Here is a 108676-nt window from a genome sequence, read left to right on the forward strand (position 1 = left end):
TCTCACCGGGCCTTTGTATGGGCATTCGTGTTCCGTAATCGGGGAGTCGTCTTGGCTCTCAGATAGGGAATGATGGCCTGAATTGAAGCGGCGTCCAGTCACGGCTTTCGTGAAGGGCGTCTGACAAAGATTTCACGTGATCACAGAAGTTCAACGGCTCAGGTTGAGCGCCTCAGTTGAACAGCTCCCGATCGCCATGCCCGCCGCCCTCGTCGCCGCCCTTTCGCTCGCCGCCTTCGCCCAGCCCACGCCGCTGGAAACCGCCGTCATGGCGGCCGACGCCACACTTTTCGCTGTCTTCTTCGAAGGCTGCGATCCCGCCGGACTTCGGGCCATGCTGACCGATGACTTCGAGTTTTTCGACGATCGCGGCGGACGCGTGGCCACCGACGCCGACAGCTTTGTCGCACAATACGCCGCCCGCTGCCAGGACCGCAGCGCGCCGGACGCTTGGCGAACCCGGCGCGAGGCTCTGCGGGACGGTCTGGCCGTCTATCCCATCAACAACTACGGCGCCGTCGAAACGGGCGAACACGTCTTCTACGAGCGACAGGGCGATGGCCCCGAACGGCGCGTCGGTCGCGCCCGCTTCACGCAGATGTGGAAACAGGAGGGGACCGAGTGGAAGCTGGCGCGTGTCTTCAGCTACGACCATTCCGCCCTGCCCTGACAGCAAAAAGGCCCCGGAGCGAACCCCGGGGCCTTCTCGATTCTTCGGGTGGTTCGCGGGATTAGCGCGCGGCCTGGAAGGTTTCGACCGAGGCGGTGACGCGCTCGTTGATCGGCTTGATGCTGTCCTTGACCGTGGCGGTGACGATCTCGTTCGTCTTGGTCAGCTCGGCGACATAGCGCTCCATCGACTTCTTGGCCCAGGCGGTCTGGAGCTCGAAGAACTCCTGCACCGAACGGGCGGTCGACAGTTCCTTGGACGCGGCGACGCCGTCTTCCCACGAGGACTTGGCGAAGCCCAGCGCCTGTTGCGACAGGGCCTCGGCGCCCTTCTGGGCGACGGTGACCGACTCGACCATGGCTTCCAGCGTCTTCTTGCTGTGCGCGTTCAGCTCGGCCATCGAGGCCGTCGACTTGTCGATGCCTTCACGGAAGGCCTGCGTGCCGGCGGCCTGCATGGTTTCGGCTTGCGCCTTGACCTTGGCGGCGGCCGAAGTCGCAGCGGCGGTGGCTTGGTCGGCGGTTTTCTTCACGGTTTCAGCGGCGTCGGCCATGATCGTCTCTCCGGTAGAAGGCCCTTGGGGACGGACCTGAGGGCGGAAATAATGACGCGAGAGGATCTCGCAGACCCACAATATGCTGCAAGTGCGAAGGTTTTTCAAGCGTTTTGTGCAATGCACAATATGATCGACGATAACCTTGATCGGCCGGTCAAATTTGCGTTGACGAGCGGTTAACCACCACGAAACCCGTGCTTCCTATGCTAGCTGTTTGTTCGTGACGGCCGGGGGGCCTGTCGCACCCTGCTCACAGAGGGGTTGTCCCGCCCATGATCGCTTTTCTCCGCCGTGGCCTGTTCGCCGTCCTCGCGCTTTCGCTGGTTCTGGGCGCGAACGTCAGGCCGATCGAGGCCCAGACCGCCTACTCGGCCCAGGAGAACAGCCGCTACGCCGCCATCGTGATCGACGCCGCCACGGGCGAGGTTCTGTTCGCGCGGAACGCCGACAGCCGCCGCTATCCAGCGTCCCTGACCAAGATGATGACGCTGTATCTGACGTTCGAGGCGCTGTCTCAGGGCAAGGCCAATGTGAACGACGTGCTGACGATCTCGCCGCGCGCCGCGTCCCAGCCGCCCTCGAAGTTGGGCCTGGCCGCCGGTCAGACCATCACCTTGGACAACGCCATGCGCGCCACCGCCGTGCGGTCGGCCAACGACATGGCTCTGGCCATCGGCGAGCACATCGGCGGATCGGAAGCCCGCTTCACCAATATGATGACGCAGAAGGCCGCGCAGCTGGGCATGACCCAGACGCGCTACTACACCGCAAACGGCCTGCCGGACGCACGTCAGGTGACCTCCGCGCGCGACCAGGCCATTCTGGCGCGCGCGATCATGCGTGATTTCCCCCAGTATTACAGCTACTTCGGCCTTCACGATTGGGCCTACAACGGCCGCAACTATCGCAACACCAATGGCCTGCTGCCGACCGGGCGCGGCTATGACGGGATGAAGACCGGCTACACCAACGCCTCTGGCTACAACCTCGCCGCCTCGGCCGTGCGTGACGGACGACGCCTGATCACCGTGGTCCTGGGCGGCCGTTCGACAGCCAGCCGCAACGCCCACGTCGCCGAGCTGATGGACACCGGGTTCGAGGTCGAGCGCCGCCGCGCCCAGGGCGAGAGGATCCAGGTGGCGCAGACCTTCTTCGAGCAGCGCGGGTTCGGCGTCGGATCGGCGATCGCCGACGCCCCGATCGCCTATGCTTCGGTCAATGACGACGAGGACGGCGTCGGCGCGGAATCCACCGCTGTCGCCTATACGGCCGCACGGGCACCCGCCGCCCTGCCGACGCGTGTCGCGCCTGCCCCGTCGGAGCGCGCAGCCAGCCAGCGGGCCGCCGCGACGCTGCCGCCCATTGGTTCGGCGCCGGCCGCCTCCGCCGCTCCGCGTGCGCCCCGCAATGTCACCGCTTCGCTGAACGGCGCGCCGGCCAATGCTGCTGTCGCGCCGTCCACCACGCCCCGTCGCTCGGCGTCGTCCGTAACGCGGGAACCCGCCCGCGCCGCGCCCAGAACGCCAGCCGGTCGCTGGGCGGTGCAGGTCGGCGCCTTCCGCGAAGAGAAGGTGGCGACGGATTGGCTGACCGAGGTCAACCGCCGCTTCCGCGATCAATTCGCCACCGCCGAGCGCAATGTCCAGACCGCCGGCGACTGGTATCGCTCGCGCTTCGTCGGCCTGACCGAAACCGGCGCAAAGTCCGCCTGTGAGGCGCTGGCCGCGCGTCGCGTGACCTGCATGGTCATCGGCCCCGACTGAGCCCGAAGCCGCGAGAACAAATGTTCTTGCTTTGTTCCTATTGATGTCGCATCGTCCTTCCCATGGAAACCGCCAAGGGAAGAGGCGCGCGTTCGAATGCCAGCGGCCGCTACGAGCCTGAGCAGCACCAGTCGTTCGATGACGGCTGGACGCACGACGACGCCGAGGCTGCGCCGCTTCGCACCACCCTCACCCCTGAACACGCCCGCACCATCATCGCCCGGAACGACAGTCCGGACATCGGCTTCGACCGCTCCATCAACCCGTACAAAGGTTGCGAACATGGCTGCATCTACTGTTACGCCCGTCCGTCCCATGCCTGGATGGGCCTATCCCCGGGCCTGGATTTCGAGAGCCGGATCTTCTTCAAGCCCCAGGCCGCAAGTCTGCTGGAACAGGCGTTCCTCGCACCCCGATACCGATGCAAGCGCATCCACATAGGCGGCAACACCGACCCCTATCAGCCGGTCGAACGTGATCTGAAGTCGACGCGCTCCATTCTGGAGGTCATGCAGCGGTTCAATCACCCATTCAGCATCATCACCAAGTCGGTGTTGATCGCGCGCGACGCCGACATTTTGGGCCCAATGGGCAAGGCGGGGCTGGCTTCGGCCTTCGTCTCCATCACCACACTGGATCGTGGGCTGGCGCGGGCGATGGAGCCGCGCGCCTCTACCCCCGCCAAACGGCTGGAGGCGATCAGCCGCCTGGCGGACGCCGGTTGTCCGGTCGGGGTCGGTTTCGCCCCCGTCATTCCCGGTCTGAACGATCACGAACTGGAAGCCATACTGGAAGCCGCCGCCAAGGCCGGGGCCACGCGGGCCATGTATGTCACCCTCCGTCTGCCGCTTGAGATCAAGGATCTGTTTCGGGAATGGCTGGCCGACGCCCGCCCGGATCGCGCCGCGCGCGTCATGTCGCTGATCCGCCAGACGCGCGGCGGCAAGGATTATGACGCCGACTGGTCTCAGCGGATGAAGGGAACCGGCCCCGTCGCCGAACTGATCGGAACGCGTTTCAAGGCCGCCGTCAAACGCTACGGCCTCGACACGCCGCACCGCCTGCTGGACGAATCGCAGTTCCGCGTGCCCGCCGACGCCCGGCCTCAGATGGACCTGTTCGATCCGCCACTCGACAAGATTGCCTGATCAACCGCCTTCGGTTTAGCGTCCCAAATCCTTGGGGGATGTCATGATCAAACGTCTGTCGGCGACCGCTGCCGCCATTGGCCTGTCCACCAGCCTGGCCGGCTGCCTAACCGTCAGTGTGCCTGAAGGGCAGTTCTTCTATCCCGACAGGCGAGTTCAGGCGGAGAAGCTGATTTTGGCTCCCGGCCCTGCCATTCCTGGGGCTGAAACCCTATCGCTGCCTTTTGCGGGAGGCGCTGTCGCTGCAACCCGCGTGCGGGCGGGACGCGCCGACGCGCCGCTGATCCTGTATTGCGGCGGCAATCTATTCCGCCGTGGTGTTTCGGGCGCACAGGTTGCGGCCGAACTCGCCCGGTTCGGCGATGTGCTGATGTTCGACTATCCCGGCTCCGGCGATACGCCCGGGCAGGCCAGCTTCGCGACCTACAGGGATGCAGGCGAAGTCATCGCGGCGACCGCCCGCGCCCAGGCCGACGCCGAAGGCCGCAGGCTGATCGCCTGGGGGCATTCCCTGGGTGGCCCGATCTGCGCCGAGGCCGCGCACATCACCCGCGCCGACGCCCTGGTGCTGGAGGCGACCACGCCCACCGCCCGCGCCGCCGTTAATTCCATGGTGGGTTTGTGGCGGCCGATCGTCCGCGTTCAGCTGGCCGAGCCCCTGACCGCAGTGGATGTGCCCGCGACGCTGGACGGCTATTCAGGCAAGGTCGTCGTGCTGGAAGCCTCTCGCGACACGACCCTGCCGCCCGTACTCAGCCGCAAACTTGCTCATGATCTTCGAGCGAGAGGCGTGAACGTCGAGCGTCTTGTGTTCGCGAGAGCAGACCACGGCGACATCCCCTCGCAGCCGGATTTCGTTATTCGCGTCGGCGCAGCTCTGAATTAGTCGTTTGCCGCCGAAGGATCGATGGCGCGCGTGACCAGATCGCGCCAGGTGGGGTCTGTGTCATCGACCAGATCGACATCCTCCATCAGGGCCACCGCGCCCTCCCCGTCCGGCAAGATCAGACCCAGGATTTCCATCTCCTCGCCATCGGCGCCGAGATGGCTTTCGGCCTGAACGGCCACCGCCGCCTGTTCGCCGTCCTCTTCCCACCAGATGACCGGCTGGGGCAGGTCCATGGCGATGGGACGCGGATCGTCGGTATCGCCCAAGGCGAAGACGGCGCGTCGGGCCTGAACGTCGTCCAGCGTCGCCACGGCGCCCGTGAACGGCTTCAACCGCGTCCAGTCGTCGGCGTCGAAACCGCCGCCGTCTTCTTCGCTCGTGTCGTCAAAGGTCATCGTGTGAAAACCCCCACCAGTTCGACGTGCGAGGACCACAGGAACTGATCCACCGGCGTCACCGTCTCCAGGCGGAAACCGGCATCGATCAACACCCGCGCATCACGCGCAAAGGTCTGAGGATTGCACGACACGCCCACGACGACGCCGGCCTTGGTGTCCGCGATCTGAGCCGTCTGGTCGATCGCGCCGGCCCGCGGCGGGTCGAACACGATGGCGTCGCATCCCTTCAGGTCATAGGGATTCATAGGCCGACGAAATAGATCGCGCGCCTCGGCCGTGATGGCCTTCATCCCTCTGGCCGAACCGACGGCGGCCTTCAGCGCATCAATCCCTGGCTTGGATGCGTCCGCTGCGATCACCGGCGCGACCGTGGCCAAGGGGAAGGTGAAGGTCCCCGCGCCGCAGAACAGATCGGCGATCTTCCTTGCGCCCTTCACCGCCGCCAGCGCGCGCGCAACCATCGCCGCCTCGGCCTGGGGCACAGCTTGCAGGAATCCGCCTGCCGGCAGGGCCACGGTGGCTGGGCCAAACGCCACCTTGGGCTGGCGCGCCATCACCAAGGCGTCGCCCGCCAGGCTGAGGCGCGCCAGATCGGCCCGGTGCGCGGCCTGAATGGCCTGCATCTGGGCGTCAGCCGACAGGCCGCCGCCCGAGCGCCTTTCGACCCCGGTCACATCGACGTCCAGCCCCGACAGAGTCCAGGTGACGTGCAGGGTCGGCGCGGACTTCGGATGTTCGAAAAAGGCGGCCGCGACCTGCGTCAGCGCCGGAATAGCCGCCACGATCCGGGGATCGGCGACCGGACAAGCCGTCACCTCGACCAACCGCCAGGAGCGGCGCGCCTTGAAGCCCAGCACCACGCGTCCATCCTGGGCGCGACGGGCATGAAGAGCCAGGCGGCGACGGCTGGCCGGCGGGGTCGCCACCGTCGCCTCGATCTCGGTCTCGATCCGCTCGCGCGCCAGGGCCAGGCGCACCTGTTCTCGCTTCCAATCCAGATACGGCTTTTCCGACCAATGCTGAAGCGAGCAGCCGCCACAGTCGCCATACTGGGGCGAGACCGGTGTGATCCGGTCGGGGCTGGGCGTGACGATCTCGACCTCTTCCAGCCGCCCGTCCACGACGACGCCGCGCACCGTTTCCCCAGGCAAAGTCAGGCCGGCGAACACCGGACCGGACCGCGTCTGGGCGACGCCGTCGCCTTGGCCGCCGACGCGGTCGATGGTGAGGATATCCATCGGCGGGCTTCTAGCCGCAGGTCCTCCTTCGCTCAAGCCACAGGGCCATCGCGGCAGGTTCGCTGAACATGAACGAAGATGAACGAACCGATCAATTGCCGTTCAGCTTCGCCGTCGTAAATCCTAGTGCAACGAGACACGAGGCTTTGCCGTTAACGTTTGACGGAAAACCGTTCGGTCCTCAGAGGGTTGGAAAATGCGTCTCACGAAAACATCGATCGCCGCCGTCGCCGCCCTGGCGTTCGGCGTCACGGCCGCCCCGCTTACAGCGTCGGCCCAAAACTATTATGGCAGCGGCTACAGCCAGAACTACGGCACGGGCGCCTATAGCCGCTCGTATGATTATAACAGCGGCCGCTATTACGATCCCTGCGCGCGTGAACGCCAAGGCCGCACCGGCGCCGGCGCGGTGATCGGCGGCGGCGCGGGCGCCGTCATCGGCTCGCAACTGGCCGCACGCGGTCGACGCACGGAAGGCAGCATCCTGGGCGGCGTGCTCGGCGCTGTCGTCGGGTCGCAGGTCGGTCGATCCAGCTCGGACGCCTGCCGCACCTATCAGAGCAGCTATGGCTCGAATGGCTACTACGCCCAAGGCTACAGCCAACCGAGCTACGGCTATTACGATGATCGCTACACCGGCGACCAAGGCTATCGCTACGACGACTACGATCGTCGCAACGACTACGCCTACAGCCGTGGCGGCTCCTACGACGACCGCTCGCGTCCGGTCGATTCCTATCAGAATTCAGACGGATGCCGTCTGGCTGAAAGCCAGATCCGTCTGCCCGATGGTCGCACGGACACCCGCTACGTCCGCACCTGCCCCGACCAGTACGGCCGCTATCGCGTTGTCGATTAATTTTCAGCCCCCCTGTCGATCGACGACGTGACGGAGCCGCCGGAGGAGAAATCCTCCGGCGGTTTCTCTTTGTTTGTGGGGGCTATCGGCCGTTGGCCTATTTGAGCCCGTTTGGGGGCTATCGGCCGTTGAGCTGTTTGAGCCCGTTTTGGGGGTACGGCCCTAGCTCGGCTTCTTCGCCCAAAGCAGGAACTCGACATTGCCGTCGCCGCCGGTGATCGGGCTTTCGGTTGTCGCCTGAACCGCCCAACCCAGCGCTTCCAGCCAGTCGCGCACGCGCTCCACGGCGGCCGCATGCGCCGTCGCATCCTTGATCACGCCCTTCTTGCCGCCGCCCGGACCATCGGCCTCGAACTGTGGCTTGACCAAGGTGACCAGATCCGCGCCCGGCGTCGCCAGGTCGAGCGCGACCGGGAGAACCTTGATCAGGCTGATGAAACTGGCGTCGCAGACGACCAGCGACGGCGGCTGCGGGATCAGATCAGGCGTCAGGTCGCGCGCATCGGTGCGCTCCAGATTGACCACGCGGGGATCGGACGACACCCGTGTGTGCATCTGGCCGAAGCCGACGTCGACGGCGAACACCTTGGCCGCGCCGCGGTTCAGCAAAACCTCGGTAAAGCCGCCGGTCGATGCTCCGACATCCAGCGCCACCCTGCCCTCGACGAGGACGGGCCACAGGGTCAGGGCGTGGTCCAGCTTCAGCGCGCCGCGCCCGACCCAAGGGTGGGCGGGTTGGGCGTCGATCTCTGCATCCTCGGCGATCTGTTCGGACGGTTTGACGATCAGACGACCGCCCGCCTTGACGCGCCCCGCCTCGATGGCGGCGCGTGCGCGGGCGCGGGTGTCGAACAGACCTCTGGCGACGAGCATCTGGTCGGCTCGCCCCCTCATTTCGGCTCATCCCCGCGAAAGCGGGGACCCAGTTTTTTCGCAAAGCACGCGCCTTGAATTATGCACGTCGAGACCGATCCTACGCTGGATCGCCCAAAGCGCTGGGTCCCCGCTTTCGCGGGGATGAGCGGAGGGAGGGTCATCCGATCTCACTGAGACGCGCCAGCGCCGCCTGTAGCTTGACCTTGCCTGCCTCGGCCTCGGCCAGCTTGGCGCGCTGTTCGTCGACGACTTCCGGCGCGGCGCGGGACACGAAGTTGGGGTTGCCCAGCTTCTTGTTCACATGGCCGATGTCGCTGTCGAAAGCGGCGATTTCCTTCTCCAGACGGGCCCGTTCGGCGGTCAGATCGATGATGCCCGCCAAGGACAAGGCGATGGTCGAGCCACCAGACACGAAGGTCACGGCCCCCGTCGGCGCCGCGTCAGCCGAACCGACCTCGGACACCCGGCCCAGGGTCAGAATCAGATCGCGATGGCGGGCGATCCGCTCGGCCGTCACGGCGTCGGGTGCGACAAAGGCCAGGGGCGGCTTGGCCGATGGCGGCACGTTCATCTCGGCGCGCAGACCGCGAATCTCGCCGACCAGATCGACCAGCCAGCCGATCTCGGCTTCGGCCGAGGCGTCGATGAAGGCGTCCGGCAGAACCGGCCACTCGGCCCCAATCAGCAAGCCGTCGCGAGCCGGGCCCTCCTTGCCCAGTTCGGCCCACAGTTCCTCGGTGATGAAGGGCATGACCGGATGCAGAAGCTTCAGCGTCTGGTCCAGCGTCCAGGCGGTCATCGCCCGCGTCTCGGCTTTTGCGGCTTCATCGGCGCCTTGGAACACCGGTTTGGCCAGTTCCAAATACCAGTCGCAGAAGACGTTCCAGACGAAGCGATAGAGCGCACCCGCCGCATCGTCGAAACGGCCGCCTTCGATGGCTTGCGACACCGCGCGTTCGGCCTTGGTCAGCTCGCCTCGGATCCAGCGGTTGATCGTTTGATCGACGCTCGCGGGATCGAAGCCGTCGACCCGGCGCGCCTCGTTCATCTGGCTGAAGCGCGCGGCGTTCCACAGCTTGGTGCCGAAGTTGCGGTATCCCTCGATCCGCTGTTTCGACAGTTTAATGTCCCGCGTGCCGGACAGGATGGCCATGGTGAAGCGCAGCGGATCGGCGCCCAGCTCGTCGATGATGCCCAGAGGGTCGATGACGTTCCCCTTGGACTTGCTCATCTTCTGACCCTTCTCGTCGCGGACGAGGCCATTGATGATGACGCGCTTGAACGGCGCCTCGCCCATGAAGTGCTGGCCCATCATCATCATCCGGGCGACCCAGAAGAAGATGATGTCCGCCGCGGTGACCAGGTCGCTGGTTGGATAGAACCGCTCCAGATCCTCGGTCTTCTCGGGCCAGCCCATGGTCGAGAAGGGCCACAGGGCCGAGGAGAACCAGGTGTCGAGAACGTCCTCGTCCTGGGTCAGGGCCACCTCGGAATCATAGTCCGCCATCGCCTGTTCGCGGGCGTCCTCTTCCGTTTCAGCGACATAGATTTCGCCGTTCGGGCCATACCAGGCCGGGATACGGTGCCCCCACCAGAGCTGGCGCGAAATGCACCACGGCTCGATATTGCGCAGCCATTCGAAATAGATCTTCTCGTACGACTTGGGCTCGAAAACCGTATCGCCCTGCTCCACCGCCTGCAGCGCGGGTTGGGCCAGGACCTTGGCGTCGACGTACCACTGGTCCGTCAGCCACGGCTCGATGACCACGCCGGAGCGGTCGCCGTGCGGCACGACGTGTTTGGTCTTTTCGATCTCGCGCAGCCAGCCCTCTTCCTCGGCGCGGGCGACGATGGCCTTGCGCGCGGCGAAGCGGTCTTGCCCGAGGTAGTCCGCGGGCACGTCGGGCGTATCGACGTCGGTGATGCGTCCGAAAGCGTCGAGGATATTCAGCGACGGCAGGCCCGCCCGCTTGCCCACGCCGAAGTCGTTGAAATCATGCGCCGGCGTGATCTTCACCGCGCCCGAACCCTTCGTCGGATCGGCATAGTCGTCGGCGACGATGGGGATGCGACGGCCGGTGATCGGCAGGGTCACGAACTTGCCGACCAGGCCGGCATACCGCCCGTCATCCGGATGCACCGCCACGCCGGTGTCGCCCAGCATGGTCTCGGGCCGGGTCGTGGCGACGACGATGAAGTCGCGCATCTCGAACTCGGTCGCCTTGCCCTCCTCGTCGAAGGCGATCGGATGCTCATAGGTGACGCCGTCGGCCAGCGGATAGGCGAAGTGCCAGTAGGCGCCGTCGACTTCGCGCTGCTCGACCTCCAGGTCCGAGATGGCGGTCTGGAAATGCGGGTCCCAGTTCACCAGCCGCTTGTCGCGGTAGATCAGGCCTTCCGTATGCAGTTGCACGAAGACCTTACGAACGGCGGCGTTGAGCCCCTCGTCCAGGGTGAACCGCTCGCGTGACCAGTCGCACGAGGCGCCGAGACGGCGCAGCTGACGCACGATGGTTCCGCCGCTTTCGGCCTTCCATTCCCAGATTTTCTCGATGAAGGCGTCGCGGCCCATGTCGCGACGGCCAATATTGCCGGCGGCGGCCAGCTGGCGCTCGACCACCATCTGGGTGGCGATGCCGGCGTGATCCGTGCCGGGCAGCCACAACACAGCCTTCCCCTTCATCCGGTGATAGCGGGCCAGGATGTCCTGCAGCGTATTGTTCAGCGCATGGCCGATGTGCAGGCTGCCGGTCACGTTGGGCGGCGGAATGACGATCGAATAGGCCTCAGCGGCGCCGTCGGTGCGGGGCGCGAACAGGCCGCTCTCTTCCCACTGGGCGTAAAGGCGGGGCTCGGCGGCCTGGGGTTCGAAAGTCTTCTCAAGCATCGTCATTCTTCTTGCTAACGCTCCGCGCGCGGCGCGTCGCTACATGAGCATATCAAAATGCGAAAGGGCGGCCCCTTCAGGAGCCGCCCCTCGGATTAGTCTGGGCTGAAGCGAAGGGCTAGGCGCTGCGCGCGATGCGTTCGACTTCCTTTTGTACCGCCGCCTGGACAATACCGGGCAGGTTGGCGTCCAGCCAGTCCTTCAACAGCGGGCGCAGCATCTCGGCGACCATCGCCTCGACGGTGTTGCCGCTGACGAAGGGTAGGTCGCCCGAGGCCGACGGAGCCGGCTCAGGCTTCTTGAAGCTGGCGGCCAGGCCCGCAAAGGCCGAGGCCGCGCTGGCGGCGGCGCTGTCGCCGACCAGGGTGTCATAGGCCGGAGCCGGCTCGGGAGCCGATTCGTAAGCCGTCGCGGGTTCCGGTTCGGGCTGATAGGGCGCGGGCGAATGCTCGACCACGTCCAGATCGCCGATGGTCTCGGCCGGCGCCTCATAGCGGTCGGTCAGTTCCAGCACGTCGTCTTCGACGGCGGCGGGTTCCGGCGTCGGCTCGACCGGGGCGGCGAAGATGGTTTCGGCCGCGATCGGCTCGGGAACCGGCTCAGGCGTGGCTTCCGGCATCGCGGCGGCCGGCGTTTCGGCCGGGGCCTCGTCTTCGGAGATGATCCGGCGAATCGACGCCAGAATCTCTTCCATGGTCGGTTCCTGGGCGGACTGATCGGTCATGGCGCAACCTTGGGCGAGGCCTGGGTAGAAGGGGTGGGCGCCGAACGATGGATCGCTCGAAACCTGTGCCTTGTCGTCGCATCTTCGCCCGTCGGAATCAACGGGCGGTTTCCGTCCGTATTCGACGCGGTCAGTTCTGCGGCGCCGTGCGCACGACCTCGCCCTTGAGCTGAGCGTCGATCGGCGCGTCGGCGGTGTCCGGCGTGATCACGATCGGCGGCGAGGCCACGCGGTCCAGCGTCTCGATCACGCCGTCCCACGGCAGGCCGCCGCGTCCCTTGACCTGGTCGTAGTTCGCAGCCGGATCATAGGCCTCGATCGTCGGGTTCAGCGCCGGGCCTTCCAGCTGGCCCATGGCGGCCAGCAGCGAGGCGCGGGCGACATATTCCGCGGCGCGGGCGCTGGCGACCGAAGTTTGGGCGTTCCGCAGCGCCAACTCCTGGTTCAGCACGTCCAGCGTGGTGCGCAGGCCGACCTGGGCTTCCTGGCGCACGCCTTCGGCCGCGACCGATGCAGCGCGAACCGCTTCGGTGCCGGCCGCGACCGTAGCGCGGGTCGACAGCACTTGGGCGTAGGCCGAGCTGACGTTCTGAAGCACCGTGCGGCGCTCGCCCTCGATGCCGATCTGGGCCGCGTTGGCGCGCTCCAAAGCCTGGGCGACGCGCGAGCGGTTCAGACCGCCGGTGAAGAGCGGCACGGACAGGGTGGCGCCGGCCGTGAAGCTGCGGCGATCAGCCAGTTCACCGAGGTCGCCCAGATCGTTGGTCGATCCGCCATAGGAGGCGGTGGCGCGCACCGACGGCAGATATTCCGAACGGGCGGCCGCAACGGCGGCCTCGGCGCTTTGCAGTTGATAGGTTGCGGCGAGCACAGCGGGATTGCGCCGCAACGCGGTCTCGATGGCGACGTCGAAGTCGCTGGGCACTTCCGGCAGGACCGGCGCGGCTTCCAGGTCGGCCGGCGATTGGCCGACGACGGCGGCATAGGCAGCGCGCGACGTGGACAACTGGGCTTGGGCATTCGCCAGATCGGCTTCGGACTGCGCCTGCGAAGCTTCGGCCTGAGCCACGTCGGTGCGTGTGATCTCACCGACCTCGAAACGGGCGCTGGTTTCTTCCAGCTGGCGTTGCAGCACCGTCAGGTTCTCCTGACGGATACGCAGAATTTCCATGTCGCGGGTGACGTTCACATAGGCCTGGATCACCGACAGCATGACCGACTGCTCGATCTCACGCAGGTTCTCACGGCCGGCCAGGACGCTGGCGCGGGCCTGGTCGATGGCGCGCGAAGTGCGACCGGCGGTCCAGACATTCTGGCTGACGCTCACGCCGACATTGGCGCCTTCGGTTTCGGACGATGAGGTCGTGACCTGGGTATCAGGTATGCCGTCGCCGTTCGTATCGACGAACTGGGTCACGGCGGGGAAGTCGCTGCGGGTATAGTCGACGCCGGCCGAGGCGCCGATGGTCGGGCGCAGGCCCGACCGCGCCTGGACCACCGTCTCGTCCAGCGCACGCTGGTTGGCGCGCTGGGCCAGCAGGTTGGGATTGGTCCGATAGGCCAGGGCGATGGCGTCCTGCAGCGTCTCGGCCCAGGCCGGCGCGCCCAGACCGGTCATCACAGCGACCACAGCGGCCGAAGCCAGCACACGCGAGCGTTTCAACATTGTCCGTCCTTGCGTGACGCTCCGAAGAACGCCCGAATGTTTTCTCAAGCGTAACTGCGGCCTGACCGAACCACACGCCAGTTAAGTTTTCTTCACGGTTGCGAGCGGGATTTCCGTCGCAACCGCGCGTCTCTTTGGTCTTACAGCGCGAAAGTGGGGGCCGGCGTCAGCTCGGCAAGGACCGCAGGCGACGAATCAAACAGTTCGCGGCGCGACAGGCCTTCGCGAGTCTGAACATACAGGGCCGCCTTGCCGATGGCGCCGCGGCGTTCGACCACGACGATCCGGCCGCCGGGACGCAGGGCCGCGCCCCACGATTCGGGCAGGCTCTCGACGCCGCCTTCGGAAATGATCAGGTCCCATCCTTCGCCGGTCGGCTGAGCCAGCGGCGCGACGACGGTCGCCACGCCCGCGTCCGATAAGGCCTCGCCGACCACGGCGAACACGGCGTCGTCCGATTCCTGAGCCGTGACGGTGACGCCCATACGGGCCAGTAGCGCGGCGGCGTAGGGCGCGGCGATGGCCAAGGCCTTCTCGCCCTCGCGTGCATCGCCCGCTTGCAACAGCTTGGCGACGTCGCGCGCCGGCATCAGGCGGCGTTCGCCCGCGATCACCACTGGTTCTTCGGAATAGGCGGCGAATGCGCGGTCGGGCGCGCAGAACTTTTCACGCGGCACGGCCATCATGGCCAGGTGAATCGCGCGATCCGTCACGTCGTTCACCCGCACCTGCGAGTCGACCATGGCCTTGCGCTCTGCGGTGAAATCCATCTGTAGGCAGCCTTCAACGATAATCCGGGAGGAAATCTCGCGCGCTTATAGGTCCGTGCGTTGCAGCGGACAATCCGATCTGATAGCGAACGCCCCTCGCGATGACCGCCCCCGAGAAATCGGGGACAAAAAGCGGCCTGATGGCGGAGTGGTGACGCAGAGGACTGCAAATCCTTGCACCCGGGTTCGATTCCCGGTCAGGCCTCCATCGCGACGATACGGACGAAGGCCGCCCCTTGGGGCGGCCTTCGCGTTTTCAGCTTCTATCAAGCGCCGTCGTCGTCAGATGATGTAGCGCGACCGCACTGGTCGCCGCGACATTCAGCGAATCGAACCCGCCCGCCATAGCGATACCGATCGGTCGGCAACGGTCGATCAAATCCTTGGGCAGCCCCGGCCCTTCCGATCCCAGCATCAGAGCGACCGGTCCGGCGCGCCTGTAGTCCGAAAGCCGCTCGGTCGCCGAAGGCGTCAGCGCCAAGACCTCGACGCCGGTCCGCTGCAGAGCGTCGATAATGTCTGTCGCGCCGGCGACGACGAACGGCGTGCGCAGCACCGCGCCGACCGAAACGCGAATCGCCTTGCGGTAAAAGGGATCGCAGCAGGTCGGATCAAGCAGCACCGCCTTGGCGCCGAACGCGGCGGCGTTCCTGAACAGGCCGCCGACATTGTCATGGTTGCCGATGCCGCTGGCCACGACGAACACGTCCTGCCGAGCGGTATCCGCCAGCACATCGTCCATCGACAGCGGCTCGGGCTTTTTGCCCAAGGCCAGAATGCCCCGGTGCAGTTCAAAACCCGCGATCCGGTCCAGCACGGCCTGGCCTGCGACATAGACGGGCGTCGCGGGCGGCAGAGACGTAATGACATCGCCCAAGGCCGTAACACGTTTTTCCGCCAGCAGCAGCGACAGGGGCCGACAGCGCGAAGCCGTCGACGCCAGTCCACGCATCACCACCTCCCCTTCCGCGACGAACAGTCCTTGACGACCCGTCAGATCGCGCTCTCGGATATCGCGATAGGCCGCAACACGCGGGTCTGCGGGATCGTCGATAAATATCGTTTCGATTGGCTCGTTTTCCCATTGCAAGATCGGAACAGCCGCTGCTATACGCCCGCCTCCCGAGCAGATGTTCCGCAGTAGCTCAGTGGTAGAGCAGCCGACTGTTAATCGGCTGGTCGTAGGTTCGAATCCTACCTGCGGAGCCACTCGGGGTAAAGACTGAGGCCAGACAAGGCGTTAGGTCAAAAACTTTCCATAATACCTGATCTTTCTCGCACGACGACCGAGCTGCTGGGCGCGGACGTGCCGCGATCTGGTGTCGCTTTGACGCACACCGCCCCTGTCCGTAGATCAAAGCGAACCTTGGCCAACCTTGAGCGTTGGCAAAGCTATCCCTCACGATCCAGGAGAGACGCCCCGCCTCGATGTCCATCAGCTTCCTTCTCGTCGTCATCCTGGTCCTGCCGTTCCTTGGCGCCATCGTCGCGTCCGGCTTGCCGCGTCACGCACGCACCTCCGCCGCCATCCTGTCTTGGGTCGTGGCCTTGGTCAGCCTGGGGTGTCTGGCCGCGCTATGGCCAATGTTCCAGGACGGGGAGACGCTGCGCTACGAGATCCCGTGGCTGCCGTCGTTGGGCGTCAATCTGGTGCTGCGACTGGACGGACTGTCGTGGCTGTTCAGCGCCTTGATCCTGGGGATCGGCGCCTTGGTGGTGCTGTATGCCCGCTACTACATGTCGCCGAAGGATCCGGTCCCGCGGTTCTTCTCCTTCCTGCTGGCCTTCATGGGCGCGATGCAGGGCGTGGTGCTGTCGGGCAATCTGATCCAGCTGGTCGTATTCTGGGAGCTTACCAGCCTCTTTTCCTTCCTGTTGATCGGCTATTGGCACCAGAACCCCGCCGCGCGCGAGGGGTCGCGCATGGCGCTGACGGTGACGGCCGCGGGCGGCATCGCCCTGCTGGTCGGGATGATCCTGATCGGGCGGATCGTCGGCAGCTACGACCTCGATGTCGTCTTGGCGTCGCGCGAGGCGATCCAGACCAGCCCGCTGTATCTGCCCGCGCTGATTCTGCTGCTGCTCGGCGCGATGACCAAGAGCGCGCAGTTTCCGTTCCACTTCTGGCTGCCCCGCGCCATGGCCGCGCCGACGCCGGTCAGCGCCTATCTGCACTCCGCGACCATGGTGAAGGCGGGAATCTTCCTGCTGATCCGCTTCTGGCCCGTCCTGGCGGGGTCTGAGAGCTGGTATCTGATCGTCGGCGGCATGGGTCTGGCGACGCTGCTGCTCGGCGCCTGGTGCGCCATCTTCCAGCATGATCTCAAAGGCCTGCTGGCCTATTCGACGATCAGCCATCTGGGCCTGATCGTGCTGCTGCTGGGATTAGGCAGTCCGTTGGCCTGTATCGCGGCCATCTTCCACACGGTGAACCACGCCACCTTCAAGGCGTCGCTCTTCATGGCCGCCGGCATCATCGACCACGAGGCCGGCACGCGGGATATGCGCAAGCTCAGCGGTCTTTTCCGCTTCATGCCCTTCACGGCGACCCTGGCTATGGTGGCCGCAGCCGCGATGGCGGGCGTGCCCCTGTTGAACGGCTTCCTGTCCAAGGAAATGTTCCTGGCCGAGGCGGTGGCCAGCGCCCATACGCACGGCCTGAACATGCTGCTGCCCGCCATGGCCACCTTGGCCAGCGCCTTCAGTGTTCTGTATTCACTCCGGTTTATCCACGCGACCTTCTTCGGCCCGCCTCCGACCGAGCTGGATCGCATCCCGCACGAGCCGCCCGCCTGGATGCGTCGCCCCGTCGAGGTGCTGGTCGCCCTGTGTCTGGTCGTCGGCATCTTCCCGGCTGTGACAGTGGGACCGTTCCTGAAGAGCGCCGCCGTTTCGGTGCTGGGCTTTGACCTGCCCTATTACAGCCTGGCCCTGTGGCACGGATTCAACCTGCCGCTGGTGCTGAGCCTTATCGCGCTCGCGGGCGGCGTGGGGCTGTATGTCGTCTTCGGCAAACGCATCAACGCCAATCCGCGCGGCGGACCGTGGGGCTGGAAGCGTCTGAACGGCGGCTGGTTGTTCGAGCAAACCATGACCGGCCTGTTCAAGGGGTCGGAGGCGATGGTTCGCCTGTTGGGGGCGACACGACAACAGGCACAACTGAGGGCCATCGTCTTGGTCGCCCTGCTGGCGGGCGGGCTGGCGGCGATCGGCGCCGGATTGGTGATCCGCCCGATCATGCCGACATTGACCCTGTCAAACTGGGCCTTCGCCGGTCTGTGGCTGGTCGGCGCCAGCTGTGCAGTCGCGACTGCATGGCAGGCCAAATACCACCGGCTGGCCGCCGTGGTTCTGATGGGCGGCGCAGGTCTGGCCAGCTGCCTGTCCTTCGTCTGGCTGTCGGCGCCGGATCTGGCAGTAACCCAACTGCTGGTCGAGGTCGTGACCACCGTCCTGCTGCTGCTGGGCCTACGTTGGCTGCCGAAACGGCTGGAGACCATTCGCCTGCCACAGGCCATGGAAAAGCGATCTCGCCGCCGGCGCCGTATCGATCTAATCATCGCCGCCGCCGTCGGCGCGTCCTTGGCGGCCATTTCCTACGCCGTCATGACGCGACCATCGATCGAGGGGATTTCGCGCTTCTTTGTCGAATACGCTTACAAGGACGCGGGCGGTCGCAACATCGTCAACGTCATCCTGGTCGACTTCCGCGCCTTCGACACCTTTGGAGAGATCACGGTTTTGGGCATTGTCGGTCTGACGATCTTCGCCCTGCTGCGCCGCTTCCGTCCCGCCGACGACACCCTGTCCAATCCCAGCCAGCAGAGCGTGCAGGATGCCTCAGACCGCGATCACGAGACGCGATCGGAGGGCGACACGCTGAAGGAGACCATGCTGATCCCCCGCGTGGTGATGCGCTGGATCTTCCCCTTCATCATCCTGCTCGCCGTTCACCTGTTCCTGCGCGGGCATGACCTGCCGGGCGGGGGATTCGCGGCGGGCGTCGGCCTGTCGATCGCCTTCATCCTGCAGTATATGGCCTCGGGCGCCCGCTGGGTCGAAGAGCGGCTGGCGATCCGGCCCATCTTCTGGATCGGCGCCGGCCTGGTGATCGCCGCCCTCAGCGGGATTGGATCGTGGCTGTTCGGCTATCCCTTCCTGACCTCTTGGTTCCAGTATGCCGACCTGCCGATCCTGGGCCGCGTGCCCTTGGCCAGCGCCGTGCTGTTCGACTTGGGCGTGGTCGTTCTGGTCGTGGGCGCCACGGTCCTGACCCTCGTCGCCCTGGCGCACCAGTCGCTGCGCAAGCCCAAGCAAAGAGACGCCGAAGAAGGAGAGCCGTCATGATGGAGCTGGTTCTCGCCCTCGCCATCGGCGTGCTGTCGGCCTCGGGTGTCTGGCTGCTGCTGCGCCCGCGCACCTTTCAGGTGATCATGGGGCTGTCGCTGCTGTCCTATGCGGTCAATATCTTCATCTTCGCCATGGGACGGCTGAGGTCGGGCGCGCCGCCGGTGCTGGCGGGCGAGGTCTCCGACCCCGCGCGCTACACCGACCCGACGCCGCAGGCGCTGGTCCTGACCGCGATCGTCATCAGCTTCGCCCTGACGGCGCTGTTCCTGGTCGTCATTCTGGCCGCGCGCGGCATCACCGGCAGCGATCATGTCGATGGCAAGGAGCCGGACGCATGATCGACTGGGACGCCCATCTGATCATCGGCCCCATCGTCCTGCCGATGATCATCGCCGCCGCCATGCTGCTGCTGGACGAGCGTCGCCGAACGCTGAAGGCGGTGCTCAGCTTGAGCGCTATGGCCGCCATTCTGGTCACGGCTCTGGTTCTGCTGCACGAGAGCGCAAACGGCGCCGTGGGCGGCGGCGATACTGCGCGTGTTTACCGCCTGGGATCCTGGGCGGCGCCTTATGGCATCGTCCTGGTGGCCGACCGGCTGTCGACGATGATGGTCGCACTGACCAGCGTTCTTGGCGGATGCGCGCTGATCTTCGCCCTGGCGCGATGGGACCGAGCGGGACCGCGCTTCCACGCCCTGTTCCTGCTTATGATTATGGGGGTGAACGGTGCCCTGCTGACCGGCGACCTGTTCAACCTGTTCGTCTTTTTCGAAATCATGCTGGCCGCGTCATACGGACTGGCCCTGCATGGGTCGGGCGAGGCGCGGGTGCGGGCGGGCGTGATCTATATCGCCGTCAATCTGACCGCATCCCTGCTGTTTCTGATCGGCGTCAGCCTGATCTACGGCGTGACCGGCACGCTGAACATGGCTGATGTTGCAACGCGGGTCGCGACCGTCGCAACGGATGACCTGGGGCTATTCCATATCGGAGCGGCGATGCTAGGCACGGCCTTCCTGATCAAATGCGCCATGTGGCCCTTGGGCTTCTGGCTGACCCCGACCTATTCGGCAGCCAGCGCGCCGGCGGCGGCAGTCTTTGCCATCCTCTCCAAGGCCGGGGTCTATGTGGTCATCCGCCTCAGTCTGCTGCTGTTCGGCGCCGACGCGGGCGCCTCCGCCGGATTTGGCCTGACCTGGCTGTTCGTCGGCGGACTGGCGACCATAGGGTTCGGCACGTTCGGCCTGATCGCCTCTCGCGATCTGTCGCGCGCCGCCGGGTTCGGTGTGATGATCTCGTCTGGCACTGTCTTGGCGATCCTGGGCGTCGGCGACGCGGCGGCGCTCAGCGGCGCACTCTTCTACCTGATTGGCTCCACCTTGGCCTGCGCAGCCCTGTTTCTGCTGGCCGAAATCCTTCAGCGCGGGCGTGAGCCTGACGTCGGCGAGGCGCGCGCTGTTTTCGATGACGAATATCGTGATCCGTTCGACGACGAAGAGCGCAACGAGCCGGGCCTGGTCATTCCGGCGGCCGTCGCGGCCCTGGGCGGGGCCTTTCTGATCTGCACCCTGATGGTCGCCGGCCTGCCGCCCTTGGCCGGCTTCGTCGGAAAACTGTCGATGATCAGCGCCCTCGTCGGCGTTGGCGATGCGGCGGCTTGGACGCTGGTCACTGTGCTTTCCGTGTCCAGCCTCGGTGCTTTGATCGGCCTGACCCGCCTTGGCGTCGGCGCGATTTGGACGCGCGACGAAGATGCGCCGGCTTTCGTGGTGGGGGCGGCTGAGTTGACGGCGGTCGCAGCCCTGCTCGGCGCCTGCGTGTTTCTGGCCATCTTCGCTGGATCCGCGTTGATCTACACCGACCACACGGCGGCCTGGCTGGCTGACCCGCAAGGCTATATCCACGCGGTGCTGGGCGGGAGCGGGCGATGAGACGCATCCTCCCCTACCCCGTCCTATCTCTAGGCCTGTTCGTCGCCTCGATCCTGCTCAGCGCCTCGGTCGCGCCGCCGTCCCTGGCGCTCGCGGTGCTGCTGGCCCTGCTGGCGCCGATCATCATGCTGGCGCTGGGCGTTGATCGCGTGCGGGTGAAGTCGCCGATGGCCATAGTGCGCCTCGCCATCGACGTCGTCGGCGACATCGTGCGCTCCAACTGGGCGGTGTCGCACATCATTCTGGGCCGGCGACGGCATGAGCGCACATCCGGCTTCATCCACATCCCGTTGGACCTGCGCGACCGATATGGCCTGGCGGTCCTGGCCATCATCATCACCTCGACGCCTGGCACTTTGTGGGTCGAGTATGAGTCCGCCACCGGCCGTCTGCTGCTGCACGTGCTGGATCTCGTGGATGAAGAGACCTGGGTGCGGCTGATCAAGGATCGCTACGAGCGCCGGCTGATGGAGATTTTCGAATGACGGCAGCGGTGCTGACCTGGGGTCTGGGTCTGGCCCAACTGATGCTGATCTGCGCCATGGGCCTAACGGCATGGCGGATCATTCACGGTCCGCGCGCCCAGGATCGCGTCTTGGGCATGGACACGCTTTATCTAAACGGCATGCTGCTGGTGGTGGTGTTCGGCATCCGCACCAACAGCCAGCTTTATTTCGAGGCCGCGCTGGTGATCGGCATGTTGGGCTTCGCCGCCACCGTGGCCCTGGCCAAGTTCCTGATGCGCGGCGAGGTGATTGAATGACCCAAGCTGACGTTCCCGCATGGGCCGCCATCATCGTCGTCGCCCTGGCCGTCATCGGCTCGGGCCTTTCGTTACTGGGCGCGGTTGGGCTGGTTCGGCTGAAGACCTTCTATGAGCGCGTCCACGCTCCGACGCTCGGGGCCACGCTAGGCATGGCGCTGATCCTGCTGGCGTCGACCGTCTGGTTCACGACCGTCGAGCGGCGTTTCATGCCCCGCGAAATCCTGATCGGCCTTTTCCTGACGGTCACGACGCCGGTCACCCTGATCCTGCTCGCCCGCGCCGCCCTGTTCCGCGATCGCACCGAGGGCGCCGAAGACACGCCGAGAAAGGGCTGATCGGCCGGCAAAAAAGAAGCCCGGCGGGGGCGCCGGGCTGCAAGCAGGTTCGGTGATGGTGTCCCTGAGGACGGCCCCATTCCTTAACCGAAATGGTTTCCAGATCGTTAAGCGCCCTCAGTCCGGCAGCCACGTCGTCTGACGCCCGGCTGGCTCTACAGGCCAAGTGATCCGCCAGCCTGCCCCCGCCCGCTCGACGACGAAGCTCCCAGCCGCGCCCGGGCCCGGATAGTCAAAGCGCCTTCCATTCACCGTGATCGTCGCCGCACCCGACTGTCCGATGACCGCCCGCCAACGGCCGCGCCCGATCGCCGCCGGCGACATATCTGCGCCGTTGATGTTGATCGACGGCGCCGCCCCATTTGTTCGGCCGGAAGCCATCAGGGTCGCACCGTCCGAATCCACCGCATCCAGCCCTTCGCCGCCACCGAGGCGAACAGTCGGCTGGCCAGCGGCAATCAGGGCGACGGGACCGGCCCCACCCTGGATCACCACCAGGGTCTCGGGCGAGACGGCGGCGTCCTCGCCCACCTGCACCTCGGGCGTGAAGCGCACATCGCCGCTTAGCGGCGGCAGCCGCAGTTCGAACCGCCCCGCGCCGTCCGCCGTCGTCGCCACGGCCGCAGTATCCGGCGCACGCAGCACGACGCGCGCATTGGGCCCCGCCCCGCCGCGCAGCACCAGAACGCCGCCGTCGCGCATCACGCCATCAATCTGGGGCGGGCGAACCCAGGGCGAGGCCTCGTCGGCCCCCGTCGGCCCCGCCACGCCGCCCTGCCGATCGGAACAGGCTGCGGCAGCCAGGACCGCGACACACGCGACCATCATCCGACGTTTCATCCTGCGCCTCTACGATATAGGACTGGCGACCCAGCGGCTCGAGCCTGTGTTAGCTTGAGCGCCGTCGGTTTGGCCATGGCCAGGCCGCCTATTCGTTTTCTTCGAGGCTCCATGTCCCTGCCCCCCGTTTCGTTCCTGCCGTTCGACGGCTCTTCCGTCTGCCTGTTCTGCGGCGCCTCCGAGACCGCCGATCCCACCTATACCGAGGCGGCCTACGCCTTCGGCAAGGTCGCGGCCAAGGCCGGCTGGCGGCTGGTCTATGGCGGCGGCGGCGTGGGCCTGATGGGGGCCTCGGCGCGCGGCGCGCATGAGGCGGGCGGCCGGGTCGTCGGCATCATGCCGGCCTTCCTGCGCAGCCGCGAACGCCTGTTCGACGAGGTCGAGACCGTCGTCGTCACTTCGATGCACGAACGCAAACAACTGATGTACGACCAATCCGACGCCTTCGTGGTCGCGCCCGGCGGCATCGGCACCCTGGAAGAGGTCGTGGAGTTGCTGTCCTGGAAGCGGCTGGACCTGCACCACAAGCCGGTCGTCTTCCTGAACCTGAACGGCTTCTGGAACGGCTTCTTCGACTTGATGAAGCACAGCGTCGCAGAAGGAATGACGCCGCCGTCGTTCTTGGACGCCTGGACCGTCGCCGAAACCGTCGAAGAGGCGATGGCGCAGGTTCAGGCCGGCGGCGATGCGCCGCAATTGAAACATGATCATCGATAAGTGATCATTGCTCATAATCCGCTGCGCGCGTCTTGACAGTTTTTATGGAAAACTGACATGGGAGCGGAGCGGCACGACGCCGTTCTTCATTTCGGAGAGTTTTCGATGCGCGCTTTGCTGATCGCCGCCGCCCTTTTCGCCGCCGCCCCTGCGGTCGCCCAAGCCCCCGCCGCCACCAGCCTGACGCTGGCCGACGCCGCCAAGGCGCCCGCACGCGCCACCATCATCGACGGCGCTCGTTGGTCCTGCGAAGGCGCGACCTGCACCGCGGCAGGCGGCACGGAACAGCCCGCGACGCGCGCCTGCCGTCGCGTGGTTCAGAAGTTCGGTCCCGTGACCGCCTTCTCGTACAAGGGCGTCGCCCTGAGCGCCGACGAACTGGCTGTCTGCAACGCCTAAAATGCGTGAGGCGGTTTAGGCCGCCTCACCTCTCAGACGCCGCTGGATGGTTTCGCGACCGATCAGCGGCGCCATGGCCGCCATGTCCGGCCCGTGCTGCTGCCCCGTCAGCGCCAGACGCAGCGGCATGAACAGCGCCTTGCCCTTGGCGCCCGTCTCGGCCTTGACGGCCGAGGTCCACGCCGACCAGGCGTTCTCGTCGATCACTTCCGGCAGCAGACGCAGCGCTGTTTCAATGAAGGTCGCATCTTCGATCACCGGTTGGATCGGACCACGGACGATCTGCGCCATGTCCGCGACGTCGGCGAACTTCGTCAGATTGCCCCGCACCGTATTCCAGAAGGCTTCGCCCAGATCGGCGCCGAGAGCCTGAAGACGCGGCTGCGCCGTCGCATAATCCATGACGTGCAGCGCCTGGGCGTTCAGCCGGTCCAGATCCGCCGTATCGTAACGCGCCGGCGAACGGCCCATCTTGGAGAAGGCGAAGCTCTGACCCAGAGCCTCGACCGAGGCGCCGACTTCCAGCGGATCAGACGTCCCGATCCGGCCGAGGTGGCTGGTGATTGCGATCGGCTCATAGCCTTGGTCGCGCATGTCGCTGATCGACAGCGATCCCAGACGCTTGGACAGGGCCGCGCCGTCGGCGCCGACCAGCAACGGCATGTGGGCGAACCCCGGAACCGTCGCGCCCAGAGCTTCGAAGATTTCGATCTGCGCGCCAGTGTTGGTGACGTGATCCTCGCCCCGGATGATGTGGGTGATGCCCATGTCGATGTCGTCGATCACCGACGGCAGGGTGTAGAGGAACAGGCCGTCCTCGCGGATCAGCACCGGGTCCGACATCGAGGCGGTGTCCACCTCCGCATGACCGCGCGCCAGGTCTTCCCAGGCGACGCGCTTGCCGTCTAGCTTGAAGCGCCAATGGGGGCGGCGCCCTTCGGCTTCGTAAGCGGCCTTCTGCTCTTCGGTCAGTTCCAGCGCCGCGCGGTCATAGATCGGCGGCAGGCCGCGCGACAGTTGCACCTTGCGCCGACGGTCGAGCTCGTCGGCGGTTTCATAGGCGGGATAAAGCCGCCCCGACGCCTTCAAACTGGCGGCCGCTTCTTCGTAGCGATCGAACCGCTTGGACTGATTGTAGCGCTCGTCCCACGGCATCCCCAGCCAGGTCAGGTCGTCTTCGATCCCCTGTTCGAACTCGGGCGTGGAGCGCGCCAGGTCGGTGTCGTCGATGCGCAGAACGAACGATCCGCCCTGCCCCTTGGCGAACATCCAATTCACCAAAGCGGTACGGACATTGCCGACGTGCAGCTTACCCGTGGGCGACGGGGCGAAACGAACCTTGACGGACATGGGTAGACGACCTCGAAAGCGAGGCGGCTAGGTCGCCCCGCAACCCGGCGAAGTCAAGGCGCGGAAGGCTTAAACCTCAGTCGTCGCGGTGAACGCGTTCGCGGCGTTCGTGGCGTTCCTGGGCTTCGACCGACAGGGTCGCCGTCGGACGGGCTTCCAGACGACCCAGGCTGATGGGTTCGCCCGTGTCCTCGCAGTAGCCGTAGGAGCCGTCCTCGATCCGGCGCAGCGCGTCGTCGATCTTGGAGATCAACTTGCGTTGGCGGTCGCGGGTGCGCAACTCCAGCGCGCGATCGGATTCCGAAGACGCCCGGTCCACCAGATCGGGGTGGTTTTCGGTCTCGGCCTTCAGATTGACGACCGTGCCCTTGGACTCGCGAAGGATCTCATCCTTCCAGGCCAGCAGCTTCTTCTTGAAATAGGCTTGCTGCCGTTCGTTCATGAACGGCTCGCTGTCAGACGGCCGATACGGGCCGGTTTCGTCGGACACAACGGACGCCAAGGCGCTCATCGATCTCACGCTCTCTAACACGCCCCCCTGTGGCGTAGATGGCCGTATAATCAGCCCGTCGAGTCGCGGCAACGCGGTTCTCGATTCCGTGATGAAAATAGGGCGACTAACCGCCTGACAGTGGCAAAAGTCACTCACTGCCAAAGCTTAGCCGCCTGATGTCAGACGATTATTTCGTATCAGGGGCGGTTGCGGCGCATTTCCGCCTTCGCCAGTTCGACTGAGGCGCGCAGGTCGATCTGATCCAGCAAGGCGCCCAGGTCCTTGTCGTCGTCGGCGGCGCGCTCCTCGCGCAGGCTCCGCGCCAGACGATCCAGAGCCCCCTCGTCGGCGTCGCCGTTCAGCAGGGCCAGCTTGATTTCATCAAGGCGATCCAGAAGACCGCTGCCGCGCCGGATCGCGCGACGGCGCTTTTCCAGCGGCCCCTCGACCCCTTGAAGAGCCATCAGGGCCGAGACGTCAGAGACCCCGCCTGTCGCCGCGCTGGCAGTCGTTGCAGCGGGCGCGGACGAAACCGCAGTCTGCTCTAGCGAGAAGCCGCTGGCGGATCGCGTCGGACGTGTGCTGGCAGGCGTGCTGACGCCGTTGGGGCCGACAACCTTCATGTGCAGGTGCTCCGCGTCATGAAACCATGGATGACGGCCGGCGATGACTGTTTGGTTAACGCCCCGGCAAATCCTGCCGCTTCTCTGTCCGTCAGAAGCCGACCGACATTGAATTCACGTCGTTAATTCTTCGGCACGATCCTCGCTCGGATGACGGCGTAACGTTGCGTGGACGCCTGACCGATGCAAAATCTGCTTGCCCGCCTGATCGCCTCCGTCGCCGCGACGCTCGTCGTCGCCGGCGGCGCGACCTCGGCGTTGGCCCAGTCGCAGTCGCGCATCAAGGACATCGCCGCCGTCGAGGGCGTGCGCGGCAACCAGTTGGTCGGCTACGGCATGGTCATGGGGCTGAACGGCACGGGCGATTCCTTACGAAATTGCCCCTTCACCCGCCAATCGCTGGAAGGCATGACCGAGCGGCTGGGCGTCAACATTCGCGGGGCCAACGCCAACACCAAGAATATGGCCGCCGTCATGGTCACGGCCGACCTGCCCGCCTTCGCCACGCCAGGCTCGCGCATCGACGTATCGGTCGCCTCCATGTGCGACGCCAAAAGCTTGCTGGGCGGTTCGCTGGTCGTCACCAGCCTGCAAGGCGCGGACGGTCAGGTCTATGCGGTGGCGCAAGGCTCGGTCCAGACCGGGGCCGTCTCGGCGTCGGGCGGGTCGGGGTCGTCGGTGACGCGCGGCGTGCCGACCGCCGGCCGCATCGCCTCGGGCGCCCTGGTCGAGCGCGAGACCGGCTTCCAGATGGCCAATATGAACGAGGTGCGCCTGAACCTGCGCAACCCCGACTTCACCACCGCCCAGCGCGTCGCCGCCGTCGTCAACGCCGCCTATCCGGGGTCGGCTTTGGCCGAGAACGGCACGGTCGTCGCCCTGCGCGCGCCTGGTGAACTGGGCATGGCGGGCTTCATCAGCCGGATCGAAAACCTGGCCGTCAGCGTCGACACCCCCGCCAAGGTCATCATCGACGAGGTAAACGGCGTCATCGTCATGGGCGACGCCGTGCGCATCTCTCGCGTCGCCATCGCCCAGGGCAACCTGACCATATCGGTGGACGAACAGCCGCAGGTCAGTCAGCCGGCGCCCTTCAGCCGGGGCCAGACCGCCGTCGTGCCGTCGACCCAGGTGAACGTCGAGGAAGATCTGGGCACCCAGATGCGGCTGATCGGCGGCGGGGCCAACCTGTCCACCCTGGTCAACGGCCTGAACGCCTTGGGCGTCAGCCCGCGTGACATGATCAGCATCCTGCAGGCCATCAAGGCCGCCGGCGCCCTGCAGGCCGACATCGAGGTGATGTGAGCATGACCGACCTGACCGTCTCCGCCGATCTGCTGCGCCCCGCCGCGGCCGCACCCACCGCCGTGAACCGTGACAAGATCGCGGAAACCGCCAAGGCCTTCGAGGCCACCTTCATTTCCCAGATGCTGAAGCCGATGTTCGAAGGCCTGTCGACCGACGGCCTGTTCGGCGGCGGTCAGGGCGAGGCGACATGGCGCAGCTTCATGCTGGACGAAATGGCCAAGAGCACGGTCAAGGCCGGCGGCATCGGCCTGAGCAACACCGTCATGGCCGAAATGCTGAAGATGCAGGAGGGCCGGCAATGAGCGACACCGAACTGGCCCAGGCGCGGGTTCGTCAGTTGACGACCTTGACCTTGCGTCTCACCGAGCGACTGAAGGCCGAAACAGCCGCTTTCACCGATGGCCGTCCTCAGGATGTGGCGGCCGGTCTGTCGGAAACCCAGGAGATGGCCAATCTCTACCGTCGCGATTCCGCCCATGTGAAGGCCAATCCGACGCTGCTGAGCGGCGCTCCACTCGAAGACCGCAGGACACTGGTCGACGCCACGCGTGAGTTCGACGCCGTCCTGACTCGTCACAGCCGCGCCGTCGACGCCGCGCGTCAAATTTCCGAGGGCCTGGTCCGCGCCATCGCGGCGGAGGTCACCGCTGCTCGCACACCCGCCTCCGCCTATGCCGCCGACGGCCGCGCCTCGCTAGGCGACGGACGCGCTGTCGCCCTTAACCGAATGGCCTGAACGGGACGCCCCTTCGCCGTTCGCCGATCACGGTTCGCGTCCTAAGGGTCATTGCCTATTTTTTAAGCGACTGTGTGCCAGCATGGCCTCATGACGCTGACCACTCGCCTCCTAGGCCTGGCCTTCGCTTCCGCCGACACCCTGGTGGAGGTGGATCCGAAAGGCGTCGTCGCCTTTGCGATCGGCGCGGGCGCCGTGGCCGGCGAAGACGCAGGCGCGACCTGGACGGGCCGTCCCCTGCTCGAGCTGCTGCACGACGGCGCATCCACCCTGACCGCCCTGCAAGGCATGAAGGCTGGCGTGCGTATTCCCGCGACATCGATCCTGGTGGCGGCCGGGCCTGACCGTGTGCGTCGTGCATCGTTCCGCGCCTTCGTCCTGCCGCAGATGGCGCCCGCCGTCTCCTGCGCCATATCCTACGAAGGCCCGGCCTTTGCGCTGGAGGATCTGGAAACCCGCCCGCTTCTTGAGCCGGAAGATTTCCTGGCCGACGCAGGGCGCGTGTTGGAGTCTAATCCCGACCTGGCCCTGGCCTTCCTCGACATTACCGGGTTGGAGAATGTCACCGGCGAAGCCGCCGACCGTCTGAACCGTCGCATAGAGGCTACGCTTCAGTCCGCCGCCGTCGAGGGATCGAGTGCGTCGCAGGTCACCGGCGTCCGCTATGCGCTTCTCCGCCCCGCCAACGACCGTCGTGACATCGCCGCCGAAATCGTGGAGGCCGGTCGGGCCGAAGGCCTGTCGCTGGGTGCCGAGGCGTTCAGCTCGCCCGTCCCGCCCGGATCGGATTCCCTGTGCGTGCTGCGCGCCATGCGGTTCGCCATCGAAGGCTGCCTGAAGGGCGACGGCCTCGCCAATCCGCAGATCGCCTTCGCGGACTCGCTAAAGCGCACCTTCCGCGACGCTGAAACGTTCCGCAGCCTGGTCAAGTCGCGCGAGTTCCAGGTCCATTATCAGCCCATCGTCCATCTGGACTCCCGCGCGGTCCACCACTTCGAGGCCCTGACCCGCTTCAACGGCAACAATGGACCCGCCGAGGCCATTCGCATGGCCGAGGAGTTGGACATGATCGAGTCGTTCGACCTCGCCGTGGCGGAGAAGGTGCTGAAGCGGATGCGCCAGCCCGGCGCTGGCCTTCTGAAGATGGCGATCAATGTTTCGGGCGCCTCGCTGGGCGACGACACCTATGTCGAGCAGTTGCTGCGCATGACCGCCGGCGCGCCCGAGGAACGCCGCCGCCTGATGGTCGAGGTGACGGAAACTTCCGCCGTCGCGGACATTGAGGCCGCCGACCGTCGCCTGGCCGCACTGCGCGAGGCCGGCATAAAGGTCTGCATCGACGATTTCGGCGCAGGGGCCGCCGCTTTCGACTATCTGCGCAAACTGTCTGTGGACTCGGTCAAGATCGACGGGGCCATCGTTCGCGATATCCAGACCGACCAACGCTCCAAGGCCATGCTGCACAGCATCGTCGAAATGTGCCGCTCGATGAGGCTGGAAACCATCGCCGAGATGATCGAGACCGACGGCGTCGCCGCCGAGCTCAAGGCGGCGGGTGTTGAATACGGCCAAGGCTGGCTGTTCGGTCGCGCCGAAGCCGAGCCGCGAACCCAACTGTCCAGCCCGTCGATGGTCCGTCGCAAGGGCGCCGTCGAGGCCTGGGGCTGACCGACTTCAGAGTTTGATCGTGCGCGTGATCTTCAGCGCCTCAAGGAAATCCACGTCGTGGCTCACCACGATCAACGCGCCGTCATAGGCGTTCAGCGCCTCTTCGACCGCCGCGATGGCGTCCAGGTCGAGATGGTTGGTCGGCTCGTCCAACACCAGCAACTGCGGCGGCGTCGCGCCTGTCATGACGCAGGCCAGACCCGCCCTCAGCCGCTCCCCGCCAGACAGCTCGCCGACCCGGCGCTGCGCCGCCGTATTGCGAAACAGGAACCGCGCCAGCGCCGCCTGGGCGTCATTGACCGACCCTTGCGGGTTCAATCGCCGCCACGCTTCCACCAAGGTTTCGGCCGGATGCAGGATCTTGACCTCCTGGTCCAGCAACACCGCACGCACAGGCCGATCGACGGCGCCCGTCGTCGGTGAAAGATCGCCGGTGATCAGCCGCAGCAGGGTCGTCTTGCCCGCGCCGTTCGGTCCCCCGATCGCGACCCGTTCCGGCCCGATCAGCTTCAGGTCGATCGGCCAGACGATCGTCCGCCCCTCGGGTGTCGCCCAGCCGGCCTGGTCCATCGTCAGCACCGTCCGTCCCGTCGGCAGGCCGGTCGTCGGCATCGGGATCGCCAGCGTCCGCGTTCGCTCTACGCGCGCCTGGGCTGAGGCCAAGGCGTCCTGCGCGGCCTCGGCCTGTCGTTCGGCCAGCAACCGGCTGCGTCCGCCCGTATTTTCGGCGCGCTCGGCCCGGGCGCCCAGCAGGATTTTCGGCATATCGCCCTTGGCGGCCTTGCGACGGCCGGCGGCGTCGCGGCGCGACTGAGCCTCCGCGCGTTGTTGAGCCTCCGCGCCGACACGCGTGAGTTCGCGTTGGGCTTCGGCCAGATCCCGCGTCGCCGCCTCGCGTTCCAGCGCTTTTCGCTCGACATAGGCGTCATAGCCGCCGCCATAGCTGGCGACGCCCAAGCTCGACACCTCAAGGATTCGGTCCATGCGGCGCAACAGGTTGCGATCATGGCTGACCACCACGACCCCGCCGTCCCAACGCGCGATGACATCGGCGACCAGCGCCCGCGCCTGTGCATCCAGATGATTGGTCGGCTCGTCCAGCAGGATCAGATCGGGCTGGGCCAGCCTCAAACCCGCCAGCCGCAACCGCGTCTGCTCGCCCCCGCTGAGACTGCACGTCAGGCGTTCGAGGTCCAGGTCTGGCAGCCCGATCTCTCGCAAGGCCTCGTCAAGACGCGTCTCCAGCGTCCAGTCCGCCTCGGCCAAATCCTCGGCCGTTCCCTGCCCCGCCAAAACCCGCGCCACAACAGCCAGCGCAGATTCTACACCGAGGGTTCGCGCGACGGTTTCGTCTGGCGCCGGCTCATAACGCTGATCCAGCACGCCGATCGTTCCAGCTCGCGCGACAGCCCCCTCAGCCGGCGCGGCTTCGCCCGAAATCAGACGCAACAGCGTGCTCTTGCCCGCGCCATTGCGACCGACGACGCCGGTGCGCTCAGGCCCGAACGTCAGGCTCAGATTGTCGAAAAGGGTGGTGCCGTCCGGCGTCCTAGCGGCGACCTTGTCGAGTGTCGCGAGTGCGGACGGGGACGCGTTTCGGCTTGGGCTGATTGGCATTGAGGATCACGAGCAGCATGGCGGACAGGGCGGAACCGGTGGCCAATGCGATGATCATGATCGTCAAACCTTCTGCAAAACGCGTCAGAACAGGGAGGATGGGTCGTAATCCCGCAATGCGCAAGTCTGGCGTCGAACACGGCCGCGTGAGAAGCTTGGCCTTGAGGAGACCCCCATGAAGCCAGTCATCACGCTCGTCCTCGTCTCCGCCCTCGCTTGCGCCGCCTGCGCCACCGCGCCGAATGCGCCGCCATCACCCCCAAACTACAGCGCCGTGCCGACCCAGGCGCCGACGCCCAACGCGCGGCTCTATGCCGCCTGCCTGGAGCAGGCCGCCGCAGCCGACGCCTATCGCCGCGCGGACAACGGGGACGGCGCAGAATATATCCTGTTTACTTGCACGGGTGCGCCGGCCGCCGCCTTCGCCACAGCCTTGATTCCCTGGAGCGAGAAGATCGGATCGACATTCCAGCGTGACGGCCGCACCTTCCGCTCGACCGCAAAGGTCGAGGCCGACCTGTTCGGCGTCGATTCCTGCTCGACCGATGCGACGGGCGGAGACGCTATCTGCATCCTGTCGTTCAACGCCGGCGACTTTCTCGACCAATAGGACGGCGGCCGCTAGACCAGCCGTCATGCAAACCCGTTTTCGCATCGACGACCCCGCCGGCGCCGCCGCGCGGCGCGAAGCCGCCGTCCAGCGCCTGCGTGACGAGACAGGTATCGACGAGGCCATGATCGACGCCCTGGTCGAAGGCTTCTACGCCCGCGTCCGCGACGACGCCCTGATCGGCCCGATCTTCGCGGACCGTATCACCGACTGGGCGCCACACCTGGCGCAGATGAAGCTTTTCTAGTCGTCGGTCGCCCTGTCGACCGGTGTCTATCAAGGCAGGCCGATGCCGAAACATCTGCCTCTTCCCATCGATGCGCGGCATTTCGATCGCTGGCTGGAGCTGTTCGTCGAAACCGCGCGCACCCTGTGTCCGCCCATCGCCGCCTACCACTTCATTGAACGCGCCCGCCGCATCGCCGAAAGCCTGGAACTGGGCGTCGCCAACGCCAGCGGCGTGCTTCTGGCCAAGGGCGAGCGTTTCGTGCGGCACACGCAGGCGTGGATGCCGGAATAAAATTTAGGCGGCAGGCGCTTTAGCTGGGGCTCCAGTCATCGTCACGTTCACATTGAATCCCGCAACTTTCCATGCGTCACCCTCTTTGACGAAGTTTGTCTGAACGTGAGCCACTCGGTCGGGATAGGTATAATCTTGACCCACGACATAGAAGCGGCCGCTCGTACTTGTCATGCTTTGGTAGCCGGTCACCGTCGGTTCGGGAGCCGTGTCGTGACCGATCATGTTGCGGAGCATGGGGATTTGCGCCTTCACGTCTGCAGGCTTATTTGCGGACGACAAGCGCGCCAAAATGGCGGATTCTCGGCCCGCTACGAGGTCTGCAAAGGTCGCCTTGGCTTCAGCATTCAAAGCAGGATCGGATTTAGGAAGCGTCGCATTGAAGTTGCAACTGGCTAAGGCTGCTGCCGCCAAAAGGCCCGCAAACTGTTTCAAATCCAACCCCCACTTCGGAGACGCCAGTCTAGCTTCGATCAGCGGGCGCACAACCCAAAGACACAGACAAAAATGTTCCCATAACGTTCTTGCTGATCGCCTATTTTCGTCCCCATATAGCGATGACGCGCCGGACCCGCCGGCCCTCCTCCGCGTTCTCCGGACAGCATGACCGAAAAGCACAACTTCATCCGCGTTCGCGGCGCCCGCGAGCATAACCTCAAGGGCGTGGATCTCGATATTCCGCGTGAACAGCTGGTGGTGATGACCGGCCTGTCGGGGTCGGGCAAATCCTCGCTGGCGTTCGACACCATCTACGCCGAGGGCCAGCGCCGCTATGTCGAGAGCCTGTCGGCCTACGCCCGCCAGTTTCTGGAGCTGATGGGCAAGCCGGACGTGGACCTGATCGAGGGCCTGTCGCCGGCTATCTCCATCGAACAGAAGACAACCTCCAAGAACCCGCGCTCGACCGTCGGCACGGTGACGGAAATCCACGACTATATGCGTCTGTTGTGGGCGCGGGTCGGGGTGCCCTATTCGCCGGCGACCGGCCTGCCCATCGAAAGCCAGACCGTTAGCCAGATGGTCGACAAGCTGGTCGCCCTGCCCGATGGCGAGCGTATCCTGCTGCTCGCCCCCGTCGTTCGCGGCCGCAAGGGCGAGTACAAGAAGGAAATCGCCGAGTGGCAGCGGCAGGGCTTCCAGCGGCTGAAGATCGACGGCCAGTTCTATCCGATCGACGAAGCGCCCACCCTGGACAAGAAGTTCAAGCACGACATCGACATTGTCGTGGACCGGATCGTCACCAAACCGGATCAGGAAGCGCGCTACGCCGACAGCTTGCAGACGGCGCTAAGTCTGGCCGATGGCATCGCCAACGCCGAATGGGCCTTGACCGCGGAAGGTGAGACGGCGCCGCGCTCCATCCTATTTTCCGAACGCTTCGCCTGCCCGGTGTCGGGGTTCACGATCAGCGAGATCGAACCGCGCCTGTTCTCGTTCAACAATCCCTTTGGCGCCTGCCCGGTCTGCGACGGTCTGGGGGTCAAGCTGGCGTTCGACGCCGATCTGGTGATCCCGGACCGCGACAAGACCCTTCACAAGGGCGCCGTGGCGCCATGGGCGCGTGGGCCGTCGCCGCTCTACACCCAGACCCTGCAGTCTCTGAGCCTCCACTACGGCTTCTCGATGGACAAGCCGTGGCGCGACCTGCCCGCCCAGGCGCACAAGGCCATCCTGCACGGCACGGGGTCCGAGAAGATCCAGTTCGTCTATGACGATAACGCCCGCAAATACGAGGTCTTCAAGCCGTTCGAGGGCGTGCTGCCGAACCTGGAGCGCCGCTGGCGCGAGACCGACAGCGCCTGGGTGCGCGAGGAACTGGCTCGCTATCAGTCCGAGACGCCCTGCGACGCGTGTCACGGCAAGCGGCTGAAGCCCGAGGCCCTGGCGGTCAAGGTCGGCGGCGAGGACATCGCCGACATCTCGACCTTGTCGATCTCCAAGGCCTATCTGTGGTTCTCGACGCTGGAAGAGAACCTGACCGAAAAGCAGATGGAGATCGCCCGGCGCATCTTGAAGGAAATCTGCGACCGTCTGCGGTTCCTTAACAACGTCGGCCTGGACTATCTGAACCTGTCGCGATCCTCAGGCACCCTGTCGGGCGGCGAGAGCCAGCGCATTCGCCTGGCGTCGCAGATCGGCTCGGGCCTGACCGGCGTCCTCTATGTGCTGGACGAGCCGTCCATCGGCCTGCACCAGCGCGACAACACGCGCCTGCTGGAAAGCCTGAAGGGCCTGCGCGATCTCGGCAACTCGGTCATCGTGGTCGAGCATGACGAAGAGGCCATCCTGACCGCGGACTACGTCATAGACATGGGCCCGGCCGCCGGGGTTCATGGGGGACAGGTGTGCGCCGAGGGCACGCCGGCCCAGGTCATGGCCAATCCCAAGTCCCTGACCGGCAAATACCTGACTGGCGAGCGCGAGATCGAAATCCCCGCCGAGGGTCGCCGCCCCATCAACCGCAAACGAATGTTGAAGATCAGCGGCGCCAGCGGCAACAATCTGAAGAGCGTCACCGGCGAAATCCCGGTCGGCGTCTTTACCTGCATCACCGGCGTCTCCGGCGGCGGCAAGTCCACCTTCACCATCGAGACCCTGTACAAGGCCGCCGCGCGTCGTCTGAACAATGCATCGGAGGCCCCTGCCCCGTTCGACCGGATCGAAGGCCTGGAGCATTTCGACAAGGTCATCGACATCGACCAGTCGCCCATCGGCCGCACCCCGCGCTCGAACCCCGCGACCTACACCGGCGCCTTCGGGCCTATCCGCGACTGGTACGCCGGCCTGCCGGAATCCAAGGCGCGCGGCTACGGCCCCGGCCGGTTCAGCTTCAACGTCAAGGGCGGGCGCTGCGAGGCCTGCCAGGGCGACGGCGTCATCAAGATCGAGATGCACTTCCTGCCGGACGTCTATGTCACCTGCGACGTCTGCAAGGGCAAACGCTACAACCGCGAGACGCTGGAAATCGTGTTCAAGGGCAAGTCCATTTCGGACGTGCTGGACATGACGGTCGAGGAGGCCGCCAGCTTCTTCAAGGCCGTGCCGCCCATCCGCGACAAGATGCTGACGCTGGAACGGGTAGGCCTGGGCTATGTCAAGGTCGGCCAGCCGGCGACCACCCTGTCGGGCGGCGAGGCCCAGCGGGTCAAGCTGTCCAAGGAGCTGTCCAAGCGCGCCACCGGCCGCACCCTCTACATTCTCGACGAGCCGACCACGGGCCTGCACTTCGAGGATACGCGCAAGCTGCTGGAAGTGCTGCAGGAACTGGTCGAGGCCGGAAACACCATTGTGGTGATCGAACACAACCTCGATGTCATCAAGGTCGCCGACTATCTGCTCGACTTCGGTCCCGAGGGCGGCGACGGCGGCGGCGAGATCGTCGCGGTCGGCACGCCCGAACAGGTCGCGGACAACAAGGCCAGCTGGACCGGTAAATACCTCAAGGAAGTGCTGGATCGGCACGAGGACCGCCGCAAAGCGCGCGTGGCTGCTCTGGGCGGGTCCGTTGATGCTCCGGCCAAGAAGAAAAGGGTGAAGGCGTCGGCCTGATTGTCAGGAAAAGACGTCCGTCGGCTGACCGCCTCGCAGCCCATTCCAGGCCGCTGCAAACGGGGCATACAGGACCGCGAGTTGCAGCGCGGCCAGGAAGGCGTTGACGATCGACGACACCAGGATCGCAGGCCAGGCCTGCATCAGGATCTGACCCAGTCCCTCGCCGTCGAAGCGCGCCAGCGTCTGGATGCCGCCGGTGGCGAGGTCTGCGGCTGCGCCGATGATCATGCCCAGGATGCTGACGATCAGGGACATGATGATGGCGATCACGGCCATGCCCAGCAGCGACCAGAAATGCCCCTTGGTGGCGGCGAACGATTCCACGATGGTGATCTTGCGGCGATCGATCGTCATCGGCACCGCGAGACTCAACTTGATCGCCAGCCAGACGATCAGCGCAAAGACGGCGAAGATCAGCAGCACGCCGGCCAAAATCAGCAGCGCCTGACCCGACGCCGCGCCGAAACCGATGGCCGCGCCGACCACCATCATGCCGACGCCCGACGCCAAGCCGACAGCCAAGCTGACGATCAGACTGACCGCCAGAACACGGACCTCATCCATACCGAGGCGCAGATAGCCCCACGACGACTCGTCCGGCCGCAAGACGGAGCGCGCCACCGCCGCGCTCAGCACCGCGCCGACCAACAGGCCGATGGGCGCGGCCCAGATCAGGGCTCCGGCATAGGTCTGGCCTAGGGCCTGAAACTCCGCCATCGACGGGTTGGCTGACTGTTCCAGCGCTTCGCCGGCCGCCATCAGACTGGCCCACTTGTCTGCGCCCAGGCCGAACATGGCGACATAGACGGCCAGATAGACCAGGCCCCAGGCGACCGCGACGATCGGATGCCGGCGAACGACCCGGAAGCCTTCGAAGGCCGCGTCGGTGGCGGAAAAACTCATGACAACTCCGGGAGCAGATTCGCAGCGCACCCTAGCGCATACGCAAGCCTACGTCCCGCACCGCCGCCGTCGCGGCATCATGCGTTCGATCGCGTCAGTTCGCGGAGGCGATCGTCCAGTCCGCGATCTGGGTATTGATGTCGCGCGTCGCCGTGTCGAAGGCTGCAACGATGGCGGACACGCGGTTGTCGCCGGCAGGCTGGGTCACGGTGAACACCCGCTCGACCGAGCGGCCTTCCTCGGGACGAATGGTCCCGCCGCCAGCGCGCCGTTCCGGGGTGGAGCGCAGCTGCGCCCGTGCGGTCACGACGACATCCGGCACAGCGCCCGGCGCGGCGTATCGCGCCTCGAACGTCGTGACCGTTACCTGCAGGATCAGCGGCGGCGTCCCCGGCTCGCGGCGACCCAGCACGCGAATGCGGTCGCCGCGGTTGGCGAAGGCCGCCTTCAGGCTGTCGTCGAACAGGGTCGAGGCCGGCGACACCCAGCGTGCGCCGCCGATATAGGCCGTCTCTAGACCCGTGACGCCGAGGATCTTGTCGTCGCCGGTCGCCTGCGGAAACTCGATGCGGCGGATCGAGACCGTTAGAGGCGCAGGCGTGTCGCCCACCGCCGACGGCGCGGCCATCGGCAGGCCGAACCGATAGTTCTGCACCGGGTCCGGCGAGGACAGCAGGGCGCATCCGCTCAGTGCGGTCAGCACAGCGGCGGACGCCGCCAGTCGAAGGACAGGACGAAGGATCACGGCTGCACCTCCAGCTCTTTGGATTTGGGACGACCGATGAAGTCGCGCGGGCTGGCGCGGACATCGTCGATCAGGGATTGCAGTGACCGGGTGGCGTCCTGCAGTTCTTCGATCGTGCCGGTCAGTTGCGGCAGGCTGGTCGTCGCAAAGTCACCCAGCGGACGTTCCAGACCCGTGATCGAACGGTTGGCCGAGGCGATCGCCGTGCGCGCCTCCGCCGTCGCCGAGTTGATATTGGCGATGGCTTGGCGACCGTCCGTATTGATGATCTGACGCGTGTCGACGGCCAGGGCCTGATATTCCTTCACCGCGGCGTTGGCGTTGGTCACGGCCTCTTCCAGTTGCTGGAAGATGGCCTTGCGGGCTTCCAGTTCCGTCGTCAGCGCCTCGACGTTCTTCACGCTGGTGGAGAAGCTGCGGATATTGTCGTCGGACATGACGCGGTTGATCCGGTTCAGCGCATCCACGGTCTGGGCCAGCACCGTGCCCGAACCGCTCAAGAGCTCGGCGATCGGCGACGGCTGGCTTTGCAGCACGGGCACGACATTGTCAGGATACTGCTCTTTCAGCAGGGCGCTGTTGGGCGAACCGGCAGTGATCTGGATGTAGTTCAAGCCGGTGATGCCTTGCGGCTCCAGCTGCGCGCGCGAGGTGACGCGCACCGGCGTCGTGCCGTCAACGCGGACACGGGCGATGACTTGGTCGCCGCGCTTGGTGTCGATGTTCAGGTCAGTGACCTCGCCGACGCGGATGCCGTTGAAATGCACCTCGCCACCTTCCGACAGGCCGTTCACCGGCCCATAGAAGACGATGTCGTACATGTCATAGTCGCTGTTGAACTGCAGCCGGGCCAGCCAGATGGTGAACACCGCCAGGGCCGCCAGAAGGGCGACGGTGGCGATGCCGACGGCGGCGTAATGTGCGTCTCTTTCCATGATCCGCTCTCCTCAGGCGGCAGACTTGGTGGCTGCGCGTCCGCGCGGCCCCAGGAAATATTCTTTGATCCACGGATGGTCGGAGCCTTCCAGCTCCTGCACCGTGGCCTTTTCCACGACCCGCTTGTCCGCCAGCACCGCCACCTTGTCACAGATGGCATAGAGCGTATCGAGGTCGTGGGTGATCATGAAGACGGACAGACCGAGGTCGTCCGCCAGTTGCCGGATCAGATCGTCGAACGCGGCCGCGCCGATGGGGTCCAGACCCGCCGTCGGCTCATCAAGGAACACCAGCTCGGGGTCCAGCGCCAGCGCACGCGCAAGGCCGGCCCGTTTCTTCATTCCGCCCGACAGTTCCGCCGGCTTGAGATGGTGGTGCTCGGGCTTCAGACCAACCATGGCGATCTTCAGCTCGGCCAGTTCATAGATGACCGATTTCGGCAGTTTGGTGTGTTCGACCAGAGGCGAAGCCACGTTCTCAAGGACGCTCAGCGACGAGAACAGCGCGCCCTGCTGAAACAGAATACCGGTGCGCTTCTCGATGTCGGCCGCCTCGGCCTTGGTCAGGTTCGCCCGGTCGTAGCCCAGCACCTTCACCGACCCACCTTCCGGCTCCTTCAAGCCGATGATGGTGTTCAGCAGCACGGTCTTGCCCGCGCCTGATCCGCCGACGACGCCCAGGACTTCGCCGCGCACCAAGTCGAGGTCGAGGTTCTCGTGGATGGTGCGCTCGCCGAACTGGCTCAACAGGCCGCGCACCTCGATCAGGTTTTCTGGTGCTTCGGTCATATGTTCAGCTCCAGGAACACCAGGGCGAACACGGCGTCCAGGAAGATGATGGCGAAGATGGCCTGAACCACGGCGGCCGTCACGCGCCGGCCCAGGCTTTCGACGTCGCCGGCGACCGACATGCCCTGACGGCAACCGATGGCGGCGATCACCAGGGCGAAGACCGGCGCCTTCACCAGACCGACCATCAGATGCTGGGCCATGGTGCCGTCCTCGACGAGCCGCTGGAAGAAGAAGGACGGACCGAGATTCAGCGAGCTCCAGCACACGACCAGACCGCCGACTAGGCCGCCGATCATGCCCATGAAGGTCAGCAGCGGCAGCATCAGCACCAGCGACGCGACGCGCGGGATCACCAGGGCCTGGAACGGATTGACGCCCATGACCTGCATGGCGTCGACCTCTTGGTTCATCCGCATCGACCCGATCTCGGCCGCGAAGGCCGAGGCCGAACGTCCCGCCAGAAGGACCGAGGCGATCACCACAGCGAACTCGCGGAACATGGCGACGCCGATCAGTTGAACGGCGAACACCTGAGCGCCGAAGTCGGTCAGCAAATCCACGCCGATGAAAGCGATGACGGCGCCGATGAAGAAGTTGGTGATCATGACGATCGGAATGGCGTCCAGCCCGGCGCGCTCGGCCTGACTGACCCAGGCCGGCCAACGGATGCCGCCGGGATGTTTGGCGGCTTCCACCACGGCGGCCATCAGCCGACCCAGAAAGGCCAGCGACAACATGGCCTCGCCGCCGAAATCGTAAACGCCACGGCCGATCTTGGCGAAGGTGCGCACGAAGGCGCTGGGGCGTTTCGGCGCAGGGGCGCTCTGGCGCTCCAGCAGTTCGATCATGTGATAGATACGGCCGGCCTCGGGCCGTTCCTTCCACTGGCTCTTGGCCAGGCGGCCGCTTGAAGCCTGCACCAGAGCCAGCGCGCCGGCGGTATCGAAGCGACCGAGATCGGAGGTGTCGATGCTGGCGATATCGCGGCCTTCCAGATCGCGGCTCAGCTCCGTCGGCAGACGACCCAGCGCCGTGGTCGTCCAGTCGCCGGTCAGGCGCAGACGGGCCTCGCCATCACTATCGACGATTTCATATGCAGCCGTGTTCATCGCGCCCCTGAAGACCGGTCTGACATCGCGATTTTCCCCTGACCCTCTGAACAGACAGCCGAAATCCCTGCCGCGCTAATGGTCAAGCCGGCATTCGATGTCAACGCGCGATGACATTCGCGCGGATGTTTGTCGATCGACCGTGTCGAGATCGCCTCCCCCGATGAAACGTCCAACGGTCACGCTGGCGCTGATGCCAAACGCGGCCGAACGGGATTCGTTCTCGCGTCACCTCATACGACGTTGCACCGCCGCCAGATCCTCAATGAACAATCGTCTCGCCTCGGACTTGGCCGCCTCGTCCGGAAGCCGCAACAAATAGGAGGGGTGGACTGTCAGTACGGCGGTCGATCCATCGCTCAGGTCGATCGGCGCGCCGCGTTCCTGCATCACGGCCGGCTTTCGACCCAGCAACGCCAGACCTGCCGTCGCCCCAAGGGCCAGCACGACTTGCGGCTTGATCAGCCTTCGTTCCGAGTCCAGCCACCAGCGACAAGCCTGGACCTCGCCCGCGTTCGGCGTCTTGTGCAGGCGACGCTTGCCGCGCGGCTCGTGTTTGAAGTGTTTGACAGCATTGGTGACATAGACGTCGGATCGATCAATGCCGGCCTCGGCCAGGGCTGCGTTCAGCACCTGTCCCGCCGGCCCGATAAAGGCGCGGCCCGCCAGATCCTCCTGATCGCCCGGCTGTTCGCCGACGATCATCAGACGCGCCGACTTCGGCCCCTCCCCGCACACGCCCTGCGTCGCGTCGCGGTAAAGCGGGCAACGGCGACACGCCTGAACGCCGACCGCGACATCGTCGAGGTTTTCGGGCACGGCCTCGGCGTCGGGGCGCGCCAGATGCAGATCTGGCGCGACGGCGCGCGCGAAACGCGGATTAGGCTGAGGCGACGGCGTTGCGACCATGGTCTCGGTTCGAACCGACGAAGCCGCGACCAGTTCCGGGATCAAGGCGGCTTCCGGCAGGTTCTTCCAATAGGACTTGGCCATCTCGCCCTGCATCGTTTTCACCTTCAACCGCGCAGGATTGAAGGTCGAGGCGTAGTAGGTCTTCCAGAAATCCTCGATCTCGTCTTCGGCCGGCGCCATGTCGCGGGTCGCCGGCGGCCCGAACCGCAGGATTTCGCCATCCCAGAAGGCCGAACCATCCGGCGTCAGGATCGACCAGCGCATGGTCGTGAACCGCCGTTGAAAGAAGGGCGCAGTCTTTTCCAGTACCCGATGCGGCGGCTCGAACCACGCCACCCAGGCTTCGCCCAGATCGTCATGCACCTTGCGAAAGCGAACGAAGGCCTTCATCTTGTGCGAGGCGCGGCTGACGTTCTTGACCCGCTCCAGCGCGTCGGCGACGTCCTGGTCCGAAATTACCTTGATCAGGTCCGGCTCATCCTTCAGTCGCCACAGAAGCCGATACATCAGATCGAAACGGTCGGCGGATCGATGCAGGATCAGGTTCTGGGCCAGGTCCACGAACTCTTTCGGCACGTTGAAAGCTCTGCCCTCATCCGGCGTCGGCGACGCCGCTTCGGCAATCGGCTGATCGAACAGCCCGCCCTGTTCCACCGCCCCCGCCACGACGAACCGCGCCGCCGCGGGCTCCACACCCGCCAATCGAAACGCGCGCGCCGCTTTCCGCCAGCCGTCGAAGTCGGTCTCACCGTCCAGCGTCGCCACCGCCATCAGAACAGGCTCAATTGCTCGGGCGTGCGGCTGGTCACGCGCGCCTTCAGGTCCGCCGCATCCGTCAGTCCGCCTGGCGTCCAGTCCAGCGTCGTAATGAAGGGGCGGATCTTAGCCACCGATCGCGTCAGCCGTCCGACATCCTCCAACCGCAGGGTCCGATACCGGCGCACCGCGATGATCCGGTCCACCGCCTTCACGCCCAACCCGGGCACCCGAAGCAGCATCTCGCGCGGCGCACGGTTCACATCGACGGGAAACTGCTCGCGCTTGTTCAGCGCCCAGGCCAGTTTGGGATCAACCGCCAGATCAAGCATGCCGTTCGATGCCCCCTCGCCGATCTCCGGCGTGGAGAAGCCGTAGAACCGCATCAGCCAATCGGCCTGATACAGCCGGTGCTCGCGCATCAGCGGCGGCTTGGACAGCGGCAAGATCGAACTGGAATCCGGGATCGGGCTGAACGCCGAATAGTAGACGCGGCGCAGACCGTAACCGCCGTAGAGCGAGGCGCTGCGATCCAGGATTTCCGTATCCGGCGCGCCGTCGGCGCCGATGATCAGCTGCGTGCTCTGGCCGCCCGGCGCGAACTTCGGCGGTTTGATCTTTTCACGTTTGGTCGGCCTGGCCGCCTCGACGCCAAGACGCACCTGGCTCATCGCCTTCTTGATGACCCCAACATCCTTTTGCGGCGCCAGTCGCGCCAGCGCCTCGTCGCGCGGAAGTTCGATATTCGCTGACAGGCGGTCGGCGTACAGCCCCGCCATCTCCACCAGCTTCGGATCCGCCTCCGGGATCAGTTTCAGATGAATATAGCCACGGAAATCGTGGACTTCCCGCAGCGTCTTGGCCACCAGGACCAGTTGCTCCATCGTATAATCGCCGGATCGAATGATGCCCGACGACAGAAACAGGCCCTCGATATAGTTGCGCTTGTAGAAGTTGAGCGTCAGGTCGACCACCTCGTCGACATCGAACCGCGCGCGCTCCACATTCGACGAGACGCGATTGATGCAATAGGCGCAATCGTAGATGCAGAAGTTGGTCAGCAGGATCTTGAGCAGACTGATGCATCGACCGTCCGGGGTATAGGCGTGGCAGATACCCATGCCCTCGGTCGAGCCAATCCCCTTGCCGCCGACAGAGTTTCGTTTCGACGTTCCGGACGACGAACACGAGGCGTCATATTTGGCGGCGTCAGCCAGAACGGAAAGTTTTCGACACAGATCAAGACGGGCCATTGTTCATGATACGTTCCAGAACGATGTTTGGTCCAGCGTTGCCGTTTTCTTTTTTGAAACGACGACTTAACGCAGCAGATTAAGCAGCGACGTGCTTTTCAGCGAGTTGATGATCTGGGCCGAAGCCTCGATCGCCACCTGCGCCATCTGCAGATCGGTGATCGCCCGTGCCGGATCATAGCCGGACTTATCCTGCATCATCTTCTGCAGGGCGGTCTTCTGGTTTTCCTGGGCGTCCAGCGCCGTCTCGACGTGGTTCTGGATCAGACCGTTCTTGGCCGTCTGGTTCGTCAGGCCCGCATTCGCCTTGTCCAGTTCGCCCATCTGCGCCTTCAAAAACGCGGTGACGTTGGCGTCGGGCTGTCCCGTCAGCGTGCCCGCGCCGGCTGGCGTATAGGTCACGCCGCCAACGGTGACCGCCGTGCCGTTCTGGAAGGCCTGAATATTGCGGAACACCTCGGTCAGCGGCCCGCCGATCTCGCTGGCCAGAAACCCGGTCTCGACCGTGGTCTTCTCGTCGATGCGCGACTTCTGCTTCAAGGTGTCGTTGGCGAAGGTCGCAGCGGTGGACGGCGCCGCGGTCAAATCGGCCATGGTCGCGGCTGTGGCGGGCGCGATGTCGCTTTGCCCCCCCGCAAACAGGTACGAGCCCTGGTGTTCCGCATTCAGTCCACCCTGCACCGTCTGATAGTTCAGACCGAGCTCGACCATCAGATTGTCGATCCGCCCGGCCGCCAGGCTGTTTGCAATGGCCTCGCGCGCCGCATTACCGCCTTCGTAGATGCGGCTCATGGCCAGATCCTGGGCGCTCAGCCGCGCCTTCACGGCCTCGCCAGTGGAGATGAAGCCCTCCAGCCGCGCCTGTGTCGATGTCAGGCTGGTCAGCTGTTCGGCCCCTCGACCATAGCCAGACATATCGGTGGCGATCTTCTCGCTGTCGATCCGCTCCTGCGCCTGCTGCGCGCGGCCCTGCGCGTTCATCAGGCTGAGCAAGGCCGACTGGTAGTTCCCGTGGGTCGCGACGCGCGTCATTGCAGGATTCCGATCAGTACGTCGTACATGTCCTTGCTCGCCTGGATCAGGCGCGCAGAGGCGTTATAGGCTTGCTGGAACGTGGTCATATTGACCAGTTCTCCGTCCATGTTCACGCCTTCGGCCGAGGTGCGGCGACTGTCCGCCTCCTTGGCCAGGGCGCTTGCCGTTTCGCTGCGGGTCTTGGCGGCCGAGGCCTTGCCGCCGATCTCGCCGGCGAAGTCCGCCGCATAGGACGACAGGGTCTTGGTCCCGCCGGCATTGCCGCCGGCTGCGGCGAAGGCGACGTTCTTCTTGCCCACATCCCCCAGCGCCAGGCCGCCGCGCCCATCGTTCTTGCTCAGCGCCGGCGTCCCCGCCGCGGCCGACAGGTTTAGTTGCGCCAGGGCCAGCTTGCCGGGGTCCTGCTGAATATCGCTGCGCACCGTATAGGCGCCCGCCCGCGTCGATCCGGTCGCGCCCAGGCCGAACAGTTGCGACATTGAAACGCCGGACGGATCCTGGGTCGTATTGTCCTTCACGACGTTCATCGACGTCGCCGACGGGTCGTAGGCCTTGAAGGACAGCTTGCCCACCGCATCCAGGCTGAAGGCGCCATAGCGACCGACGCCGGTGATGGGATCGTTCAGCGCGCCCAGCATCTCGCCCATCGTTCCGGTCCCGGCGGGCACGGACACGGTGATGTCGCGAAGGCGCGCGCCCGATGGGACGGCGAAGCGCAAGGTCAGGCTCTCGCCCGGATCGAACCCATGCTGAGACGTCAGGGTCAGGCCCGTCTCGTAGAAGGTCGGCGTGGTCGTAGTGACCAGGTCGTTCAGGCCGAACCAGTGCGAAAATCCGCGCCCGCCCTTCGTGCTGAGCGATGTCGCATCGTCGGCGATGGCCACGCCGTTTCCGGCCGCCCCGTCCAGGCGCAGTTGGCCATCCGAGAAGCTCGCCGTCGCCGTGCCGCCCAGTTGGGCGTTCAGCACGCTGAGGAAGGTGGTCGGATCGGCGGCGGCCCCGTTGATCGTCATCGTCCCGCCGGAAAAGACGATCTGCGCCGAGGCCTGGACCACGCCCGACGCATTGACCGCCGAGATGGTGGTCGTGCCGGTGAAGCCGGTCAGGGCGTTCTCGAGCGACTGTCCAACGTTGCGCCCCGTCAGGGTGGTCGGCGCAGGAACGCTGCTATTGGCGTTATGGGCGCGGTTCAGTTCGTCCGCAAGTTTGGCCGTCAACTCACCCAGGCGCGCGGCGGCGGCAGGCGCATCGACATCGCGCATCTCGACCAGACCCCGGATCTGACCGGACGACACGCCGTCCAGCAGCGGCCAGCGCGTGCCGCTGGGTTCGGTGATCATGATGTCGGAGAAGGCCGTCATGGCGTCCACGGTGCCGGCCGCCTGGTACGACAGCGTCGCCGCCCCCTCGCCCACCAGGGTCGTGCCTGTGTTGGTGCGCAGCGTCACGCCGCCGTTGGAGCGGGCCTCCACCTTCACATCCATATATTTGGACAGTTCGTTGATCAGGCCGAGTTGCGCGTTCTGGGCGCCCGTCACGTCCTCGTTCGTCACCGTTCCGGCGGCGATGGTCTTGTTCAGCTTGGCGATCTGTTCCAGCAGCGGATTGACCGTCTCGACCGCGCTCAGCAGCCGGCCGTCCGCCTCCTGACGCGCCGATTGGATTTGGGACGCGATGCCGGCGGCCTGATTGAAGATCGCCTGGGTCTTGTAGATCGTGTCCTGACGCCCGGCCGAGGACGTCGGGCTTTCGGCCAGTGTCGCATAGGTGGCGAACAGCTTGTCGACCTGGGCGAAGAAGTTGCTGTCGCTGCTGGGATCGCCGAACTGGTTCTGGATCTGGTCGTACAGTTCATAGCGCACGGTCTGGCGCGCGGCGTCCGCCCCGGCGCTAAGGCTGGCGGCCTGCAGGAAACGGTCTGTCGCCAGACGCACCCGCGTGACGTCGACACCCGAACCATAGCCATTGGTGACGGCGGCCGACTGATCGGCGACTTTGCGGATGTATCCGGGCGTATCGACGTTGGCGATATTGTCGGCGGTGACACGCAACTGCGACTGGGCGGTCTTCAGCCCCGACGTCGCAATGTTCATGATCGAGTTCAGCGACATTGACGCGTCTCCCCCGCCCTACCCGGCAACCGCTGCATCGCGACGCGCAGTTCTTGCCCAGCCACGCGCCAGGCCCACTCGCACAAAGCGTTGTTTTTCCACAGGATCGTTGATCGGGCGGCCGTCATGATGGGAAGGACGCGCAAAGGTCGGGCCAATCGGATGCAGGCATCCCGCGTGTCACGGATCAGCGCTGCCGCGAAGCCGGGCAAAAAGTGGCGAGAGCGCGGCAATAACGACCGCCGCCCGTCAGACCCGCAGCCCCCGAGGCTACACTTTTCCTTGTTTTTGCTGGCCTATTTTCTTGGCCCGACCCTTGCGTCGAGGGCGGCGAACTCTTGGGCGCAGCAGGCGCCGTCGTCGCTCCTCAAGAAAGCCGCCGCGCTTCCATGTCCACCGCTTCCGCTCTGCTCGCGCCTGCCGCTCCGGTTTCGACCGGACCGTCGGCTGCCGCCTCGGGCGCAGAGGCCGTCGATGCGGGTCTTTTCTTCAGCAAGATCGCCGACGCGCTGAACGCGGGCGTTCACGGCGCGCCGGTCGAACGGATGACGCCTGGCCGTCTGACGGGCGCTCGGTCGCTGGGCGTCATCATGGCCCAGCCGATGACGGCCGAGTTGGACGCCGACACGCCGACCGCGACGACCGACACCATCCCTACGATCTCGGGGGAGAGCGCAGACTCCAAAACGCAGCTCGTCTTGTCTGACGAACAGCAGATCGGCACGGACACGGCCGCGAATGACGACGATACCCCTGGCCTCGTCGCCGCAACGCCGTTTACACCCGCGCAAGCGACGCCGGCCGTTCCGGTCGCCCAATCGCTCGACGTCGCAAGCTCGCCCGCCGCTTACGAGGACGCGGCGGAAATCCCTGTCGATCCGCAAGCTCCCAAGAGTGTTGTGTCAGTCGCTTTCGCTGCGCCCGAGGCGTTGACGACGACGGTCTCCACGGCTCCCCGCTCTGCAACTGATGCGGCGACCAAGACAGCGTCGGCGCCTGCCGACCAGGACCTTGAAGCGAAAACCGCCCTGACGGCCGCGACCGCACAAGCAGTCTTTTCGGAACTCTCCGAAATCCTGACGACCGAAGCGTCGACCTCTTCTCCCGTCGTGATGAAGCCGGCTGAAGTCGAGGCCGCCGAGGCCCCGGTCACAGCGGCGCAGCAGACGACGGCCGACGGTCCGAAGCCGACAGTCGCGCCCAAGCCGGCCTTTACGGTCAAGGGCGACGCAGCGCCTCGTCCGACCGACGCAGCGACGCCGGCGCCTGCCACGTCCGACGCTGCGGCCAGCACGATCCAGACCGCTGTCGCCAATACCGACGAGCCGGCCGCTCCCCCGCCTATCATTCAATCCCTTGCAGCCGCTCAGATCCCGACCGCCCAAGTCCAGATCGCCGTCACATCGACGATGCCCAAGCCGTCGATCATTGTCCCCGCCGACGTCGTCGCTGCGAGAACCGAAGCGGCGTCGTCTGTGACAGCCGAAACGGCCGACACGCCCGATAAGCTGGCAGAGGCAGCGGCTCCGTCCGATACGCCGAAGTCGTCGCCGACCGCGATTCAACCCGCCACGCCCTTGCGCGGTAACCTCCATGCGGTGACGGACCGAACGGGCGACACCGCCGTTCCTGCGGTTCGAGCCGCGACGACCGAAGACGCCACCCCTTCCGGCACCGCAATCGAAGTCGCCGCCAAGCCGACGCTCTCTTCCGCCAAGGCAGCCGAGTCCGCCATTGCCGGCGTCGCCACGTCGGATTCAGCGTCGCCCGAAGCCACGACCGCAAGCCCCGCGCCGCTCGATGCGCAGCCTGCGCAACAGGCCGCCGTGTCCAGCCATGCTCAGGGCCTGTCCACTCTGTCACGCGCCACCGTCGAGACCACCGCCCAACTCGCTGCGCAGATGGCCCGCAAGCTCGAAGGCCGTTCGACCCGGTTCGATATGGTGCTGACGCCCGAAGATCTGGGCCGCGTCGATGTCAGCCTTGAGATCGGCAAGGACGGCCAGCTGTCCGCTCGCCTGGCCTTCGACAATCCCGCCGCCGCCGCCGATCTGAAGGGTCGCGCCGACGAACTGCGTCGCCAGCTTCAGGAGGCCGGCTTCCAGGTCGCAGGCGATGCGCTCGACTTCTCGCAACGTGATCCGTCCGCGGGCGGCGGCGCCTTCGAGCGCCAGCAGCAGCGCAACGCCCTGTTCGCCGGCGGCTCTCGCCTTGCGGCCCAGGCCGACATGCCCATCGTCCCGGCGCCCGGCGCCTGGATCAATCATTCCCTGACGCCTGACCGCGTCGATCTGAAGGTCTGACCCCATGGTCGACGCCGTCACCACAAGCGCAGCAGCCGGCCGGGTCACCGGCGGCACAAAGGCCCTGGCCTCGAACTTCGAGACCTTCCTGACCCTGCTGACCACGCAGATGAAGAACCAGGATCCGCTGTCGCCGCTGGACTCCAACCAGTTCACGGCCCAGCTAACCCAGATGGCCGGCGTGGAGCAGCAACTGCTGACCAACGACCTGCTGACCAGCCTGCTGGCCGCCCAGGCCGGCGGCGGCTTGGACAACGCCGCCAACTACATCGGCAAGAGCGTCACCGCCGCCTGGACCGCCACCGAGTTCAACGACGGCAAGGCCACCTGGGCCTACGAGCTGGGCGCCGACGCGGACAAGGCCACCTTGCAGGTCGTCGACAGCAAGGGCGTCGTGGTCTGGGAAGGCGCCGCGCCGGACAAGAAGTCCGGCCTGCACGCCTTCTCCTGGGACGGCAAACTGAAGGACGGCGGCACGGCAGAGGACGGCGGCGTCTATACGCTGAAGGTCGCCGCTACCGACGCTGCAGGGGCCAAGGTTGACGCCCAAGCCCTGATCCAGGGTCGGGTCACCGGCGTCGAGATGTACAACGGCGCGCCGTATCTGGTGATCGGCGACTCCATCCTTCCGCTTTCGACCGTGATCTCGCTGAACGAGATCAAGGCCCAGGCGGCCAACGATACCGACGATACGGAGAATCCGAACGTCCCCACCGAGGAGGCGGCCGCATGATGCGATCCGCCGCCTTCCCGATGACCTCTATTTAAGGAGCGTTCTTCCATGAGCCTCAACAGTGCAATGCTGGCCGGCGTGTCCGGCCTGGCCGCCAACTCCGCCGCCCTGGCGGCGATCTCCCAGAACATCGCCAACGTGAATACCGTCGGCTACAAGCGCACGGCCAGCGAGTTCCAGACCCTGGTCAACAGCCAGACCGCATCGGGCGGCAGCTACTCGGCCGGCGGCGTCACCACCAACACCCGCTCCTATGTTAGCCAGGAAGGTCAGCTTCAGCGCACGACCTCCAGCACCGACCTCGCCGTCAACGGTCAGGGCTTCTTCGTCACGACGACGCAGGCCGAGAACGTCGGCGCGACCGACACCCGCCTGTTCACCCGCGCCGGCGCCTTCACCGTCGACAAACAGGGCTATCTGAAGAATAGCGCCGGCCTGTATCTGCAAGGCTGGCCCGTCGATTCCAACGGCGAGATCTCGACCGATCCGTCGGACCTGTCGCGCCTGCGCTCGATCAACATCGGCTCGGTCGGCGGCACCGCCGAACCGACCACTCGCGTCCAGATCAACGCCAACCTGCGTTCGAGCCAGGAATCGTCCTCCGCGGCCAGCGCCCAGTCCTACAAGGGCGTGTCCGATACGGCGACGCCGGCCGTGACCCACGACGTGTCGGTCCGCTACACCCGCACCGGCGCCAACAGCCACGATCTGGTGATCAAGTCCGGTTCGCAGAAGGTCGACGCCTCGGCGACCTTCGACCCGACCACCGGCGCCATCACCGGGCTGACGATCAACGGCGCGAACGCCGGCTCGGCGACCGCGATAGGCACGCCGCCGACCCAGATCCAGTTCACGCCGGCCAGCGGCCCCGCCTATACGCTCAACCTTTCGGACGTCGGCCTGGGCAACGAAAACGTCGCCAAGACGAAGTACGACCCATCGGTCAACTCGATGGCGATGTACAACGCCGACGACGACAACCCTGTCGGCGTGAAGCCCGACTTCAAGATGAACATCCCGGTTTCGGACTCCAAGGGCGGCCAGCGCAACCTGGAACTTCGCTTCCTGAAGAGCGACGAACCGAACATCTGGTACGCGGAGATCGTGTCCGTGCCGGCCAGCGACGTGATCGCGGGCGCACCCTACGCCAACGGCCAGATCAAGACCGGCAAGATCGCCTTTACCCCGTCGGGTCGCCTGGATGTCGACACGATGAAGGCCTGGCCGGCGGGTACGGGTCTGTTCGACGACCCCACCATGGCGACGCTGAACTTCGGCAAGTCCGACCCCGCCAACCTGACCATGCCGGCCGGCGAGGTCGCCTGGGCCGACGGTCTGGGCATCGCCGCCCAAGCCGTCACGCTGGACCTCAACACCTCGGCCGGCGGCCTCAGCCAACTGAACACCGCCTCGGTCGTCCAGTCGACGGTCACCAACGGCACGGCGTTCGGCAATCTGAGCGAGATCAAGATCGATGAAGGCGGCTTCGTCACCGCCATCTTCGACAATGGCGTCATGCGTCGCATCGCCCAGGTCGCGGTCGCCACCTTCCCCAGCCCCGACAGCCTGCGTGAAGTGTCCGGCAACGCCTACGCCGTCAGCCTTCAGTCCGGCACCTTTAACCTGAAGGCGGCGGGAACGGGCGGCGCGGGCGAGATCGCGGCCAAGCAGTTGGAGTCCTCGACCGTCGATCTGTCGGCCGAGTTCACCGGCCTGATCACCACCCAGCGCGCCTATTCCGCCTCGTCCAAAATCATCACCACGGCCGATGAAATGCTGGCCGAGCTGATCAACATCAAACGCTGATCGGCGAGTAAGTAAGCGTTAGTCTCGATGAATCGTCGCGCAAGCAAGGTTTACAGAGTCGTTCAGGGAGGGGCGGAAGTTATCCGTTCCTTCACCACGACCCTTAAACGGACCTTAGTCGGGGACGCCTACCTTCATGACACTACGGTGTTGGTGAAAGAGGCATAAGCCCATGTTGCAAGAGCGACGCCTTAATAGCAAAGGCGAACAATACGTGGTCGGACCGACTGGCACGCCCCTGACCCTCAACGACCTGCCGCCGTCCAACACGGACCGGTGGGTGATCCGGCGCAAGGCCGAGGTCGTCGCCGCCGTTCGCGGCGGCCTGCTCAGCCTCGACGACGCTTTGGCGAAATATCGCCTGACGGCCGAAGAGTTCCTGGCCTGGCAGAAGGCCATCGACAAATGGGGCATGCAGGGCCTGCGCACGACGCGGATCCAGAGCTACCGCTCCTGAGGGTTTCCCCGAAGACGTTAAGGGCCGCATCCGGCGACGGGTGCGGCCCTTTTCTTTTGCGGGCCTCGAAATCGCACTGGTTCCGCACTAAATGGCCGCGATGAGCTTGGTCGAAGATTTCTGCCCCGTTCCCGACATCGCCCGCACCGACATGGATGCGGCGGTCGAGAGCGCGCGGGCGGCGGTCGGCCTGCCGGTCGGCGCGCGCGTGGTGGCAGCCATGTCGGGCGGTGTGGATTCCACCGTCGTCGCGGCCCTGCTGCACAAGGCCGGCTATGACGTCGTCGGCGTGACGCTGCAGCTGTACGACCACGGCGCGGCGTTAAAGAAGAAGGGCGCCTGCTGCGCGGGTCAGGACATTCACGACGCGCGTCTGGCCGCCGACATGATCGGCATTCCGCACTATGTCCTGGACTATGAGAGCCGGTTCAAGGACGCGGTGATCGACCAGTTCGCCGACAGCTATCTGAAGGGCCAGACGCCCGTCCCCTGCATCCGCTGCAATCAGACCGTTAAGTTCCGCGACCTGCTGGACGTCGCCCGCGATCTGGGCGCCGAGGCGATGGCGACGGGTCACTACGTCCGCCGCGCGGTCGCCGGCAACCGCTCGCAGATGCGTAAGGCCATCGACCATTCGCGCGACCAGTCCTACTTCCTGTTCGCCACGACGCAGGACCAGCTCGACTATCTGCGCTTCCCCCTGGCCGATCTGGAAAAGCCCCAGGTGCGCGGCGTCGCCGCCGAAATGGGTCTGAAGATCGCCGCCAAGCCGGATAGCCAAGACATCTGTTTCGTGCCTTCCGGGGACTATCGCACCCTGATCGACCGCTTGCGTCCGCAAGGGCGTGAGGCCGGCGAGATCGTGCATATGGACGGTCGGGTGCTGGGCCGGCACGCGGGCATCACGGACTACACGATCGGCCAGCGCCGCGGTCTGAATGTCGCCGTGGGCGAGCCCCTGTTCGTGACACGGCTGGAGCCTGATACCCGTCGCGTCATCGTCGGCCCGCGTGAAGCCCTGCTGACGGCCAGTCTGACGCTGGAAGAAACCAACTGGCTCGGTGACGAGGCGACCATCACTGAGGCGGCCGAGGCCAACATCCCGGTCCTGGCCCGTGTCCGCTCGACCCGCCAGCCCTCGCCAGCCCGCCTCGCCCTGATCGACGGCGATATCCGCATCGTCTTTGACAATGGCGAGGAAGGCGTCGCGCCGGGCCAGGCCTGCGCCCTGTATGACCCGACGGACACCGAACGCGTCCTGGGCGGCGGCTTCATCCGCGACACGACGGCGGTCGTCGTCTAGCCCCGACCCAAATGTGGAGGCGATGTGGAGGCGGAGTGGATCTTGGTTGCAGGTTTCTCTCAACCTCGGACATCAAAGATGCACCGGCCTGTTGCACGGCTGTAAACTGCGCATCGCAATGACGGCGTAATCCCCGCCCCGACTAAGCAGGGGATAAAAATGCATCGTCAAACCAAACTGCGTCTTCAGCTGCTGCTGGGGACCGCCCTTCTCGCCGCGCCCGTTTCCGCCTTCGCCCAGACCGCTCCGGTCCAGACCGCGCCGACGGCCGCCAGCGCCGAGCCGGCCGGTCTTGACGACATCGTCGTGACCGCCACCAAGCGCGAAACCAACCTGCAAGACACGCCGATCTCGATCTCGGTCGTCAACGCCGAAGCCCTGGCCGATCGCCACGTGCAGAGCCTGATGGACCTGGCCGACGGCAGCGTCCCCAGCCTGCGCATCGCCACCTTCGAGGCCCGTCAGTCCGCCCTGACCATCGGCATCCGCGGCATCGTGCCAAACGACGCCAACCAGCCGGCTCGCGAGCAAGGCGTCGGCGTCTACATCGACGGTGTCTATCTGGCCCGCCAGCACGGCCTCGCCGCCGCCCTGCTCGACATCGAGCGCGTCGAAGTCCTGAAGGGTCCGCAAGGCACCCTGTTCGGCCGCAACACCGAAGGCGGCGCCCTGTCGCTGGTGACCAAGAAGCCCACGGGCGTGTTCGGCATGCGCGCCATCGCCGGCGTCGGCAATCTGGAGTCCTACAACTCCGAACTGCACGTCGATTTCCCCGCCCTCGGCGACTTCGCCTTCAAGGTCGACGGCATCATTTCGGTCCAGGGTCCGGTGACCGAGAACATCCTGCCGGGACAGACGGGCTTTGGCGAATATGACCGTCGCGGCCTTCGCTTCCAGACGCTCTGGACGCCCGCCGAAAACTTCACCGCCACCCTGGCGGCGGACATCAGCAAGGACAAGAACACGCCGTTCTACAGCCAGCTGCTGAACTTCAACCCGAACGGCCTGACCGTCGTGCCGTTCACCTCGGCGACAGTTCCGTCGGGCAGCATTCGCGGCCTGTCGCCCCTGGTCCAGGTCGAAGGCTCCAAGCGCATGACGCAGGCCGACATCGGCGTGCCTCAGCAGTTCAGCGTCGACGATACGCGCGGCATGGACCTGCACCTGTCGTATCGCCCGACCGACTCGCTGGAAATCCGCTCGATCACGGCCTACCGCGATCTGGACGTCGAACAGTACGATAACATCGCCGGCGCCCACCGTCCGCCGGTCGTCGGCCCGAACGGCCGCTTCAGCCGCTATTCGCTGGCCGGCTTCTGGCAGCATCAGCTCAGCCAGGAACTGCAGGCCGTCGGTTCGCTGGGCGACAGCATCGACTACGTTGGCGGCGTCTTCTACTTCAAGGAAACGGTGTCCGACGACGCCGCCACGCCCTCGACGAACCAGTGGAACGCCGACGGCACGGGCTACACCATCCTGGACCCCACCCCGACGATCCGCGGCTTCCGCTCGCTGGACCGCAAATCGACCGCCCATTCGGAATCCAAGGCCATCTACGGACAGGCGACCTGGACCCCGGCCAGCATGGACGCCTTGCACCTGACGGTCGGCGGCCGCTACACCTGGGACGACAAGGACGGCAAGCTGGAGGTCGTCAACAACGCCGCCACCAACCTGACCTTCAACTCCAAGGTCGATCGCTTCGACCCGCTGGTCACCCTGGCCTATGACGTCAGCAACAACATCAACGTTTACGGAAAGTATTCGACCGGCTACCGCGCCGGCGGCGCCTCCTCGCGCTCGCTGACCTATCGCTCGTTCGATCCCGAAGAGGTCAAGGCCTACGAAATCGGCCTGAAGAGCGACCTGTTCGACCGCCGCGTCCGCTTCAATGCGGCCGTCTACGCCATGGACCGCACCGACAGCCAGATCGACTTCAGCCTAGTCACTGTCCAGGGCGCCTCGACCCGCAACACGCTGGAAACGATCAACGCCCCGGGCACCACGAAAATCCGCGGCGTGGAGTTGGAAGGTCAGTTCCGGGCGACCGACAACCTGACCCTGTCGGCTTCTTACGCCTATACGGACGCCAAGGTGCCGGACACGGTCAACCCGTTCAACGGCCAGGTGCAGCAGGTCTTCATCTCCTACACGCCCGAGAACGCCGGCAGCGTCGCCGCCGACTGGAACTCGCCTTTCATGGGCGCAACCCTGAAGGCGCACATCGACGCCAACTACGCCGATGCGGCCCACAGCTTCGAGCAGTTCGCGATCAAGGCCGATTCGTCCTTCGTCGTGAACGCCCGCGTCGCCATCGCCGACATCACGACCCGCGACGGCGGTCCGCTGCTGGAAGTGGCCCTGTGGTCGCGCAACCTGCTGGACGAGACCTACGTCTACCGTCGCGACCCGTCGAACCGGAACACCTTGGGCGACTACGGCAACTTCAACAATCCGCGCACCTTCGGCATCGAGCTGCGCGCCTCCTACTAAGCGTTCCTCCCGAACGACCGACTGGCCCCCTTCCGTCCGCGCGGGAGGGGGTTTTTCTTCGTCTGCGTGAAGGCTTTGCGACGGCGATATGAAACTTCACCGCAGCCGTCCGGTTTTACTGGACGACGCGACGATCTGGCGCGATGGCGGCTTTCGGAGACGCCATGAGCAGCCTGATCCTGATCGCCAATGACGCCGCCGAGGGCGTCGAAATCCTGGACGCGGCCCTGCGTCGGGACGGCTTTCGCACCGTCGTCGCCGCCGACGGCCAGCAGGCGGCCGACCTGCATGCGTCTCTCAAGCCCGATCTCGCCCTGCTCAGCGTCCACTTGCCTGTGCGCGACGGCTGGGATGTGCTGGGCGAACTGCGTCGGCGCGGCGAAACGCCCGTCATCATGGTCGGCGACCGGGACGAGGCCGCCGACAAGCTGCAGGCGCTGCGGATCGGGGCGGACGACTATATCGCCAAGCCGTTCAAGCCGGCCGAGGTCACGGCCTCCATCCAGACCATCCTGCGACGCAGCGGCGGCGGCGGCCGGGCCGCCAAGACTCTGCGCGTCGGTCCGCTGGAGGTGCAGTTGGAAAATTATCTGGCGGCGATCCTGACGCCGTCGGGCAAGCGCCGTCTGGACCTGACACTGACAGAGTTCCGCATCCTGGCCCACATGGCCCGCACGCCCCTGCGCGTCTTCAGCCGCAGTGAAATCATGCAGGCCTGCTTCCCCAATCAGGCGGTTCTGGAGCGCACGATCGACAGCCACGTCAGCCACCTGCGCCGCAAGCTGGACGCCGCCGACGCCGCCGGACTGCTGACCAATGTGCGCGGGGTCGGATACCGCCTCGAAGCCGAGGTCTGACCGCGCTCACGCCGCTACGGCGTAGACCCTCAGCCGATGGCCGTCCGGATCGCCCGCCACGAAGCTACGGATCGGCGCGGCGTCCGTTGGCGGCGTCAGAATGCGCGCCCCGCGATCCCACCAATCGATATGCGCCTGATCCACCGCCTCGGCGCCCTCCAGCGGAAAGTCGACCTCGCACACCTCGCGCCGATCGCCGGCACGCCGCAACAGCCCAAGCGCCCGGCCCGACGTCAGCTTGAACAAGGCCCGGTCCGGTCCCGCCATAACCGGCCGACAACCCAGCAGGCTGGCATAAAAGCGTGCGCTGATCTCCGGATCCGCGACAGCCAGAAGAATATCCTCGATCTCGCTCATCAGCCCGGCCCCTTGTGTTTCCAACACTTCGAACCCTAACCTTCGCTGCTGCCAGTTTCCGTCAGCAGCCGTCGCCCGATCTCGATCTTTCATGCGCCTCGCGCCAGGTCTTCATCAGCGCCTGTCGACGCGTTGGATAACGCGCCTCCATTACCTCCGCCTCGACGATGCGATCGGTGCGGAAACTGCGGAAATCACCGCGCAGTTCGCACCAGGCCATCAGTAATCGCACCCGATCGAAGAAGGCCAGGGCGAACGGCCAGACGACACGCTCGGACGCCGACCCCGCCTCGTCGCGGTAACACAGCTTCAGCCGCCGCTCGGTGCGGATCGCCTTCCTTAATAAGGCCGGATCGACCCGATCCGCCGGGAACGGCTCTCCCGGCACGACCAGCAGGGCCGACGTGTCCATCTCGTCGCGCAGGTCGGGCGGCAACACCGCCGAAATCCGTCCCAGCGCCGCCAGCGCCGCATCGCGCATGCGCGGATCGGCGCGATCCGCCACCCAGCGTGACCCCAGCACCAGGGCCTCGATCTCTTCCGGCGTGAACATCAGTGGCGGCAGCATGAAGCCCGGCTTCAGAACATAGCCGACCCCCGCCTCCCCCTCGATCGTCGCCCCTTGCGCCTGCAGGCTGGCGATGTCGCGGTAAAGCGTCCGCAGACTGACGCCCATCTCCTCGGCCAACACCTGCCCACTCACCGGCCGACGATGCCGCCTCAGCACATTCAGCAGATCAAGAAGGCGTTCGGAGCGTGACACCCCGCGACCCTAGCAGCCTTGCTGCCAGAAAGCGTCAGCAGGAACTGGCCTAAGCCACTTCCTTCGGCATCACGTCGCCGACCGTCGGCCGGTTCTCGGCGCGGGTCAGGACCATGTCTCTGGGTTTGACGATCTCGCCGCAGCAGCCGCAGGCGATGCGCGGGCTCAGGGAGTGACCGCAGGTCTTGTGGATCATGTCGATGCCGCTGTCGGCGTCGCCATAGACGTGCTTGTTGCCCCAACCGTGCAGGGTGACCAGAACGCCGTACAAATCCTTGCCCTTGGCGGTCAGGACATATTCGTTGCGCGGCGGGCGTTCGGAATACAGGCGCGGCTCCAGCACGCCGTGCTGGACCAGACTTTTGAGGCGGGCGGCCAGGACGTTGCGCGCCACGCCCAGATTGTCTTGCCACTGTTCGAACCGGCTGACGCCGTTGAAGGCGTCGCGAATGACTAACAGGGTCCAGGGATCGCCGATTACCTCAAGCGTGGCGGCGATGGAGCAGCTTTGGCGGCTGTAGTCGGCGGTGCGTCCCATAGGCGCGAAAGTGACGCCGCGTCAGGCATTTGGCAAGGGTTGCAAATCCGAACGCTCCAAGTCAGTCTTGTTTCGCAACGGACGTGCGAGCCTCCCGGTTCGCCGCCTTGTTCCTTGGACTTCGGCGGGAGATCTTCATCAGGTCTTCCGCCGCTTGTTCGCCTGACGCAGGATTGCGCAATGACGCCGCCCATTTCCCTCGACGCCGCCCTTACCTTCCAGATCCTCGACGACGGCGGTCTGTCCGCGCCCGTGCCGGGTCATTTCTCGAACGGCCCATCGAGCATGGCGTCGGAGAAGGGCTTTCCGTTCGGCGGGCTGCTGGCGGCCCTGTGCGCTCAGTCGATGCGACAGGGACTGGCGCTGACCGCGCCCCTTCGGACCCTGTCGGTCCAATATCTGTCAGCGGCAAGGTTCGGCGAACAGGTCGCCTTTCGCCCTCGCCTGCTGCGCGGCGGCCGCAACGTCCTGTATGCCGCGGTCGAGGCCGAGCAGGACGGGCGAATGACCCACCACGCCACCGGCACCTATGGGCTGGACGCCGCGCCGGCACCGCTGACGCCGTTGCACGCGCCGCCCCCGCCGCTGGACAGGCTGGACCCGAAGGCCACCATACGCGGGCCGATGTCGCCGCACTTCGCCCAGCACGTCGAATACCGCTTCGACGGCGGCCCCAACATCCTGGGCGGCAATGAGGGTAAACCGGTGATCGAGCGCACCTGGATGCGGATGGCGGACGGCCGCCCCTTGGATGAGGTCGGCCTGTGCTACCTGCTGGACGCGCTGTATCCGCCCGCCTGGACCGCGTCCAAAACGCCAGCCGCCATGACCACCGTCGATCTGCGCATCGACATCCTGACCGATCAAACGCCCCAGACCGCGCCGGACGGCTGGGCCTTCTTCGAGTTCAGGATGCTGGACCTCGGCCTGGGCTGGACGGTGGACGAGGCGATCGCCTGGGGCGCTGATGGAACGCCGCTGGCCCTGTCGCGCCAACGCCGCAAGCTGCTGCCGCAACGTCCCGCCTGAAGTCAGCCCTCATTCATCATTATCGACGACTATTCCAAATCTCTGGAGTGTCGCCATGCGTCGTCGAAATCGCCTCGTTTCCGTATCCCAAGTCGTCGTCGTGCTGGGCGGTTGTCTGATGCTGCAGGGCTGCCTTGTCGGCGCCGTCGTCGGCGGGACCGCTGCGGTCGTCGGCGGGACGGCGAAAGCCACTGGCGCGGTCGTCGGTGCCGGTTTCGACGCCTTCACCACCTCGGACGAGGAAACCAAACTGCGTCGCGAGCGTGAACAGCGCGACTATGAACGCGAACAACGCCGCTGCGAACAGCGCCAGCGTCAGGGCAAACGCTGCTAAGTCAGAGACTTAGAACGCACCGCTCGTTGATCGTCGGCCGCGCCACCTGAATCCGGCAAAGGCCCGGCCATTCGGGTTTCAGAGTCTTGGCGAACCACAGGCACAGGTTTTCCAGACTGGGCAGCTCCAGTCCCTCGTGCTCGTTCAGCATGCCGTGATCAAGCGTCTCGGCCGCCGCCTTCAGCGCCCGGTCCAGCGCGCCCAAGTCCGCGACCCAGCCGTGTTCGACATCCAGCACCTCGGACCGCACCGTCGCTTCGACCGTGAAGGAATGGCCGTGGACGCGGCGATAGATGCTGCCCTCGGGCTCGTTCGGGAAGTGGTGGGCGGCGTCGAAGGTCGCCTGTTTGGTGATTTCGAAGACGGACATTAGCGGACGCCGATGTATTTGTGGGTCTGGACGCTCAGGCGCCACTGCGGGTGGGTCAGGCAGTATTCGATGGCGGCGGCGGTGTTTTGCACTTGGTCCGGACCGTCCATCGGCTGAAGCCAGAACCGCTCGAAATCCAGATGCTCGAACCGATCCGGCATGGCCTTGGGCTGGGGGAAGACCAGCTTCAACTCGGCCCCGCGCGCCTGCACCACATCCGCATCAGCCTTTGGACTGATGCAGATCCAGTCGACGCCGTCTGGCGCTGCAATCGTTCCGTTCGACTCGATGGCGATCTCGAAACCGCGCGCATGCAGCGCGTTGATCAGCGGCGCATCCAACTGCAGCAAGGGCTCTCCGCCGGTGCAGACCACCAGTTTCGGATCGCCTTCACGCCCGCGCCACATCGCCGCGACGTGATTGGCCAGCAGGTCCGGCGTGGCGAACTTGCCGCCCCCATCGCCGTCGACGCCCACAAAGTCGGTGTCGCAGAAGGTGCAGACGGCGCTGGCCCGATCCTGCTCGCGACCGCTCCACAGATTGCAACCGGCGAACCGCAGGAAGACCGCCGGCCGCCCCGCCTGTCCGCCCTCGCCCTGAACCGTCAAGAACACTTCCTTGGCCGAATAGGTCATCGCCCCGACGCCCATTCGTCATAACCGGCCGCGCGCAGTTCGCAGGCCGGGCAAGACCCGCAGCCATAGCCCCAGGCGTGTCGATGCGTCCGGTCGCCCTGATAGCAGGTGTGGCTATCCTCGATGATCAGCTCGATCAGCTTGTCGCCGCCGATCCTGTCCGCAAGTTCCCAAGTCTGGGCCTTGGTCAACCACATCAGGGGCGTGTCGATGACGACTGGCTTATCCAGCCCCAGCGACAGCGCCTGCGCCATCGCCTCCATCGTCTCGTGGCGGCAATCCGGATACCCCGAATAATCCGTCTCGCACATGCCGCCGACCAGGACTTCCAGTGCTCGCCGATCCGCCAGCGCCGCGGCTGCGACCAGAAAGATCAGATTGCGGCCGGGCACGAATGTGGTCGGCAGGCCGCGCGCGTCCATTTCGATCTTGCGGTCGGCGGTCAGGGCGCTCTCGGCGATCCTGCCGTATCCGGTCAGGTCCACCACATGGTCGTCGCTAAGGCGATCGGCCCATTGCGGCAGGGCCGTCTTCATTCCGTCGCGCACCGCCTGACGCGCCTGCATCTCCACCAGATGGCGCTGCCCATAGTCGAAGCCGACCGTCTCCACCCGCTCGAACCGCTCCAGCGCCCAGGCCAGGCAGGTCGCGCTGTCCTGCCCGCCGGAAAACAGAACCAGGGCCGTCTTGCTAGCGGTGAGGGAGGTCTTTTCCAGGATGACGCTCATGACGAGTCTGCGGTCGGCCGTTTGGCCGCGCGCATGCACAAAGAGATGGAGACCCAGATGGGTCGGGCGGGCCTCATACACCAGACCCCGCCCGTGAGCAAAGAAGGCGTATTTGCGTCTTGGATGACGCCGCTTAACTAATCCGCAAGCGATTTGGGCTTTTACTCACAATGAGTAGGAGTTCCAGGCAGTATGCCGACCATCGAGACCCTTTCCGAGCGTCCAAAGCCGGTTGCGCCGACGACTCTCGGCTGCGAGGTTCTGGCGCGTTTTGAATGCGAGCCGGATACGCTGGTCATTCCCGTGGTCGATGGCGACCGTCCCGTCGGCCTGGTCGAACGCACCGCCTTCCTTCAGAAAATCGCCGCCCGCTTCGGCCACGCCCTTTATGATCTTCGCCCCATCACCTTCGCCATGGACCCCGAGCCGGCCGTGGTCGAGGCCGGCGTCCGCATCGACGCCTTTTGCGACATCATGCTGAAGGGCGGTCCGGCCGCCCTGCTGCGCGGCTTCATCGTCACCAAGAACGGCGCCTATTGGGGTGTGGGCACCGCCGCCACGCTGTTGCAGGCCGTCAACACGCGTCAGCGCGAGCAAAATGCGGAACTGGCCGAACAGGCCGCGATCCTCAGCGACACCCGCGCCCAGGCCATCGCCGCCGCTCGCGCCAAGAGCCAGTTCCTGGCCATCATGAGCCACGAACTGCGCACGCCCATGAACGGCGTCCTGGCCGTCGCCGAACTGCTCCGCCGCCAGCCGTTGAATACGGCGGCTCAGGCGCATGTCCAGACCATCGTGGATTCGTCCGAGACCCTGCTGCGCATCCTCCAGGACGCAGTGGACCTGTCCAAGGCAGAGGCCGGCGAACTGGAACTGAAGACCGAGCCTACCGCCCTGCGCGCCGTCATGGACGACATTCAGTCGATGTGGGAGCCGCGCGCCTCTCAGGACGGCGTGACCCTGCTCGTCGGCTACGAAGGCGACACCGAACTGGCGGCCGTCATCGACGGCATGCGCCTGAAGCAGGTGTTCAACAACCTGATCGGCAATGCGCTGAAGTTTGCCCGCAACGGCGTGGTCGAGGCGGGTCTCAAGGCCTGGGTCGAGGGCGACCGCATTCGTATGGAAGCCCGCATTCGCGACGACGGCCCAGGCGTCGAGCCGGAACGCGTCGATTCCATCTTCGAACCCTTCGTCCACGGATCCGGTCCCGACGGCGCCGGCCTGGGCCTTTCGATCTGTCGTCAGGTCATCGACCGGATGGACGGCCGGATCTGGGCCGAGAACAACAAGGGACGCGGCGCCACCTTCGCCTTCGACCTGACCGCGCCCCGCGCTGTGGTCGAGGCGGAAGCGCAATCGAACGTGTCGGATCTGTCGGGCCTAGACCTGAAATCCGCGCCGCACATCCTGATCGTCGACGACAACGCCACCAACCGCGTCGTCGCCCAGGCGCTGTGCGAGATGTTCGGGTGCAGCTCGGAACTGGCCGAGGACGGCCTGGAGGCGCTTCAGGCCGTTCAGGAAAGCCGCTACGACCTGGTCCTGATGGACATCAAGATGCCCCGGATGGACGGGGTTCAGGCCACGCAGGCCATTCGCGGCCTGCCCGGCGCCGTCGGCCGCGTGCCGATCGTGGCTCTGACCGCGAATGCGGACCCCGAAGACGCCAAACACTATCTCTCGATCGGCATGGCCGCCGTCGTCGAAAAGCCCATCAAGCCCGAACGCCTGCGTATGGCGATGAACGCCGCCATCTCCGCCGCTCACGAAGACGCAGAAGAACAGGACCAATCCGGTCGCGCCGTCGCCTGATCCTCAGTCGGGACGAACGTCCAGCGCCTCCTCGTCCTCTTCGTCGTAGCCGACCAGACGCAGCGCCCTCGCCTTTTGCCCATTGATCTCGGCCCAACGCAGCAGACCCTCTTCGCGGCCGTGGGTGATCCAGATTTCCTCTGGCCTGATCTCGGTAAAGGTCGCGGTCAGTTCGTTCCAGTCGGCATGATCCGACACGACCAACGGCAGTTCCACGCCGCGCTGGCGCGCCCGCGCCTTCACCCCCATCCACCCTGAAGCGAAGGCCGTGACCGGATCGGCGAACCGACGCGCCCATCGATCCTGGATGGCGGATGGCGGTGCGATGGCGACCTGGCCGCCCAGTGCATTCTTCGGCAGATCGCGGGTCGGCGCCAGCGGGCCCAGATCGACCCCTTCTTTTTCGTACAAGGCGTTCAGCCGTTCCAGCGCACCGTGGACATAGATGGTGCGGTCCCATCCGGCCTCGCGCAGCAGACGGATGATCCGCTGCGCCTTGCCCAGCGCATAGGCGCCGACCAGATGCGCCCGCTCGGGAAACTGTCCCAGCGAACGCACCAGCCGCCCGACCTCCTCCTCCGCCGGCGGATGGCTGAAGACCGGCAGGCCGAACGTCGCCTCCGAGATGAAGACGTGGCAGGGCACAGGCTCGAACGGCGCACAGGTCGGATCGCGGCGGCGCTTATAGTCGCCGGACACGACCATGATCAGCCCCTTCCAGCGCACCTCGACCTGGGCCGAGCCCAGCACATGGCCGGCAGGCGCCAATCTGAGATCGACCCCATTGATCGCGGTCGCCTCGCCGTATTCCACCGATTGGGGCTGCAGCGTGAAATCCGCGCCATAACGTTCAGTCATGATCGCCAGGGTCTGGCGCGTCGCGAGCACCGCTCCATGACCGGCGCGCGCATGGTCGGCATGGCCGTGCGTGATGACGGCGCGATCCACTGGCCGAACCGGGTCGATGTAGAAATCTCCCGGCGGACAGTAGAGGCCGGCGGGCGTGGGATGCAGCAGGTCTTCGGGGCGGATCATCTTGCGGTAACGCTCTCGACGCCGTCGGGTCGCCGCCTCATAGAGGATGACCCCGAAAATCGGCGCAACAGGTTCAGCCCGCACGATGCACGAGAGTTTCCTGACCACCATCCTGCCGCAATTGGCCGCCGGCGCCGCCCACACTGGCGCCTTGGGCTTCACCTTTGACGGCATGCACGATGGCGAGCCCCGCATCCGCGTGCCGTGGCGTGAGGACTTGGTCGGCGATCCCGACAGCGGCGTCTTCGCGGGCGGGCTGGTGACGACCTTGCTGGATCATATCGGCGGATTGGCCGTGTGGACCGCGATGGACGCCTTCCAGCCCATCGCCACCCTGGATTTGCGTGTCGATTACATGCGCGCGGCAAGGCCGCGTCAGGACCTGCTGGCCCAAGGCCTATGTTTCCGACTGACGCCCAGCATCGCCTTTGTGCGCGCCTGGGCTTTCGAGGACGATCCCGCCGATCCGGTCGCCGCAGCGCAAGCCGCCTATATCCTCAACCAGACCCGCGAGCGGGCGCCCCATGCAAAAGGAGCGGCGGCATGACCGACATCCTCAACCGCATGCCCTACGCTCGCTTTCTTGGCCTTCAGACCTTGGTCAGCGGCGACGAAGTTACCGTCATCATGCCCTTCGACGACAAGCTGATCGGCAATCCGATGCTGCCCGCCCTGCACGGCGGATCGACGGCCGCCCTTCTGGAAATGGCCGCGATGGCGCAGGTGGCGCTCAGCTTTCCTGGTCCGCGACTGCCCCGCCCGATCAATGTCACGGTCGCCTATCTACGCACCGGCAGGCCCATCGACGTCTTCGCGCGTGCTCGCATCAGCCGGGCGGGTCGTCGCGTCGCCCATGTGCACGCGGAGGCCTGGCAGGAAGAACGTCAACAGCCTATTGCGTCCCTTACCGCACACTTCCTGCTGGACAACCAGGACTGATCACCGCGCCCTAGCGCGCTGATTCGCGCCGACTTCTTGCTATGATTGGCTTTCAACGCCGTGCTTACGGCGGCGCTTCAACGCGCGATTGTCGATATGGTAAAGATTGCTCTACCAAACAGGGTTAAGACGTGATAACCATACGGTTCTTGTAAACCTGTCTTTGAGGGGCTTTCATGGACCGCACTGAAGTCGTCACCAGCGTTGCTGGCGATCTGCATGCTACCGAACTCGCGATCGACGCCGCGATCACCCAGGCGACCACGCTGGTTCAATCCTTCATCGGCGCTCGCGCCGCTCTGTCGCTGTCGCCGGTCTCCGGCACAATGTCGCAAGCCAAGGCCATGGAAACGATCGCCGCCCTCTCGGCCGCGCGTGAGTCCATCGTGGCCTGCCACGCCGAACTGCAAAAAGATCACCGCCGCCTCGGCTTCGGCACCTACGCCGCCGGCCCGGTCGCCAAGCCTGACGATTGGCTGGACCCGAAATCGGCCCTGACGCCGACGCACCTGCATCGGGTCGCGTGAATTCTTGGTAAGCTTGGCTTACCGAGATTTCAGTTTGAACTGACTTCGGTCATTATCGCCCCCGTGCATTTCTGCGCGGGGGCGATTTGTCATGCTCAACATCGCTTATGCCATCGTCGGCGCGGTCTTTATGGTCGGCATGGCTTTGTTCGCCTTTTTGAAGGGCAACTCGGCCGAGCGGATCGGCGCGGGCGCCTATCTGTTCGCATGGTTTGCAACGATTGTGATGCAAGAGAACAGCGGCTTTCGCGGCGTGCCGCTGGGCATGTTTCTGGTTGATCTCGTCCTTCTGATTGTCTTCGTAGGCATCAGTTGGCGTTATCGACAGTCTTGGCCCGTGTGGGCCAGCGGACTGCAACTGATCGCAGTGATGTCTCATATCATGAGCCTGACCGGACAACGCGTCATGGTCGGATCGCTTTATACGGTCGTGAACATGATCGGTTATCTGATCATCGGCTGCATCATCATCGGCACATTCTATGCTTGGCAAGAGCGCCGTGCGGCGGCGTTGATAGGTAGAAATTCCTAATATCCGAGCGTATGCTGGCGGCGAGTCGGTCGCTGGAAGATCATGCCGCTATCCCACGCCAAGCTTTGGAAGGCCGTCGACGCCCTGGCGCGGCGTGAGGGGCTGACACCGTCCGGGTTGGCGCGGCGCGCCGGTCTGGATGCGACGAGTTTCAATCCCTCAAAACGCTTCGGCCCCGGCGATCCGCCGCGTCCGCGCTGGCCCTCGACCGAGAGCATGACGCTGGTGCTTCAGGCGACGGGCCTGTCGCTATCGGAGTTTGCGGTGCTGGCCGAGGACGCGCCGGAGGCGCCGACGAGCGTGCCCTTGCTGGGTCTGGCCAAGGCGGGTCAGGACGGCTTCTTCGACGACGCTGGCCTGCCGGTCGGCGAAGGTTGGGATCAGACCGACCTGCCGCGCGCCAAGGACACCCTGTTCAGCCTTCAGATCACCGGCGATTCGATGTCGCCCCTCTATCGCGAAGGCGATCGCGTCATCGTCGATCAGGAAGCGACGCAGGTTCGACGAGGCGACCGCGTTGTCGCCCGCCTGACCAGCGGAGAAACCGTGGCCAAGGAGGTCACCAGCCTGACCAGCCGCGCTGTCACCCTGGCCTCAATCAATCCCGACTATCCGCCAAGGGTCGTGCCCCGGCGCGAGATCGAATGGATGGCCCGCATCCTCTGGGTCAGCCAGTAACGCGCACAGCAAAAACCCCGCCCGGCGAACCGGACGGGGCTTTCGATTAGCGGCGAACTGAACTCAGTTGGCCGTGACGTAGTGGGCGTTCACCCAACCGCCGCCTGCAATCTGCACCCACTCGCCTTGCGAACCGATGGCGGTGAAGGGCTGGCCGGCCGACAGCGTGCCGGCTTGGCGATAGTTGGTGCCGGGGCCGCTGCGGATGCGCAGGTTCGACGAAGCGCGATATTGGGCGCCGCTGGAGGCCGAAGCCGCGCGGGCGCGTTGCTGGTTGCAGCCGATATAGGAACCGGCGGCCGCGCCGGCGCCCGCGCCTACGATGGTGCCGGCCGTGCGCTCGTTGCGGGCGAGGTTCGAGCCCACCACGCCGCCGACCACGGCGCCGATCAGGGCACCCGCACGCTGGCGACCGCCAGGCGCGTCACAGTTGGTCACGCCGTTGGCCTGGGCCTGGGCGGACATCGGGGCGGCGGTCACCATGGCGGCCAAGGCGGCAGCGGTGGCCAGACCGGTCTTGAAAATCTTGTTCGACATAACTCTTCTCCTGTCAGCGCGTTTGCCGATGAGGGGAGAATGCACGGACGAACCTGAAGGCTCCCGGAGCTTCGCCGTTATTTTCCATTCATCTTGGCCATGCGCGCAGACTGGCGGCGGGCGACAAATCGTCTGGCGATATCGATGTCGCGTTCGATGAAGTGTTTCCGGCGCAGGAACTGGAAGTCCAGCACGCGTGCCCACAGGTGAAGCATGCGGTCGTTTGTCACGAAAACCGTCACCGCCTCGACGGATGGTGGCGGCCCCCAGGCCTCAGCCAGCTTCGCCAAATGCTGGACGGTGGCGTCGTCGGTCATGGGTTCGCATTCGACGATCCAGTCCCAGCTGCAGAGCTCGGGCCTTTGCGTGATCAGATCGACCGTCGCTTTCAGCACGCGGTCGGCTGACCCGGCCGAGACCAGGTCGAGCATCAGGACCCTGTTCGCCTCGTCGATCTCGTAACGCAACCTCGCCTCCCCGGCTACGTCCCTTCAGGCTGGCATCACGCAACAACCCTGACGCAAGGTCAAGGTTGCACCAGTTCTCCGTTTGCGCCCGCTTCGATCAGGGCGATCGTCTGCGGCAGGCCGTAGATGGCGGCGAACGAACCGAAGCGCGGCCCCTGGCTGGCGCCCAGCAGCACCTCGTAGAGCGCGCCGAACCACGCCCGCAGAGGCTCGAAGGCGTGTTCCTTGCCGACCGCATAGACCTCGTTCTGGATCAGCTCGCCGTCCGTGGTATCCGCCGGCAGGGCCTTCAGCCGCTCCGCCAGGTCCTCCAGCGCCGCCTTCTCCTTGTCGTCCGGCAGGCGGTACGACTTCGAGGGCTTCACGAAGTCCTCGTAATAGTTCAGCGCATGGTCCATCAGCCGGTCCAGCAGGGGCTCGTTCTCCGGCGTGGCCTCGGGCAGATATTTGGCGAAATAGGCCCACAACTGCGCCTTGGTCGAGGCGTTGGCCACCCCCACCAGGTTCAGCAGCAGGGCGAAGGAAACCGGCGAGGTATGGGTCGGCGGGTTCCCCGCATGGATCGACCAGACCGCATTGTCGATCCGCTTGACCGGCTCCTGGGTCTTGTAGCTCTCGATGAAGGCCAGATAGTCGTCGATGGCGCGCGGAATGACGTTGAAGTGCAGGCTCTTGGCCGACTTCGGCGACTGGAACATGTACCACGACAGGCTCTCGGGCGTGCCATAGCGCAGCCACTCGTCCATCGTCAGGCCGTTGCCCTTGGACTTGGAAATCTTCTTGCCCTCGATGTCGAGGAAAAGCTCGTAGTTGAAGCCTTCGGGCGGGGTGCCGCCCAGGGCGCGGCAGACCTTGGAGCTTTCGCGCACGCTCTCGATCAGGTCCTTGCCCGACATCTCGTAGTCGATGTCCAGCGCGACCCAGCGCATAGCCCAGTCGGGCTTCCACTGCAGCTTCACATGCCCGCCCGTGACCGGCACCTCGGTTCGGTTGCCCGGTTCGCCGGCGGGGTCTTCGAAGGTGATGGTGCCCTTCTCGACGTTGCGCGCCAGGGTCGGCACCTGCAGCACATGGCCGGTGATCGGGCTGATGGGCAGGAAGGGCGAATAGGTGGCGCGGCGCTCCTCGCCCAAGGTCGGCAGCATGATGGCCTGGACCGCGTCGAACCGTTCCAGAAGCGTCAGCAGCGTCGCGTCAAACCGGCCCGACTTGTAGGTCTCGGTCGATGACATGAACTCATAGTCGAAGCCGAAGCTGTCGAGGAAGGCGCGCAGGCGGGCGTTGTTGTGCGCGCCGAAGCTGTCGTGGGTGCCGAAGGGATCGCGCACCCGCGTCAGGGACAGATGCAGGTCCTCGCGCAGCATCTCGGGGTTCGGGACGCCCTCCGGCACCTTGCGCAGGCCGTCCATGTCGTCGGAGAAGGCGATCAGGCGCGTGGGCCAGTGGTCGCCGGTCAGGGCGCGAAAGGCGTTGCGCACCATGGTTGTGCGGGCGACCTCGCCGAAGGTGCCCATGTGCGGCAGGCCCGACGGGCCATAGCCGGTCTCCAGGATCACAGGGCGCTGCAAGGCGGGAAAGGCCGCCAGGGCTTGATCCGCCTTGCCGGCGTCTATCAGCGCGCGCGCTTCGGCTCGTTCGGCCTCGCCCAGCCGTTTCTTCAGAACATGGGCCAGCAGGTTGCGGGCTTGTTCGAAGGGCCAGGACTTGGCCTCGCGGGCGAGGGTTTCGAGGTTCTGAAGCATGGCGGCGGTTTGCAGTCTGCATCCCGCCCGGTCAACCGTGATCAGGCTTTGGCGGCGATTACGATGATCTCGACCTTGTAATCGGGCGACGCGAGCCGGCTTTCGCCCGTGGCGCGGGCCGGCGGGTTGGCGGTGTCGACCCAGGCGTCCCAGACGCCGTTCATCGCCTCAAAGTCGGCGATGTCCGCCAGCCAGATCTGGGCCATCAGGATCCGGGACTTGTTGCTGCCGGCCTCGGCCAGCAGGGCTTCGATCTCCGCCAGCGCCGTTCGGGTCTGCGTCGCCACGTCGTCGCCGGGCTCGCCGACCTGGCCCGACAGATAGATGGTGTCGCCGTGGACGACGGCCTCGCTCATGCGGGCGCCGGGCTGGATGCGGGTGATCATGGGCGGGGGTCCTTCGAAAACGTCCCTCACCTATCGCCGCCGGGGCCCGGCTGTCGAGCGGCTAGCGGCGGTCGAACCGCGAGACGGTCAGGCCGACGACCAGGGCGCCGGCGCCGACGATCAAGGCGTCCTCGATCAGGCCGCTCTTGGTCTGGCCGATGCGGGCCATGGCCTTCTTGCGCCCCGAAAGGGTCAGATACGCCAGCGGCACGGCCGTGCCGACCGCCAGGCCGGCGCCCAGCTTCTCCTTGCCACGCGGAGCCAGGGCTGCGCCGGCGATGCCCGCGCTCATGACCCGCGCCAATAGGCCCAGGAAGACGGTGCGATCGGGCGCGGTCTTCATCTTGTCGCCCAGCAGTTCCCCGACACCCATGGCCAGGGCGCCGAACTTGAACAGCGGCCGGTTCAGCAGGAAGACGCGGCCGGGCAAGGGCTTGTGCGCCAGTTCGGCGGTGGCGAGGGCCGCCATCGGGGTCATGGAACGGGCGCTGGCGACAGCGCCGATGAGGGCGGATGGGAGGAGGTCGAGGGCTTTCATGCCGCCACAACACCCGACCGGGCCGGAAGGTTCAGCCCGTTTCAGCCGCGGGCCGCCAGGACGTTGCGGATCGCCAAGCTGGAGTGGATGCGCGACACGCCCGGCAGACGCGACAGGACGTCCTTGTGGATCACCTCATAGGCGGCGATGTCGGGCGCGACGGCGCGGACGATGTAGTCGGCCTCGCCCGCCATCAGATAGCAGTCGCGGATTTCCGGGTGGTTGCGGACGGCCGCCTCGAACCGGCGCATGTGGTCGTCGGTCTGCTTCTCCAGCGTGATCTCGACATAGGCGACAACGCCGTCGTCGCTGTCGTTGGCCAGGACGGCGGCATAGCCCCGGATCACCCCGCGCTCTTCCAGGCGACGCACGCGCCGCAGGCAGGCGGAAGGCGACAGACCGACGGCGGAGGCCAGGTCCGCATTGCTGATGCGCCCATCGGCGCGGAGCCGTTGAAGGAGGCGCTGGTCAAGGGGATCGAGCAGGGACACAAGTTTCCACCATTTAGCCGTAGATTATTGCGTAAGACGTCTATCAGCGACCGATCGTTGCGCAAACAGGCAGGATCGTCGATCCATGCAGCGCTAGCTTGCGGCGAATAACAACATTGGGCTTGGGAACGTCACATGCGGGTTCTGGTGCTTGGGTCGGGCGTCATCGGCGTCACAACCGCCTGGTATCTCAGCCAGGCCGGGCATGAGGTCACGGTGGTGGATCGGCAGGCCGGTCCGGCGCTGGAAACCAGCTTCGCCAACGCCGCGCAGATTTCGCCGGGCTATTCCGCGCCCTGGGCTGCGCCGTCGATACCGGTCAAGGCGATGAAGTGGCTGCTGATGCGCCACGCGCCGCTGATCGTGCGGCCGCGGCTGGACATGGCCATGGTGCGCTGGACCATCGCCATGCTGCGCAACTGCACCCATGACCGCTATGCGCTGAACAAGAGCCGGATGGTGCGTCTGGCCGAATACAGCCGCGACCAGATCGACCTGCTGCGCCGCGAGACCGGCATCGCCTATGACGGTCGCCAGCAGGGCACGCTGCAGCTGTTCCGCACGAAAAAGCAGCTGGCCGACGTGCACAAGGACGTCGATGTGCTGAAGGCCGCCGGCGTGCCGTGCGACGTTCTGGACCGCGCGGGCTGTATCGCGGCCGAGCCGGGCCTGGCCGCCTCCGACGTCGATTTCGTCGGGGGCCTTCGTCTGCCGCACGACGAGACGGGCGACTGCTTCCTGTTCACCAACGCCCTGGCCAAGCTGGCGGCGGAGCGCGGCGTGGTCTTCCACACCGGAACCGACATCCAGTCGATCACGATGACGGACGGTCGCGCGACCGGCGCCATGACCAGCAAGGGCGCCATGACGGCCGATCTGGTGATCCTGGCGCTCGGCTCCTATTCGCCGATGATGGCCAAGCCGTTGGGGCTGGATCTGCCGGTCTATCCGGTGAAGGGCTATTCGATTACGGCCAAGATCGTGAACGAAGACCGGGCGCCCGTCTCCACCGTGATGGACGAGAGCTACAAGGTGGCGATCACGCGCCTGGGCGACCGCATCCGCGTGGGCGGCATGGCGGAACTGTCGGGATACAACAACACCCTGCCCGCCGTCCGTCGCGAGACCCTGGCCCATTCGGTCGGTAGCCTGTTCCCCGGCGGCGGCGACCTGGCGGGCGCCAGTTACTGGTCGGGCCTGCGTCCGATGACGCCGGACGGCACGCCGGTGATCGGCGCGACCAAGGTTCCGGGGCTTTATCTGAACACCGGCCACGGCACCCTGGGTTGGACCATGGCGTGCGGCTCGGCGCGGGTTCTGGCCGACATGGTCGACGGCAAGGCGCCCGAGATCGAGACCCGCGACCTGTCGCTGAACCGCTATGGCGCCTGGGCCGGGGCGTTCGCGCCGGGCTACAGCTGAGATCAGACGGCAACGGGGAATTTTACCGTCTAAAGAGTCTAATTCGTCTAATCGCGCGGCAGTGGGGCCTTGGGCCGCGGACGGGAATTGACCGTCTAAAGTGTCTAATTCGTCTAATCTGACGCCATCATCCGGTGAGGCGCGGGCGGGATTTGGTCGTCCCTTCCGCCTGAACTTACGCTGTCAAAGATCCCCGCCAGTCTAGCATGCGGCCGGGGCGCGGTGGGTTAGACGACGTTCGGGCGCGAAAAGCCGTTGTGAATCAGACAGCGGCGCGCCGACGATGCGCTGGCAGCACGCCGCGACGTGGCGCGGCGCGTCGGAGCGCCCTATAGAGCGCGCGATGAAGACCGCCGATTTCGATTTCGACCTGCCCGAAGACCGGATTGCGTTGCGCCCGGCCGATCCGCGCGATTCCGCACGGCTGCTGGTGGTGAAGGGCGGCGCGCTGGAAGACCGGATCATTCGTGATCTGCCGGACTTCCTGCAGCCGGGCGACGCCTTGGTGTTCAACGATACGCGGGTCATTCCCGCCCGTCTGTCGGGCGTGCGTCAGCGGATCTGGGGCGTCGGCGAAACCCTGACGGTCGAGGTGGAGGCGACGCTGCACCACCGCGACGCGCCCGACGTCTGGTCCGCCTTCATGAAGCCGGGCAAGCGGATCAAGCCGGGGGATCGGATCCGGTTCGGAAACGCGAGCGACGCCGCCTGCGACCTGGGGCGGCTGGACGCCACGGTGACGGCCAAGGGGGAAGACGGCCTGATCACCCTGACCTTCGACCTGGCGGGACCGGCGCTGGACGATGCGATCCGCGATGTCGGGGTGATGCCCCTGCCGCCCTATATCGCCGCCAAACGGCCCGAGGATGACCGCGACCGGTCGGACTATCAGACCGTCTTCGCCGAGCATGACGGGTCGGTCGCGGCGCCGACGGCGGGGCTGCATTTCACCCCTGCCCTGCTGGACGCCATCCGCGCCAAGCGCGTCTCGACCCATGCGGTGACGCTGCATGTCGGGGCTGGCACCTTCCTGCCGGTCAAGGCCGACGACCTGGCCGACCACAAGATGCATAGCGAGTGGGGCGAGGTGTCGCCTGAAACCGCCGCCGCCCTGAATGCGGTTCATGCGAAGGGCGGGCGCATCGTCTGCGTCGGCACCACCTCCCTGCGGCTGCTGGAAAGCGCGACGGCCGAGGACGGCGAGATCAAACCCTTCCACGGCGACACGGCCATCTTCATCACGCCGGGCTATCGGTTCCGGGCGGTCGATGTGCTGATGACCAACTTCCACCTGCCGAAATCGACGCTGTTCATGCTGGTCAGCGCTTTTGCGGGCACGGCGACGATGAAGGCGGCCTATGCCCATGCGGTCGCCGACGGCTATCGCTTCTATTCCTACGGCGACGGGTCGCTGCTGTTCCGCGACTGATCGCGGGTCAGGGCCAGAGGCGGCCCGAGCGCCAGGCCTCGCCGTCGCGGTCGAACCGCAGTCGGTCGTGCAGGCGGAACGGGCGATCGCGCCAGAACTCGACCGAGCGCGGCACGACGCGCCAGCCGGTCCAGTGGGATGGGCGCGGCACCTCCTGACCATCGAAGCGCGCGGTTTCACGACCCACGGCCTCTTCCAGCACGGTGCGATCCGACAGGGGGCGGGACTGGTCCGAGGCCCAGGCGCCGATGCGGCTTTCGCGCGCGCGGCTGGCGAAATAGGCGTCGGCCTCGGCCGGCGTGACCGGCTCGACCGCGCCGCGCACCCGCACCTGGCGGCGCAGGGATTTCCAGTGGAAGGTCAGGGCGGCGGCCGCGCAACCGGCCAGTTCGACGCCCTTGGCGCTCTCGCTGTTCGAATAGAAGGTGAAGCCCCGCGCATCGACGTCCTTCAGCAGGACGATCCGCGCATCGGGCAGGCCGTCGGCGTCGATGGTCGACAGGGTCATGGCGTTGGGATCATTCGGCTCGTGCGCCCTCGCGTCCGCCAGCCATTCGACGAACAGGCCGATCGGTTCGGGGCGATCGAAGATGGTCTCGTCGCCATTGGCGGCCAGGGCGGCGGCATAGTCGCGGGCGTATTCCTCACGCGACGGGCTGGGCGGGATCACGGAAGCGGTCATGCGAGTGATGTAGTCCGTGCGGGCGCGGCTGGGAATGATCGAGGTCAAAAACGGGCATGTCGCCGTCAGGGTTAACCGCCCATTGACCCTGATGGGCGAACGGTGACGGCATGAGCGCGCCTGTTTCGATTTCAGATGTGTCCGGCGTCCGAGAGGCCTTGTCGATCCTGGGCCTGGAAACGGATGTGCGCGGCGATGTTGATGCGTCGACGCTGAAGGCCGCCTTCCGAACGGCGGTGAAGGCGGCGCGGCCGGATCAGGCCGGCGGCGACGCCGAGCGGTTCCGGCGCGTGATCGTGGCCTATCGGCTGATCCAGGCGCACCAGCCCCCTCGCCCCGCCCTGTCGGCGCCCGCCGCGCGGCCCGCGCCGGCGCCGGTTCTGGTGCTGTCGCCGATGCAGGCCTTAGCCGGGGGGCAGGTCGAGGTCCGGCTGGGCGCGCGCACGGTGCGGGTCACGGCGCCCAAGGGCCTGCGCAGCGGCGATCATCTGCGGCTGAGACGCGGGGCGGCGGACGGGAGCGACCTCTACCTGTCGGTGCTGATCCGCCCCGAGGACGGGCTGTCGGTGGTCGGCGACGACCTGTTCATGACCTGGGCCGTCGAGCGTCGCCTGATGGCCGACGGCGGGCGGGTGGAGATCGAGACCCCTGTCGGCACGCGCTCGGCCTGGATCACAGCCGACATGGCCGCGCCGGTGCGGGTGCGGCTGAAGGACCTGGGCCTGCCTGCGCGTGGATCTCGGCCGGCGGGGCATCTGTTCGTGACGCTGGAGCCGTCGTCCGATGTTCCCTCGGCGGCGGAGGACCTGCTGGTGCGCTTCACGCGGGTCTGGACGCAGGAGCGTCTGGCGGCCTAAGTCGGGGCCATGTCGCACAATACCTTCGGCCATCTGTTTCGCGTGACCACCTGGGGCGAGAGCCACGGGCCGGCGATCGGCTGCGTCGTTGACGGATGCCCGCCGATGATCCCGCTGACCGAGGCGGATCTTCAGCCGTGGCTGGACCAGCGGAAGCCGGGCGGCAGCCGCTTCGTGACCCAGCGCAAGGAAAGCGACACGGCGCGCATCCTGTCGGGCGTGTTCGACGACGGCGACGGACCGGTGACGACGGGCACGCCGATCTCGATCCTGATCGAGAACGAGGACCAGCGGTCAAAGGACTATGGCGAGATCGCCCGCGCCTATCGGCCGGGGCACGCCGACTATGCCTATCAGGCCAAATACGGGGTGCGCGACCACCGGGGCGGCGGTCGATCCTCGGCGCGCGAGACGGCCAGCCGCGTGGCGGCCGGGGCCGTGGCGCGCAAGGTGCTGGGCGACGGGATCAGGATCCGCGCCGGCGTGGTCCAGATCGGCTCGCACCGAGTCGCACCGGACCAGATCGATTTCGACGCCGTCCACACCAATCCGCTGTTCGCCGCCTCGGCCGAGGTCGTGAGCGAGTGGGAGGCCTATCTGGACGGCATCCGCAAGGCGGGATCGTCGGTCGGGGCGGTCGTCGCGCTGGTGGTGACGGGCGTTCCCGCGGGCTGGGGCGCGCCCCTGTACGGCAAGCTGGACGGTGAGCTGGCGGCGGCCCTGATGTCGATCAATGCGGCCAAGGGGGTCGAGATCGGCGCTGGCTTCGAGGCCGCCGAACTGACCGGGGAACAGAACGCCGACGAGATGCGCCTGGACCTGAACAAGCAGCCGGTCTTCCTGTCGAACAAGGCGGGCGGCGTGCTGGGCGGCATTTCGACGGGCCAGCCGGTGACGGCGCGGGTGGCGTTCAAGCCGACCTCCTCCATCCTGACCCTGCGCCAGACGATCACGCGCGACGGCGAAGAGACGGACCTGCGCACCAAGGGTCGTCACGACCCGTGCGTCGCCCTGCGCGCCGTGCCGGTGGTCGAGGCGATGGCCGCCTGCGTGCTGGCCGACGCCTATCTGAGGCACCGCGCCCAGGTCGGCTGATCAGGGTCTTGGTCGGGCCGGGCGCGGGTCCGCGCGATCGGTGTCGAGCCTCTGCGGCGACTGGATCGGACGCGCATCGCACCGCATCAAGGCCATCAGGGCCGACAGGCCTGTCGTCATCACGATCATCGCTCGATTCCTGCAACTGCGAACCGTTTGCAGGTTTGCGCATGTCGAGGGCGCGTGCAAGACAAGGGACCGGTGGCGCCCATTTTCAGGAGATCAACCGTGCGTGAAGACGGAAAGCTGGACTACCTCGAACTGCCCGCCGCCAACCTGCCCGCAACCAAGGAATTCTACAGCCAGGCGTTCGGCTGGACGTTCGTGGATTACGGCCCGACCTATGCCGCCTTCGATCAGGGTCTGGACGGCGGGTTCGACGCCGATCAGGCCGATCAGACCGAGGCGCCCCTGCCCATCCTGTACGCACACGACCTCGAGGCCATGCTGGCCAAGGTCGAGGCGGCCGGCGGCCGGATCGTGAAACCGATCTACAGCTTCCCCGGCGGTCGCCGCTTCCACTTCGCCGATCCGGCCGGCACCGAAATGGCGGTCTGGTCCGAGGGCTGAACCCTATTTGACGTCGATGGACTGGCCGATCCGTTCGGCCAGATCCCGGTCCGCGCCCTCGACGCTGGCGATCCAGACGTGGATCTCCTTGGGATCCGTGGCGCGCTGGAACAGGTGCTCCATCGCCAGACGGCGGCTGCCTTCGGTGACGACGACCGAGGCGCGGCCGCCGGCGCGGACCGTCTCGCCGTCATAGATCGGAAACTGCGACGACGGGCCGGCGTAGATCATCAGCAGGGTCTGGTCGCCGCGCTGGACGCGATAGATGCTGGCGGTCGCGCCCGCGCGCGCCGGGGTGATGGTCAGGCCGGCGGGCAGCTGGATGCTGAACGGCAGAGCGGCGATGGCGGCGGCGTTCAAGGCCGCCGGGGCGGGTGCGGCGGCCGGCGTGGTTGCGGCAGGCGCGGTCGTTGTCGGTTGAGGCGCGGTCGGTTGAGGCGCCGTTGTGGTCGGGGCTGGCGTTTGCGGACGTGTCGCGGTCGCCGGGCGCGTCGTGGCCGCCGGGCTTTGGCCGATGGGCGGCTGGGCCTGGGTCGTGCGCGGTGCGGATGACGCGGCGGGCGCCGGACGCGGCGATGCCGCGGGGGTCTGGCCGATTGGAGGCAAGGCCTGGCTCGTCGCCCGGGCCGGGGCCTGGGTCGGGGCCGGAGTTGCCGTGGAGGCGGCGGGCGGGGTCGCGGAAGGCGGGGCGCTGTTCAAGTCCCGCGTCAGGTTGGAACCGGCGCGCTGCGGCGGAGGCGTCGTCGCCTGTCCGGAAATCACGAGGGCGGCGGCAAGGGCGATCATGGGCATGGCTCGACCATCGCGCGGCCGGGGCGCGACCGCAAGCGCGACCTCACGCCTTGGGCAGCGCGACCCAGAAGGTGGCGCCCTCGCCCGGCGCCGAGATCACGCCGATCGAGCCGCCCTGCAACTCGACCAATCGCTTGGCCAGGGCCAGGCCGACGCCGTGCCCCTCGATCGTCGAACGCTCAAGGCCAAGGCGGTTGAAGGGCTCGAACAGCTGAGCCTGCTTCTGAAGCGACAGACCGGGGCCGAAATCGCTGACCTCGATGCGGACACAGTCATCCTGACGAAGCGCACGCAGAACGACACGGCCGCCGGACCCGCCGTATTTCAGCGCATTGCTGGTCAGGTTGGTGATGATCTGGGCCAGACGCTGAGAGTCCGCGACCGCGATCAAACCATCGCCCTCGCACACCACCTCGACGGCGACCCGGTCGGCGTCGGGCCACAGCAGGCACGTGCGGCGCACGTCTTCCAGCAGCCCTGGAATGTCGGTCGGCCGCAGATCGACCCGGACGGCCCCGGATTCGGCGCGGGCCACATCCAGCAGATCGTGGGCCAGGGTTTCGACCTGACGCGCGGTCTTGACCAGCATGTCGGACATCTCGGCCTGCTGAGCCGAGACCGGCCCCAGGTGGCCCTGCCGCCACAGGTCGCCAATGCCGATGATGCCGGCGACCGGGCTCTTGATCTCGTGGGCGACGTTGGCGAGCAGGCGAGACTTGGCCTCCGAGGCCTTTTCGGCGCGTTCGCGACCGACGCGCGCGCGCTCCGCCAGAAGATCGCGCTCTTCCAGCAACGAGGCCACCAGCAGGACGGGCATATAGCCGATCAGCACCAGCATCTGGGCCATCAGAACCTGATGGGTCAGGTCGCCCTGAGCGTAGGGGCCGTTTCCGATCATGGCGCTGCCGACCAACAGCACGCTCATGACGACCAGGGTGAAGGCGGCGCCCGCGACGCCGAGCCGTACCGCGATGGCCAGCAGAAGCGGCAGCAGGACGAAGCCCATCGGCACGTCGCCCGTGAAGGCGACAAAGTAGAAGACGGGGACAAGGCCGATCAGAACGACAGCCTCGATCAGCTTCCTGGGTTTCAGCAGACGCGCGAACATCGCAGGCGTCAGCGACATCCCTAGCGAACCCAGTACAGCGATGCCCAAGGCGTGACCCAGCCACCAAGTCTGGAACCCCTGCCAAACGATGTCGCCCTGGCCCATCAGCGACAGGATCAGGGTGCTGCACAGGGCGGCGGGGATCGGCGCCAGGACAGCCGCGAAGAACAGGAAGCTGACCGCGCCGTTCAGGCTGGAAAGGTTGAGCGTGGGCGAGAACCGGCGGGCCAGCAGGACAGCCCCGACGATCTCGATCATGTTGGCGATCGTGAAGGCCAGCGCCAGCGGCGGCTTGTTGCCGGCGATGATCTCGCCAATCAGGATGCTGACGGTCAGGACGCCGGCGAAGGTGAGGTCGCTGGTGCGGCCACGGCTGGTGCGCAGCCAGACGGCGACGGCGACGCCGCTGGCGCCCCACAGGCCCGCCACCAGTCCGGCCGAACGGGCATAGGCGATGGCCAGAGCGACCAAGATGGCGACGACGACGCCCGTCAGCACCGGAATCAGGGGATTGGGGCCGTCCGAGCCGTCGGCGCCGACGGGGCCGGGCCGATGGCCAGCCGCCATCACGCCCTTGACGGGGGCGCTGTGGGGGGCGTCGATGTTGAGCGCGCGGCTCAGGATCATGGACAGGTTCCGACCAATCAGAGGTCGGAATAGGACGACACGGTTCCTAATATCCCCTGAAGTCAGGCCCGCATTTTTTCATTGAAACGCCTGACGGCCTCGGCTGCGCCGTCGGGATGGTTCCAGACCCCGCCGCTGACCGCCACGAAGTCAGCGCCGGCTTGGGCAAGCTCTGCGGCGTTATCGACCGTGATCCCGCCAATGGCGACGCAGGGTGTCTCGACCGTCTCTTGCCACACCGTCAGGATGTCCAACGGCGGGCGATGCACCGTTTCCTTTGTTTCGGTGGGATAGAAGGCGCCGAAGGCGACGTAGTCGGCGCCGCCCTCTGCGGCGTCCCAGGCCAGATCGCGGTCGTCGTGGCAGGTGACGCCGATCATGGCGTCCGGCCCCATGATACGCCGCGCCTCGGCCAGCGAGCCGTCTTCCTGACCGATGTGAACGCCGTCGCAGCCGGTGGTCCGCGCCAGATCGGGCCTGTCGTTCAGCAGGACCGCGACATCATGACGCCGCGCAATGGGAGCCAACACCTCGACCGCCGTGCGGATAGCGGCGTCGTCGGCGGGCTTCAGCCGGATCTGCAAGGCCGCGACGTCGCCGGCGGCCAAGGCCTGATCGAGGGTTTGCGCGAAGGCGTTCAGGTCGGCGATCGCGGGCGGCGTGATCAGATACAGCCGGCAGGGCGGACGCTCGGGGACGGTGGGTGTTCGGGCCATGTCCGTCATTGCCTGCCCCCGCGACGATCCGTCAACGGCCCAAGGCCGGGCGAAACCGTGCGAACGACTTGCAATCGCCTTACGGACTGCTATAGCGAACCATTCTCAGTCAGTGAAACGTGTAGCGCCTCGTGTACGTCTGCAACTGTAACGGTCTTCGCCAGCGTGATGTCGCCCAGGCCATCGAGGCCGGCGCCTGCCGTCCGCGTGACATCTTCGCGCGCAACCAGTGCCAGGCCCAGTGCGCCAAATGTGTCTGCGAGATGCGTCAGATGATTCAGGAAAGCCGCGAAGCGTTCGCACTCGCAGCCGAATAGTTTGCTTCGCCTGCGGCCGACAGTCACTCGCACTCTCAATGCAGTGATAAAAACTCGCAAATAAACAAAGCCCGTTTTACTGTGTTATGGCTGCGCTCGACAGACGGCGATAGCGCCGTGGCGAGACCAAGGACCATGGCCATGAAGGGCGATCCCGCAATCCTGCGCACGCTGAACGCAGTGCTGACCAACGAGCTGACGGCCGTAAATCAGTATTTCCTGCATGCCCGCATGTTCGAAAGCTGGGGCCTCGCGCACCTGGGCAACGTCATCTACGAAGAGTCGATCGGCGAGATGAAGCACGCCGACATGCTGATCAAACGCATCCTCTTCCTGGACGGGCTGCCCAATCTGCAAGACCTGCACAAGCTGAAGGTCGGCGAGGATCCGATCGAATGCCTGGGCGCCGACCTGCAACTGGAACTGGACAGCCGCGCGACGACCGCCGCCGCCGTGACCCAGTGCGAGGAAACCCGCGATTACGTCAGCCGTGACCTGCTGATGAAGATCCTGGCCGACACCGAAGAGCACATCGACTTCCTGGAAAACCAGCACAAGCTGATCGAGCTTATGGGCGCGCAGAACTATCTGCAATCGGCGATGAAAGAGATCGTCACCGACGGCGCGGCGACGGGCAACTAAGCTCTGCCTTCTGACGGAACTCCAATCCGCTCCGGCCATTAGCCTGTCAGGGCCAAGCTGGAGCGGACCATGACCGATATCGACGACGCCATCGACGACGTGCGCGACGCCGCCATGGACTTGCTGAACAGCGAGGGCCGCAGCGCCGGCCATGTGGTCGCCGGGATCGCCCTGACCGTCGGCTTCGCCCTGTTGGCGCACACCATCGCCTCGGGCGCATTGAAGCCCCGTCGCAACCTGAAACAGGTGCGCGACAAGGACCTGCCGATCACCGAAAAGCCCAAGGGGGCCTTCAGCCTGATCCTGCCGGCCGTGTTCTCGGCGACGACCCTGTCGGCCGTGCGCGTCTGGAACGCGCCTCCGCAAAAGGAACGGACCCGCGCCATGGGCCTATGGGTCGCGGCCCAGACGGTGAACGCCGTCTGGCTTGGCCTGCGTCCGTCCTCAATGGCGCGTCAGGTGGTCGCCGCCATGTCGTCGGCCGGTCTGGCCGCCGCCTTCGCTCACGAGGCGCGCAAGCTGGACGAGGGGGCCGGCAAGATGGCGGCGCCGCTAGGATCAGGCGTGCGGTTCGGAAACTTCCTGCACCGCAAGGCCGACGACGCGTCGGGCGGACGCACCCTGCATTAGGTTGCGTCGCCTTGCCCTTTATCGGGGCTTCCTCTAGGGATCGCGCCCTATTCGCCTCGCCCCGAACGGAGCGAGGGCGCAACTCCATTTCCGATGTGACCCCATGAAGATCAACGGCAACACCATCAAGCCCGGCATGGTCCTGCAGCACAATGGCGGCCTGTGGGTCGTCACCAAGGCCAGCCACGTGAAGCCCGGCAAGGGCGGCGCCTTCGCCAACGTCGAGGCCAAGAACCTGGAGACCGGCAACAAGCTCAACGAACGCTTCCGGTCGGAAGACAAGGTCGAGCGCGTGACGCTGGAACAGAAGGACTTCTCCTATCTGTTCGACAACGGCGACAGCCTGGTCTTCATGGACGACACCACCTACGAGCAGATCGAACTGCAAAAGGACTGGGTCGGCGAAGAGCGTATCCCCTATCTGCAAGAAGGCATGAAGGTCGTCATCGAGATGCACGAAGAGCGTCCGATCGGCCTGGAACTGCCCGATCAGGTCGTGCTGGAAGTCGCCGAGACCGAGCCGACCGTGAAGGGCCAGACCGCCTCGTCGTCCTACAAGCCCGCGCTGGCGTCGAACGGCGTGCGCATCATGATCCCGCCCTATATGTCGGCCGGCGAGCGTATCGTCGTCGACACGACCAGCGGCGAATACGTCCGCCGCGCGGACTAACAGACCACCATGCTAAAGCGGCCCCTCGCGGGGCCGTTCCTTTCTGAACTTCTCCGACTGTCCGGCTGCGGCTTTGAAGGACTTTCGGACCAGGAGATTCCCCGATGGCCCTCGCCTCCGCCCTGCTCCAAGTCATGACCGATGCGGTGCGCAAGACCGCCCGCCCGATGCTGCGCGACTTCGGCGAAGTCTCCCAGCTTCAGGTGTCGAGGAAGGGCCCCGGCGATTTCGTCACAGCCGCCGACCTTAAGGCCGAAGACACGCTCTACGAACTGCTGATGAAGGCTCGCCCCGGCTATGGCTTCCTGGGCGAGGAACGCGGCATGATCGAGGGGACGGACAAGTCCCACACCTGGATCGTCGATCCGATCGACGGCACCACCAACTTCATGCACGCCATGCCCCACTTCGCCATCACGGTGGGGCTGGAACGCCGCGCGCCGGACGGGTCGAGCGAGATCGTCGCCGGGGTGACCTACAACCCCGTCATGAACGAGCTGTTCTGGGCCGAAAAGGGCAAGGGCTGCTATCTGAACGACCAGCGCATCCGCGTCGCCGGCCGTCGTGATCTATCCGAAAGCCTGATCGCCACCGGCTTGCCCTTCATCGGCAAGTCGGGTCACGCTCAGTCGATCAAGGACCTGCACGCGGTGGGCCAGCGCGTCGCCGGCATCCGCCGTCTGGGCTCGGCCGCCATGGACTTCGCCTGGGTCGCCGCAGGCCGCTACGACGCCTATTATGAGCGCAATCTGAAGCCCTGGGACGTGGCGGCGGGCATCCTGTTCGTCACCGAGGCCGGCGGCCGCGTCACGACCATCGAGAACGACGGCGATCCCAAGACGGGCAAGTCGATCCTGGCGTCGAACACCGAACTGCATCCGCACCTGCGCAAGGTTCTGCAGGGCTCCTGAGGCTCGCTTCTGTCTCTTCCCCGCTTGCGGGGAAGTGGCGCGGCGCTTCTTCAGCGCCGTGACGAAGGGGCTCTTGCCTGATCGCCAGCGGCCGGTGGGGCGTCAAGACCCCCTCCACCGCTTCGCGGTCCGCATCCTCACATGTGGGGAGGAGACGGTCATCGGCCTGTCGCGCCCCCGCCCTATCCAAGGCGGATGATCCGTTTCATCCTGTGCGGCCTCGTCCTTCTGACCGGAGCGCCCGCCCTGGCCCATCCCCTGATCATCGCCCACCGCGGCGCGTCCGGCGAACGGCCCGAGCACACGCGTGCGGCCTATGAGCTGGCGATCGAACAGGGCGCGGACGTGATCGAGCCGGATCTGGTGCTGACCAGGGACGGCGTCTTCGTCGATCGGCATGAGAACGAGATCGGCGGCACGACCGACGTGGGCGACCGGCCCGAGTTCGCAGGCCGTCGGACGACCAAGACCATCGACGGGGTCGAGACCACCGGCTGGTTCACTGAAGACTTCACCCTGGCCGAGTTGAAGACCCTGCGGGCCAGGGAGCGGTTGCCCGCGTTTCGACCGGGCAGCGCCGCCTATGACGGTCAGGAGCCGATCCTGACCTTCGACGAGGTCGTCGCCATCGCGCGTGAGGCCTCGGTACGGACGGGACGGACCATTGCGGTGGCGCCCGAGTTGAAGCACCCGACCTATTTCGCCGCGATCGGCCTGCCGATGGAGGACGGCTTCATCGCGGAACTGGAGCGGCTGGGTCTGACGGGCGCCGAGGCCCCGATCATCATCCAGTGTTTCGAGGTCGGGCCGCTGGAGCGGTTGGCGCATCGCATCGATGCGCCGCTGGCCCAACTGATCGCCGCCAAGGGCGGACCGGCGGACCGGGCGGACGTGACCTATGCGCAGATGATCGCGCCCGAGGGGCTGAAGGCCATTGCCGCCTACGCCGACTGGGTCGCGCCGGAAATGACCCTGGTCCTGCCGCGCGACGCCGAAGGCCGCACGACCGCGCCGACGGCTTTGGTCGCCAACGCCCATGCGGCGGGCCTCAAGGTCGTGGTCTGGACCCTGCGGGCCGAGAACGCCTTCCTGCCGGTCGAGCGACGCAGAGGCGACGACCCGGCCGGGCACGGCGACATGACCGGCTATGCCGCAGCGTTCGCCGAGGCCGGAGTCGATGCGCTGTTCAGCGATTTCCCGGCCCTGGCGCGGACCATGGCGCCCTAGTTGCGGAATTGAAGCTCGGCGAGGCGGGCGTAGAGGCCGCCCTGGGCGACGAGTTGCTCGTGGGTGCCCTCTTCGACCACGCGGCCGTCGTCCATGACGACGATGCGGTCGGCGCGCAGGACGGTGGCGAGGCGGTGGGCGATGACCAGTGTGGTGCGCTCCTCCATCGCCTGATCGAGGGCGACCTGGACCAGGCGTTCGCTTTCGGCATCCAGCGCGCTGGTGGCCTCGTCCAGCAACAGGATGGGGGCGTCTCGGACCAAGGCGCGGGCGATGGCCAGACGTTGGCGCTGGCCGCCCGACAGGCTCTTGCCGCGCTCGCCGAGCGGGGTGTCGAACCCTTCCGGCAGGGCCTCGATGAAGCCGAGCGCCTGGGCCTTTTCAGCAACGGCGCGGGCCTCTTCCAGGGTGGTGTTCTCGCGGCCGAAGCGAATGTTCTCCAAGGCCGAGCCCGAGAACAGCGGCGTTTCCTGCGACACCCAGGCGAAGCGGTCGCGCACGGCGACGGGATCGGCCTGGCGCACATCGACGCCGTCGACTGAGACCATGCCGGTCTGCGGATCATAGAAGCGCAGCAGCAGGCGGAAGACCGTGGACTTGCCGGCGCCAGACGGGCCGACCAGGGCGACAGTCTCGCCAGGGCGCACGGTCAGGCTGAAGCCCTTCAGGGCCGGAAGGTCGGGGCGGCCCGGATAGGCGAAACCGACGGCCGACATCGACACCTCACCGCGCGGGGGCGTCGGCAGGGCGGTGGCCTGGGGCGGCGGGGCGATGCCGGCGACGGCGCGCATCAGCTCCTCGATCCGCTCCATGGCGCCGGCGGCCTTTTGCACGTCGCCCCAGCTTTCCCCGAGCGCGCCCACGGCGCCCGCCGCGAAGACCGACAGCAGGACGAACTGAAGCAGGGCGCCGGGCGTCATGGCGCCCTTCACCACGTCCTGGGCGCCCAGCCACAGCACCAGGGTCACGCCGCCGAACATGACAACGATGATCAGGGCGGTCATCCAGGCGCGGGCCTGCATCCGGGTCAGGGAGGCGTTGAAGGCGTCCTCGACCGCCGCGCCGAAGCGGGTGATGGCGCTCTGTTCGCGGCCAAAGGCCTGGACCGTCTCGATGGCGTCCACGCTTTCGCCGGCGAAGCCGACGGCGTTGGCGAAGCGGTCCTGAGACGCCACGGTCAGTTTGCGCACCTTGCGGCCGAAGATAAAGATCGGCCCCAAGAGGAAGGGCACGATCAGCAGGACGAAGCCAGTCAGTTTAGGGCTGACGAAGAACAGCAGGGCCACGCCGCCGATCAGGGTCAGGAAGTTGCGCAGCGCGTAAGAGATCGACGTCGTCATCAACGTCTCGACCAGGGCGATGTCCGTGGTCAGGCGCGACAGCACCTCGCCGGTGCGCATATGGGCGTAGAAGGACGGGTCCAGCGTCAAGATGCGGCCGAACAGGCCCTTTCGCACATCGGCGATGACGCGCTCGCCCGTGCGGGTGACGAAATAGTAGCGGGCGGCTGTCGCCAGCCCCAGGAACAGGGCGTTGGCGCCCAGCAGCAGGAACCAGATGTTCAGATTGGCGCCGCCCGCCTCGAACCCATGGTCGATGGCCCCGCGCGCCAGGGCGGTCAGGCCCAGCGAGGCGGCGGTGGACAGCAGCAGCCAGAAGACCGCCATCAGGGCATGACCCTTGTGGCGCATGGCGAAGGGAATCAGTCGCGCCAGCGGGCGGATGTCGCGGCGCTTGGCGCGCTTGGCGCCCGCTTCGGACATCTGGTCGGCCAGAAGGGCGCCGGCGCTGGGCCTCCCCTCCAGCGACGCCATGCCCGAGGCGCGGTTGGCGGAAGGGGCGGAGGCGGCGGCTTGATCAGTCATTTCGCCCGCCTCTTGCCCCGGAACGCCCCCCGGTGTAAACGCCGCCCCTCATTCCCGCCGGGCCTTTCCCTCAAAAAGGATTTGGTGGCGGGTTTCTCATTTCACGCGCACGGACGGTCGGCATCGTCACCGCGCAGAGACCGGACGACGACCATGAAGGCGGATACCCATCCCGACTACCACTTCATCACCGTGGTGATGACCGACGGCAGCACCTACCAGACCCGTTCGACCTACGGGAAGGAAGGCGACAAGCTGGCCCTCGACATCGATCCGTCGACGCACCCGGCCTGGACGGGCGGCAACGCCCAGCTGATGGACCGCGGCGGCCGCGTCTCGCGCTTCAACAACAAGTTCGCCGGCTTCATCAAGAAGTAAGCGCGTCCTGGCTGCGACATCTCGCAGCAATCGGAACACCAAGAGCGTCGGTCGCAAGGCCGGCGCTTTTTGTTTGGTCGGAACACCGATAATGTGGGGGCGTTCGGGTACCAGGGGCGTCGGCCACGCTGGCCGAAGCGATCGAAGAAGCGGAAGACTATGAATAGACGGCAACTGGGTCTGGGCGTCGCGACGGCGGCCATGACCCTTGGCTCGGCGGCGCGCGCGCAGCAGGTCTTCGTGCAGCGCGGACCGGAGGCGACCGCCTTCTACAACAGCTTCAACGACCAGATTTCGCGTCTACCCGAGACGCAGCAGGCGGATGTGCGCGCCTTTTATGAAATGAACGGCTGGCGGCCGGTGTGGAACGCCGACCGGGTGCGGGCCTTGAACACCGTCGCGGCTGGCGCCAATCGCCATGGTCTGGCGGGCTCCGACTATTTCGACTTTGTGGGACTCGCGGCCGATCCGGCGAGCGCGGACCTGCGGACCACGGCGGCGGCTTTGGCCTACGCCCGCGTCTTGGCCGAGGGCAAGGTGCGGCCCGAGACGGTCGAAGATCTTTGGGAAATGCAGAAGAATCGTGTGGACCTGCCGCGCGGTCTCAGCGACGCCCTGAGCCGCAACGTGCTGGGCCAATGGTACGACGGCCTGGCGCCCACCGACATCGGCTATCAGAACCTGTCGGCCGGCTATGTCCGCTATCGCCGTTTAGCGGCGCAGGGCGGCTGGCCCCGCTTCACCCAGGGCGCGACCATTGAGCCGGGCAATAGCGATCGCCGCATCCCCGCCCTGATCGACCGCCTGACGGCCGAGGGCGACCTGTCGGCCGCCGACGGCGCGCGGCTGAAGTCGCAGGGCCTGGTTTACAACGCCGAACTGCAACGTGCGGTGCAAAGCTTCCAGAACCGCCATGGACTGGGCGCCGACGGGCGGATCGGCGCAGGCACCCAGCGCTCGCTGGGCGCCTCGGCCGAGGACCGTGCGCGTCAGATCGCGCTGAACCTGGAGCGCCGTCGCTGGCTGAAGCGCGAGGTCGCGCCCGAGCGGATCGAGGTCAACACCGCCGCCGCCATCATGGTCTATTGGAAGGACGGCAAGCCGGTTCACTCCAACCGCGTCGTGGTCGGCTCGGCCGAGAACCAGACGCCAAGCCTGGAGAAGCCGTTCGCCTCGGTCGTGGCCAATCCGCCCTGGTATGTGCCGGCCGGCATCGCACGCCGCGAAATCCTGCCCAAGGGGCCGGGCTATCTGGCCGCCAACGATATGTATGTGAAGGACGGCATGGTCATCCAGCGCGCCGGCCCGCGCTCGGCCCTCGGCTATGTGAAGTTCGAGCTGCGCGACAGCTACGCCATCTTCCTGCACGACACGCCGTCGAAGGCCGCCTTCAACCTGTCCACGCGTCAGCGCAGCCACGGCTGCGTGCGGGTGCAGAATGCGGTGGAGTTCGCCCGCCTGCTGCTGTCGCCCGATCCGACCAAGCTGGCCCAGTTCGACACGGCCCAGGACACGCGTGAGACGACACGCGTGACCACCGGACGCGAAATCTCGGTGCGCCTGCTGTACTGGACCGCCTTCGTGGACGGTCAGGGCCGCGTGGCGTTCCGCGAGGATGTCTATGGCCGCGACGACAAGCTGGCGCAGGCGCTGGGCATCGGCGTCAATCTGCCCAAGCCCATCGACGACGGCCGGGCCGACGCCAACGACGTCGGGCCGTAAAAGGGGCGATCAGCCCCTGAAGGCCGCCTCGAGCATGCCCATCTGGCTGAGCACAGGGTTTTCCGGGGCCTGATCCTGATCGTCGGCATACATGCGGCGATCCAGATACAGGGTGCGGTCGAACAGCTTTTCCGATCGCACGAGGTATTCGATCAGGGCGATCGGCAGTTCGGCGTGGCTGGGCTCGGCGTCGATGCGGCGCTCGTTCAGGCGATAGCGCGGCTCGCAGGCGGTTTCCGGCGACATGTCGTCTTCGCGCACGGCGCGCTGGACCAGGAGCCAGGAGGCGATCTGCATCAGGCGGGTGGTCAGCTTCATGCTCTCGGCCGCATAGGCCAGGGCGGCGGCGCGCGACAGCATCTTGGAATCGCGACGGCCCTCGCCGTCCAGATAGGCGGCGGTTTCCTCGACCAGCTCCATGCCTTCGCGGAAGGTGCGATCGAACAGCTCGGACCGGGCGAAATCGCGAACGGTGCGGCTGCGGTCAGCGGGGGACGGAGCGGAGGTCATTTGAGCATTGATCATCAGAGAAGGTCGGGTCCGTCCTGCAATCGGCCCCTTGAGGCGCCGTTCGCACGAAAGATGCAACGCTCATGCCATGCCAGCGGATCATTCGCGATCACGAACCGAAGTTGAACAGGGCGTCAGCGGCGTTTTTCTTGGAGCGTTTCGTCTCGATCGCGGCGCGCGAGCGCGCGATCTCGGCCTCAAGCGCGGCGATCCGCTCCTGCAAATCCTCGACGGCGTAAACGTCCAGGTCTTCGCGTGACAGGGCCCGCAGCGGTTCGCCGCGTTGCGGGCGGGGTTCAAGATCTTCGAACATCGTCGCCTTCCTTTCGCGCTGTCATGGCCAAGGCGGTCCACGGCCCCTATCTGAACGCCCGGATACGGACGAATGCAAGGCGAGTGCGATGCGCGTGATCGAAATCGAAGGCGGTTCCGGACCGGCCGAGGCCCTGAAGATCGCCAAACGGCCCGATCCCGTGGCCGGGCCGGGTCAGGTGCTGATCCGGGTGCGGGCGGCGGGTGTGAACCGGCCGGACCTGCTGCAACGCACCGGCGCCTACCCCCCTCCCCCCGGCGCGTCGGACGTTCTGGGGCTTGAAATCGCCGGCGAGATCGAGGCCGTCGGAGAGGGCGTCACGCGCTGGACGGTCGGCGACCGGGTCTGCGCCCTGTTGGGCGGCGGCGGCTATGCGGAGTTGGCCGTGGTGGATGCGCGTCATGTCCTGCCGATCCCCCAGGGTCTGGATTACGTGCAGGCGGCCGTGCTGCCGGAAACCGTCTTCACCGTCTTCGCCAATGTGTTCGAGGGCGGTGCGTTGAAGGCCGGCGAGACTTTGCTGATCCACGGGGCGACCAGCGGCATCGGCGTGACGGCCATCCAGATGGCCAAGGCGGCCGGCGCCCGAGTGATCGCCACCTCACGCGAGGCGGACAAGGCCGCAGCCGCCAAGGCGCTGGGCGCGGACATCAGCCTGGACGCCAAGAGCGACAATCTGGAGGCGCAGATCCGCGAGGCGGGCGGCGCGGATGTGGTTCTGGACATGGTGGGGCGCGACTACGCCGCCTTGAACCTGAACAGTCTGAATGCAGGCGGGCGTTGGGTGGTCATCGCCTCCCTGACCGGCCCCAGGGTCGAGATGGATCTACAGCGGATCATGCTGAAGCGATTGACCCTGACGGGATCGACCTTACGCAGCCGCCCGGCGGACGAAAAGGCGCGTCTGACCGCGGCTGTCGAGGCGACCGCCTGGCCGTGGGTGGCATCCGGCAAGGTCAAACCGCCGGTTCAGGCGGTCTTCGCGTTGGAGCAGGCTGCCGATGCGCACGCCGAACTGGAAGCCGGCGGGCACATCGGCAAGATCGTGCTGAGCGTCTAGTAGCGCCCGCCGCGCACGGGGCGCAGCGACGAGATGTTGTCGTTGAAGCCGCCGTTCAGGAAGCGGACATCGCCTTCGACGATGCGGCAGCGTCCCCGGAACTCGGCGTCAGTGCAGACTTCCCAGCGGCCTTCGACGCGCATCGAGCTGATGCGGTCGTTGAATGGGGTGCGGCCTAGGTTGCGGTCCTCGCTGGTGAACTCACGCGAGGCGCCGCGGAAGTTGGCGTTCTCATAGACGGTGATCGAGGACCGACCCCAGCCACCGCCATTGCCGCCGCCCCAGCCGGGGCCGCCGTTGCCGGGTCCCCAGCCGCCGCCGGGGCGACCGGGCTGGCTGTCTTCATAGTCGCCACGGAAACGCCCGCAGACCAGCAGGCCGTTGTCGTTGTTGATCTCCTCGCCGCCGCAGCGGTTCAGCTCGATCGACGTGCCGCGCATCCGGCCACGCATGTCGCGGCAATCGGCATAGAGACGACCGCGATTCACATAGGCTTCCGAGCACGACTGGGTATAGCCGCCGCGCGGGGCGACGCGTTGTTGTGCATAGTCCTGGCCCGAGGCCATCGCTGCGGCCAGAGCCGCGCCAAGCAGAATGGACATGGTGGTTCTCCTCTCCCGAAGCTGAAAAGCTTCATTACCGCGAAGGTTGCGTCAGGGCGGATGAACCGTTGCTGTATGGGATTGTCGGTCAGCGTTTTCTTTTGTGTCGAATAGGCCTATATCGGCATCATACGCGCCCGGTCGAAAGGCCGGGCGCCGTCGTATCCAACGCCAGCCGAAGCCTCATTCGGCGGCTCAACAACACCGGGACGAACGCCCCATGAGCGACATTTTGATGCCCAAGGCCACTGCGGTCTGGCTGGTCGACAACACCTCTCTCAGCTTCGAGCAGATCGCCGACTTCTGCGGCCTGCACCCGCTGGAAGTTCGCGGCATCGCCGACGGCGACGTGGCGCGCGACATCCGTGGCGTCGATCCCGTCACCGGCGGCCAGCTGACGCGCGAAGAACTGGATAAGGCCCAAGGCGACGAAAACTATCGCATGAAGGCGATCGTCAGCCGCCACGCCGAACTGCTGAAGTCGGCAAAGCCAGCGCCGAAATACACGCCGGTGTCGCGTCGCCAGGACCGCCCCGACGCCATCGCCTGGTTCGTGCGTAACCACCCCGAGGTGACGGATGCCCAGATCGCCAAGATGCTGGGCACGACCAAGTCCACCATCGAGAGCGTGCGCAACCGCACCCACTGGAACAGCGCCAACATCAAGCCGGTCGACCCGGTGACCCTTGGCCTGGTCGGCCAGCTGGCGCTGGACGAGATCGTCAAGAAAGCCGCAGACAAGAAGGCCAAGGACGACCTGAAGAACGGCGGCGGCACGATCCAGCCCGTCGAACAGGTCGAGGCCGAGCCCGAGTTCGTGCCGGAAGCCCGCCAACGTCCCAGCGCCGAGCCGACGGCGGAATCGGTGTTCGGCACCAAGGACTGATCCGCGTTCGCGTAACGAAAACGGCCCCGGAGAGCGATCTCCGGGGCCGTCGTCGTTTTCAGAGAGGCGGACGCTAGGTCGCGCGCGCCTCCAGACTGGTGATTTCTTCCTTCAGCCGAAGCTTCTTCTGCTTCAGCGCCCTGACCTGCAACGGATCCGTGGACGGGCGGGTAAGCTCCTTCTGGATGGTCTCATCCAGGGTGCGATGACGATTACCCAGTTCGCGAATACGAGCCTCGATGGTCATGGCTTGCGCCTCCTTTGGTTAGGGACCAGTAGAGTGAGCGCCCGGTTTGGCGCGCTGTGTAATCACTTTCCAGTGACAGCCCGTCGCCCCGGACCCGAAGGAGGCTGACCTTCAAAATGGACGATGATGTGAACGGAGCCATACGGAACCCGCCCGCCAGACTGGTGGTCGGAATTTCAGGGGCTTCCGGCGCCGTCTATGGCGCCCGGGTGCTGGACGCGCTGAACGATCTGGGCGTCGAAAGCCATCTGGTCGTGACCAAGGCCGCCCTGCTCACATTGTCGCAGGAGACCGATCTGTCGCCCGACGAACTGACGGCCAAGGCGTCGGTGGTCCACAAGCTGGGCGACGTGGGGGCGACGATCGCCTCCGGCTCTTTCCGCACCCTGGGCATGATCGTGGCGCCCTGCTCGATCAAGACGATGAGCGAGATCGCGACAGGCGTGACCTCTACCCTGCTGACGCGGGCGGCCGACGTGACGCTGAAAGAGCGGCGACCGCTGGTGCTGATGGTGCGCGAAACGCCGTTCCACCTGGGCCATCTGCGCACCATGACGGCCTTAGCCGAAATGGGCGCGATCATCGCCCCGCCCCTGCCCGCGCTTTACGCCAGGCCGAGCTCGATCATGGAGATGGTCGATCAGTCGGTGGGGCGGACGCTGGACCTGTTCGGCCTGGATTGGGGCGCGGTGCGGCGCTGGGAAGGCCTGAAGTCATGAGGCTGTGGGACTGGGCGGTCGCCGCCTATGGCGCGCCGGGGGTCGGCGAGGCGTGTCTGGCGCTGCAGGACAGCCACGACCAGAACGTGCCCGTGCTCCTGTGGTCCGCCTGGGTCGCGGCGACAGGCCGAAAGCCCGATGAAGAGACGATCGAGGCGGCCTGCGACACCGCCCGCGCCTGGGACAGCGTCGTGGTCGCCCCGTTGCGTTCGGTGCGGCGGATACTGAAGGCGCCGGTGCCCGATATCGACGACGGCCCCCGCGAAAGCGTGCGCAATCGCATCAAGGCGCTGGAGCTGGAGGCGGAGCGGCATTTGCTGGATGCGCTGGAGGCGCTGGCGCCCGAACCCGGCGGGCCGGCCCGCCCGATCATAGACGGCCTGGCGGCCACCGCCCGGATGTGGGCGGACGTCACCCCGCGTCCGGCCCTGATCCGGCTCGCAGATGCCCTTCCGACCTGAGATCAGCGTGGCTATAAGCGGCCTGAGACGAGCGGCGTGGAGATGACACGATGAACGACGACACGCCTGCGATCACCGAGGAAATGGCCGAGCTTCAGGCGCGGGTGAACCATCTGCGCCAGGAACACGCCGACCTGGACGCCTCGATCGAAGCCCTGGGTCAGGCCGCCATTCCAGACCAGCTGATGATCGCCCGGCTGAAGCGCAAGAAGCTGGCGCTGAAGGACGAGATCGTTAAGCTGGAAGACCGCATCCTGCCCGACATCATCGCCTGATCTGGCCGGGCAGGCGGCCGGTTCCGCCCTGCGACCATCCGCCGCCCTGCCCTAGCCCCAAAGTCGCCAAAGCCCGCAGGCATAAGCCGCCCTCCCACGGAACGCCGTGCGCTGTCGGGGCGCCGCTTCCTTCATTCCAGAGCGTAGAGACGCTGGAGAGGCCGCCGAATGCGACGCCTGCTGTCCAACGCGCCGATGGCGCGATGCAAGACCCTGTTGATCCACTCCGGCCAGACGGCCGCCTTCGCCGCCGTGGCCGTTTTCGCCGCCGCCGCCGCGCCAAATGCCGCGCGCGAGGCCGCCTTGCCGCCGCCGACCCAGATCGCAGCGCCGGTGTCGCCGCCCCTGAAGGCCGAGGTCGAGAAGGCAGGTCCGATCACGCGCCAGATCGCCTTCACCGCGCCGGTGCGCGGCTATGCGATCAACTCGCCGTTCGGCCTGCGCAAACTAGCCATCGAAGCCAAGGCGCGCGCGCACAAGGGTGTCGATATCGCCGCGCCGAAGGGCACGACCGTCTTCACCGCCGCCGAGGGCGAAGTCATCCGCACGGGCTATGACCCCGAGGGCTATGGCAACTTCATCGAGGTGCGCCACCCCAACGGAATGAGCACCCTGTACGGCCACCTCAGCCGCATCGATGTCGCGAACGGCGATGCGGTTGCGCCCGGTCAGCGCATCGGTCTGGTCGGCTCCACGGGCTATTCCACCGGCCCGCACCTGCATTTCGAGGTCCGTCGCGGCGGCGCCCAGGTCAATCCGACCAAGGTGGTCGATCGCCATTTCGAAGTGACGGTGAAGGCCAAGGCCTGACGCGCATTACGTTGCGACGGGCGCGGCAAACGTCCTAGTGTCCCCTCTCGTTCTGGGAGGGATGGATATGAACAAGATCGTCGCCGCCGTCGCCGCGGGCCTTTTGGCCGCCACCCCCATAGCCGCCTCGGCGCAGGACTATGGGCGCTACAGCGACGCCGCCGCACAGACCGAGCTTTCGCGCCTGGCGGATGTGCAGATGGCGGTCATGGTGCCAATGCGCGACGGCGTGGGTCTGGCCACCAATGTCTATCGCCCCAAGAACGCGTCCGGCCCCTTGCCGACCGTTTTCGTCCGCACGCCCTATAACGAGCTGGCCTACAACGCCCGCACCACGCGCTCTGCCCTGAGCTGGGTCAGCAAGGGCTATGCCTTCGTCATCCAGAACGAGCGGGGACGGTATTTCTCGGGCGGCGACTATCAGATCCTGGGCTACCCCCAGACCGACGGCTATGACGCCCTGACGTGGATTGCGGCCCAGCCCTGGTCGAACGGCAAGGTCGGCACCCTGGGCTGCTCGTCCTCCGCCGAATGGCAGCTGGCCCTGGCGGCCCAGAACCACCCGGCCCACGCCGCCATGGTGCCCCAGGCCTCGGGCGCCGGCATCGGCAAGGTCGGACGGTTCCAGGAACAGGGCAACTGGTACACAGGGGGCGTGCCGCGCAACCTGTTCTTCGTGTGGCTGTACGGCGTGGACAATCCGCAGCGCGCCCAGATTCCGATGGACATCGATCAGGAAACCCGCGCCCGCATCGTCCGCTACAACGACCTGGACGCCAAGAAGCCGGATGTGACCTGGCCCAGCCAGATCCGGCATCTGCCGGTCAACGAGATGCTGAAGGACTTGGGCGAGCCGGCCGGCACGTTCGAGGAACTGATCGCGCGCACCCCGTCCGATCCGGCCTGGCGTCAGGGCGGCCTGTATCACGACGACATGGGCTGGGGCGTGCCGTCCCTGTGGTTCAACAGCTGGTACGACGTTTCGATCGGGCCGAACATGGAGCTGTTTAACCACGCCCGGTCCACGACACAGGATCGCGAGGCGGCCGAGAACCAGTATGTCGTGGTCGGCCCCAACAACCATTGCGCCTTCGGGGGCCTGGGGCCGAACTACAAGTCGGGCGACCGGCCGTTGGGCGACGCCACCTTCGACAGCGACGCCCTGGTGCACGCCTGGTTCGATCGCTGGCTGAAGGGCGAACGCCGCGCCTTCCCCGAGAGCACGCCGCACGTGCAGTATTTCAACATGGGCGAAAACGCCTGGCGCACGGCCGCGCAGTGGCCGCCGGCCGGGGTCAAGACGGTGCGGATGTATCTGCGCTCTGGCGGCGGAGCCAACAGCCTGAACGGTGACGGCCTGCTGAGCCTTCAGGCGCCGCCCGCCGGCGAGCCGGCAGACCGCTATCGCTATGATCCGATGAACCCGGTCCAGACCATCGGCGGCGGCGATTGCTGCAACGGCGGGCTGGTCACAGCCGGGGCGTTCGATCAGCGACCGATCGAGGCGCGCAACGATGTGCTGGTCTATACGTCGGAAGCGCTGACCGAGCCGATGCAGGTCACCGGCTTCATCGATGCGGTGCTGAAGGTGTCGTCCTCTGCGCCCGACACCGATTTCGCGGTCAAGCTGGTGGATGTGGCGCCGGACGGCACGGCCTATATCCTGGGCGACACCATCATGCGGGCGCGCTATCGCGACGGCTATGACCGTCCCGCGCCCCTGACGCCGGGCCAAGTGGCGACCGTGCAGCCCACGCCGTTGACCATCAGCAACACCTTCCAGCCCGGTCACCGCATCCGGGTCGAAGTCACCAGCTCCAACTTCCCCAAGTTCGTGCGCAACCTGAACACGGGCGGACTGAACGAGACCGAGAGCCAGGGCGTGGTCGCCGACAACGCCGTCCATCACGCGGGCGACGACGCGTCCTACATCGATCTGCCTGTGGTGAAATAGGCGCCCCTGCGCCGAAGTCGCTGGCGTCCCCTGTCGTCGGATTCTAGGCTGACGACAGGGACATGGGAGGCGACATGGCGGCGTTGACGCTGGATGGGGTAAACAAGCGATACGGCGATTTCCACGCCGTGCGCGATCTGAGTTTTCAGGTCGAGAAGGGGTCGATCTGCGGCTTTCTGGGGCCGAACGGGGCGGGCAAGACCTCGACCCTGCGGATGATCCTGGGGTTGCAGCCGGCGACGTCGGGGCGGATCGAAATCCTGGGCGCCGACGACGGGCGCAAGGTGCGCGATCGGATCGGTTTCCTGCCCGAGGAACGCGGCCTCTATAAAAAGATGACGCCGGTCGAGGCCATCGCCTTCTTCGGAGCGCTGAAGGGCCTGCCGGTCGCCGAGGGCCGCAAGCGCGCCAAGACCCTGCTGGAGCAGCAGGGGCTCGGCGAGGCGCAGAAAAAGAAGATGAAGGAGCTGTCCAAAGGGATGGCGCAGAAGGTGCAGCTGATCGCCTCGGTCGTGCATCAGCCCGAGTTCGTCATACTGGACGAGCCCTTCTCCGGTCTGGACCCGATGAACCAGCAGGGCCTGGAGGCGATGATTCGCGGGCTGGCCGCGAACGGCGCCACGGTGCTGTTCTCCACCCATGTGATGCAGCATGCCGAGCGGCTGTGCGACAAGGTCGTGCTGCTGGCGCGTGGCAAGAAGGCGTTCGAGGGGACGGTGGATCAGGCCAAGGCCACCTCGCCGCGCTTCCTGGATCTGGACGGGGCGATCAGCGCAGACGCCGCCGCCGCCCTGCCCGGCGTGGCGGGCGTCGAGACCCTGTCCGACGGGGATGGCGTGCGTCGCCTGAAGATCGCCCTGGCGCCCGGCGCCGGGGGTCAAGATACGTTGAAGACGGCCTTCCTGAACGGCCTGGACGTGCGGGGCTTCGCGCTCAAGGAGCCGACGCTGCACGACGCCTTCATCGGCCTGACCGGCGACCATCCCGACCAACCCGTCGCATCCGTGGAGGCTGTCCGATGAACCGCACGCTGCTGATCGCGCGACGCGAATATGTCGCCTATGCCAAGACCGTCGGCTTCTGGCTGTCGCTTTTGGCCTTCCCCCTGTTCGCCGTGCTGGGCGGCGGCATTCCAGCGCTGATCAAGGCCTCCGAGCCGATCAAGTCGGTGGCGGTGATCGAGGAAGGCCCCAATGCGACGGGTCTGGCCGCCGCCGTGCGCGCCTCTCTGCAAGCGGATGTGGATCGTCAGAACGAGCGCCTGCGCGAAGCCGCCGAAAAGGGACAGGCGGGCGCCGGGCGCGCCGTCGCCTCCATCACCGGCCCTAAGATCCGTCTGGTCGACGCGCCGCCCGCCATCGCCGACGCCGTCGGACCGGCCCGTGACGAGGCGATCCGCAAGGCGCTGGACAAGCAGACCTCGAAGGCCAGGCGCCTCGACGCCGTGGTCTTCCTGAGCCGCACGGATGGCAAGCCCGGTGCCCAGGTCTGGACCGCGCGCGCCACCGACAACGACGTCTCCGGCTTCGTCCGCAATGCGCTCCGGGATGCGCGGCGCACCGAGCTTTTGACCGCCGCCGGGGTCGCCCCCGCCGTGGCGCAGGAGGTTCAGACCTTCCGGCCCGAGGTGAAGTCCTTCTCGCCCAGCGCGGCCAGCGGGGGTGAAGTGTCGATGCGTGACCGGATCCCGTCCTTCATCGGCCTGGGCGTCGGCTTCCTCTTGTGGTCGCTGGTCATCACCGGCGCCTCCATCCTGCTGAACAGCGTGATGGAGGAGAAGTCGAACAAGATCCTGGAGGTGCTGCTGTCCTCGGCCTCGGCGACCGAAATCCTGACGGGCAAGGTACTGGGCGTGGCGCTGCTGACCCTGACGGTCATGGGGGTCTGGGGCGGGATCGGGGCCTTCACCCTGATTTCAGCCTCGCCCCAGACGGCCGCGACGGTCGGACAGGTGCTGCTGCACGACGGCCTGATCTTCTATTTCATCGCCTATATGGTCGGCGGCTACCTGATGTATGCGGTGCTGTTCGCAGCCATCGGCGCCTTCTGCGAGACGCCGCGCGACGCCCAGACCCTGATGGGGCCGATCATGATGATCCTGGTCGTGCCGATTTTGGTCATGCAGATGGCCCTGACCAGCCCAGATGCGCCGGTGGTCAAGGTTCTGTCCTGGATCCCCTTCTTCACCCCCTTCCTGATGAGCGCCCGCGCGCCCAGCGATCCGCCGCTGGTGGAGGTGATTCTGACGCTGATCGGCATGTTCGCGACCGCTGCCTTCATGGTCTGGATCGCCGGGCGGGCCTTCCGCGCCGGCGCGCTGTCAGACGTAAAGCTGAGCTGGAAGAGCTTCGGCCGGGCGATTACCGGACGGGCGTAGGCGGCACGGTTGTCACCTCCCTATCGCGTCGCGATGGGGAGGTGGCGCGGCGCTTCTTCTGTGGGACTTCATGAGTCCTCCACCACGCTCCGCAGAAACGAAACGCAAAGAAAAAGGCCGCTTCCCGAAGGAAGCGGCCTTTTTCTTTCGGCCTTCGCCGGGGTCTTAACGACCGCCGGGAACGCGCGGCTTCGGCGCGGGCAGCAGGCCCTCGCGCTGCATGCGCTTGCGCGCCAGCTTGCGGGCGCGACGGATGGCTTCGGCCTTTTGACGGGCGCGCTTTTCCGAGGGCTTCTCGAAGTGCACGTGGCGCTTCATTTCACGGAAGCTGCCCTCGCGCTGCATCTTCTTCTTCAGGGCTTTGAGCGCTTGGTCGACGTTGTTGTCGCGAACGAAAATCTGAACCAGGTTAAACTCTCCTTTGGCCGCCCGCCGCGTCCTGTGAGGGAGACGGGCGAACAAAATAAAATCGTCTTCCGACAGCCGGGCTCTCGGATGAAGGCGCGCTGATACACGAGCCGCCTCCTTCTGTCCAGATCGTCGCGACCATTCTTCAAGGCTCGAAACGCCATGACGACCGGCGTATGATCGCCCTTATGACCGAGACGACAGACTGGGCCGACCGGACCGAACAGACCGTGCTGGACGCCGCCATAGCCCGCGCGCCCGCCCTGGGCTGGAACGCGCGTCTGGTGCGAGAAGCCTGCGAGGCGTGCGGCCTGTCACAGGGCGACGAGGAACTGCTGCTGCCCAACGGCGCGCGCGATCTGGCGGCCCTGCTGTCGCGTCGCCATGATACGCGAGCGCTGGCGGCTCTGGGTGAAATCGACGCCCAGTCGCTGAAGATTCGCGAGCGAATCGCTCGCGCCGTGTCCGAGCGGATGGAGGCCGGCGCCGCCGACCTGGAGGCCACGCGTCGCTGCGCCGCCTTCCTGGCCCTGCCCGTCAACGCCGACCTGGGCCTGAAACTGGCCTGGGAGAGCGCGGATCATCTGTGGCGCTGGGCCGGGGACGAGGCGACCGACTGGAATCACTATTCGAAGCGGACGATCCTGTCGGGCATCCTGATTCCCGCCCTGACCCTGCGCTGGTTCGACGGCCGCGACGCGGCCGAGGCCTTCGTCGCCCGCCGGATCGAAAACGTCATGGCCTTCGAGAAGTGGAAGGCCGGCAAGGACTTCGACGCGCCGTTCCGAAAGGTCAGCGATGCGCTGAGCCGCATGCGCTATGGGGCGAAAGCCTAGACCTTGGCGGAGCGAAGCTCGGCGCGATTGTCACGCAGCGCCTGATCGCGACCCGATTGATGGCCGAGTTGGTAGACCCCGACGCCCAGGATCAGAACCGCGACGCCAAGTATCGCGCCTGCCAGCACGCGTGAGTGACCCCCGCTTGAGGCCCTTGGGTCTGCGGGCGCGCTGTAGGCAGCCGCCGATGCACTGATCAGGGCCAATGCCATCGCCATCATAAACAGAACCATCGGGGTGTTCATGTTCAGACGCTATTGGTGATTGCAGACCGATTATCACGCTCGGCGGCGTCTTTTCCCAAGCGTCCACCAAGATCCACGCTCGCTACAATCAAGACCAAGGCGGCCGCGGCCAAAGACACGCCAAACGCACCGACACGCGACGATCGACGGGGACTGAGCGCGCCGATCACCCCAGCAGCGGAGGTGACCAGCAGAAGCGCGAGTGACAGCATCAGCGACAGCGACAGCGACATGGGTCGACCATGACGCAAGTTGCGTTCAGCGCAACTCAAATATCAGCTGGCGCCCAACACCCGGTTCACATGCGCCATCTTGCGGCCGGGGCGGGCCTCGGCCTTGCCGTAGAGGTGCAGGCGTTCGTCGGACTTGGCCGACAGCTTGCGCCAGTCCTCGACATCGTCGCCCAGCAGGTTTGTCATTTCGATGCGGGCGTGGGCCGTCGTGGGGCCGAGCGGCCAGCCGGCGACGGCGCGGATATGCTGTTCGAACTGGTCGCAGACGCAGCCGTCCTGGGTCCAGTGGCCGGTGTTGTGAACACGCGGTGCGATCTCGTTGACCAGAAGTACGTCGTCTCCGAGGTCGAACAGTTCGACGCCCAGAACGCCGACGTAGTCCAGCCCGTCCAGGATCGCCTCGGCGATGGCGCGGGCGCGAACTTGGGTTTTCTCGTCCACAGCGGCGGGGGCCAGGGTGGTGCGCAGAACGCCGCCTTCGTGGCGGTTCTCGCCCAGCGGATAGACCGCCATATGGCCGTCCCAGTCGCGTGCGGCGATGACCGACAGTTCGCGCACGAAGGTCGCCTTGGCCTCCAGGATGGCCGGACGACCGCCCAGGCTTTCCAGGGCGGCGGGCGCGTCCTCGATGGAGTAGATCCAGACCTGGCCCTTGCCGTCATAGCCTTCGCGGCGGGTCTTTAGCAGGGCGGGAAGGCCCAGTTCGGTCAGGCCGACGACCAAGTCGTCCAGCGTGTCGACGACGGCGAAGGCGACCGTCGGGGCGCCGACGGCGTTCAGGAAGGTCTTTTCATCCACCCGGTCCTGCGACACGCGAAGCGCCGTCGGTCCCGGCGCGACGAGGGCGCCGGCCTCGGCCAGACGCTCGATGGATTCGGCCGGCACGTTCTCGAACTCGAAGGTGACGACATCGGCAGCGCGGCCCAGCGCCGACAGAGCCTTGGGGTCGTCATAGGCGGCGACGATCTGGCGCGCCGAAACCCGGCCGGCCGGGCTGTCGGCCTCGGGGTCCAGGATCACGACGTCGAAGCCCAGGCGCGAGGCGGCCTGGCTCAGCATCCGGCCCAGCTGGCCTCCGCCGATGATGCCGAGGGTCGAACCGGGGGGAAGCGGAAGATCAGGCACTCAGTCCTCGACGGTTTTTGCGACGGATTCGGTCTGGGCGGCGCGGAAGGCGGCCAAACGTCCGGCCAATACCTCGTCCGACAGAGCCAGTATCTGGGCGGCCAGAATGCCGGCGTTGGCGGCCCCCGCCTCGCCGATGGCCAGGGTTGCGACCGGAACGCCGGCCGGCATCTGAACGATCGACAGCAGACTATCCATGCCCTTCAGCGCCTTGGACTGGACCGGCACGCCCAGCACCGGCAGTTCGGTCATGGAAGCGGCCATGCCCGGCAGGTGGGCGGCGCCCCCGGCCCCGGCGATGATGACCTTGTATCCGGCGGCCTTGGCGCCCGTGGCGAACTCGACAAGGCGTTGGGGCGTGCGGTGGGCGCTGACGACCTTGGCGTCCCAGGCGACGCCCAGTTGATCCAGGCGATCGGCGGCCAGCTTCATGGTCGGCCAGTCGGACCGGCTGCCCATGATGATCGCCACCGGGGTTTCGGAAGTCGCCATGTCTGCAAGGCCCCTCGCGGAAAGGCGCCGGTTACAGCACGCGGGTGACGCCCGCAACCGCAACACCGTGATTTCAGCCGCGTTGGCCCGTAATGTCGGCCTTCAATGTCGGCGGATCACGCTCTACCATCGTTCGACCGCGCGACGCAGACTGAGTCGCGCCTTCGGAGCCATTCCTGCGCCGTGACCGACGTGGCCGAACACGACCTGACCGCCGAGATCGCGCGCCTGCGCGTCGAGCTGGAAGCGTGGAAGACGCGCGCCGCGGCCGCCGAGGCCGCCGCCGATCACGATGTGCTGACCCCCGCCCTGAACCGGCGCGGCTTCATAACGGCGATGCAACGGACCATGGCCTATTGTCAGCGGCACGGGGTGCCGGCGGTGCTGCTGTATCTGGATATGGACGGGTTCAAGAGCGTCAACGACAGCCTGGGCCATGCCGCCGGCGATGCAGCCCTAGTCGCGGTGGCCGAGCTGTTCCTGGCCAATCTGCGCGAGTCGGATGCGGTGGGCCGGCTGGGCGGGGACGAGTTCGCCCTGCTGATGTTGCACGCGGGCTACGAAGAGGGCCGGGCCAAGGCGCGTCAACTGGCCGAGGCGCTCAAGACCGAAGGCTTCGTCTGGGACGGCCAGAAGACTGAACTGGGCGGCTCTTTCGGGGTGCGCGCCTGGGACGGCCATACCGACGCCGAGGTCTGGCTGACCGAGGCCGACGCCGCAATGTGGGTGAGGAAGAAGGGGCGCTGAGGCCCCTTCCCGCCCCTGCCGCTTAAAGCGGCAGTTTCAGCTGAATGCCGCCCATGTGGCTGTCGGCGTGGTCGCCGAAGCGGCCGCGATAGCCGACCGTCACCTTGACCGGGCCGAGCGAACCCTCGACGCCGGCCGAGGCCAGGAACTGGCCGCCGAACGGATCGTCGATCTCGCGCGACAGCACCTGGGCCGGGTTGTTGTAGAGACCGACGCGCACCGGATCGGAGGTGTCGTCCAGGGCGTCGCGGTAGCCCCCTTCGGCGAACAGGCCGAACCCGCCCATTTCAGCCTCGGCGCGCAGGGCGACCTCGCCGGTCAGGGCCTTCACGGTGCGATCGCCGTACTGATACTGGGCGCCGACGCCCTGTTCGTAATAGCCGTCCACGTCGCTGGACACGTAGGCGAGGGCCGCACGGGGCGACAGGGCGACGCCGCCCATGTCGAACCACATGCCGCCTTGCAGACGCGCGCCGCTGCTGAGCGCGCGGGTTTCGGCGGTGTGGACGATCGGCGCCAGGCTGGTGGTGCGTTCGATGTCGTCGATGTTGTCGCGCGCCAAGCCGACGGCGGCGTTGACGAAGACATCGCCCGAGCGCCAGCCGCCATAGACGTCCAGGCCGAAGCTTTCGACGTTGAACTGCAGCGCTTGGCTTTCGACGTCGGTGTTGCGCGCCGTGCCGGCCAGACCGAAGCGCCAGTTGGCCGAAGGTCCGGCCTCAAGCGCGATACGGGCGCCCCAGCCGTCGCTGGACGAACTGGTGACCGAGCCGCGCGCGTCGGTGTCGACGCTGTCGATCAGGGCCGAAGTTGTGACGGACACGCCGGCCTCCCACGGCTGGCGACCCGACAGGGCCTCGCCGGCGGCGTCCAGGGCGTCCTCGCGGTGACGATAGGCCGTCTCGCCCTGCAAGGTCGATTGAGCGCCGATGTCGCCATAGTAGAGGTAGTCGGTCGCCAGCTGGGCGATGATCCGATGGCCCGCCGCGGTCGGGTGCACGCCGTCGAAGTAGAAGTAGCTGTCCGGGTTCGTGCAGACCGTCACGCCGTTGAAGCAGGGCTGGGTGATGTTGGTGATGCCGAACAGGCCCGGATTGCCGGCCAGGGTGTCACCGATCTTGAACAGGTCCATCATGATGATGTTGCTGCCTGGGCGGGCGGCGGCCGTGGCGGTCAGATTGGTCTGAAGCGCCGTGTTGAAGGTGGTGACGGCGAAGTCGGCCAGGGGCGCGGCGGTCGTGCCGCGGAACTGAGGCGTCAGGCTGAGCTTGGGCAGGTTGGTGACCAGGATGGTCCCGGCCCCCGCGCCCGCCACGGTGTTGACCAGGCTGTTGATGTTGGCGGCGGCCGTGGTTGCGACCGGGGTGATGGCGGCGACCGGGCTGGCGGAAGCGCCGGCTGCGGGCAGACCCTGGAAGATGTCGTTGGCGCCGCCCAGGACGCTGACCAGGTCCGTCGAGCTGAATCGGCCGCCCGCGGCGGTGTAGCGCGACAGCTGGTTCAGCATGCCGAACGGCACGCCGGCCGAGGCGTCGGTGCGCGAGCCGCCGAAGGCGTAGTTGATGCTGCCCGTGACCGAGCCGTTGAAGTTGGCGGCGTTGAAGCCCAGCAGTTCGACGAAGGTCGGCCCGTTTGAGAAACGGCGCGCATAGGGCGGCGACGGAGGCTGGCTCCCGCCCGAGATCAGAAACAGGTTGCCGTTGTCGCTAAGGCTGTCGCCGAAGACGACGAGACGGTTGTAGGTCTGGGCCGAGGCCGAGCCGGCAGAGGCGCAGGCGGCGAGCGCCAGAGCGGCGACGGCGCCGCCGGTGATGAAGCGTGACATGAAATTCCTCCCGCAGCCGTCGTTGCGCGGCCGTTCGACGTGAGGATGCGCCAGTTCGCGCAGAGCGCAAGATGCCGCGAGGTCAGCTTTGAGAAGATATTTGCGAGCGACGTATCACTGCAACGTGCGGAACTTCAGCGTGCCCGGCACCGTCTTGAGTTCGCGTAGCGCCTCCGGGTCGTAATCGCGGTCCACGTCTGTGATGACATAGCCCGTGCGCTCGTCCGTTTTCAGGTGCTGGCCGAGGATGTTCAGGCCCGCCGACGCCAGGGCGCGGTTCAGTTCGGCCAGGACGCCCGGCTGGTTCCTGTGGATGTGCAGGATGCGGTGGGCGCCCGAAACGTCGGAGAGCTGGACGTTGGGCAGGTTGACGCTGAAGGTCGTATCACCCCGGTTCAGATAGCCCAGCAGGCGTTCGGCCGCGAACTCGGCGATGGCCTCCTGCGCTTCTTCGGTCGAGCCGCCGATGTGCGGCGTCAGGATCATGTTGGGCAGGCCCTGAAGCGGGCTCTCGAAGGGGTCGGCGTTGGTGCGCGGCTCTTCGGGGAAGACATCGACGGCGGCGCCGGCGACCCGGCCAGAGCCGATCGCCTGGGACAGGGCGCCGACATCGACCACATGGCCGCGCGCCAGGTTCAGGAACAACGCGCCTTCCTTCATCCGGCCGAACTGGGCCGCACCGAAGATGTTGGCGTTCTCCTTGCGGCCATCGACATGCAGGGTGACTACGTCGCTTTCGGCCAACAGCGCGTCCAGCGAGCGCATGCGGCGCGCATTGCCCAGGGCCAGGCGCTCGGACAGATCATAGAACAGCACCCGCATACCTAGGTTTTCGGCCAGGACCGACAGCTGGCTGCCGATCGCGCCGTAGCCGACGATGCCCAGGGTCTTGCCACGCAGCTCCTTTGAGCCGGTGGCGGACTTGTTCCACTTGCCGACATGCATGGCGGCGGACTTGTCCGCCACGTCGCGCATCAGAACGATCATCAGGCCGATGGCCAGTTCGACCACCGAGCGGGTGTTCGAATAGGGGGCGTTGAACACCGCCACGCCGTGATCCGAGGCCGCGTCCAGGTCGATCTGGTTGGTGCCGATGCAGAAGGCGGCGACGGCCATCAGCCGATCGGCCTGTTCCAGCACGCGGCGGCTGACCGTGGTCTTGGAGCGGATGCCCAGGACATGGACGCCCTTGATGGCGGCGATCAGATCGTCCTCGTCCAGCGCGCCCTTCTGGGTTTCGACCGAATAGCCCGCCTCCTCCAGCCGCTCGACGGCGGCGGGGTGGATGTTTTCCAGGAGCAACATCTTCATGCGGCTGCGAGGGAAGGACCAGCGGCCGACAAGGCCTTCGGCATGCAGCACCTCGTCGAGGGACGCGGCCTCGGCGTCCGCGACCTGGACCACCGGCGCGCGGCGCACGACCTCGGTGAAAGCGTAGAAGGCGTCGGCGGCGCCCGCGATCTTGACCTCGGCGTCGTTCCAGCCGTCGCCCACCATGACGACACGACCCGACAGGTTCAGGCCGTGAATGGCGGTCGGCTTGCCATTGGCGTGCGACAGCGGGTTGGCGTCGTCGACGCCGACCACGCGGTCGTCCGCGTCATAGACCAGATCGTTGCACAGCACGCGATCGGGAGAGACGCCCAACTCTTCGGCGACGGGCGCAATCACCTCGCGGAAGCCGCCGGAGAGGATGACAACCTTGCCCTTGTTCTGCTGGAAGAAGTTCAGGTTGCGCCGCACCGACGCCGTCAGGTGGTCCGACGCGCTCTGGGCCAGGGCGGCGACATGGGCGCGGGTCAGCGGAAGCAGAGCCAGCCGGCGGCGCAAAGCGTCGCCGAATTCGACCTCTCCGGCCATGGCTTGATCCGTCAGGGCGGCGATCTGGGCGCGCGTATCGGCTGCGCCCGGCGCATCCGCCAAAGCGATGTCGGCCAAAGCCTCAAGGGTCTCGAAATCGACCAGGGTCGAATCGAAGTCGAAGATCAGGGTGGGGCGCGCGCTCATGGGCGGCGTCTTAGCGGCCTTCGCGCCTGCGGCAAAGCCGAGCGATGCTGCTCACTGTGGGCAGATGCGCTAAAAGTTTGCCGCCCGCCGCGATTTTCACCGGGCGAGCGGCACGAAAATATCAGAAGCGCGCGATGCGACGCACGTGGCTGTCGGGACGACGGCTTTCGAGAACTGCTGCGCCGACGGCTGCGGCGATGGTCGCCACCGCCAGCAGCGCGCCGCCTTCGCGGGCGTGGTCACGCGCATATTGACCGGCGTCGTCAGCATAGCGGCGCGCCGTCTTGCCATGCTTCTTCAGCGCCTTCTTGCCGTCCTTGCGGGCCGAACGGAACCAGTCGTCGGCCCGGTCGCGCACGTCATAGGCGGTGTCTGCGGCGCGGTGGCGGGCGTCGCGCGAAAGCGCGCCGGCGCGTTCGCCAACATCCTCGGCGCGGTGGCGGAAGGCGTCCACGGCGTCATGGAAACGGTCGCGCAGTTCAGACGTATCGACCCAGCCGCGCGGGTCGATACGCGACTTGATGCGCTGGTAACGGGTGGGGCCGCTGCGTTGCGTCAGATAGACGACGGCGACAGCGCCGAGCGCGACTGCGAGGAGGCTGCCGGCGGTGATGCCGGGGTGTTTGCGAATCTCTTCGATCGGATCGATGTCGCGGATCATCGGCGGAACCTCTTCAGTTATTGGCGTCATGAACGGAGCGACGGCTCCGCTTGAGCCAAAAGAGCGATCCGCGCCGAAATCGGTTCCGTCGCCCTCCCCCAGACCCCGCGGATTAGCCCCCTTATCAAGCCGCCCGCGGGCGCCTACATAGCCGCGATCCCGAAATGACGCCCCAAAGGACCTCGCCGTGACCGATCACGCGCCCAACATTCCCGTTTCCGACGATCTGGCCGCCGCCTTCCAGATCGAAGGCTGGCCCGTGCGCGGTCGCCTGGTTCGTCTGGGCGCGACCATCGACAAGATCCTGGCCGCCCACGCCTATCCCGAGCCGGTCGCCGCCCTGTTGGGCGAGGCCTGCGCTTTGGCGGCTCTGATCGGCTCCAGCCTGAAGTTCGAGGGTCGCCTGCTGGTCCAGGCCCAGGGCGACGGCCCCGTGCGCTATGTCGTCGCCGATTACGGCACCGACGGCTCACTGCGCGGCTATTGCCGCTACGACGAGGCCGAGGTGGCCGAGGCGTCGCAGGGCTTCGCCCGGCCCGGCGCCCGATCGCTGCTGGGCCAGGGCGTCTTTATCATGACGCTGGATCGGGGCCCCGACTTCGAGCGCACCCAAGGGATCACGCCGATCGAAGGCGAGAGCCTGTCGCTGGCCGCCGAACACTATTTCCAGCAATCGGAACAGGTGCCGACCAAGGTGCGTCTGGCCGTCGGCCAGGTTCAGACCGAGGCCGGATCGCAGTGGCGCGCCGGCGGCGCGATGATCCAGATCATCGCCGGCGACGAGGCCCGCGGTTCGACCGAAGAGGTCTGGGACCGCACGCGGGCCCTGTTCGGCACGCTGGGCGATGACGAGCTGGTCGATCCGACGATCTCGCCCGAAACCCTGCTGTTCCGCCTGTTCCACGAGGACGGCGTGCGGCTGGAGGGCGCACGAGAACTGACGGCCGTCTGCCGTTGCTCGCGCGAACGGATCGCCTCGGTCCTGGCCTCGTTCGATCCCGCCGAGCGCGCCGACATGTTG

The 108676-nt window shown here is 66.2% G+C and carries 116 protein-coding genes and 2 tRNA genes (2 of these 118 cut by a window edge); 63 read left to right on the forward strand and 55 right to left on the reverse strand.

Annotated elements, in window-relative coordinates:
• On the reverse strand, positions 1–25 hold the beginning of the coding sequence (gene clpS, locus ABIC32_RS00260) for an ATP-dependent Clp protease adapter ClpS (protein WP_017504641.1). 305 nt of this gene lie to the left of the window's left edge; 25 of the gene's 330 nt are visible here — the first part of the coding sequence; its start codon is at positions 23–25; its stop codon lies beyond the left edge, outside the window.
• 171 nt (positions 26–196) lie between these two features.
• Here clpS and ABIC32_RS00265 point away from each other — a divergent pair, with 171 nt between their 5' ends.
• On the forward strand, positions 197–670 hold the full coding sequence (locus ABIC32_RS00265; protein ID WP_165116080.1) for a nuclear transport factor 2 family protein: 474 nt from the start codon (positions 197–199) through the stop codon (positions 668–670).
• Between the two features lie 61 nt (positions 671–731).
• Here ABIC32_RS00265 and ABIC32_RS00270 read toward each other — a convergent pair whose 3' ends face one another.
• Positions 732–1223 (reverse strand): phasin family protein, encoded by a 492-nt coding sequence (locus ABIC32_RS00270; RefSeq protein ID WP_082465129.1) that lies wholly within the window; start codon positions 1221–1223, stop codon positions 732–734.
• A gap of 275 nt (positions 1224–1498) precedes the next feature.
• Here ABIC32_RS00270 and ABIC32_RS00275 point away from each other — a divergent pair, with 275 nt between their 5' ends.
• From ABIC32_RS00275 to ABIC32_RS00285, 3 genes are all read left to right on the forward strand, one after another.
• The gene (locus tag ABIC32_RS00275; RefSeq protein ID WP_354071535.1) at positions 1499–2989 is read left to right on the forward strand and encodes a serine hydrolase; all 1491 of its coding nucleotides are present in this window, start codon (positions 1499–1501) and stop codon (positions 2987–2989) included.
• Between the two features lie 62 nt (positions 2990–3051).
• A complete protein-coding gene (locus ABIC32_RS00280) occupies positions 3052–4137 on the forward strand; it encodes a PA0069 family radical SAM protein (protein ID WP_295245904.1) in 1086 nt (361 codons plus the stop codon).
• 43 nt (positions 4138–4180) lie between these two features.
• On the forward strand, positions 4181–5023 hold the full coding sequence (locus tag ABIC32_RS00285) for an alpha/beta hydrolase family protein (protein WP_354071537.1): 843 nt from the start codon (positions 4181–4183) through the stop codon (positions 5021–5023).
• Here the strand turns inward: ABIC32_RS00285 and ABIC32_RS00290 are convergent.
• Both ABIC32_RS00290 and ABIC32_RS00295 read right to left on the reverse strand, forming a co-directional pair.
• The gene (locus ABIC32_RS00290) at positions 5020–5421 is read right to left on the reverse strand and encodes a hypothetical protein (protein WP_354071539.1); all 402 of its coding nucleotides are present in this window, start codon (positions 5419–5421) and stop codon (positions 5020–5022) included. The two genes, ABIC32_RS00285 and ABIC32_RS00290, sit on opposite strands and share 4 nt — an antisense overlap.
• Positions 5418–6662: a class I SAM-dependent RNA methyltransferase gene (locus tag ABIC32_RS00295; RefSeq protein ID WP_307511819.1), complete on the reverse strand. Its 1245-nt coding sequence runs from the start codon at positions 6660–6662 to the stop codon at positions 5418–5420. Before ABIC32_RS00295 ends, ABIC32_RS00290 begins: the two co-directional genes overlap by 4 nt.
• A gap of 196 nt (positions 6663–6858) precedes the next feature.
• Between ABIC32_RS00295 and ABIC32_RS00300 the strand changes: the two genes are divergently transcribed.
• Complete coding sequence (locus tag ABIC32_RS00300) at positions 6859–7521, forward strand: YMGG-like glycine zipper-containing protein (protein WP_354071542.1); 663 nt, start codon at positions 6859–6861, stop codon at positions 7519–7521.
• 162 nt (positions 7522–7683) lie between these two features.
• Here ABIC32_RS00300 and ABIC32_RS00305 read toward each other — a convergent pair whose 3' ends face one another.
• The 5 genes from ABIC32_RS00305 to ABIC32_RS00325 all read right to left on the reverse strand — a co-directional run bounded on the left by ABIC32_RS00305 (position 7684) and on the right by ABIC32_RS00325 (position 14444).
• The gene (locus ABIC32_RS00305; RefSeq protein ID WP_354071544.1) at positions 7684–8394 is read right to left on the reverse strand and encodes a TlyA family RNA methyltransferase; all 711 of its coding nucleotides are present in this window, start codon (positions 8392–8394) and stop codon (positions 7684–7686) included.
• A 160-nt stretch (positions 8395–8554) separates the two neighbouring features.
• The gene (locus ABIC32_RS00310) at positions 8555–11284 is read right to left on the reverse strand and encodes a valine--tRNA ligase (protein ID WP_354071546.1); all 2730 of its coding nucleotides are present in this window, start codon (positions 11282–11284) and stop codon (positions 8555–8557) included.
• A 118-nt stretch (positions 11285–11402) separates the two neighbouring features.
• A complete protein-coding gene (locus ABIC32_RS00315; protein WP_354071548.1) occupies positions 11403–12008 on the reverse strand; it encodes a DUF2497 domain-containing protein in 606 nt (201 codons plus the stop codon).
• Between the two features lie 130 nt (positions 12009–12138).
• On the reverse strand, positions 12139–13674 hold the full coding sequence (locus tag ABIC32_RS00320) for a TolC family outer membrane protein (protein WP_354071550.1): 1536 nt from the start codon (positions 13672–13674) through the stop codon (positions 12139–12141).
• A 140-nt stretch (positions 13675–13814) separates the two neighbouring features.
• Positions 13815–14444 carry a protein-L-isoaspartate O-methyltransferase family protein gene (locus tag ABIC32_RS00325; protein WP_354071552.1) on the reverse strand — a complete coding sequence of 210 codons (630 nt, stop codon included), beginning with the start codon at positions 14442–14444 and terminating at the stop codon, positions 13815–13817.
• Positions 14445–14578: 134 nt separating this feature from the next.
• Here ABIC32_RS00325 and ABIC32_RS00330 point away from each other — a divergent pair.
• Positions 14579–14652 (forward strand) — tRNA-Cys (locus ABIC32_RS00330).
• A 48-nt stretch (positions 14653–14700) separates the two neighbouring features.
• Here ABIC32_RS00330 and ABIC32_RS00335 read toward each other — a convergent pair.
• Positions 14701–15513, reverse strand: coding sequence for a TrmH family RNA methyltransferase (locus ABIC32_RS00335; protein WP_354072913.1), 813 nt, complete (start codon positions 15511–15513; stop codon positions 14701–14703).
• Between the two features lie 65 nt (positions 15514–15578).
• On the opposite strand from ABIC32_RS00335, the gene ABIC32_RS00340 reads away from it, so the two are divergent.
• From ABIC32_RS00340 to mnhG, 7 genes are all read left to right on the forward strand, one after another.
• Positions 15579–15653: transfer RNA gene (locus tag ABIC32_RS00340), tRNA-Asn, on the forward strand.
• 219 nt (positions 15654–15872) lie between these two features.
• Complete coding sequence (locus ABIC32_RS00345) at positions 15873–18791, forward strand: monovalent cation/H+ antiporter subunit A (protein WP_354071554.1); 2919 nt, start codon at positions 15873–15875, stop codon at positions 18789–18791.
• The gene (locus tag ABIC32_RS00350; RefSeq protein ID WP_210416180.1) at positions 18788–19132 is read left to right on the forward strand and encodes a Na+/H+ antiporter subunit C; all 345 of its coding nucleotides are present in this window, start codon (positions 18788–18790) and stop codon (positions 19130–19132) included. The genes ABIC32_RS00345 and ABIC32_RS00350 overlap by 4 nt, the downstream gene beginning before the upstream one ends.
• The gene (locus tag ABIC32_RS00355) at positions 19129–20724 is read left to right on the forward strand and encodes a monovalent cation/H+ antiporter subunit D (RefSeq protein WP_354071556.1); all 1596 of its coding nucleotides are present in this window, start codon (positions 19129–19131) and stop codon (positions 20722–20724) included. The genes ABIC32_RS00350 and ABIC32_RS00355 overlap by 4 nt, the downstream gene beginning before the upstream one ends.
• The gene (locus ABIC32_RS00360; RefSeq protein WP_199059761.1) at positions 20721–21209 is read left to right on the forward strand and encodes a Na+/H+ antiporter subunit E; all 489 of its coding nucleotides are present in this window, start codon (positions 20721–20723) and stop codon (positions 21207–21209) included. Before ABIC32_RS00355 ends, ABIC32_RS00360 begins: the two co-directional genes overlap by 4 nt.
• Positions 21206–21487, forward strand: a complete 282-nt coding sequence (locus ABIC32_RS00365) for a K+/H+ antiporter subunit F (protein ID WP_354071558.1) — start codon at positions 21206–21208, stop codon at positions 21485–21487. The genes ABIC32_RS00360 and ABIC32_RS00365 overlap by 4 nt, the downstream gene beginning before the upstream one ends.
• Positions 21484–21825, forward strand: coding sequence for a monovalent cation/H(+) antiporter subunit G (mnhG, locus tag ABIC32_RS00370; RefSeq protein ID WP_354071560.1), 342 nt, complete (start codon positions 21484–21486; stop codon positions 21823–21825). The genes ABIC32_RS00365 and mnhG overlap by 4 nt, the downstream gene beginning before the upstream one ends.
• A gap of 117 nt (positions 21826–21942) precedes the next feature.
• Here the strand turns inward: mnhG and ABIC32_RS00375 are convergent, their stop codons facing one another.
• The gene (locus tag ABIC32_RS00375; RefSeq protein WP_354071562.1) at positions 21943–22665 is read right to left on the reverse strand and encodes a hypothetical protein; all 723 of its coding nucleotides are present in this window, start codon (positions 22663–22665) and stop codon (positions 21943–21945) included.
• 111 nt (positions 22666–22776) lie between these two features.
• Between ABIC32_RS00375 and ABIC32_RS00380 the strand changes: the two genes are divergently transcribed.
• Complete coding sequence (locus ABIC32_RS00380; RefSeq protein ID WP_091747786.1) at positions 22777–23382, forward strand: LOG family protein; 606 nt, start codon at positions 22777–22779, stop codon at positions 23380–23382.
• Between the two features lie 105 nt (positions 23383–23487).
• Complete coding sequence (locus ABIC32_RS00385; RefSeq protein WP_017504618.1) at positions 23488–23781, forward strand: DUF8200 family protein; 294 nt, start codon at positions 23488–23490, stop codon at positions 23779–23781.
• 15 nt (positions 23782–23796) lie between these two features.
• On the opposite strand, the gene gltX is transcribed toward ABIC32_RS00385, so the two are convergent.
• The 3 genes from gltX to ABIC32_RS00400 form a co-directional block, all read right to left on the reverse strand.
• Positions 23797–25131 carry a glutamate--tRNA ligase gene (gene gltX, locus ABIC32_RS00390; RefSeq protein ID WP_354071565.1) on the reverse strand — a complete coding sequence of 445 codons (1335 nt, stop codon included), beginning with the start codon at positions 25129–25131 and terminating at the stop codon, positions 23797–23799.
• A 76-nt stretch (positions 25132–25207) separates the two neighbouring features.
• A complete protein-coding gene (gene dksA / locus ABIC32_RS00395) occupies positions 25208–25642 on the reverse strand; it encodes an RNA polymerase-binding protein DksA (RefSeq protein WP_017504616.1) in 435 nt (144 codons plus the stop codon).
• Between the two features lie 179 nt (positions 25643–25821).
• Positions 25822–26247: a flagellar assembly protein FliX gene (locus ABIC32_RS00400; protein ID WP_354071567.1), complete on the reverse strand. Its 426-nt coding sequence runs from the start codon at positions 26245–26247 to the stop codon at positions 25822–25824.
• 183 nt (positions 26248–26430) lie between these two features.
• Between ABIC32_RS00400 and ABIC32_RS00405 the strand changes: the two genes are divergently transcribed.
• From ABIC32_RS00405 to ABIC32_RS00420, 4 genes are all read left to right on the forward strand, one after another.
• Positions 26431–27552: a flagellar basal body P-ring protein FlgI gene (locus ABIC32_RS00405; RefSeq protein ID WP_354071569.1), complete on the forward strand. Its 1122-nt coding sequence runs from the start codon at positions 26431–26433 to the stop codon at positions 27550–27552.
• 2 nt (positions 27553–27554) lie between these two features.
• Positions 27555–27857, forward strand: a complete 303-nt coding sequence (locus ABIC32_RS00410) for a rod-binding protein (protein ID WP_066623075.1) — start codon at positions 27555–27557, stop codon at positions 27855–27857.
• Positions 27854–28291: a flagellar basal-body protein FlbY gene (locus ABIC32_RS00415; protein WP_354071572.1), complete on the forward strand. Its 438-nt coding sequence runs from the start codon at positions 27854–27856 to the stop codon at positions 28289–28291. The genes ABIC32_RS00410 and ABIC32_RS00415 overlap by 4 nt, the downstream gene beginning before the upstream one ends.
• A 90-nt stretch (positions 28292–28381) precedes the next feature.
• Positions 28382–29959, forward strand: a complete 1578-nt coding sequence (locus ABIC32_RS00420; RefSeq protein WP_354071574.1) for an EAL domain-containing protein — start codon at positions 28382–28384, stop codon at positions 29957–29959.
• 6 nt (positions 29960–29965) lie between these two features.
• On the opposite strand, the gene ABIC32_RS00425 is transcribed toward ABIC32_RS00420, so the two are convergent.
• Positions 29966–31576 (reverse strand): ABC-F family ATP-binding cassette domain-containing protein, encoded by a 1611-nt coding sequence (locus tag ABIC32_RS00425; protein WP_354071576.1) that lies wholly within the window; start codon positions 31574–31576, stop codon positions 29966–29968.
• Between the two features lie 175 nt (positions 31577–31751).
• On the opposite strand from ABIC32_RS00425, the gene ABIC32_RS00430 reads away from it, so the two are divergent.
• The 3 genes from ABIC32_RS00430 to ABIC32_RS00440 are packed head-to-tail and all read left to right on the forward strand — an operon-like array spanning position 31752 to position 32706.
• Positions 31752–32186, forward strand: a complete 435-nt coding sequence (locus ABIC32_RS00430) for a hypothetical protein (protein WP_354071578.1) — start codon at positions 31752–31754, stop codon at positions 32184–32186.
• 25 nt (positions 32187–32211) lie between these two features.
• Complete coding sequence (locus ABIC32_RS00435) at positions 32212–32433, forward strand: globin family protein (RefSeq protein ID WP_354071580.1); 222 nt, start codon at positions 32212–32214, stop codon at positions 32431–32433.
• 42 nt (positions 32434–32475) lie between these two features.
• Positions 32476–32706, forward strand: coding sequence for a globin family protein (locus ABIC32_RS00440; RefSeq protein WP_354071582.1), 231 nt, complete (start codon positions 32476–32478; stop codon positions 32704–32706).
• 3 nt (positions 32707–32709) lie between these two features.
• Here ABIC32_RS00440 and ABIC32_RS00445 read toward each other — a convergent pair whose 3' ends face one another.
• A complete protein-coding gene (locus ABIC32_RS00445) occupies positions 32710–33147 on the reverse strand; it encodes a hypothetical protein (protein ID WP_307511863.1) in 438 nt (145 codons plus the stop codon).
• Between the two features lie 162 nt (positions 33148–33309).
• On the opposite strand from ABIC32_RS00445, the gene uvrA reads away from it, so the two are divergent.
• Positions 33310–36255, forward strand: coding sequence for an excinuclease ABC subunit UvrA (uvrA, locus tag ABIC32_RS00450; RefSeq protein ID WP_354071585.1), 2946 nt, complete (start codon positions 33310–33312; stop codon positions 36253–36255).
• Positions 36256–36258: 3 nt separating this feature from the next.
• Here uvrA and ABIC32_RS00455 read toward each other — a convergent pair whose 3' ends face one another.
• From ABIC32_RS00455 to flgK, 9 genes are all read right to left on the reverse strand, one after another.
• The gene (locus ABIC32_RS00455; RefSeq protein WP_354071587.1) at positions 36259–37161 is read right to left on the reverse strand and encodes a hypothetical protein; all 903 of its coding nucleotides are present in this window, start codon (positions 37159–37161) and stop codon (positions 36259–36261) included.
• Positions 37162–37255: 94 nt separating this feature from the next.
• Complete coding sequence (locus ABIC32_RS00460; RefSeq protein ID WP_354071589.1) at positions 37256–37906, reverse strand: ABC-type transport auxiliary lipoprotein family protein; 651 nt, start codon at positions 37904–37906, stop codon at positions 37256–37258.
• Positions 37903–38841 (reverse strand): MlaD family protein, encoded by a 939-nt coding sequence (locus tag ABIC32_RS00465; RefSeq protein ID WP_039246448.1) that lies wholly within the window; start codon positions 38839–38841, stop codon positions 37903–37905. The genes ABIC32_RS00460 and ABIC32_RS00465 overlap by 4 nt, the downstream gene beginning before the upstream one ends.
• Before the next feature lie 12 nt (positions 38842–38853).
• The gene (locus ABIC32_RS00470; protein ID WP_039246447.1) at positions 38854–39630 is read right to left on the reverse strand and encodes an ABC transporter ATP-binding protein; all 777 of its coding nucleotides are present in this window, start codon (positions 39628–39630) and stop codon (positions 38854–38856) included.
• The gene (locus ABIC32_RS00475) at positions 39627–40742 is read right to left on the reverse strand and encodes an MlaE family ABC transporter permease (RefSeq protein ID WP_354071592.1); all 1116 of its coding nucleotides are present in this window, start codon (positions 40740–40742) and stop codon (positions 39627–39629) included. The genes ABIC32_RS00470 and ABIC32_RS00475 overlap by 4 nt, the downstream gene beginning before the upstream one ends.
• 228 nt (positions 40743–40970) lie before the next feature.
• Positions 40971–42425: a UdgX family uracil-DNA binding protein gene (locus ABIC32_RS00480; RefSeq protein WP_354071594.1), complete on the reverse strand. Its 1455-nt coding sequence runs from the start codon at positions 42423–42425 to the stop codon at positions 40971–40973.
• Positions 42425–43663: a putative DNA modification/repair radical SAM protein gene (locus ABIC32_RS00485; protein WP_354071596.1), complete on the reverse strand. Its 1239-nt coding sequence runs from the start codon at positions 43661–43663 to the stop codon at positions 42425–42427. The genes ABIC32_RS00480 and ABIC32_RS00485 overlap by 1 nt, the downstream gene beginning before the upstream one ends.
• A gap of 66 nt (positions 43664–43729) precedes the next feature.
• Positions 43730–44695, reverse strand: coding sequence for a flagellin (locus ABIC32_RS00490; protein ID WP_017504599.1), 966 nt, complete (start codon positions 44693–44695; stop codon positions 43730–43732).
• On the reverse strand, positions 44692–46791 hold the full coding sequence (flgK, locus tag ABIC32_RS00495) for a flagellar hook-associated protein FlgK (RefSeq protein ID WP_354071598.1): 2100 nt from the start codon (positions 46789–46791) through the stop codon (positions 44692–44694). Before flgK ends, ABIC32_RS00490 begins: the two co-directional genes overlap by 4 nt.
• A gap of 407 nt (positions 46792–47198) precedes the next feature.
• Here flgK and ABIC32_RS00500 point away from each other — a divergent pair, with 407 nt between their 5' ends.
• The 7 genes from ABIC32_RS00500 (at position 47199) to ABIC32_RS00530 (ending at position 56761) form a co-directional block, all read left to right on the forward strand.
• Positions 47199–49112, forward strand: a complete 1914-nt coding sequence (locus tag ABIC32_RS00500; RefSeq protein WP_354071600.1) for a flagellar hook-length control protein FliK — start codon at positions 47199–47201, stop codon at positions 49110–49112.
• A 4-nt stretch (positions 49113–49116) separates the two neighbouring features.
• A complete protein-coding gene (locus ABIC32_RS00505; protein WP_354071602.1) occupies positions 49117–49845 on the forward strand; it encodes a flagellar hook assembly protein FlgD in 729 nt (242 codons plus the stop codon).
• Between the two features lie 48 nt (positions 49846–49893).
• Positions 49894–51651, forward strand: a complete 1758-nt coding sequence (gene flgE / locus ABIC32_RS00510) for a flagellar hook protein FlgE (protein WP_354071604.1) — start codon at positions 49894–49896, stop codon at positions 51649–51651.
• A gap of 172 nt (positions 51652–51823) precedes the next feature.
• Positions 51824–52108 carry a CtrA inhibitor SciP gene (gene sciP / locus ABIC32_RS00515; protein ID WP_026108337.1) on the forward strand — a complete coding sequence of 95 codons (285 nt, stop codon included), beginning with the start codon at positions 51824–51826 and terminating at the stop codon, positions 52106–52108.
• 100 nt (positions 52109–52208) lie between these two features.
• Entirely contained in the window at positions 52209–53411 is a 1203-nt protein-coding gene (mnmA, locus tag ABIC32_RS00520; protein WP_502909299.1) for a tRNA 2-thiouridine(34) synthase MnmA, read from the forward strand.
• A gap of 159 nt (positions 53412–53570) precedes the next feature.
• Complete coding sequence (locus ABIC32_RS00525; RefSeq protein ID WP_354071608.1) at positions 53571–55904, forward strand: TonB-dependent receptor; 2334 nt, start codon at positions 53571–53573, stop codon at positions 55902–55904.
• Positions 55905–56068: 164 nt separating this feature from the next.
• Positions 56069–56761 (forward strand): response regulator, encoded by a 693-nt coding sequence (locus ABIC32_RS00530; RefSeq protein WP_354071610.1) that lies wholly within the window; start codon positions 56069–56071, stop codon positions 56759–56761.
• A 6-nt stretch (positions 56762–56767) separates the two neighbouring features.
• Here the strand turns inward: ABIC32_RS00530 and ABIC32_RS00535 are convergent, their stop codons facing one another.
• From ABIC32_RS00535 to ABIC32_RS00545, 3 genes are all read right to left on the reverse strand, one after another.
• Positions 56768–57118: a VOC family protein gene (locus ABIC32_RS00535; RefSeq protein WP_354071612.1), complete on the reverse strand. Its 351-nt coding sequence runs from the start codon at positions 57116–57118 to the stop codon at positions 56768–56770.
• 61 nt (positions 57119–57179) lie between these two features.
• Positions 57180–57881: a helix-turn-helix transcriptional regulator gene (locus ABIC32_RS00540; protein ID WP_354071614.1), complete on the reverse strand. Its 702-nt coding sequence runs from the start codon at positions 57879–57881 to the stop codon at positions 57180–57182.
• A gap of 49 nt (positions 57882–57930) precedes the next feature.
• On the reverse strand, positions 57931–58419 hold the full coding sequence (locus tag ABIC32_RS00545) for a winged helix-turn-helix transcriptional regulator (protein ID WP_066552002.1): 489 nt from the start codon (positions 58417–58419) through the stop codon (positions 57931–57933).
• Between the two features lie 180 nt (positions 58420–58599).
• Between ABIC32_RS00545 and ABIC32_RS00550 the strand changes: the two genes are divergently transcribed.
• Positions 58600–59448 carry a thioesterase family protein gene (locus tag ABIC32_RS00550; protein ID WP_066552004.1) on the forward strand — a complete coding sequence of 283 codons (849 nt, stop codon included), beginning with the start codon at positions 58600–58602 and terminating at the stop codon, positions 59446–59448.
• A gap of 55 nt (positions 59449–59503) precedes the next feature.
• Positions 59504–59782 (forward strand): hypothetical protein, encoded by a 279-nt coding sequence (locus ABIC32_RS00555; protein WP_153923565.1) that lies wholly within the window; start codon positions 59504–59506, stop codon positions 59780–59782.
• Between the two features lies 1 nt (position 59783).
• Here the strand turns inward: ABIC32_RS00555 and ABIC32_RS00560 are convergent, their stop codons facing one another.
• Genes ABIC32_RS00560 through queC form a run of 3 tightly spaced genes read right to left on the reverse strand, consistent with a single transcriptional unit; the run spans position 59784 to position 61515 of the window.
• A complete protein-coding gene (locus ABIC32_RS00560; protein WP_066552005.1) occupies positions 59784–60152 on the reverse strand; it encodes a 6-pyruvoyl trahydropterin synthase family protein in 369 nt (122 codons plus the stop codon).
• Complete coding sequence (gene queE, locus ABIC32_RS00565) at positions 60152–60787, reverse strand: 7-carboxy-7-deazaguanine synthase (RefSeq protein WP_066554954.1); 636 nt, start codon at positions 60785–60787, stop codon at positions 60152–60154. The genes ABIC32_RS00560 and queE overlap by 1 nt, the downstream gene beginning before the upstream one ends.
• Positions 60784–61515 carry a 7-cyano-7-deazaguanine synthase QueC gene (gene queC / locus ABIC32_RS00570; protein WP_066552007.1) on the reverse strand — a complete coding sequence of 244 codons (732 nt, stop codon included), beginning with the start codon at positions 61513–61515 and terminating at the stop codon, positions 60784–60786. Before queC ends, queE begins: the two co-directional genes overlap by 4 nt.
• 192 nt (positions 61516–61707) lie before the next feature.
• On the opposite strand from queC, the gene ABIC32_RS00575 reads away from it, so the two are divergent.
• Positions 61708–63330 carry a response regulator gene (locus ABIC32_RS00575; protein WP_354071618.1) on the forward strand — a complete coding sequence of 541 codons (1623 nt, stop codon included), beginning with the start codon at positions 61708–61710 and terminating at the stop codon, positions 63328–63330.
• Between the two features lie 3 nt (positions 63331–63333).
• Here the strand turns inward: ABIC32_RS00575 and ABIC32_RS00580 are convergent, their stop codons facing one another.
• Complete coding sequence (locus tag ABIC32_RS00580; RefSeq protein ID WP_307511907.1) at positions 63334–64365, reverse strand: ligase-associated DNA damage response exonuclease; 1032 nt, start codon at positions 64363–64365, stop codon at positions 63334–63336.
• Positions 64366–64411: 46 nt separating this feature from the next.
• Here ABIC32_RS00580 and ABIC32_RS00585 point away from each other — a divergent pair, with 46 nt between their 5' ends.
• The 5 genes from ABIC32_RS00585 to ABIC32_RS00605 all read left to right on the forward strand — a co-directional run bounded on the left by ABIC32_RS00585 (position 64412) and on the right by ABIC32_RS00605 (position 67041).
• Complete coding sequence (locus ABIC32_RS00585) at positions 64412–64912, forward strand: PaaI family thioesterase (RefSeq protein ID WP_307511909.1); 501 nt, start codon at positions 64412–64414, stop codon at positions 64910–64912.
• Positions 64909–65304, forward strand: coding sequence for a PaaI family thioesterase (locus tag ABIC32_RS00590; protein ID WP_199060523.1), 396 nt, complete (start codon positions 64909–64911; stop codon positions 65302–65304). Before ABIC32_RS00585 ends, ABIC32_RS00590 begins: the two co-directional genes overlap by 4 nt.
• A 176-nt stretch (positions 65305–65480) precedes the next feature.
• Positions 65481–65831 carry a hypothetical protein gene (locus tag ABIC32_RS00595; protein WP_039246411.1) on the forward strand — a complete coding sequence of 117 codons (351 nt, stop codon included), beginning with the start codon at positions 65481–65483 and terminating at the stop codon, positions 65829–65831.
• Positions 65832–65922: 91 nt separating this feature from the next.
• On the forward strand, positions 65923–66363 hold the full coding sequence (locus tag ABIC32_RS00600; protein ID WP_199060522.1) for a hypothetical protein: 441 nt from the start codon (positions 65923–65925) through the stop codon (positions 66361–66363).
• A gap of 42 nt (positions 66364–66405) precedes the next feature.
• Complete coding sequence (locus ABIC32_RS00605; protein ID WP_017504575.1) at positions 66406–67041, forward strand: S24 family peptidase; 636 nt, start codon at positions 66406–66408, stop codon at positions 67039–67041.
• A 63-nt stretch (positions 67042–67104) separates the two neighbouring features.
• On the opposite strand, the gene ABIC32_RS00610 is transcribed toward ABIC32_RS00605, so the two are convergent.
• The 6 genes from ABIC32_RS00610 to ABIC32_RS00635 form a co-directional block, all read right to left on the reverse strand.
• Positions 67105–67578, reverse strand: coding sequence for an SH3 domain-containing protein (locus tag ABIC32_RS00610; RefSeq protein WP_039246408.1), 474 nt, complete (start codon positions 67576–67578; stop codon positions 67105–67107).
• Positions 67579–67655: 77 nt separating this feature from the next.
• On the reverse strand, positions 67656–68009 hold the full coding sequence (locus ABIC32_RS00615; protein ID WP_199060521.1) for a hypothetical protein: 354 nt from the start codon (positions 68007–68009) through the stop codon (positions 67656–67658).
• Positions 68010–68104: 95 nt separating this feature from the next.
• Positions 68105–69787: a lysine--tRNA ligase gene (locus ABIC32_RS00620; RefSeq protein ID WP_354071623.1), complete on the reverse strand. Its 1683-nt coding sequence runs from the start codon at positions 69785–69787 to the stop codon at positions 68105–68107.
• A gap of 41 nt (positions 69788–69828) precedes the next feature.
• Positions 69829–70173, reverse strand: a complete 345-nt coding sequence (locus tag ABIC32_RS00625; protein WP_295197857.1) for a RidA family protein — start codon at positions 70171–70173, stop codon at positions 69829–69831.
• 61 nt (positions 70174–70234) lie between these two features.
• Positions 70235–70651: a hypothetical protein gene (locus ABIC32_RS00630; protein ID WP_354071626.1), complete on the reverse strand. Its 417-nt coding sequence runs from the start codon at positions 70649–70651 to the stop codon at positions 70235–70237.
• Positions 70652–70752: 101 nt separating this feature from the next.
• The gene (locus tag ABIC32_RS00635; RefSeq protein ID WP_039246401.1) at positions 70753–71202 is read right to left on the reverse strand and encodes an Lrp/AsnC family transcriptional regulator; all 450 of its coding nucleotides are present in this window, start codon (positions 71200–71202) and stop codon (positions 70753–70755) included.
• 135 nt (positions 71203–71337) lie between these two features.
• Between ABIC32_RS00635 and ABIC32_RS00640 the strand changes: the two genes are divergently transcribed.
• Positions 71338–72624, forward strand: coding sequence for a D-amino acid dehydrogenase (locus tag ABIC32_RS00640; RefSeq protein WP_354071628.1), 1287 nt, complete (start codon positions 71338–71340; stop codon positions 72622–72624).
• A gap of 343 nt (positions 72625–72967) precedes the next feature.
• Positions 72968–74053 carry a tRNA preQ1(34) S-adenosylmethionine ribosyltransferase-isomerase QueA gene (gene queA, locus ABIC32_RS00645; protein ID WP_354071630.1) on the forward strand — a complete coding sequence of 362 codons (1086 nt, stop codon included), beginning with the start codon at positions 72968–72970 and terminating at the stop codon, positions 74051–74053.
• 7 nt (positions 74054–74060) lie between these two features.
• Here the strand turns inward: queA and pdxH are convergent, their stop codons facing one another.
• Positions 74061–74735, reverse strand: coding sequence for a pyridoxamine 5'-phosphate oxidase (pdxH, locus tag ABIC32_RS00650; protein ID WP_153923602.1), 675 nt, complete (start codon positions 74733–74735; stop codon positions 74061–74063).
• Between the two features lie 110 nt (positions 74736–74845).
• On the opposite strand from pdxH, the gene ABIC32_RS00655 reads away from it, so the two are divergent.
• The 3 genes from ABIC32_RS00655 (at position 74846) to ABIC32_RS00665 (ending at position 77257) form a co-directional block, all read left to right on the forward strand.
• The gene (locus tag ABIC32_RS00655; protein WP_354071633.1) at positions 74846–75592 is read left to right on the forward strand and encodes a J domain-containing protein; all 747 of its coding nucleotides are present in this window, start codon (positions 74846–74848) and stop codon (positions 75590–75592) included.
• A gap of 9 nt (positions 75593–75601) precedes the next feature.
• Positions 75602–76687, forward strand: a complete 1086-nt coding sequence (gene aroC, locus ABIC32_RS00660; RefSeq protein WP_354071635.1) for a chorismate synthase — start codon at positions 75602–75604, stop codon at positions 76685–76687.
• A 228-nt stretch (positions 76688–76915) separates the two neighbouring features.
• Positions 76916–77257 (forward strand): VOC family protein, encoded by a 342-nt coding sequence (locus ABIC32_RS00665; protein ID WP_354071637.1) that lies wholly within the window; start codon positions 76916–76918, stop codon positions 77255–77257.
• Positions 77258–77260: 3 nt separating this feature from the next.
• Here ABIC32_RS00665 and ABIC32_RS00670 read toward each other — a convergent pair whose 3' ends face one another.
• The 3 genes from ABIC32_RS00670 to thiE all read right to left on the reverse strand — a co-directional run bounded on the left by ABIC32_RS00670 (position 77261) and on the right by thiE (position 80500).
• Positions 77261–78043: a hypothetical protein gene (locus ABIC32_RS00670; protein ID WP_143007333.1), complete on the reverse strand. Its 783-nt coding sequence runs from the start codon at positions 78041–78043 to the stop codon at positions 77261–77263.
• A 49-nt stretch (positions 78044–78092) separates the two neighbouring features.
• Complete coding sequence (locus ABIC32_RS00675; protein ID WP_354071640.1) at positions 78093–79784, reverse strand: sensor histidine kinase; 1692 nt, start codon at positions 79782–79784, stop codon at positions 78093–78095.
• 62 nt (positions 79785–79846) lie between these two features.
• On the reverse strand, positions 79847–80500 hold the full coding sequence (gene thiE, locus ABIC32_RS00680; RefSeq protein ID WP_354071642.1) for a thiamine phosphate synthase: 654 nt from the start codon (positions 80498–80500) through the stop codon (positions 79847–79849).
• A gap of 131 nt (positions 80501–80631) precedes the next feature.
• On the opposite strand from thiE, the gene ABIC32_RS00685 reads away from it, so the two are divergent.
• From ABIC32_RS00685 to ABIC32_RS00710, 6 genes are all read left to right on the forward strand, one after another.
• Positions 80632–80817 carry a (2Fe-2S)-binding protein gene (locus ABIC32_RS00685; protein WP_017504559.1) on the forward strand — a complete coding sequence of 62 codons (186 nt, stop codon included), beginning with the start codon at positions 80632–80634 and terminating at the stop codon, positions 80815–80817.
• 141 nt (positions 80818–80958) lie between these two features.
• A complete protein-coding gene (bfr, locus tag ABIC32_RS00690; RefSeq protein ID WP_026108332.1) occupies positions 80959–81459 on the forward strand; it encodes a bacterioferritin in 501 nt (166 codons plus the stop codon).
• 69 nt (positions 81460–81528) lie between these two features.
• Positions 81529–82089, forward strand: a complete 561-nt coding sequence (locus ABIC32_RS00695) for a tryptophan-rich sensory protein (protein WP_055754984.1) — start codon at positions 81529–81531, stop codon at positions 82087–82089.
• 103 nt (positions 82090–82192) lie between these two features.
• Positions 82193–82759: an elongation factor P gene (gene efp, locus ABIC32_RS00700; RefSeq protein WP_055754985.1), complete on the forward strand. Its 567-nt coding sequence runs from the start codon at positions 82193–82195 to the stop codon at positions 82757–82759.
• Between the two features lie 104 nt (positions 82760–82863).
• Complete coding sequence (locus ABIC32_RS00705) at positions 82864–83670, forward strand: inositol monophosphatase family protein (RefSeq protein ID WP_354071644.1); 807 nt, start codon at positions 82864–82866, stop codon at positions 83668–83670.
• A gap of 195 nt (positions 83671–83865) precedes the next feature.
• The gene (locus ABIC32_RS00710; protein ID WP_354071646.1) at positions 83866–84897 is read left to right on the forward strand and encodes a glycerophosphodiester phosphodiesterase; all 1032 of its coding nucleotides are present in this window, start codon (positions 83866–83868) and stop codon (positions 84895–84897) included.
• Here the strand turns inward: ABIC32_RS00710 and ABIC32_RS00715 are convergent.
• Positions 84894–86762 carry an ABC transporter transmembrane domain-containing protein gene (locus tag ABIC32_RS00715; RefSeq protein ID WP_354071648.1) on the reverse strand — a complete coding sequence of 623 codons (1869 nt, stop codon included), beginning with the start codon at positions 86760–86762 and terminating at the stop codon, positions 84894–84896. The two genes, ABIC32_RS00710 and ABIC32_RS00715, sit on opposite strands and share 4 nt — an antisense overlap.
• A gap of 153 nt (positions 86763–86915) precedes the next feature.
• Between ABIC32_RS00715 and rpmE the strand changes: the two genes are divergently transcribed.
• Positions 86916–87140, forward strand: a complete 225-nt coding sequence (rpmE, locus tag ABIC32_RS00720; protein ID WP_017506001.1) for a 50S ribosomal protein L31 — start codon at positions 86916–86918, stop codon at positions 87138–87140.
• 159 nt (positions 87141–87299) lie between these two features.
• Complete coding sequence (locus ABIC32_RS00725) at positions 87300–88862, forward strand: L,D-transpeptidase family protein (RefSeq protein ID WP_354071650.1); 1563 nt, start codon at positions 87300–87302, stop codon at positions 88860–88862.
• A 9-nt stretch (positions 88863–88871) separates the two neighbouring features.
• Here ABIC32_RS00725 and rcdA read toward each other — a convergent pair whose 3' ends face one another.
• Both rcdA and ABIC32_RS00735 read right to left on the reverse strand, forming a co-directional pair.
• Positions 88872–89372, reverse strand: a complete 501-nt coding sequence (rcdA, locus tag ABIC32_RS00730) for a protease adaptor protein RcdA (RefSeq protein WP_055754989.1) — start codon at positions 89370–89372, stop codon at positions 88872–88874.
• Positions 89373–89481: 109 nt separating this feature from the next.
• On the reverse strand, positions 89482–89685 hold the full coding sequence (locus ABIC32_RS00735) for a DUF1192 domain-containing protein (protein ID WP_055754990.1): 204 nt from the start codon (positions 89683–89685) through the stop codon (positions 89482–89484).
• Positions 89686–89773: 88 nt separating this feature from the next.
• Between ABIC32_RS00735 and ABIC32_RS00740 the strand changes: the two genes are divergently transcribed.
• A complete protein-coding gene (locus ABIC32_RS00740) occupies positions 89774–90745 on the forward strand; it encodes an NAD(P)H-quinone oxidoreductase (RefSeq protein ID WP_354071652.1) in 972 nt (323 codons plus the stop codon).
• Here the strand turns inward: ABIC32_RS00740 and ABIC32_RS00745 are convergent.
• On the reverse strand, positions 90742–91347 hold the full coding sequence (locus ABIC32_RS00745) for a beta/gamma crystallin-related protein (protein ID WP_091747930.1): 606 nt from the start codon (positions 91345–91347) through the stop codon (positions 90742–90744). The genes ABIC32_RS00740 and ABIC32_RS00745 overlap by 4 nt on opposite strands.
• Before the next feature lie 220 nt (positions 91348–91567).
• Here ABIC32_RS00745 and ABIC32_RS00750 point away from each other — a divergent pair, with 220 nt between their 5' ends.
• Positions 91568–92233: a DUF1013 domain-containing protein gene (locus ABIC32_RS00750; protein ID WP_354071655.1), complete on the forward strand. Its 666-nt coding sequence runs from the start codon at positions 91568–91570 to the stop codon at positions 92231–92233.
• Positions 92234–92306: 73 nt separating this feature from the next.
• On the opposite strand, the gene ABIC32_RS00755 is transcribed toward ABIC32_RS00750, so the two are convergent.
• A complete protein-coding gene (locus ABIC32_RS00755) occupies positions 92307–92480 on the reverse strand; it encodes a YdcH family protein (protein ID WP_017505994.1) in 174 nt (57 codons plus the stop codon).
• 116 nt (positions 92481–92596) lie between these two features.
• Between ABIC32_RS00755 and ABIC32_RS00760 the strand changes: the two genes are divergently transcribed.
• The 7 genes from ABIC32_RS00760 (at position 92597) to ABIC32_RS00790 (ending at position 99076) form a co-directional block, all read left to right on the forward strand.
• Complete coding sequence (locus ABIC32_RS00760; protein ID WP_017505993.1) at positions 92597–93199, forward strand: UbiX family flavin prenyltransferase; 603 nt, start codon at positions 92597–92599, stop codon at positions 93197–93199.
• Positions 93196–93660, forward strand: coding sequence for a TIGR02444 family protein (locus ABIC32_RS00765; RefSeq protein WP_354071657.1), 465 nt, complete (start codon positions 93196–93198; stop codon positions 93658–93660). Before ABIC32_RS00760 ends, ABIC32_RS00765 begins: the two co-directional genes overlap by 4 nt.
• A gap of 50 nt (positions 93661–93710) precedes the next feature.
• Positions 93711–93935 (forward strand): YdcH family protein, encoded by a 225-nt coding sequence (locus tag ABIC32_RS00770; protein WP_017505991.1) that lies wholly within the window; start codon positions 93711–93713, stop codon positions 93933–93935.
• Positions 93936–94103: 168 nt separating this feature from the next.
• A complete protein-coding gene (locus ABIC32_RS00775; RefSeq protein ID WP_045810279.1) occupies positions 94104–94745 on the forward strand; it encodes a M23 family metallopeptidase in 642 nt (213 codons plus the stop codon).
• Between the two features lie 67 nt (positions 94746–94812).
• Entirely contained in the window at positions 94813–96699 is a 1887-nt protein-coding gene (locus ABIC32_RS00780; RefSeq protein WP_354071659.1) for a CocE/NonD family hydrolase, read from the forward strand.
• A gap of 74 nt (positions 96700–96773) precedes the next feature.
• Entirely contained in the window at positions 96774–97721 is a 948-nt protein-coding gene (locus ABIC32_RS00785) for an ABC transporter ATP-binding protein (protein WP_354071661.1), read from the forward strand.
• On the forward strand, positions 97718–99076 hold the full coding sequence (locus ABIC32_RS00790; RefSeq protein ID WP_354071663.1) for an ABC transporter permease: 1359 nt from the start codon (positions 97718–97720) through the stop codon (positions 99074–99076). The genes ABIC32_RS00785 and ABIC32_RS00790 overlap by 4 nt, the downstream gene beginning before the upstream one ends.
• Before the next feature lie 165 nt (positions 99077–99241).
• Here ABIC32_RS00790 and rpsU read toward each other — a convergent pair whose 3' ends face one another.
• Complete coding sequence (gene rpsU / locus ABIC32_RS00795; protein ID WP_026108547.1) at positions 99242–99484, reverse strand: 30S ribosomal protein S21; 243 nt, start codon at positions 99482–99484, stop codon at positions 99242–99244.
• A 188-nt stretch (positions 99485–99672) separates the two neighbouring features.
• On the opposite strand from rpsU, the gene ABIC32_RS00800 reads away from it, so the two are divergent.
• Positions 99673–100320, forward strand: a complete 648-nt coding sequence (locus ABIC32_RS00800; protein ID WP_354071665.1) for a COQ9 family protein — start codon at positions 99673–99675, stop codon at positions 100318–100320.
• Here the strand turns inward: ABIC32_RS00800 and ABIC32_RS00805 are convergent.
• The 4 genes from ABIC32_RS00805 to purE are packed head-to-tail and all read right to left on the reverse strand — an operon-like array spanning position 100317 to position 102415.
• A complete protein-coding gene (locus ABIC32_RS00805) occupies positions 100317–100565 on the reverse strand; it encodes a hypothetical protein (RefSeq protein WP_295172307.1) in 249 nt (82 codons plus the stop codon). The genes ABIC32_RS00800 and ABIC32_RS00805 overlap by 4 nt on opposite strands.
• 2 nt (positions 100566–100567) lie before the next feature.
• Entirely contained in the window at positions 100568–100798 is a 231-nt protein-coding gene (locus tag ABIC32_RS00810; protein ID WP_354071668.1) for a hypothetical protein, read from the reverse strand.
• A 42-nt stretch (positions 100799–100840) separates the two neighbouring features.
• A complete protein-coding gene (locus tag ABIC32_RS00815) occupies positions 100841–101923 on the reverse strand; it encodes a 5-(carboxyamino)imidazole ribonucleotide synthase (RefSeq protein ID WP_354071670.1) in 1083 nt (360 codons plus the stop codon).
• Positions 101924–102415 carry a 5-(carboxyamino)imidazole ribonucleotide mutase gene (gene purE / locus ABIC32_RS00820; protein ID WP_354071672.1) on the reverse strand — a complete coding sequence of 164 codons (492 nt, stop codon included), beginning with the start codon at positions 102413–102415 and terminating at the stop codon, positions 101924–101926.
• Between the two features lie 183 nt (positions 102416–102598).
• Between purE and ABIC32_RS00825 the strand changes: the two genes are divergently transcribed.
• Positions 102599–103162, forward strand: a complete 564-nt coding sequence (locus tag ABIC32_RS00825; RefSeq protein WP_055804230.1) for a GGDEF domain-containing protein — start codon at positions 102599–102601, stop codon at positions 103160–103162.
• A 22-nt stretch (positions 103163–103184) separates the two neighbouring features.
• Here the strand turns inward: ABIC32_RS00825 and ABIC32_RS00830 are convergent, their stop codons facing one another.
• The 3 genes from ABIC32_RS00830 to ABIC32_RS00845 form a co-directional block, all read right to left on the reverse strand.
• Positions 103185–104987 (reverse strand): autotransporter domain-containing protein, encoded by a 1803-nt coding sequence (locus tag ABIC32_RS00830; RefSeq protein ID WP_354071674.1) that lies wholly within the window; start codon positions 104985–104987, stop codon positions 103185–103187.
• A gap of 114 nt (positions 104988–105101) precedes the next feature.
• A complete protein-coding gene (serA, locus tag ABIC32_RS00835) occupies positions 105102–106994 on the reverse strand; it encodes a phosphoglycerate dehydrogenase (protein WP_502909300.1) in 1893 nt (630 codons plus the stop codon).
• Positions 106995–107115: 121 nt separating this feature from the next.
• Positions 107116–107655, reverse strand: a complete 540-nt coding sequence (locus ABIC32_RS00845) for a hypothetical protein (RefSeq protein ID WP_055755006.1) — start codon at positions 107653–107655, stop codon at positions 107116–107118.
• Between the two features lie 187 nt (positions 107656–107842).
• Between ABIC32_RS00845 and ABIC32_RS00850 the strand changes: the two genes are divergently transcribed.
• A protein-coding gene (locus ABIC32_RS00850) for an Hsp33 family molecular chaperone (protein ID WP_055755007.1) crosses the window boundary here: on the forward strand, positions 107843–108676 show its 5' portion. The gene runs 90 nt beyond the window's last position; the window shows 834 of its 924 coding nt (coding positions 1–834); it begins with the start codon at positions 107843–107845; its stop codon lies beyond the right edge, outside the window.

Source organism: Brevundimonas sp. 1080 (genome assembly GCF_040545985.1).
Taxonomy (GTDB): Bacteria; Pseudomonadota; Alphaproteobacteria; order Caulobacterales; family Caulobacteraceae; genus Brevundimonas.

What these genes read in the sequence shown, in the direction of transcription:
- ABIC32_RS00265 (WP_165116080.1), top strand. Translation starts at nt 197, where the DNA reads ATGCCCGCCGCCCTCGTCGCCGCCCTTTCGCTCGCCGCCTTCGCCCAG.
- ABIC32_RS00270 (WP_082465129.1), bottom strand. Translation starts at nt 1,223, where the DNA reads ATGGCCGACGCCGCTGAAACCGTGAAGAAAACCGCCGACCAAGCCACC.
- ABIC32_RS00275 (WP_354071535.1), top strand. Translation starts at nt 1,499, where the DNA reads ATGATCGCTTTTCTCCGCCGTGGCCTGTTCGCCGTCCTCGCGCTTTCG.
- ABIC32_RS00280 (WP_295245904.1), top strand. Translation starts at nt 3,052, where the DNA reads ATGGAAACCGCCAAGGGAAGAGGCGCGCGTTCGAATGCCAGCGGCCGC.
- ABIC32_RS00285 (WP_354071537.1), top strand. Translation starts at nt 4,181, where the DNA reads ATGATCAAACGTCTGTCGGCGACCGCTGCCGCCATTGGCCTGTCCACC.
- ABIC32_RS00290 (WP_354071539.1), bottom strand. Translation starts at nt 5,421, where the DNA reads ATGACCTTTGACGACACGAGCGAAGAAGACGGCGGCGGTTTCGACGCC.
- ABIC32_RS00295 (WP_307511819.1), bottom strand. Translation starts at nt 6,662, where the DNA reads ATGGATATCCTCACCATCGACCGCGTCGGCGGCCAAGGCGACGGCGTC.
- ABIC32_RS00300 (WP_354071542.1), top strand. Translation starts at nt 6,859, where the DNA reads ATGCGTCTCACGAAAACATCGATCGCCGCCGTCGCCGCCCTGGCGTTC.
- ABIC32_RS00305 (WP_354071544.1), bottom strand. Translation starts at nt 8,394, where the DNA reads ATGCTCGTCGCCAGAGGTCTGTTCGACACCCGCGCCCGCGCACGCGCC.
- ABIC32_RS00310 (WP_354071546.1), bottom strand. Translation starts at nt 11,284, where the DNA reads ATGCTTGAGAAGACTTTCGAACCCCAGGCCGCCGAGCCCCGCCTTTAC.
- ABIC32_RS00315 (WP_354071548.1), bottom strand. Translation starts at nt 12,008, where the DNA reads ATGACCGATCAGTCCGCCCAGGAACCGACCATGGAAGAGATTCTGGCG.
- ABIC32_RS00320 (WP_354071550.1), bottom strand. Translation starts at nt 13,674, where the DNA reads ATGTTGAAACGCTCGCGTGTGCTGGCTTCGGCCGCTGTGGTCGCTGTG.
- ABIC32_RS00325 (WP_354071552.1), bottom strand. Translation starts at nt 14,444, where the DNA reads ATGGATTTCACCGCAGAGCGCAAGGCCATGGTCGACTCGCAGGTGCGG.
- ABIC32_RS00345 (WP_354071554.1), top strand. Translation starts at nt 15,873, where the DNA reads ATGTCCATCAGCTTCCTTCTCGTCGTCATCCTGGTCCTGCCGTTCCTT.
- ABIC32_RS00350 (WP_210416180.1), top strand. Translation starts at nt 18,788, where the DNA reads ATGATGGAGCTGGTTCTCGCCCTCGCCATCGGCGTGCTGTCGGCCTCG.
- ABIC32_RS00355 (WP_354071556.1), top strand. Translation starts at nt 19,129, where the DNA reads ATGATCGACTGGGACGCCCATCTGATCATCGGCCCCATCGTCCTGCCG.
- ABIC32_RS00360 (WP_199059761.1), top strand. Translation starts at nt 20,721, where the DNA reads ATGAGACGCATCCTCCCCTACCCCGTCCTATCTCTAGGCCTGTTCGTC.
- ABIC32_RS00365 (WP_354071558.1), top strand. Translation starts at nt 21,206, where the DNA reads ATGACGGCAGCGGTGCTGACCTGGGGTCTGGGTCTGGCCCAACTGATG.
- mnhG (WP_354071560.1), top strand. Translation starts at nt 21,484, where the DNA reads ATGACCCAAGCTGACGTTCCCGCATGGGCCGCCATCATCGTCGTCGCC.
- ABIC32_RS00375 (WP_354071562.1), bottom strand. Translation starts at nt 22,665, where the DNA reads ATGAAACGTCGGATGATGGTCGCGTGTGTCGCGGTCCTGGCTGCCGCA.
- ABIC32_RS00380 (WP_091747786.1), top strand. Translation starts at nt 22,777, where the DNA reads ATGTCCCTGCCCCCCGTTTCGTTCCTGCCGTTCGACGGCTCTTCCGTC.
- ABIC32_RS00385 (WP_017504618.1), top strand. Translation starts at nt 23,488, where the DNA reads ATGCGCGCTTTGCTGATCGCCGCCGCCCTTTTCGCCGCCGCCCCTGCG.
- gltX (WP_354071565.1), bottom strand. Translation starts at nt 25,131, where the DNA reads ATGTCCGTCAAGGTTCGTTTCGCCCCGTCGCCCACGGGTAAGCTGCAC.
- dksA (WP_017504616.1), bottom strand. Translation starts at nt 25,642, where the DNA reads ATGAGCGCCTTGGCGTCCGTTGTGTCCGACGAAACCGGCCCGTATCGG.
- ABIC32_RS00400 (WP_354071567.1), bottom strand. Translation starts at nt 26,247, where the DNA reads ATGAAGGTTGTCGGCCCCAACGGCGTCAGCACGCCTGCCAGCACACGT.
- ABIC32_RS00405 (WP_354071569.1), top strand. Translation starts at nt 26,431, where the DNA reads ATGCAAAATCTGCTTGCCCGCCTGATCGCCTCCGTCGCCGCGACGCTC.
- ABIC32_RS00410 (WP_066623075.1), top strand. Translation starts at nt 27,555, where the DNA reads ATGACCGACCTGACCGTCTCCGCCGATCTGCTGCGCCCCGCCGCGGCC.
- ABIC32_RS00415 (WP_354071572.1), top strand. Translation starts at nt 27,854, where the DNA reads ATGAGCGACACCGAACTGGCCCAGGCGCGGGTTCGTCAGTTGACGACC.
- ABIC32_RS00420 (WP_354071574.1), top strand. Translation starts at nt 28,382, where the DNA reads ATGACGCTGACCACTCGCCTCCTAGGCCTGGCCTTCGCTTCCGCCGAC.
- ABIC32_RS00425 (WP_354071576.1), bottom strand. Translation starts at nt 31,576, where the DNA reads ATGCCAATCAGCCCAAGCCGAAACGCGTCCCCGTCCGCACTCGCGACA.
- ABIC32_RS00430 (WP_354071578.1), top strand. Translation starts at nt 31,752, where the DNA reads ATGAAGCCAGTCATCACGCTCGTCCTCGTCTCCGCCCTCGCTTGCGCC.
- ABIC32_RS00435 (WP_354071580.1), top strand. Translation starts at nt 32,212, where the DNA reads ATGCAAACCCGTTTTCGCATCGACGACCCCGCCGGCGCCGCCGCGCGG.
- ABIC32_RS00440 (WP_354071582.1), top strand. Translation starts at nt 32,476, where the DNA reads ATGCCGAAACATCTGCCTCTTCCCATCGATGCGCGGCATTTCGATCGC.
- uvrA (WP_354071585.1), top strand. Translation starts at nt 33,310, where the DNA reads ATGACCGAAAAGCACAACTTCATCCGCGTTCGCGGCGCCCGCGAGCAT.
- ABIC32_RS00455 (WP_354071587.1), bottom strand. Translation starts at nt 37,161, where the DNA reads ATGAGTTTTTCCGCCACCGACGCGGCCTTCGAAGGCTTCCGGGTCGTT.
- ABIC32_RS00465 (WP_039246448.1), bottom strand. Translation starts at nt 38,841, where the DNA reads ATGGAAAGAGACGCACATTACGCCGCCGTCGGCATCGCCACCGTCGCC.
- ABIC32_RS00470 (WP_039246447.1), bottom strand. Translation starts at nt 39,630, where the DNA reads ATGACCGAAGCACCAGAAAACCTGATCGAGGTGCGCGGCCTGTTGAGC.
- ABIC32_RS00475 (WP_354071592.1), bottom strand. Translation starts at nt 40,742, where the DNA reads ATGAACACGGCTGCATATGAAATCGTCGATAGTGATGGCGAGGCCCGT.
- ABIC32_RS00480 (WP_354071594.1), bottom strand. Translation starts at nt 42,425, where the DNA reads ATGGCGGTGGCGACGCTGGACGGTGAGACCGACTTCGACGGCTGGCGG.
- ABIC32_RS00485 (WP_354071596.1), bottom strand. Translation starts at nt 43,663, where the DNA reads ATGGCCCGTCTTGATCTGTGTCGAAAACTTTCCGTTCTGGCTGACGCC.
- ABIC32_RS00490 (WP_017504599.1), bottom strand. Translation starts at nt 44,695, where the DNA reads ATGACGCGCGTCGCGACCCACGGGAACTACCAGTCGGCCTTGCTCAGC.
- flgK (WP_354071598.1), bottom strand. Translation starts at nt 46,791, where the DNA reads ATGAACATTGCGACGTCGGGGCTGAAGACCGCCCAGTCGCAGTTGCGT.
- ABIC32_RS00500 (WP_354071600.1), top strand. Translation starts at nt 47,199, where the DNA reads ATGTCCACCGCTTCCGCTCTGCTCGCGCCTGCCGCTCCGGTTTCGACC.
- ABIC32_RS00505 (WP_354071602.1), top strand. Translation starts at nt 49,117, where the DNA reads ATGGTCGACGCCGTCACCACAAGCGCAGCAGCCGGCCGGGTCACCGGC.
- flgE (WP_354071604.1), top strand. Translation starts at nt 49,894, where the DNA reads ATGAGCCTCAACAGTGCAATGCTGGCCGGCGTGTCCGGCCTGGCCGCC.
- sciP (WP_026108337.1), top strand. Translation starts at nt 51,824, where the DNA reads ATGTTGCAAGAGCGACGCCTTAATAGCAAAGGCGAACAATACGTGGTC.
- mnmA (WP_502909299.1), top strand. Translation starts at nt 52,209, where the DNA reads ATGAGCTTGGTCGAAGATTTCTGCCCCGTTCCCGACATCGCCCGCACC.
- ABIC32_RS00525 (WP_354071608.1), top strand. Translation starts at nt 53,571, where the DNA reads ATGCATCGTCAAACCAAACTGCGTCTTCAGCTGCTGCTGGGGACCGCC.
- ABIC32_RS00530 (WP_354071610.1), top strand. Translation starts at nt 56,069, where the DNA reads ATGAGCAGCCTGATCCTGATCGCCAATGACGCCGCCGAGGGCGTCGAA.
- ABIC32_RS00535 (WP_354071612.1), bottom strand. Translation starts at nt 57,118, where the DNA reads ATGAGCGAGATCGAGGATATTCTTCTGGCTGTCGCGGATCCGGAGATC.
- ABIC32_RS00545 (WP_066552002.1), bottom strand. Translation starts at nt 58,419, where the DNA reads ATGGGACGCACCGCCGACTACAGCCGCCAAAGCTGCTCCATCGCCGCC.
- ABIC32_RS00550 (WP_066552004.1), top strand. Translation starts at nt 58,600, where the DNA reads ATGACGCCGCCCATTTCCCTCGACGCCGCCCTTACCTTCCAGATCCTC.
- ABIC32_RS00555 (WP_153923565.1), top strand. Translation starts at nt 59,504, where the DNA reads ATGCGTCGTCGAAATCGCCTCGTTTCCGTATCCCAAGTCGTCGTCGTG.
- ABIC32_RS00560 (WP_066552005.1), bottom strand. Translation starts at nt 60,152, where the DNA reads ATGTCCGTCTTCGAAATCACCAAACAGGCGACCTTCGACGCCGCCCAC.
- queE (WP_066554954.1), bottom strand. Translation starts at nt 60,787, where the DNA reads ATGACCTATTCGGCCAAGGAAGTGTTCTTGACGGTTCAGGGCGAGGGC.
- queC (WP_066552007.1), bottom strand. Translation starts at nt 61,515, where the DNA reads ATGAGCGTCATCCTGGAAAAGACCTCCCTCACCGCTAGCAAGACGGCC.
- ABIC32_RS00575 (WP_354071618.1), top strand. Translation starts at nt 61,708, where the DNA reads ATGCCGACCATCGAGACCCTTTCCGAGCGTCCAAAGCCGGTTGCGCCG.
- ABIC32_RS00580 (WP_307511907.1), bottom strand. Translation starts at nt 64,365, where the DNA reads ATGATCCGCCCCGAAGACCTGCTGCATCCCACGCCCGCCGGCCTCTAC.
- ABIC32_RS00585 (WP_307511909.1), top strand. Translation starts at nt 64,412, where the DNA reads ATGACCCCGAAAATCGGCGCAACAGGTTCAGCCCGCACGATGCACGAG.
- ABIC32_RS00590 (WP_199060523.1), top strand. Translation starts at nt 64,909, where the DNA reads ATGACCGACATCCTCAACCGCATGCCCTACGCTCGCTTTCTTGGCCTT.
- ABIC32_RS00595 (WP_039246411.1), top strand. Translation starts at nt 65,481, where the DNA reads ATGGACCGCACTGAAGTCGTCACCAGCGTTGCTGGCGATCTGCATGCT.
- ABIC32_RS00600 (WP_199060522.1), top strand. Translation starts at nt 65,923, where the DNA reads ATGCTCAACATCGCTTATGCCATCGTCGGCGCGGTCTTTATGGTCGGC.
- ABIC32_RS00605 (WP_017504575.1), top strand. Translation starts at nt 66,406, where the DNA reads ATGCCGCTATCCCACGCCAAGCTTTGGAAGGCCGTCGACGCCCTGGCG.
- ABIC32_RS00610 (WP_039246408.1), bottom strand. Translation starts at nt 67,578, where the DNA reads ATGTCGAACAAGATTTTCAAGACCGGTCTGGCCACCGCTGCCGCCTTG.
- ABIC32_RS00615 (WP_199060521.1), bottom strand. Translation starts at nt 68,009, where the DNA reads ATGCTCGACCTGGTCTCGGCCGGGTCAGCCGACCGCGTGCTGAAAGCG.
- ABIC32_RS00620 (WP_354071623.1), bottom strand. Translation starts at nt 69,787, where the DNA reads ATGCTTCAGAACCTCGAAACCCTCGCCCGCGAGGCCAAGTCCTGGCCC.
- ABIC32_RS00625 (WP_295197857.1), bottom strand. Translation starts at nt 70,173, where the DNA reads ATGATCACCCGCATCCAGCCCGGCGCCCGCATGAGCGAGGCCGTCGTC.
- ABIC32_RS00630 (WP_354071626.1), bottom strand. Translation starts at nt 70,651, where the DNA reads ATGACCCCGATGGCGGCCCTCGCCACCGCCGAACTGGCGCACAAGCCC.
- ABIC32_RS00640 (WP_354071628.1), top strand. Translation starts at nt 71,338, where the DNA reads ATGCGGGTTCTGGTGCTTGGGTCGGGCGTCATCGGCGTCACAACCGCC.
- queA (WP_354071630.1), top strand. Translation starts at nt 72,968, where the DNA reads ATGAAGACCGCCGATTTCGATTTCGACCTGCCCGAAGACCGGATTGCG.
- pdxH (WP_153923602.1), bottom strand. Translation starts at nt 74,735, where the DNA reads ATGACCGCTTCCGTGATCCCGCCCAGCCCGTCGCGTGAGGAATACGCC.
- ABIC32_RS00655 (WP_354071633.1), top strand. Translation starts at nt 74,846, where the DNA reads ATGAGCGCGCCTGTTTCGATTTCAGATGTGTCCGGCGTCCGAGAGGCC.
- aroC (WP_354071635.1), top strand. Translation starts at nt 75,602, where the DNA reads ATGTCGCACAATACCTTCGGCCATCTGTTTCGCGTGACCACCTGGGGC.
- ABIC32_RS00670 (WP_143007333.1), bottom strand. Translation starts at nt 78,043, where the DNA reads ATGATCGCCCTTGCCGCCGCCCTCGTGATTTCCGGACAGGCGACGACG.
- ABIC32_RS00675 (WP_354071640.1), bottom strand. Translation starts at nt 79,784, where the DNA reads ATGATCCTGAGCCGCGCGCTCAACATCGACGCCCCCCACAGCGCCCCC.
- thiE (WP_354071642.1), bottom strand. Translation starts at nt 80,500, where the DNA reads ATGGCCCGAACACCCACCGTCCCCGAGCGTCCGCCCTGCCGGCTGTAT.
- bfr (WP_026108332.1), top strand. Translation starts at nt 80,959, where the DNA reads ATGAAGGGCGATCCCGCAATCCTGCGCACGCTGAACGCAGTGCTGACC.
- ABIC32_RS00695 (WP_055754984.1), top strand. Translation starts at nt 81,529, where the DNA reads ATGACCGATATCGACGACGCCATCGACGACGTGCGCGACGCCGCCATG.
- efp (WP_055754985.1), top strand. Translation starts at nt 82,193, where the DNA reads ATGAAGATCAACGGCAACACCATCAAGCCCGGCATGGTCCTGCAGCAC.
- ABIC32_RS00705 (WP_354071644.1), top strand. Translation starts at nt 82,864, where the DNA reads ATGGCCCTCGCCTCCGCCCTGCTCCAAGTCATGACCGATGCGGTGCGC.
- ABIC32_RS00710 (WP_354071646.1), top strand. Translation starts at nt 83,866, where the DNA reads ATGATCCGTTTCATCCTGTGCGGCCTCGTCCTTCTGACCGGAGCGCCC.
- ABIC32_RS00715 (WP_354071648.1), bottom strand. Translation starts at nt 86,762, where the DNA reads ATGACTGATCAAGCCGCCGCCTCCGCCCCTTCCGCCAACCGCGCCTCG.
- rpmE (WP_017506001.1), top strand. Translation starts at nt 86,916, where the DNA reads ATGAAGGCGGATACCCATCCCGACTACCACTTCATCACCGTGGTGATG.
- ABIC32_RS00725 (WP_354071650.1), top strand. Translation starts at nt 87,300, where the DNA reads ATGAATAGACGGCAACTGGGTCTGGGCGTCGCGACGGCGGCCATGACC.
- rcdA (WP_055754989.1), bottom strand. Translation starts at nt 89,372, where the DNA reads ATGACCTCCGCTCCGTCCCCCGCTGACCGCAGCCGCACCGTTCGCGAT.
- ABIC32_RS00735 (WP_055754990.1), bottom strand. Translation starts at nt 89,685, where the DNA reads ATGTTCGAAGATCTTGAACCCCGCCCGCAACGCGGCGAACCGCTGCGG.
- ABIC32_RS00740 (WP_354071652.1), top strand. Translation starts at nt 89,774, where the DNA reads ATGCGCGTGATCGAAATCGAAGGCGGTTCCGGACCGGCCGAGGCCCTG.
- ABIC32_RS00745 (WP_091747930.1), bottom strand. Translation starts at nt 91,347, where the DNA reads ATGTCCATTCTGCTTGGCGCGGCTCTGGCCGCAGCGATGGCCTCGGGC.
- ABIC32_RS00750 (WP_354071655.1), top strand. Translation starts at nt 91,568, where the DNA reads ATGAGCGACATTTTGATGCCCAAGGCCACTGCGGTCTGGCTGGTCGAC.
- ABIC32_RS00755 (WP_017505994.1), bottom strand. Translation starts at nt 92,480, where the DNA reads ATGACCATCGAGGCTCGTATTCGCGAACTGGGTAATCGTCATCGCACC.
- ABIC32_RS00760 (WP_017505993.1), top strand. Translation starts at nt 92,597, where the DNA reads ATGGACGATGATGTGAACGGAGCCATACGGAACCCGCCCGCCAGACTG.
- ABIC32_RS00765 (WP_354071657.1), top strand. Translation starts at nt 93,196, where the DNA reads ATGAGGCTGTGGGACTGGGCGGTCGCCGCCTATGGCGCGCCGGGGGTC.
- ABIC32_RS00770 (WP_017505991.1), top strand. Translation starts at nt 93,711, where the DNA reads ATGAACGACGACACGCCTGCGATCACCGAGGAAATGGCCGAGCTTCAG.
- ABIC32_RS00775 (WP_045810279.1), top strand. Translation starts at nt 94,104, where the DNA reads ATGCGACGCCTGCTGTCCAACGCGCCGATGGCGCGATGCAAGACCCTG.
- ABIC32_RS00780 (WP_354071659.1), top strand. Translation starts at nt 94,813, where the DNA reads ATGAACAAGATCGTCGCCGCCGTCGCCGCGGGCCTTTTGGCCGCCACC.
- ABIC32_RS00785 (WP_354071661.1), top strand. Translation starts at nt 96,774, where the DNA reads ATGGCGGCGTTGACGCTGGATGGGGTAAACAAGCGATACGGCGATTTC.
- ABIC32_RS00790 (WP_354071663.1), top strand. Translation starts at nt 97,718, where the DNA reads ATGAACCGCACGCTGCTGATCGCGCGACGCGAATATGTCGCCTATGCC.
- ABIC32_RS00800 (WP_354071665.1), top strand. Translation starts at nt 99,673, where the DNA reads ATGACCGAGACGACAGACTGGGCCGACCGGACCGAACAGACCGTGCTG.
- ABIC32_RS00805 (WP_295172307.1), bottom strand. Translation starts at nt 100,565, where the DNA reads ATGAACACCCCGATGGTTCTGTTTATGATGGCGATGGCATTGGCCCTG.
- ABIC32_RS00810 (WP_354071668.1), bottom strand. Translation starts at nt 100,798, where the DNA reads ATGTCGCTGTCGCTGTCGCTGATGCTGTCACTCGCGCTTCTGCTGGTC.
- purE (WP_354071672.1), bottom strand. Translation starts at nt 102,415, where the DNA reads ATGGCGACTTCCGAAACCCCGGTGGCGATCATCATGGGCAGCCGGTCC.
- ABIC32_RS00830 (WP_354071674.1), bottom strand. Translation starts at nt 104,987, where the DNA reads ATGTCACGCTTCATCACCGGCGGCGCCGTCGCCGCTCTGGCGCTCGCC.
- serA (WP_502909300.1), bottom strand. Translation starts at nt 106,994, where the DNA reads ATGAGCGCGCGCCCCACCCTGATCTTCGACTTCGATTCGACCCTGGTC.
- ABIC32_RS00845 (WP_055755006.1), bottom strand. Translation starts at nt 107,655, where the DNA reads ATGATCCGCGACATCGATCCGATCGAAGAGATTCGCAAACACCCCGGC.